This is a genomic window from Hyphomicrobium sp. (assembly GCF_051860585.1).
Classification (GTDB): Bacteria; Pseudomonadota; Alphaproteobacteria; order Rhizobiales; family Hyphomicrobiaceae; genus Hyphomicrobium_C.
This window is the reverse complement of sequence record NZ_JBHYDS010000003.1, coordinates 338,774-449,242: the sequence shown is the minus strand read 5'-3', so window position 1 is coordinate 449,242 and position 110,469 is coordinate 338,774. Positions and strand designations below refer to the sequence as shown.

At 64.4% G+C, this 110,469-nt stretch carries 108 protein-coding genes, 1 tRNA gene and 3 pseudogenes (2 of these 112 only partly in view); 70 read left to right on the top strand and 42 right to left on the bottom strand.

Going from position 1 to position 110,469, the window contains the following annotated elements; all coding sequences use genetic code 11:
• The 6 genes and pseudogenes from hemW to rph form a co-directional block, all read right to left on the bottom strand.
• A pseudogene (hemW, locus tag ACTIFK_RS07565) lies at positions 1–866 on the bottom strand (radical SAM family heme chaperone HemW) (its annotated part extends 295 nt beyond the left edge of the window); the annotation flags it as partial.
• 255 nt (positions 867–1,121) lie between these two features.
• Positions 1,122–1,286, bottom strand: a pseudogene (locus ACTIFK_RS07560) (radical SAM family heme chaperone HemW); the annotation flags it as partial.
• A 65-nt stretch (positions 1,287–1,351) separates the two neighbouring features.
• Positions 1,352–2,230 (bottom strand): non-canonical purine NTP pyrophosphatase, encoded by an 879-nt coding sequence (locus ACTIFK_RS07555; protein WP_439542441.1) that lies wholly within the window; start codon positions 2,228–2,230, stop codon positions 1,352–1,354.
• A complete protein-coding gene (locus ACTIFK_RS07550; RefSeq protein WP_439542456.1) occupies positions 2,227–2,637 on the bottom strand; it encodes a VOC family protein in 411 nt (136 codons plus the stop codon). Before ACTIFK_RS07550 ends, ACTIFK_RS07555 begins: the two co-directional genes overlap by 4 nt.
• Before the next feature lie 67 nt (positions 2,638–2,704).
• Positions 2,705–3,133 carry a DUF1772 domain-containing protein gene (locus ACTIFK_RS07545; protein ID WP_439542440.1) on the bottom strand — a complete coding sequence of 143 codons (429 nt, stop codon included), beginning with the start codon at positions 3,131–3,133 and terminating at the stop codon, positions 2,705–2,707.
• A gap of 84 nt (positions 3,134–3,217) precedes the next feature.
• Positions 3,218–3,931, bottom strand: coding sequence for a ribonuclease PH (gene rph / locus ACTIFK_RS07540; RefSeq protein ID WP_439542439.1), 714 nt, complete (start codon positions 3,929–3,931; stop codon positions 3,218–3,220).
• 321 nt (positions 3,932–4,252) lie between these two features.
• Between rph and hrcA the strand changes: the two genes are divergently transcribed.
• The 9 genes from hrcA (at position 4,253) to ACTIFK_RS07495 (ending at position 15,098) form a co-directional block, all read left to right on the top strand.
• Entirely contained in the window at positions 4,253–5,311 is a 1,059-nt protein-coding gene (hrcA, locus tag ACTIFK_RS07535; protein WP_439542438.1) for a heat-inducible transcriptional repressor HrcA, read from the top strand.
• Positions 5,312–5,411: 100 nt separating this feature from the next.
• Positions 5,412–6,062 carry a nucleotide exchange factor GrpE gene (gene grpE, locus ACTIFK_RS07530; RefSeq protein ID WP_439542437.1) on the top strand — a complete coding sequence of 217 codons (651 nt, stop codon included), beginning with the start codon at positions 5,412–5,414 and terminating at the stop codon, positions 6,060–6,062.
• 347 nt (positions 6,063–6,409) lie between these two features.
• On the top strand, positions 6,410–8,329 hold the full coding sequence (gene dnaK / locus ACTIFK_RS07525; RefSeq protein WP_439542436.1) for a molecular chaperone DnaK: 1,920 nt from the start codon (positions 6,410–6,412) through the stop codon (positions 8,327–8,329).
• Positions 8,330–8,781: 452 nt separating this feature from the next.
• A complete protein-coding gene (gene dnaJ, locus ACTIFK_RS07520; RefSeq protein WP_439542435.1) occupies positions 8,782–9,939 on the top strand; it encodes a molecular chaperone DnaJ in 1,158 nt (385 codons plus the stop codon).
• Between the two features lie 31 nt (positions 9,940–9,970).
• A complete protein-coding gene (locus ACTIFK_RS07515; RefSeq protein WP_439542434.1) occupies positions 9,971–10,561 on the top strand; it encodes an NADPH-dependent FMN reductase in 591 nt (196 codons plus the stop codon).
• Between the two features lie 54 nt (positions 10,562–10,615).
• Entirely contained in the window at positions 10,616–11,353 is a 738-nt protein-coding gene (gene pyrF / locus ACTIFK_RS07510) for an orotidine-5'-phosphate decarboxylase (protein ID WP_439542433.1), read from the top strand.
• A 22-nt stretch (positions 11,354–11,375) separates the two neighbouring features.
• On the top strand, positions 11,376–11,663 hold the full coding sequence (locus ACTIFK_RS07505) for a DUF1330 domain-containing protein (protein WP_439542432.1): 288 nt from the start codon (positions 11,376–11,378) through the stop codon (positions 11,661–11,663).
• A gap of 553 nt (positions 11,664–12,216) precedes the next feature.
• Positions 12,217–12,942, top strand: coding sequence for a tRNA (guanosine(37)-N1)-methyltransferase TrmD (gene trmD, locus ACTIFK_RS07500; RefSeq protein ID WP_439542431.1), 726 nt, complete (start codon positions 12,217–12,219; stop codon positions 12,940–12,942).
• A gap of 284 nt (positions 12,943–13,226) precedes the next feature.
• Positions 13,227–15,098, top strand: coding sequence for a monovalent cation:proton antiporter-2 (CPA2) family protein (locus ACTIFK_RS07495; protein WP_439542430.1), 1,872 nt, complete (start codon positions 13,227–13,229; stop codon positions 15,096–15,098).
• Here the strand turns inward: ACTIFK_RS07495 and ACTIFK_RS07490 are convergent.
• A complete protein-coding gene (locus ACTIFK_RS07490) occupies positions 15,086–15,781 on the bottom strand; it encodes a TetR/AcrR family transcriptional regulator (RefSeq protein WP_439542429.1) in 696 nt (231 codons plus the stop codon). The genes ACTIFK_RS07495 and ACTIFK_RS07490 overlap by 13 nt on opposite strands.
• Positions 15,782–16,014: 233 nt before the next feature.
• On the opposite strand from ACTIFK_RS07490, the gene ACTIFK_RS07485 reads away from it, so the two are divergent.
• From ACTIFK_RS07485 to ACTIFK_RS07475, 3 genes are all read left to right on the top strand, one after another.
• Complete coding sequence (locus ACTIFK_RS07485; protein WP_439542428.1) at positions 16,015–17,184, top strand: HlyD family secretion protein; 1,170 nt, start codon at positions 16,015–16,017, stop codon at positions 17,182–17,184.
• Positions 17,185–17,216: 32 nt separating this feature from the next.
• Entirely contained in the window at positions 17,217–18,830 is a 1,614-nt protein-coding gene (locus ACTIFK_RS07480) for a DHA2 family efflux MFS transporter permease subunit (RefSeq protein WP_439542427.1), read from the top strand.
• A 112-nt stretch (positions 18,831–18,942) separates the two neighbouring features.
• Positions 18,943–20,052 (top strand): type III polyketide synthase, encoded by a 1,110-nt coding sequence (locus ACTIFK_RS07475; protein ID WP_439542426.1) that lies wholly within the window; start codon positions 18,943–18,945, stop codon positions 20,050–20,052.
• Between the two features lie 11 nt (positions 20,053–20,063).
• Here the strand turns inward: ACTIFK_RS07475 and ACTIFK_RS07470 are convergent, their stop codons facing one another.
• Complete coding sequence (locus tag ACTIFK_RS07470; protein ID WP_439542425.1) at positions 20,064–20,585, bottom strand: isoprenylcysteine carboxylmethyltransferase family protein; 522 nt, start codon at positions 20,583–20,585, stop codon at positions 20,064–20,066.
• A 184-nt stretch (positions 20,586–20,769) separates the two neighbouring features.
• Between ACTIFK_RS07470 and rplS the strand changes: the two genes are divergently transcribed.
• The 5 genes from rplS to trxB all read left to right on the top strand — a co-directional run bounded on the left by rplS (position 20,770) and on the right by trxB (position 25,334).
• On the top strand, positions 20,770–21,438 hold the full coding sequence (gene rplS, locus ACTIFK_RS07465; protein ID WP_439542424.1) for a 50S ribosomal protein L19: 669 nt from the start codon (positions 20,770–20,772) through the stop codon (positions 21,436–21,438).
• Positions 21,439–21,678: 240 nt separating this feature from the next.
• Positions 21,679–22,506 carry a type I methionyl aminopeptidase gene (gene map, locus ACTIFK_RS07460; protein ID WP_439542423.1) on the top strand — a complete coding sequence of 276 codons (828 nt, stop codon included), beginning with the start codon at positions 21,679–21,681 and terminating at the stop codon, positions 22,504–22,506.
• 11 nt (positions 22,507–22,517) lie between these two features.
• Positions 22,518–23,282, top strand: a complete 765-nt coding sequence (gene radC, locus ACTIFK_RS07455; RefSeq protein ID WP_439542422.1) for a RadC family protein — start codon at positions 22,518–22,520, stop codon at positions 23,280–23,282.
• A gap of 9 nt (positions 23,283–23,291) precedes the next feature.
• Complete coding sequence (locus ACTIFK_RS07450) at positions 23,292–24,179, top strand: alpha/beta fold hydrolase (protein WP_439542421.1); 888 nt, start codon at positions 23,292–23,294, stop codon at positions 24,177–24,179.
• A gap of 174 nt (positions 24,180–24,353) precedes the next feature.
• Positions 24,354–25,334, top strand: a complete 981-nt coding sequence (gene trxB, locus ACTIFK_RS07445; RefSeq protein WP_439542420.1) for a thioredoxin-disulfide reductase — start codon at positions 24,354–24,356, stop codon at positions 25,332–25,334.
• Between the two features lie 46 nt (positions 25,335–25,380).
• Here trxB and ACTIFK_RS07440 read toward each other — a convergent pair whose 3' ends face one another.
• A complete protein-coding gene (locus ACTIFK_RS07440) occupies positions 25,381–26,244 on the bottom strand; it encodes an SMP-30/gluconolactonase/LRE family protein (protein ID WP_439542419.1) in 864 nt (287 codons plus the stop codon).
• A gap of 268 nt (positions 26,245–26,512) precedes the next feature.
• Here ACTIFK_RS07440 and ACTIFK_RS07435 point away from each other — a divergent pair, with 268 nt between their 5' ends.
• The 8 genes from ACTIFK_RS07435 (at position 26,513) to ACTIFK_RS07400 (ending at position 33,467) form a co-directional block, all read left to right on the top strand.
• The gene (locus ACTIFK_RS07435) at positions 26,513–27,415 is read left to right on the top strand and encodes a LysR family transcriptional regulator (RefSeq protein WP_439542418.1); all 903 of its coding nucleotides are present in this window, start codon (positions 26,513–26,515) and stop codon (positions 27,413–27,415) included.
• 437 nt (positions 27,416–27,852) lie between these two features.
• Positions 27,853–29,259 carry a 3-isopropylmalate dehydratase large subunit gene (leuC, locus tag ACTIFK_RS07430; protein WP_439542417.1) on the top strand — a complete coding sequence of 469 codons (1,407 nt, stop codon included), beginning with the start codon at positions 27,853–27,855 and terminating at the stop codon, positions 29,257–29,259.
• A gap of 97 nt (positions 29,260–29,356) precedes the next feature.
• A complete protein-coding gene (locus ACTIFK_RS07425) occupies positions 29,357–29,767 on the top strand; it encodes a metallopeptidase family protein (RefSeq protein ID WP_439542416.1) in 411 nt (136 codons plus the stop codon).
• A gap of 277 nt (positions 29,768–30,044) precedes the next feature.
• A complete protein-coding gene (locus tag ACTIFK_RS07420) occupies positions 30,045–30,584 on the top strand; it encodes a hypothetical protein (RefSeq protein WP_439542415.1) in 540 nt (179 codons plus the stop codon).
• Positions 30,585–30,685: 101 nt separating this feature from the next.
• On the top strand, positions 30,686–31,108 hold the full coding sequence (locus ACTIFK_RS07415) for a hypothetical protein (protein WP_439542414.1): 423 nt from the start codon (positions 30,686–30,688) through the stop codon (positions 31,106–31,108).
• A 79-nt stretch (positions 31,109–31,187) separates the two neighbouring features.
• Positions 31,188–31,793 carry a 3-isopropylmalate dehydratase small subunit gene (gene leuD, locus ACTIFK_RS07410; RefSeq protein WP_439542413.1) on the top strand — a complete coding sequence of 202 codons (606 nt, stop codon included), beginning with the start codon at positions 31,188–31,190 and terminating at the stop codon, positions 31,791–31,793.
• Positions 31,794–31,925: 132 nt separating this feature from the next.
• Entirely contained in the window at positions 31,926–32,987 is a 1,062-nt protein-coding gene (locus ACTIFK_RS07405; protein WP_439542412.1) for a D-alanyl-D-alanine carboxypeptidase family protein, read from the top strand.
• A 252-nt stretch (positions 32,988–33,239) separates the two neighbouring features.
• Positions 33,240–33,467, top strand: a complete 228-nt coding sequence (locus tag ACTIFK_RS07400) for a hypothetical protein (protein WP_439542411.1) — start codon at positions 33,240–33,242, stop codon at positions 33,465–33,467.
• A gap of 55 nt (positions 33,468–33,522) precedes the next feature.
• Here ACTIFK_RS07400 and ACTIFK_RS07395 read toward each other — a convergent pair whose 3' ends face one another.
• The 3 genes from ACTIFK_RS07395 to ACTIFK_RS07385 are packed head-to-tail and all read right to left on the bottom strand — an operon-like array spanning position 33,523 to position 36,408.
• On the bottom strand, positions 33,523–34,197 hold the full coding sequence (locus ACTIFK_RS07395) for a LutC/YkgG family protein (protein WP_439542410.1): 675 nt from the start codon (positions 34,195–34,197) through the stop codon (positions 33,523–33,525).
• Positions 34,187–35,617: a lactate utilization protein B gene (locus ACTIFK_RS07390; protein ID WP_439542409.1), complete on the bottom strand. Its 1,431-nt coding sequence runs from the start codon at positions 35,615–35,617 to the stop codon at positions 34,187–34,189. The genes ACTIFK_RS07395 and ACTIFK_RS07390 overlap by 11 nt, the downstream gene beginning before the upstream one ends.
• Complete coding sequence (locus tag ACTIFK_RS07385) at positions 35,614–36,408, bottom strand: (Fe-S)-binding protein (protein ID WP_439542408.1); 795 nt, start codon at positions 36,406–36,408, stop codon at positions 35,614–35,616. The genes ACTIFK_RS07390 and ACTIFK_RS07385 overlap by 4 nt, the downstream gene beginning before the upstream one ends.
• Positions 36,409–36,768: 360 nt before the next feature.
• On the opposite strand from ACTIFK_RS07385, the gene ACTIFK_RS07380 reads away from it, so the two are divergent.
• Genes ACTIFK_RS07380 through ACTIFK_RS07365 form a run of 4 tightly spaced genes read left to right on the top strand, consistent with a single transcriptional unit; the run spans position 36,769 to position 41,802 of the window.
• Complete coding sequence (locus ACTIFK_RS07380; protein WP_439542407.1) at positions 36,769–38,265, top strand: FAD-linked oxidase C-terminal domain-containing protein; 1,497 nt, start codon at positions 36,769–36,771, stop codon at positions 38,263–38,265.
• Positions 38,266–38,276: 11 nt separating this feature from the next.
• Positions 38,277–39,497, top strand: a complete 1,221-nt coding sequence (locus ACTIFK_RS07375) for an FAD-binding protein (protein WP_439542406.1) — start codon at positions 38,277–38,279, stop codon at positions 39,495–39,497.
• 54 nt (positions 39,498–39,551) lie between these two features.
• A complete protein-coding gene (gene glcF / locus ACTIFK_RS07370; RefSeq protein ID WP_439542405.1) occupies positions 39,552–40,925 on the top strand; it encodes a glycolate oxidase subunit GlcF in 1,374 nt (457 codons plus the stop codon).
• A gap of 40 nt (positions 40,926–40,965) precedes the next feature.
• The gene (locus ACTIFK_RS07365) at positions 40,966–41,802 is read left to right on the top strand and encodes a metallophosphoesterase (protein ID WP_439542404.1); all 837 of its coding nucleotides are present in this window, start codon (positions 40,966–40,968) and stop codon (positions 41,800–41,802) included.
• 222 nt (positions 41,803–42,024) lie between these two features.
• Here the strand turns inward: ACTIFK_RS07365 and mepA are convergent, their stop codons facing one another.
• Positions 42,025–43,464, bottom strand: a complete 1,440-nt coding sequence (mepA, locus tag ACTIFK_RS07360; protein WP_439542403.1) for a penicillin-insensitive murein endopeptidase — start codon at positions 43,462–43,464, stop codon at positions 42,025–42,027.
• A 132-nt stretch (positions 43,465–43,596) separates the two neighbouring features.
• Between mepA and ACTIFK_RS07355 the strand changes: the two genes are divergently transcribed.
• Positions 43,597–44,256, top strand: coding sequence for an alpha/beta family hydrolase (locus ACTIFK_RS07355; protein ID WP_439542402.1), 660 nt, complete (start codon positions 43,597–43,599; stop codon positions 44,254–44,256).
• A gap of 104 nt (positions 44,257–44,360) precedes the next feature.
• On the opposite strand, the gene ACTIFK_RS07350 is transcribed toward ACTIFK_RS07355, so the two are convergent.
• Complete coding sequence (locus tag ACTIFK_RS07350) at positions 44,361–44,777, bottom strand: tellurite resistance TerB family protein (protein ID WP_439542401.1); 417 nt, start codon at positions 44,775–44,777, stop codon at positions 44,361–44,363.
• 36 nt (positions 44,778–44,813) lie between these two features.
• Entirely contained in the window at positions 44,814–45,836 is a 1,023-nt protein-coding gene (locus ACTIFK_RS07345) for an alpha/beta fold hydrolase (protein ID WP_439542400.1), read from the bottom strand.
• Between the two features lie 296 nt (positions 45,837–46,132).
• Here ACTIFK_RS07345 and folE point away from each other — a divergent pair, with 296 nt between their 5' ends.
• Entirely contained in the window at positions 46,133–46,732 is a 600-nt protein-coding gene (gene folE, locus ACTIFK_RS07340) for a GTP cyclohydrolase I FolE (protein WP_439542399.1), read from the top strand.
• Between the two features lie 71 nt (positions 46,733–46,803).
• Entirely contained in the window at positions 46,804–47,622 is an 819-nt protein-coding gene (locus tag ACTIFK_RS07335; RefSeq protein ID WP_439542398.1) for an SDR family oxidoreductase, read from the top strand.
• Here ACTIFK_RS07335 and truA read toward each other — a convergent pair.
• The 4 genes from truA to def form a co-directional block, all read right to left on the bottom strand.
• Entirely contained in the window at positions 47,609–48,409 is an 801-nt protein-coding gene (gene truA / locus ACTIFK_RS07330) for a tRNA pseudouridine(38-40) synthase TruA (RefSeq protein ID WP_439542397.1), read from the bottom strand. The genes ACTIFK_RS07335 and truA overlap by 14 nt on opposite strands.
• A gap of 109 nt (positions 48,410–48,518) precedes the next feature.
• On the bottom strand, positions 48,519–48,809 hold the full coding sequence (locus tag ACTIFK_RS07325) for a hypothetical protein (protein WP_439542396.1): 291 nt from the start codon (positions 48,807–48,809) through the stop codon (positions 48,519–48,521).
• A gap of 90 nt (positions 48,810–48,899) precedes the next feature.
• Positions 48,900–49,853 carry a methionyl-tRNA formyltransferase gene (gene fmt, locus ACTIFK_RS07320; protein ID WP_439542395.1) on the bottom strand — a complete coding sequence of 318 codons (954 nt, stop codon included), beginning with the start codon at positions 49,851–49,853 and terminating at the stop codon, positions 48,900–48,902.
• 41 nt (positions 49,854–49,894) lie between these two features.
• Complete coding sequence (gene def, locus ACTIFK_RS07315; RefSeq protein WP_439542394.1) at positions 49,895–50,407, bottom strand: peptide deformylase; 513 nt, start codon at positions 50,405–50,407, stop codon at positions 49,895–49,897.
• Between the two features lie 231 nt (positions 50,408–50,638).
• On the opposite strand from def, the gene ACTIFK_RS07310 reads away from it, so the two are divergent.
• The gene (locus ACTIFK_RS07310) at positions 50,639–51,106 is read left to right on the top strand and encodes an ATP-dependent zinc protease family protein (RefSeq protein ID WP_439542393.1); all 468 of its coding nucleotides are present in this window, start codon (positions 50,639–50,641) and stop codon (positions 51,104–51,106) included.
• A 63-nt stretch (positions 51,107–51,169) separates the two neighbouring features.
• Here the strand turns inward: ACTIFK_RS07310 and ACTIFK_RS07305 are convergent, their stop codons facing one another.
• From ACTIFK_RS07305 to ACTIFK_RS07290, 4 genes are all read right to left on the bottom strand, one after another.
• Complete coding sequence (locus ACTIFK_RS07305; protein ID WP_439542392.1) at positions 51,170–52,273, bottom strand: glycosyltransferase; 1,104 nt, start codon at positions 52,271–52,273, stop codon at positions 51,170–51,172.
• 145 nt (positions 52,274–52,418) lie between these two features.
• Positions 52,419–53,780 carry an MATE family efflux transporter gene (locus ACTIFK_RS07300; protein WP_439542391.1) on the bottom strand — a complete coding sequence of 454 codons (1,362 nt, stop codon included), beginning with the start codon at positions 53,778–53,780 and terminating at the stop codon, positions 52,419–52,421.
• Between the two features lie 87 nt (positions 53,781–53,867).
• Positions 53,868–54,473: a recombination mediator RecR gene (gene recR / locus ACTIFK_RS07295; RefSeq protein ID WP_439542390.1), complete on the bottom strand. Its 606-nt coding sequence runs from the start codon at positions 54,471–54,473 to the stop codon at positions 53,868–53,870.
• 270 nt (positions 54,474–54,743) lie between these two features.
• Positions 54,744–55,751, bottom strand: a complete 1,008-nt coding sequence (locus tag ACTIFK_RS07290) for a helix-turn-helix domain-containing protein (protein WP_439542389.1) — start codon at positions 55,749–55,751, stop codon at positions 54,744–54,746.
• Positions 55,752–56,023: 272 nt separating this feature from the next.
• On the opposite strand from ACTIFK_RS07290, the gene ACTIFK_RS07285 reads away from it, so the two are divergent.
• The 6 genes from ACTIFK_RS07285 to ACTIFK_RS07260 all read left to right on the top strand — a co-directional run bounded on the left by ACTIFK_RS07285 (position 56,024) and on the right by ACTIFK_RS07260 (position 63,000).
• Entirely contained in the window at positions 56,024–56,443 is a 420-nt protein-coding gene (locus ACTIFK_RS07285; RefSeq protein WP_439542388.1) for a MarR family winged helix-turn-helix transcriptional regulator, read from the top strand.
• A gap of 214 nt (positions 56,444–56,657) precedes the next feature.
• On the top strand, positions 56,658–58,838 hold the full coding sequence (locus ACTIFK_RS07280) for a DUF1217 domain-containing protein (protein WP_439542387.1): 2,181 nt from the start codon (positions 56,658–56,660) through the stop codon (positions 58,836–58,838).
• A 299-nt stretch (positions 58,839–59,137) separates the two neighbouring features.
• Positions 59,138–59,860, top strand: a complete 723-nt coding sequence (locus tag ACTIFK_RS07275) for a GntR family transcriptional regulator (protein WP_439542386.1) — start codon at positions 59,138–59,140, stop codon at positions 59,858–59,860.
• Positions 59,861–60,075: 215 nt separating this feature from the next.
• Positions 60,076–60,513, top strand: coding sequence for a TadE/TadG family type IV pilus assembly protein (locus ACTIFK_RS07270; protein ID WP_439542385.1), 438 nt, complete (start codon positions 60,076–60,078; stop codon positions 60,511–60,513).
• Between the two features lie 24 nt (positions 60,514–60,537).
• Positions 60,538–62,178, top strand: a complete 1,641-nt coding sequence (locus tag ACTIFK_RS07265) for a pilus assembly protein TadG-related protein (protein WP_439542384.1) — start codon at positions 60,538–60,540, stop codon at positions 62,176–62,178.
• A 117-nt stretch (positions 62,179–62,295) separates the two neighbouring features.
• Positions 62,296–63,000, top strand: a complete 705-nt coding sequence (locus ACTIFK_RS07260; RefSeq protein WP_439542383.1) for a YiiX/YebB-like N1pC/P60 family cysteine hydrolase — start codon at positions 62,296–62,298, stop codon at positions 62,998–63,000.
• 42 nt (positions 63,001–63,042) lie between these two features.
• Here the strand turns inward: ACTIFK_RS07260 and ACTIFK_RS07255 are convergent, their stop codons facing one another.
• From ACTIFK_RS07255 to ACTIFK_RS07225, 7 genes are all read right to left on the bottom strand, one after another.
• On the bottom strand, positions 63,043–63,417 hold the full coding sequence (locus ACTIFK_RS07255; RefSeq protein ID WP_439542382.1) for a response regulator: 375 nt from the start codon (positions 63,415–63,417) through the stop codon (positions 63,043–63,045).
• Positions 63,417–64,856, bottom strand: a complete 1,440-nt coding sequence (locus tag ACTIFK_RS07250; protein ID WP_439542381.1) for a sensor histidine kinase — start codon at positions 64,854–64,856, stop codon at positions 63,417–63,419. The genes ACTIFK_RS07255 and ACTIFK_RS07250 overlap by 1 nt, the downstream gene beginning before the upstream one ends.
• Before the next feature lie 11 nt (positions 64,857–64,867).
• The gene (locus ACTIFK_RS07245) at positions 64,868–71,062 is read right to left on the bottom strand and encodes a HAMP domain-containing protein (protein ID WP_439542455.1); all 6,195 of its coding nucleotides are present in this window, start codon (positions 71,060–71,062) and stop codon (positions 64,868–64,870) included.
• Between the two features lie 178 nt (positions 71,063–71,240).
• On the bottom strand, positions 71,241–71,516 hold the full coding sequence (locus tag ACTIFK_RS07240; protein ID WP_439542380.1) for a DUF5985 family protein: 276 nt from the start codon (positions 71,514–71,516) through the stop codon (positions 71,241–71,243).
• Entirely contained in the window at positions 71,513–71,773 is a 261-nt protein-coding gene (locus tag ACTIFK_RS07235) for a DUF5985 family protein (RefSeq protein ID WP_439542379.1), read from the bottom strand. The genes ACTIFK_RS07240 and ACTIFK_RS07235 overlap by 4 nt, the downstream gene beginning before the upstream one ends.
• On the bottom strand, positions 71,770–72,150 hold the full coding sequence (locus tag ACTIFK_RS07230; protein WP_439542378.1) for a hypothetical protein: 381 nt from the start codon (positions 72,148–72,150) through the stop codon (positions 71,770–71,772). The genes ACTIFK_RS07235 and ACTIFK_RS07230 overlap by 4 nt, the downstream gene beginning before the upstream one ends.
• Before the next feature lie 472 nt (positions 72,151–72,622).
• Positions 72,623–72,699 (bottom strand) — tRNA-Met (locus tag ACTIFK_RS07225).
• Between the two features lie 328 nt (positions 72,700–73,027).
• On the opposite strand from ACTIFK_RS07225, the gene pabB reads away from it, so the two are divergent.
• Positions 73,028–74,878, top strand: a complete 1,851-nt coding sequence (gene pabB / locus ACTIFK_RS07220) for an aminodeoxychorismate synthase component I (RefSeq protein WP_439542377.1) — start codon at positions 73,028–73,030, stop codon at positions 74,876–74,878.
• Positions 74,879–75,007: 129 nt separating this feature from the next.
• On the opposite strand, the gene ACTIFK_RS07215 is transcribed toward pabB, so the two are convergent.
• From ACTIFK_RS07215 to ACTIFK_RS07195, 5 genes are all read right to left on the bottom strand, one after another.
• Entirely contained in the window at positions 75,008–75,181 is a 174-nt protein-coding gene (locus tag ACTIFK_RS07215; protein WP_439542376.1) for a hypothetical protein, read from the bottom strand.
• A gap of 148 nt (positions 75,182–75,329) precedes the next feature.
• Complete coding sequence (locus ACTIFK_RS07210; RefSeq protein ID WP_291154334.1) at positions 75,330–75,506, bottom strand: hypothetical protein; 177 nt, start codon at positions 75,504–75,506, stop codon at positions 75,330–75,332.
• A 210-nt stretch (positions 75,507–75,716) separates the two neighbouring features.
• Positions 75,717–77,507 carry a DNA mismatch repair endonuclease MutL gene (gene mutL, locus ACTIFK_RS07205; RefSeq protein ID WP_439542375.1) on the bottom strand — a complete coding sequence of 597 codons (1,791 nt, stop codon included), beginning with the start codon at positions 77,505–77,507 and terminating at the stop codon, positions 75,717–75,719.
• 127 nt (positions 77,508–77,634) lie between these two features.
• Positions 77,635–78,048, bottom strand: coding sequence for a hypothetical protein (locus ACTIFK_RS07200; protein WP_439542374.1), 414 nt, complete (start codon positions 78,046–78,048; stop codon positions 77,635–77,637).
• Position 78,049: 1 nt separating this feature from the next.
• Positions 78,050–79,339, bottom strand: a complete 1,290-nt coding sequence (locus ACTIFK_RS07195) for a DUF2541 domain-containing protein (RefSeq protein WP_439542373.1) — start codon at positions 79,337–79,339, stop codon at positions 78,050–78,052.
• Positions 79,340–79,552: 213 nt separating this feature from the next.
• Here ACTIFK_RS07195 and ACTIFK_RS07190 point away from each other — a divergent pair, with 213 nt between their 5' ends.
• On the top strand, positions 79,553–80,944 hold the full coding sequence (locus ACTIFK_RS07190) for an FAD-binding oxidoreductase (RefSeq protein WP_439542372.1): 1,392 nt from the start codon (positions 79,553–79,555) through the stop codon (positions 80,942–80,944).
• 293 nt (positions 80,945–81,237) lie between these two features.
• Here ACTIFK_RS07190 and ACTIFK_RS07185 read toward each other — a convergent pair whose 3' ends face one another.
• Positions 81,238–82,623, bottom strand: a complete 1,386-nt coding sequence (locus ACTIFK_RS07185) for a thermonuclease family protein (RefSeq protein ID WP_439542371.1) — start codon at positions 82,621–82,623, stop codon at positions 81,238–81,240.
• Positions 82,624–82,820: 197 nt separating this feature from the next.
• Here ACTIFK_RS07185 and ACTIFK_RS07180 point away from each other — a divergent pair, with 197 nt between their 5' ends.
• Positions 82,821–83,360, top strand: coding sequence for a tetratricopeptide repeat protein (locus tag ACTIFK_RS07180; protein WP_439542370.1), 540 nt, complete (start codon positions 82,821–82,823; stop codon positions 83,358–83,360).
• Between the two features lie 68 nt (positions 83,361–83,428).
• Entirely contained in the window at positions 83,429–83,986 is a 558-nt protein-coding gene (locus tag ACTIFK_RS07175) for a tetratricopeptide repeat protein (protein WP_439542369.1), read from the top strand.
• Positions 83,987–84,064: 78 nt separating this feature from the next.
• On the opposite strand, the gene ACTIFK_RS07170 is transcribed toward ACTIFK_RS07175, so the two are convergent.
• Entirely contained in the window at positions 84,065–86,455 is a 2,391-nt protein-coding gene (locus ACTIFK_RS07170) for a WD40 repeat domain-containing serine/threonine protein kinase (protein ID WP_439542368.1), read from the bottom strand.
• Between the two features lie 240 nt (positions 86,456–86,695).
• On the opposite strand from ACTIFK_RS07170, the gene ACTIFK_RS07165 reads away from it, so the two are divergent.
• The 4 genes from ACTIFK_RS07165 to ACTIFK_RS07150 all read left to right on the top strand — a co-directional run bounded on the left by ACTIFK_RS07165 (position 86,696) and on the right by ACTIFK_RS07150 (position 89,963).
• Positions 86,696–87,427 carry an FHA domain-containing protein gene (locus tag ACTIFK_RS07165; RefSeq protein ID WP_439542367.1) on the top strand — a complete coding sequence of 244 codons (732 nt, stop codon included), beginning with the start codon at positions 86,696–86,698 and terminating at the stop codon, positions 87,425–87,427.
• A gap of 111 nt (positions 87,428–87,538) precedes the next feature.
• Positions 87,539–88,291, top strand: coding sequence for an FHA domain-containing protein (locus ACTIFK_RS07160; RefSeq protein WP_439542366.1), 753 nt, complete (start codon positions 87,539–87,541; stop codon positions 88,289–88,291).
• 205 nt (positions 88,292–88,496) lie between these two features.
• On the top strand, positions 88,497–89,324 hold the full coding sequence (locus ACTIFK_RS07155; protein ID WP_439542365.1) for a PP2C family protein-serine/threonine phosphatase: 828 nt from the start codon (positions 88,497–88,499) through the stop codon (positions 89,322–89,324).
• A gap of 117 nt (positions 89,325–89,441) precedes the next feature.
• A complete protein-coding gene (locus tag ACTIFK_RS07150; RefSeq protein ID WP_439542364.1) occupies positions 89,442–89,963 on the top strand; it encodes a hypothetical protein in 522 nt (173 codons plus the stop codon).
• Positions 89,964–90,064: 101 nt separating this feature from the next.
• On the opposite strand, the gene ACTIFK_RS07145 is transcribed toward ACTIFK_RS07150, so the two are convergent.
• Positions 90,065–90,517 carry a hypothetical protein gene (locus ACTIFK_RS07145; protein ID WP_439542363.1) on the bottom strand — a complete coding sequence of 151 codons (453 nt, stop codon included), beginning with the start codon at positions 90,515–90,517 and terminating at the stop codon, positions 90,065–90,067.
• A gap of 306 nt (positions 90,518–90,823) precedes the next feature.
• Between ACTIFK_RS07145 and ACTIFK_RS07140 the strand changes: the two are divergent.
• The 14 genes and pseudogenes from ACTIFK_RS07140 to ACTIFK_RS07075 form a co-directional block, all read left to right on the top strand.
• Positions 90,824–91,480, top strand: a pseudogene (locus tag ACTIFK_RS07140) (response regulator transcription factor); the annotation flags it as partial.
• Between the two features lie 119 nt (positions 91,481–91,599).
• The gene (locus ACTIFK_RS07135) at positions 91,600–92,865 is read left to right on the top strand and encodes a flagellar hook protein FlgE (RefSeq protein WP_439542362.1); all 1,266 of its coding nucleotides are present in this window, start codon (positions 91,600–91,602) and stop codon (positions 92,863–92,865) included.
• A gap of 34 nt (positions 92,866–92,899) precedes the next feature.
• Positions 92,900–94,369 carry a flagellar hook-associated protein FlgK gene (gene flgK, locus ACTIFK_RS07130; protein WP_439542361.1) on the top strand — a complete coding sequence of 490 codons (1,470 nt, stop codon included), beginning with the start codon at positions 92,900–92,902 and terminating at the stop codon, positions 94,367–94,369.
• 2 nt (positions 94,370–94,371) lie between these two features.
• A complete protein-coding gene (locus ACTIFK_RS07125) occupies positions 94,372–95,421 on the top strand; it encodes a flagellar hook-associated family protein (RefSeq protein ID WP_439542360.1) in 1,050 nt (349 codons plus the stop codon).
• Positions 95,422–95,450: 29 nt separating this feature from the next.
• Complete coding sequence (flaF, locus tag ACTIFK_RS07120) at positions 95,451–95,798, top strand: flagellar biosynthesis regulator FlaF (protein WP_439542359.1); 348 nt, start codon at positions 95,451–95,453, stop codon at positions 95,796–95,798.
• The gene (locus ACTIFK_RS07115; protein WP_439542358.1) at positions 95,795–96,223 is read left to right on the top strand and encodes a flagellar biosynthesis repressor FlbT; all 429 of its coding nucleotides are present in this window, start codon (positions 95,795–95,797) and stop codon (positions 96,221–96,223) included. The genes flaF and ACTIFK_RS07115 overlap by 4 nt, the downstream gene beginning before the upstream one ends.
• Before the next feature lies 1 nt (position 96,224).
• On the top strand, positions 96,225–96,641 hold the full coding sequence (gene flgD / locus ACTIFK_RS07110) for a flagellar hook assembly protein FlgD (protein ID WP_439542357.1): 417 nt from the start codon (positions 96,225–96,227) through the stop codon (positions 96,639–96,641).
• The gene (fliQ, locus tag ACTIFK_RS07105) at positions 96,638–96,904 is read left to right on the top strand and encodes a flagellar biosynthesis protein FliQ (protein WP_291154367.1); all 267 of its coding nucleotides are present in this window, start codon (positions 96,638–96,640) and stop codon (positions 96,902–96,904) included. Before flgD ends, fliQ begins: the two co-directional genes overlap by 4 nt.
• A gap of 114 nt (positions 96,905–97,018) precedes the next feature.
• Positions 97,019–99,109 carry a flagellar biosynthesis protein FlhA gene (flhA, locus tag ACTIFK_RS07100; protein WP_439542356.1) on the top strand — a complete coding sequence of 697 codons (2,091 nt, stop codon included), beginning with the start codon at positions 97,019–97,021 and terminating at the stop codon, positions 99,107–99,109.
• Entirely contained in the window at positions 99,106–99,861 is a 756-nt protein-coding gene (fliR, locus tag ACTIFK_RS07095; protein WP_439542355.1) for a flagellar biosynthetic protein FliR, read from the top strand. Before flhA ends, fliR begins: the two co-directional genes overlap by 4 nt.
• Before the next feature lie 6 nt (positions 99,862–99,867).
• Entirely contained in the window at positions 99,868–100,275 is a 408-nt protein-coding gene (locus tag ACTIFK_RS07090; RefSeq protein ID WP_439542354.1) for a hypothetical protein, read from the top strand.
• A gap of 49 nt (positions 100,276–100,324) precedes the next feature.
• A complete protein-coding gene (locus ACTIFK_RS07085) occupies positions 100,325–100,723 on the top strand; it encodes a rod-binding protein (protein ID WP_439542353.1) in 399 nt (132 codons plus the stop codon).
• A gap of 2 nt (positions 100,724–100,725) precedes the next feature.
• Positions 100,726–101,100 carry a flagellar protein FlgN gene (locus tag ACTIFK_RS07080; RefSeq protein ID WP_439542352.1) on the top strand — a complete coding sequence of 125 codons (375 nt, stop codon included), beginning with the start codon at positions 100,726–100,728 and terminating at the stop codon, positions 101,098–101,100.
• Entirely contained in the window at positions 101,097–101,558 is a 462-nt protein-coding gene (locus ACTIFK_RS07075) for a hypothetical protein (RefSeq protein WP_439542351.1), read from the top strand. Before ACTIFK_RS07080 ends, ACTIFK_RS07075 begins: the two co-directional genes overlap by 4 nt.
• 61 nt (positions 101,559–101,619) lie before the next feature.
• Here the strand turns inward: ACTIFK_RS07075 and fliI are convergent, their stop codons facing one another.
• The 3 genes from fliI to ACTIFK_RS07060 are packed head-to-tail and all read right to left on the bottom strand — an operon-like array spanning position 101,620 to position 104,588.
• A complete protein-coding gene (gene fliI / locus ACTIFK_RS07070; RefSeq protein WP_439542350.1) occupies positions 101,620–103,026 on the bottom strand; it encodes a flagellar protein export ATPase FliI in 1,407 nt (468 codons plus the stop codon).
• Positions 103,027–103,071: 45 nt separating this feature from the next.
• Positions 103,072–103,800 (bottom strand): flagellar basal-body rod protein FlgF, encoded by a 729-nt coding sequence (gene flgF, locus ACTIFK_RS07065; RefSeq protein WP_439542349.1) that lies wholly within the window; start codon positions 103,798–103,800, stop codon positions 103,072–103,074.
• The gene (locus ACTIFK_RS07060; RefSeq protein ID WP_439542348.1) at positions 103,800–104,588 is read right to left on the bottom strand and encodes a DUF1217 domain-containing protein; all 789 of its coding nucleotides are present in this window, start codon (positions 104,586–104,588) and stop codon (positions 103,800–103,802) included. The genes flgF and ACTIFK_RS07060 overlap by 1 nt, the downstream gene beginning before the upstream one ends.
• A 373-nt stretch (positions 104,589–104,961) precedes the next feature.
• On the opposite strand from ACTIFK_RS07060, the gene motA reads away from it, so the two are divergent.
• The 4 genes from motA (at position 104,962) to ACTIFK_RS07040 (ending at position 107,939) form a co-directional block, all read left to right on the top strand.
• Positions 104,962–105,840 (top strand): flagellar motor stator protein MotA, encoded by an 879-nt coding sequence (gene motA, locus ACTIFK_RS07055; RefSeq protein WP_439542347.1) that lies wholly within the window; start codon positions 104,962–104,964, stop codon positions 105,838–105,840.
• A 72-nt stretch (positions 105,841–105,912) separates the two neighbouring features.
• Entirely contained in the window at positions 105,913–106,293 is a 381-nt protein-coding gene (gene fliN, locus ACTIFK_RS07050) for a flagellar motor switch protein FliN (protein WP_439542346.1), read from the top strand.
• A 71-nt stretch (positions 106,294–106,364) separates the two neighbouring features.
• Positions 106,365–107,447, top strand: coding sequence for a flagellar biosynthesis protein FlhB (gene flhB / locus ACTIFK_RS07045; protein WP_439542345.1), 1,083 nt, complete (start codon positions 106,365–106,367; stop codon positions 107,445–107,447).
• A gap of 9 nt (positions 107,448–107,456) precedes the next feature.
• A complete protein-coding gene (locus ACTIFK_RS07040; RefSeq protein ID WP_439542344.1) occupies positions 107,457–107,939 on the top strand; it encodes a hypothetical protein in 483 nt (160 codons plus the stop codon).
• 29 nt (positions 107,940–107,968) lie between these two features.
• Here the strand turns inward: ACTIFK_RS07040 and ACTIFK_RS07035 are convergent, their stop codons facing one another.
• Complete coding sequence (locus ACTIFK_RS07035) at positions 107,969–108,268, bottom strand: usg protein (protein ID WP_439542343.1); 300 nt, start codon at positions 108,266–108,268, stop codon at positions 107,969–107,971.
• A 169-nt stretch (positions 108,269–108,437) separates the two neighbouring features.
• Between ACTIFK_RS07035 and ACTIFK_RS07030 the strand changes: the two genes are divergently transcribed.
• The 5 genes from ACTIFK_RS07030 to flgG all read left to right on the top strand — a co-directional run.
• Positions 108,438–109,076, top strand: coding sequence for a MarC family protein (locus ACTIFK_RS07030; protein WP_439542342.1), 639 nt, complete (start codon positions 108,438–108,440; stop codon positions 109,074–109,076).
• Between the two features lie 139 nt (positions 109,077–109,215).
• Positions 109,216–109,596 carry a flagellar basal body rod protein FlgB gene (gene flgB, locus ACTIFK_RS07025; RefSeq protein ID WP_439542341.1) on the top strand — a complete coding sequence of 127 codons (381 nt, stop codon included), beginning with the start codon at positions 109,216–109,218 and terminating at the stop codon, positions 109,594–109,596.
• A 3-nt stretch (positions 109,597–109,599) separates the two neighbouring features.
• Positions 109,600–110,019, top strand: a complete 420-nt coding sequence (flgC, locus tag ACTIFK_RS07020) for a flagellar basal body rod protein FlgC (RefSeq protein ID WP_439542340.1) — start codon at positions 109,600–109,602, stop codon at positions 110,017–110,019.
• Positions 110,019–110,351 carry a flagellar hook-basal body complex protein FliE gene (locus ACTIFK_RS07015; RefSeq protein ID WP_439542339.1) on the top strand — a complete coding sequence of 111 codons (333 nt, stop codon included), beginning with the start codon at positions 110,019–110,021 and terminating at the stop codon, positions 110,349–110,351. The genes flgC and ACTIFK_RS07015 overlap by 1 nt, the downstream gene beginning before the upstream one ends.
• 22 nt (positions 110,352–110,373) lie before the next feature.
• A protein-coding gene (gene flgG / locus ACTIFK_RS07010; protein ID WP_439542338.1) for a flagellar basal-body rod protein FlgG crosses the window boundary here: on the top strand, positions 110,374–110,469 show its start. Its footprint extends 693 nt past the window's final position; the window shows 96 of its 789 coding nt (coding positions 1–96); its start codon is at positions 110,374–110,376; its stop codon lies beyond the right edge, outside the window.

The following is a 110,469-nucleotide window of genomic DNA, read 5'->3' as shown; positions in this document are numbered from 1 at the left end:
GCGCTGGGCGTCAAGCCGCCGACGGCCGCGAGGCGATCGAGATTGACGCCTTCGTCGAGGCGAAGGCCCATCAGCAGCATCTCGTCGGCGCGTGCAGGCGGGGTCAGTTCCTCGGTGTCGGAGATGCCGTGGCCGTGCTGCTCGACGTTCGCGAGCCAGCGTTCGGGGTTGCGCTCGGTCATCGTCGCGAGATGGGCGGCGGTGGTCACGATCCGCCCGTGCGCGCCCGGGCCGACGCCGGCGTATTCGCCGTAGCGCCAATAGAGAAGATTGTGCCGGCTCTCCTCGCCGGGTTTGGCGTGGTTCGAGATCTCGTACTGCGCGAGGCCCGCGGCGTGCGTGAGGTCCTGCGTCAGCTCGTAGAGGTCGTGGGCTGCTTCCGCGGCCGGAATGACGAGGCGGCCTTTGGCGTAAAGATCGGCGAAGCGTGTCTCGGGCTCGATGGTGAGCTGGTAGAGCGAGAGATGACCGGCGGCCAGCGCGAGGGCTTCCGTCAGTTCGTCGCGCCAGCCGTCGAGCGTTTGATCGGGGCGCGCGTAGATGAGATCGAACGAGACGCGATCGAACGTGCGCGTGGCGATGGCGATGGCGGCCTTGGCGTCTTCGACGGAGTGGATGCGGCCAAGGCGCTTGAGATCCGCGTCCCGCAGTGACTGCACGCCGATCGAGACGCGATTGACGCCGGCTGCGCGGTATCCGGCGAAGCGGGCGGCTTCGACGCTGCCGGGATTGGCTTCGAGCGTGATCTCGGCGCCGGGGTCGACGGGCCAGAGGCTGGCGATGTGGTCGAGAATTGCACCGACGGTTTCCGGTTTCATCAGCGACGGCGTGCCGCCGCCGAAGAAGATGGACGTGACGGTTCTATTGGGAAGTTGGGAGTCCCCCCCTCCCGGCCTCCCCCACGTCATGTCGGAGACATGCCTTCGGCATGATGGGGGAGGAGAAGAGGTGTCTCCCGCGAACGGAGAAGAGGTGTGCAATTCCCCTCCCCCTTGTGGGGAGGGGTTAGGGGTGGGGGGAATCCTGAACGCTGATGTTTGGGGATCCCCCCCTCCCGGCCTCCCCCACAAGGGGGGAGGAGAAGAAGAGGTGTCTCCGGCGGGGGGAGGGGAAGTGCCGATCAACGCTGCGATGTGGTCCAGCTCGCGTTTGTAGGCGGCGAGGTAGCGTGGTTCGTCCCAGCCGCCGAAGCGGACGTGGCTGTTGAAGTCGCAGTAGGGGCACTTCTGCGCGCAAAACGGCCAGTGGATGTAAACGCCGAAGCCGGGATCGTCTCGCGAGACGATGCGCGCGCCGCCAGCGGCTCCGATCGGCCCGGCGTTCGTCACTGCTGTCGCGAGACGATGACCGCTCATCGGCTGGCCGCGAGCAGCGTTCGCGCCAGAGTCCGCCAGCGCGGCTCGGCCTCGGATGTGTTCGCCGTGGCGGCCGCGCGTTCGAGCGCGACGAGGAACGTTGCGAGATCGTCGGTCTTCCAGGACGTGCGGTTGGCCGCGAAATCCTCACGCAGGCTGGTGATGAACGTCGCCAGCTCGGCCTGCGTCGAGAGGTTGCGCGCGGCGGCGTCGAGCGCCTCGAAGTCGCGTCCGGATTTTTCAGCGGGGGTCTGCGCCTTGACGTGATCGAGGCAGTCGCGCTTGAACGCCTCGAAGGCGCGGGTGCGATGGGAAATGGCGTATTTGGCTTCGGGCGGCATCTCGCCGAAGGTGCGCTTGTCGCCGTCGGGAGAGAACATCGGATCGTAGCCGAAGCCGTTGCCGCCACGCGGGGGCCAATGCAGCGTGCCGTAGACGCGGCCCTCGAAGATGCGGTGCTCGCCCGTCGGCCACGCGAGGCACAAGACGGAGATGAAATTGGCGCGCGGTGGCGTGCCGTCCCAGGCGCGTTTTTCGTCGAGCGCATCGTGGACGCGCTGCATGGCGAGGCCGAAGTCCTTGCCGGGGCCGGCCCAGCGAGCGGAATAGATGCCGGGATCGCCACCGAGCGCATCGATTTCCAGGCCGGAGTCGTCGGCGAGCGCGGGCAGGCCGGATCCGGTGGCCGCGGCCAGCGCCTTGAGGCGCGCGTTGCCGTCGAAAGTGGGCTCGGTTTCGTCCGGTTCGGGCAAGCCGAGATCGCCCGCGGAGACGGCGTCGAAGCCGTACGGCGCGATCAATTCCTTGATCTCCCAGACCTTGCCGGGATTGTGGCTCGCGACGACCAGCCGGCTGCCCGGCTCAAGCTGCTTCATGCGTGAAATCCCCAAATGCGTGGCTCGGCGAACTCGACGGAGTTGCCGGCTGGATCGCGGATATAGAGGGAACGGCCGCCGCCCGGCCATTCGAAATCCGCTTCGATGGCAATGCCGAGGCCGCTCAACCGCGCCCGCCAGGCCTCGAGGTCGCCTGCGGCGCTGGCGAAGCACACATGGCCGTCGCCCGTCGCGCCATGCGCCGGGATTGGGAGCTTGCCGGTCGAGGGCGTTCGCGTCACCTCGGGATTGAAGATCAGGAGCATCTGGCTTTCGAGCTTGTAGAAGACGTGGCGGTTGTCGGCTTTGGCGTGCAGCGTCAGGCCTAGCACACGTCCATAGAAGTCCTCGGCGGCAGCAAGGTCGCGGGCATACAGCACGGTTTCAAGGATGGCTGCCGGGGTCAATTTCGTCATGCGTGCTCCCTCCGGGCGGCAGGGCGGAACGGGAGGATGGCCGAATGCGGCGAGGGGCTTAGTTCAGGGCCCATAGGAATATCACTGTGGCCAGCGCGCCGAGCGCGGTTCGCACGGCGTGCAGCCCGCCCCATGTCTGGACGAGCACGCGCGTCTCCGGGCCGGCGGACTCGAGCGGCGTCTCGTTCAGGCGGGCGTTGGTCGGCATGATCACGAGCAGCGTGAAAGGCCAGTTGGCAAGCATGACGAGCCCGCCCAGCAGCCATGCCGCGTTGCCGGTCGACCACCACGTCGCGGCACCGAAAAGAAAACCCAGGATCGCGAGCGGCGCCTGCATGGCGAAGCCGCGCTGGTAGCTCGGCTTCCATTCCGCCAACAGCGCCCGATCGTCGAGCGCCAAGCGGGCCGGCTGCTCGGCGAAGTTGACGTAGAAGGCGGCGCCGGTGAACAGCGCGGCAGCGGTGAGCGCCAAGTGAGCGGTGAGCATGGCCGTGCTCCGTGGTTAGGCAGCAGGCAGCGGGGCAGCCGGCAGCAGGTCGTCGCGCACTGCTGCCCGTTGCCGGCTGCCTCCTTAAGCGACAGTCAGCTTCTGCAGTTCCACCAGCTCGGCGATGCCCTTGCGGGCCAGCCCCATGAGCTGATCGAAGCTCTCCTGGCTGAAGGCGGTGGTTTCCGCCGTGCCCTGGATTTCGACGATACCGCCGGCGCCGGTCATGACGAAATTGGAATCCGCGTCCGCGGCCGAATCCTCGAGATAGTCGAGGTCGAGCACGGCGTTGCCCTTGTAGAGCCCGCAGGAGACGGCGGCGACGTGGTCGCGCAGGACGCCGTCCTTCACCATGTCGCGCAGCTTCATCCACTGAATGCAGTCGTAGAGCGCAACCCAGGCGCCCGTAATGGCCGCGGTGCGCGTGCCGCCGTCCGCCTGGATGACGTCGCAGTCGATCGAGATCTGGCGCTCGCCGAGCTTCGGCAGGTCGACGACGGCGCGGAGCGCGCGGCCGATCAGACGCTGGATCTCCTGCGTACGGCCGGATTGGTTGCCGACAGCCGCCTCGCGGCGCGTGCGCTCGCTGGTGGCACGCGGCAGCATGCCGTATTCGGCCGTGACCCAGCCGCGCCCCTGGCCCTTGAGCCACGGCGGAATGCGCTCTTCGAGGCTCGCCGTGCAGAAGACGTGGGTGTTGCCGAATTTGATCAGGCAGGAGCCTTCGGCATGCATGGAAACCGCGCGCTCGAGGGAGACGCGGCGAAGCTCGCCTGGCTGGCGCTTGGAAGGACGCATGTGGCCTGATGTATCTCTTGTGAGTGACAGGGAAAAACTCAGGGGCAAAGCGCCGTGGTGGTGCCGTCGTCCCGAACTTGGCGCCCCGATTTTCGGCGACCCTACGGGAGGGGCCAATCGGGATCAACCGCAAACGACACCCCGCGGGTGGCCATGTTGGGTCGTGGCCAGCCGGTGAACACGCCAATGAACATGCCCCCGGCCTTGCCAAATCAGGGTCTTGCATTGACGAGCCTGCTCGCCATTTCCTAGGGTCTTTGCCGGCGCCTCCCTGCAAGCATTTGGCCTTCAGGCATTTGGCGCCGCAGGTCCAGAAACGCGATGTCCGAATACCACTCCGCCATCAGCAAGCTCAACGAGCGCTCGCGCACCATTCTGCGCGAGATCGTCGACAGCTATCTGGCCACGGGCGAACCCGTCGGGTCGCGCAACCTGGCGCGGGTGCTGCCCATGGCGCTGTCGCCGGCCTCGATCCGCAACGTCATGAGCGACCTCGAGCACGCCGGCCTGATCTACGCGCCGCATACCTCGGCGGGACGGCTGCCGACGCAGTCCGGGCTCAGGATGTTCGTCGACGGACTTCTCGAAGTCGGCAATCTCAGCGCTGAGGAGCGCGACAAGCTCGAAGCCCAAATTGTGGTGCGGCGCTCGAAATCGCTCGACCAGGTTCTGACCGAAGCCGGCGAGATGATCTCGGGGCTCTCGCACTGTGCCGGCGTGGTGCTGACGGAAAAGCAGGTGGCGCGGCTGAAGCACGTCGAGTTCGTGATGATCGAACCGACGCGCGCGCTCGTGGTGCTGGTGGACGAGGACCGGAATGTCGAGAACAGGCTGATCGACATCCCGGCCGGGCTGCCGCCCTCGGCGCTGGTCGAAGCCGCCAATTATCTCAATGCCCACATCCGTGGGCTCACGATTGCGGAGGCGCGCTCGGCGATCGACGCAGACCTCGCCAAATCGCGCGCGGAGCTCGACCAGCTCACGCAGAAGGTGATCAAGGCCGGGCTCGCCGAGTGGTCCGGCGTGCACGACGACCGCAAGAGCCTGATCGTGCGCGGACAGGCCAATCTGCTCAAGGATCTCACGGCGATCGAAGATCTCGAACGGATCCGCCAGCTGTTCGACGATTTGGAGACGAAGCGCGACCTGTCGCAAATACTGGGGCTCGCGGATCATGCGGACGGGGTGCGCATTTTCATCGGTTCGGAGAACAAGCTGTTTTCGCTTTCCGGATCGTCGCTGATCGTCGCGCCGTTCCGCGATGGCGAGCGCAAAGTGGTCGGCGTGCTCGGCGTGATCGGCCCCACGCGCCTCAACTATGCGCGAATCATTCCGATGGTGGACTACACGGCGCGGCTGGTCAGTCGCGTGTTGACTTGATTTTTCCCGGCTGGCGGCTGATATCGGGCGCAGCACGCACGGCGCATGGCCGCTGGCCTGCCCCCGCATATCTTTGACGACAGCCCGATCCGGAGACGTTATGGCCGACGAGACACCGAAACCCGATGCGCCCCGCGGAATGCCGGGAACGGACGTCCCGCCCGACGCGGCGGCACGGCCGGACGCCGCGGACGAGGCCGCACGCCTCGCGGCCGAGGTCGATACTCTGCAAGGCCAGATTGCCGATCTGACCGATCGCCTGCTGCGGGCGCATGCCGAGATGGACAATATTCGCAAACGCGCCGACCGCGACCGCGAGGACACGGCGAAGTACGCGATCAGCAAGTTTGCGCGCGACGTCGTTGCCGTTGCCGATAATTTCGAGCGCGCCGTCCAGGCCGTGCCGGCGGGTGCGGCCGAACAGGATACCGCGCTCAAGGCTCTCGTCGAGGGCGTGAGCATGACTGAACGCGAGCTTTTGAATGTGTTCGAGCGGCATGGAGTCCGCCGCATCAATCCGCGCGGCGAGGCGTTCAACCCGCACCAGCATCAGGCGATGATGGAAATGGAGAATGCCGAAGTCGCGCCGGGTACCGTGCTCGAAGTCTATCAGTCCGGCTATGTCCTCGAGGATCGCGTGCTGAGACCCGCCATGGTGGTGGTGTCGAAGGGTGGACCGAAGCCGCAACGCCCTGCTGCCGACGAGGCGGAGCCCCCTGCAACCGAGGCTCCCGCGGGGTCAGGAAAGTAACCCTTAATCAACTGCTCGCGGAGTTTATCGACCGCGCGCAGAGTGAGCCCGGACATCCTTAAACGCGCCGGGGCTGGATCGATTGACTTCCGAGGCGGGTGCGGCGCTCAAATGTCTTGCCCCGGGCGGCGTTCGAAGTGTTAAAGCAACGGTTCCAAAATTGATGCTGCGGCCGCGCGGCGCGCCCGTTGCGCCCCGAAAAGCACACACTATATACATCGCGCAACACCAACTGTTCTCCAGGAGACCGTCTCCATGCCTCCCGTCCGGAGGCGTAAAGGACATTACCGGACGCCGGCCTTACAGGGTCCGGACGGTCTGCCGAAACGAAGAGGAAATTCGGACACATGTCAAAAGTGATCGGTATCGACCTCGGCACAACCAACTCTTGTGTCAGCGTCATGGAAGGGGGCAAGCCCCGCGTTCTGGAAAATGCCGAGGGCGCCAACACGACGCCGTCGATCGTGGCGTTCGCCGATGACGGCGAGCGGCTGATCGGCCTGCCGGCCAAGCGCCAGGCCGTGACCAACCCGACCAACACGTTCTTCGCCATCAAGCGCCTCATCGGACGGCGCTACGAGGATCCGCTGGTCGAGAAGGACAAGAAGCTCGTTCCCTACAAGATCGTCAAAGGTCCCACGGGCGACGCCTGGGTCGAGGCCAACGGCAAGGCGTATTCGCCGCAGGAAGTGTCCGCTTTCATTCTGCAGAAAATGAAAGAGACGGCCGAGGCGAAGCTCGGCGAGCCCGTCACGCAGGCGGTCATCACTGTTCCCGCGTACTTCAACGACGCCCAGCGTCAGGCCACCAAGGATGCCGGCAAGATCGCCGGGCTCGAGGTGCTGCGCATCATCAACGAGCCGACGGCGGCTGCGCTTGCCTACGGTCTCGACAAGAAAAAGGAAGCCAAGACGATCGCGGTCTATGACCTCGGCGGCGGCACCTTCGATATTTCCGTGCTCGAAATCGGCGACGGCGTGTTCGAGGTCAAGAGCACGAACGGCGATACGTTCCTCGGCGGTGAAGACTTCGACATGAAGCTCGTCGGCTATCTCGCCGATGAGTTCAAGAAGGAGCAGGGCATCGATCTCCGGAACGACAAGCTCGCCCTGCAGCGCCTCAAGGAAGCTGCCGAAAAGGCCAAGATCGAGCTGTCGTCGGCGTCTCAGACCGAGATCAACCTGCCGTTCATCACGGCCGACCAGTCGGGTCCGAAGCATCTCACGATGAAGCTCACGCGCGCCAAGCTCGAGAGCCTCGTGGACGATCTGATCCTGCGGACGCGTGGTCCGTGCGAGCAGGCCATCAAGGATGCCGGCCTCAAGGCGGCCGACATCGACGAAGTGGTGCTGGTCGGCGGCATGACGCGCATGCCCAAGGTGCAGCAGGTCGTGAAGGAACTGTTCGGCAAGGAGCCCCACAAGGGCGTCAACCCGGACGAAGTCGTGGCTGTCGGTGCGGCGATCCAGGGCGGCGTCCTCAAGGGCGAAGTCAAGGACGTGCTGCTGCTCGACGTGACCCCGCTGTCGCTCGGCATTGAAACGCTGGGCGGCGTGTTCACGCGCCTGATCGATCGCAACACGACCATCCCGACCAAGAAGAGCCAGGTGTTCTCGACGGCGGAAGACGGCCAGAGCGCGGTAACCATCCGCGTCAGCCAGGGCGAGCGCGAGATGGCGGCCGACAACAAGCTGCTCGGCCAGTTCGATCTCGTCGGGCTGCCGCCGGCGCCGCGTGGCGTGCCGCAGGTCGAGGTCACGTTCGACATCGACGCGAACGGCATCGTGCACGTTTCGGCGAAGGACAAGGCGACGTCCAAGGAGCAGTCTGTCCGGATCCAGGCGTCGGGCGGTTTGTCCGACGCCGAGATCGAGCGGATGGTCAAGGAAGCCGAGGCGCATGCGGGCGAAGACAAGCAGAAGCGCGAGCTGGTCGAAGCCAAGAACCAGGCGGAAGCCCTGGTGCATTCGACCCAGAAGGAGCTTTCCGAGAACGGTTCGAACGCGGCCGTCGCCGCCGTGAAGGACGATGTCGAGAAGGCTATCGAAGCCACCAAGGAAGCGATCGCCTCGGAAGATGCCGAGAAGATCAAGTCCGCGACGATGGCGCTCGCACAGGTCGCCATGAAGATCGGCGAGGCCGTTTACGGCGCCAAGGGTGCTGAGGGCGGCTCGGACGGTCACTCAGGCGAGGCGGACACCGGCGACGACACGATCGTCGACGCGGACTTCGAAGAGGTCAAGGACGACAAGAAGAAGGCCGGCTAATCGAGATGTTGCTGCGGCGCCCGAGGTGCCGCAGCACTGTTGAGTTCGAGGGATGTGTCGGCCCGCTAGCGTCATCAAGCGCTTCGGGCCGACGTCACATCCGAGGCTAGATGCCGGCATGGGTCCGTATCGTTCGCCAATCCTTTATTTCCCAAGCCTGTTTGCGGGTTCCACGTCGTGGTTGCTCTGCGGAGCCGACAGGCAAGGGCTTGCCGATAAAGCGCGGGTGCGGTGATGCGAGGCTTGTCCAATGCGCCAAAGATTGCCACTTTGCGCACGGTGCCGCCCTTCTGGGTACGGCACATCGGCCGGCTGGCTTCAAAGTCCGGCCTGATCGACGGGGCGTGGGGCGTCTACTTTCCCGGCCGGAACAGTGACCGCGTGCCCGGCCACGAGGATATGGTCGCCAATGACCGCGGAATCGGGCCCCGATGAGTGAAACGAGAGCTTCTATGGCCAAGCGCGACTACTACGACATTCTGGGTGTGCCGCGCACAGCGACTGAGCAGGATCTCAAGTCGGCGTTCCGCACGATGGCGAAGGAATGCCATCCCGATCGCAATCCCGGCGACAAGGCCGCGGAGCAGAATTTCAAGGATCTCAACGAGGCCTACGAGGCATTGAAGGATCCGCAGAAGCGGGCAGCCTACGATAAGTTCGGCCATGCCGCCTTCGATCAGAGCATGGGACGCCATCCCGGAGGCGGTTTCGGGCCCGATTTCGCGTCGTCGATGTCCGACATTTTCGAGGATCTGTTCGGCGAGTTCATGGGCGGGCGGCGCGGCGGCGGCGCTGCCGGGCCGCGCAATCGCAGCTCGCGAGAGCGCGGGGCGGATCTGCGCTACAACATGGAGATCACGCTCGAGGAGGCCTACGCCGGCAAGGCCGCCGAGGTGCGCGTGCCGACGAGTGTCGCATGTGAAACATGCACCGGCACCGGCGCCAAGCCCGGCACGAAGCCGACGCAATGCCCGACCTGCGGCGGCCATGGCAAGGTGCGCGCGAGCCAGGGCTTTTTCACCATCGAACGGACCTGTCCGACGTGCGCCGGTCGCGGCGAGGTGATCGACGATCCTTGCTCGGCGTGCTCGGGCGCGGGCCGCCAGATGCGCGAGCGGACGCTGCAGATCAACATCCCGGCGGGCGTCGAGGACGGCACGAAGGTGCGGCTCGTCGGCGACGGCGAGGCCGGGTTGCGCGGTGGACCGCCAGGCGACCTCTACATCTTCCTGTCGCTCAAGCCGCATTCGTTCTTCCAGCGGGACGGCGCGGACATCTTCTGCAAGGTGCCGATTGCGATGACGACGGCCGCGCTCGGCGGGCAGATCGAAGTTCCGACGCTCGACGGCACCGCGAGCCGGGTCAAAATTCCGGAAGGAACGGCCAGCGGAAAGCAATTCCGTCTCAAGAACAAAGGCATGCCGGTGCTGCGCTCCAAGGTGGTGGGCGATCTCTTTATCCAGGTCGATGTGGAGACACCGAAAAACCTCACGCGGCGCCAGCGCGAGCTGCTCGAGGAATTCGAAGGCGAAAGCCACAAGGGAACAAGTCCCGAAAGCACCGGGTTTTTCGCGCGCGTGAAGGATTTCTTCGAGGGGAAGGGGGGCTGAGGCTCTCCCTGCGTCATCAACCGGAGCAAGCATGAGCCTGTCGTCGACCAAGCTGCTTTTCTTTGCCGGGAGTGCGAGGGAGGCGTCGTTCAACAAGCGGATCGCGCGCCTCGGCGCGCAAATCGCTGAGGCCAACGGGCTCGCCGCAACCTTCGCGGACCTCGGCGACTATCCGATGCCGCTCTACGATGCAGACCTGCAGGCGCTGCAGGGCATCCCCGAAAACGCGCTCAAGTTCGAAGCCTTGATGAAAGTGCACACGGGCATCTTCATTGCTTCGCCCGAGTACAATGCCTCCATCACGCCGCTGCTCAAGAACGCACTCGACTGGGTGAGCCGGGTGCGCATCGACGGCGAGGAGCCGCTGGCGGTGTTCAAATCCCGCGTGTTCGCGCTGGGCTCTGCTTCGCCCGGCGGCATGGGCGGCTTGCGCGGCGTGAACACGACGCGGACGGTGCTCGAGCTCGGCCTCGGCGCGCTTGTGCTGCCGGACCAGTTCGCAGTCCCCAAGGCCGCGGAAGCTTTCGAGCAGAACGGGCACCTCAAGAACCGCGAGCAGCAGGAAAAATTCAAGGCGCTGATCGTCAAGCTCGCTCGCGCCGCCCACGTTCTTCACGGATAATGGCCGGTACTGCCGTCACTCAATCTGGCCATCACTAAATCGGGACACGACCTCATGAGCAGCACCGCAGCCCGTGATCATTTGATTGTTGCGCTCGATATGCCGACCGTGGAAGAGGCGCGCCGGCTGGTCGTCGAACTCGGCGACACGGTTTCGTTCTACAAGGTCGGGCTCGAGCTGCTGTTTGCAGGCGGTCTCGATCTCGCGCGCGACCTCAAGCGCCAGAACAAGAACGTGTTTCTCGACATGAAGCTGCTGGACATCGGCAACACCGTGGAACGCGCGGTCGCCAATGCGACGGAGCTCGGAATCAACTTCCTCACCGTCCACGGGCACGATCTCAAGACGATGCGGGCCGCCGTCTCGGGGCGGACGGGCAGCAGCGTGAAGCTGCTCGCCGTGACGGTTATGACCAACCTCACCGCCGACGACATCCGCCAGCAGGGATCGACGCTGGCGCCCGCCGACCTCGCGCTGCGCCGCGCCGAGCTCGCATATGCGGCCGGGTTCGACGGCGTGATTGCGTCCGGCCAGGAGGCCGCGCGCATTCGCGAGGCGACAAGTCCGAAGTTCCTCATCGTCACGCCCGGCATCCGGCTGCAGGGCAGCACGACGGACGACCAGGAGCGCGTCATGACACCCGAGAATGCCATTGCGGCGGGCGCCAATCACATCGTCATCGGCCGGCCGATTACGCAAGCCGACGCGCCGAAAGCGGCCGCGGAAAAATTCATCCAATGCATCGAGGACGCGCTGGCGAAAACGGGCAGCGGTTCGGCGACGTCGCACTGACAATCAGAAAAGGGGAACGCTCATGCCTAAGGGTTACGTGATTGCGCACGCCGTGGTGACGGACGCGGAGAAGTGGGGCCAGTACGTGGTGAAGTCCAAGGTGGCTCTCGACAAGTTCGAGGGCAAGCCGGTGGTGCGCGGCGGCAAATGCCAGATCATCGAAGGCAATGGAACGCAGCGCAATGTCGTGCTGGAATTTCCGAGCTACGAGCACGCGCTCGGCTATGCGACGAGCCCCGAATATGCCGAGGCCAAAGCCTTGCGGGCCGGCGCGGGCACGCTCGACATTACTGTTGTCGAAGGCGTCTGACGCGACCGGAGGTGGAGACGGTTCGGCTCGGGAAAAATTGGGACGGGATATTTTCCTATCCGACTTGTCAGTGGGCGAGTCGGTGGTCAAGCTTTGTTAACCCCACGCCAATTACGGTGGTGATGGAGCTGATCGATGACGAAGATTTTCTATCGACTCGAGGACTATTTCGATGCGCTGGCCCAGCATCCACGGGGCGCATTGGCGTGGTCGAGCCGATCCCTTTGCACCGTGTTCGGGTTCGCCGGCGACCTTTTCCGGAGCCGAATCAGTCCGGCGAGATACTCGCCTTTCGATGTGGACACCGCGCGCTAAGTCCGAATTTAGGGGTCCCTGAGCCTCCTCTCGGGCCGCGTCGTCCCGGGCACTCAATCGACCGCGGTGGTCGAGAAGCGGTTTTCAATTTCCCTTCCGTGCCGTAAATCTGCCCAACGCTCGCTGGTGCGTTTGATCCGGTAGCTCTCGGATCGACGCGCTTAGTTTCGTTTTTATCGCATTTTCTCATGGCGAATCGTCTCCACCTCGTCGGAAAATGCTCAAGCCGGATGACGTGATGCCTCATAGTCCGACCGGCACTGGCCGTGCGCCGTGGCGTGCGTCGGTGCTTACTCTTTTTCCGGACATGTTTCCTGGGCCGCTGGGCTTCTCGCTCGTTGGGCAGGCGCTTGCGGCGGACCTGTGGTCGCTCGACCTGCATCAGATCCGCGACTTCGGGATCGGGCGGCACCGGGCCGTTGACGACACGCCCGCCGGTGGCGGGGCCGGCATGGTGATGCGCGTCGATGTGCTGGCCGCGGCAATCGACGCTGCCCGCGAGACGAGCGGCGACCTGCCGCTGTTCTACCTTTCGCCGCGCGGGGCGCAGCTCACGCAGGCGCACGCCCGCGCGTTATCCGAGGGGCCGGGCGTGATGCTGCTGGCCGGCCGCTTCGAGGGCATCGACGAGCGGATCATCGCAGGCCGCGGGATCACCGAGATCTCCATCGGCGACTATGTGCTGTCCGGCGGCGAACTGGCGGCGATGGTGATGATCGACGCCTGCGTGCGGCTGATCCCCGGTGTGCTCGGCGCCGAGGACAGTCTGACGCACGAGAGCTTCGAGGACGGACTGCTCGAGTATCCCCACTACACGAAGCCGCGCGATTGGGAAGGCCGCTCGACGCCTGATGTGCTTCTCTCCGGCGACCACAAGAAGATCGCCGACTGGCGGCGCGAGGAGGCAGAGCGCATCACGCGCGAGCGGCGTCCGGATCTTCCTGGGCCGCGACCTAAACGATAGTCGTTCCACCTCGAAAACCTTGCCCATCACAGGCTGTCCGTATTCTCTGCGTGCGCCTCTTGTGGGGAATTCGCGTGTGAGGGATTTGCGCAGCGCTCCAGGTTCACACTCTGGCGGCGGGCTTAAGCCTAAACGGTGGCGTACGCGGGTCACATCGTCGACCCGAAACTCCGTCTACGGCATGCGCGACAGCGCGTTGACTTGCGCGTTCCGGCTGCGGCGCTTAATCGAGGAACACCCCTAGGGACTGGGGATGGCTCTTTCGATCCGGAGACGACGCTGCCATGGATGCTCACGCGACGCTTGTCGGTCTCGATTCTGCTGTGGCCCTCCTCACCGCGAGCGTGGTGGCGGTGCCGCTGTTCCGGAAGCTCGGGCTTGGCTCCGTCCTCGGCTACCTGACGGCGGGGCTTGCCGTCGGGCCGTTCGGCATCGGCCTAATTTCAGATCCCGTGTCCGTTCTCCATGTGGCCGAACTCGGCGTCGTGATGTTCCTCTTCATCATCGGCCTTGAAATGAAGCCCGCGAAGCTGTGGGCGCTGCGGCGCGACATCTTCGGGCTTGGCCTGGTGCAAGTGCTGACCTGCGGCGCGTTGCTGAGCGCGGTCGGGGTCTACCTCGGCGGGCTCTCGATACCGGTAGCGGTCATCGGCGCGATGGGCTTCGTCCTGTCGTCAACCGCGGTCATCATGACGATGCTCGACGAGCGCGGAGAGACCGCACTGCCCGCGGGCCAGCGCGCCGTCTCCATCCTGCTGCTCGAAGACCTGTCGATCGTGCCGCTGCTGGCCCTGGTGGCGGTGTTCGCCGCACTCGACGGCTCGGGGCCGAATTCGGAGCAGGCGGTTTGGCTCAGCGCGGCGATGGGCCTTGCGGCGCTGGTCGCGGTGGTCTTCGCGGGGCGCTGGCTGCTCAACCCGTTGTTCGCGCTGGTGGCGAAGCTCGGCGGCCGCGAGATCATGTTGGCGGCGTCGCTGATGGTGGTGCTCGGCGCGGCGCTCGTGATGCAGTGGGGCGGCCTGTCGATGGCGATGGGCGCCTTCCTGGCAGGCGTGCTGCTCTCTGAATCCGCGTTCCGTCATCAGCTCGAAGCCGACATCGACCCGTTCAAGGGCCTGCTGCTCGGCCTCTTCTTCATCAGCGTCGGCATGTCGCTCGATCTCGCACTGGTGGCGCGCGAGTGGGCGGTGATCCTCGCTGGCGTGCTGCTGTTCATGGCGACGAAGGCCGCCGGCATCTACGTCATCGCGCTGCTGTTCGGGGCGAAATGGCGGGAAGCGTTGCAGCGCGCGGCCCTGTTCGCGCAAGGCGGCGAGTTCGCGTTCGTACTTTATTCGGCGGCGCTTTCGGCGGGCGTGTTCGATCAGCGGGTGGCGGCGGTCATGAGCGCGATCGTCATCCTTTCGATGGCGCTGACGCCGCTGATCCTGATCGGCGTCGACCGCTTCATGCCCAAAGACAAGGTGTCGCTCGAGGGCGTCGAGGTCGCCGAAGATCTTACGAACCGCGTGCTCATCATCGGCTTCGGGCGGTTCGGCCAGCTCGTCAGCCAGCCGCTGCTGGCGCGAGGCGTGGATGTCTCGCTGATCGAGATCGACGTCGACATGATCCGCGCCGCCGGAAACTTCGGGTTCAAGGTCTACTACGGAGACGGCACGCGCCTCGATGTGCTGCGGGCGTCGGGCGCGGAAACCGCCGAAGCCATTCTGGTCTGCATCAACAATCCGGAGGCCGCGGATAAGATCGTCGAGCTCGTGAAAAGCGAGTTCCCGGTCGCGAAGCTGTTCGTGCGATCGTTCGACCGGGGCCATACGCTGCGTCTGATCGAGGCGCGGGTGGACTACCAGATGCGCGAAACGTTCGAGTCGGCGCTCGTCTTCGGCAAGGCCGTTCTCGTGGGGCTGGGGTTCGATCCGGTCGTGGCCGAGGACACGGCCCGCGACGTGCGCAAGCGCGACGAGGACCGGCTGGCCTTGCAGCTCGTAGGCGGTTTCACCGCCGGGCGCCAACTTCTACGCGGCAACATGACGACGCCGGAGCCCGAGCCCTTTACTCCGCCCAAGACCAAGGCGAAGCCGCTGAGCCCGGACACCGCCGACGTGATGGAGGAGAAGAAGGCCGAGGCCGGCGGAGTGAAGGTCGATCAGGCGCGGTAAGCGGCCAGGAAGACGCGCACCGCGGATCCGACCACCTTCTGAACCTCGTCCTCGGTGGCGGGCTCCTTGGTCACGGCGTAGAGCCGCGGACGAAAGACCATCGCCTGGGCCAGCTCCAGGAACTGCACGGCAGCGAGGAAGCTGTCCTCGACCCTGAGATTGCCGCGGGCGTTGTGCTTCTCGATGAACGCAGCAAAGGCGTTCGCAAGGCGTAGGGGGCCTGCCTCGAAGAACTCGTTGCCGATCTCGGGCATGCGCTCGGCGACGCCGATGACGATGCGGTGCGCTGCCACGACGAAGGGCTGAGAAATTTTGCGCAGGATCTCGGATCCAAACGCGAGCAGCATCTCCTCAAGCGGCTTATCGGCATCGAGCATTGCGATCATCTCGGAGATGTTGCGGTCGCGGCGCTCGCCACACACTGCGGTGAACAGGTGCTCCTTGTCCTCGAAGTAGACGTACAGGGTTGCCTTCGAGACGCCGGCTTCGCGGGCGACGTCGCTCATGCTCGCGGCATCGAAGCCGAGGTTTGAGAACACGCGGCCGCCGCCATCCAGGATTTGCTGGCGCTTTTGCGGGTCGGTTCCGGCCGGCGGACGCCCGCCGCGACGCTGCTCGACGGCGTCAACCTCCGCGTGCGCGCTGTCATCGTTCTGATGTTTCACGGGATTTTCGCTAGCCATGGCAATCTCTCTAAATGGAACCAAACGGTTCAGTTTGGTATTGATATCGGCGCGGTTTCGCCCTATGTCAACTCTCGAACTGAACTGTACGGTTTATTTTGCATTCTGTCAGGACGATCACAATGTCCACCCAAGACGCTCGCCGGAAGGATATTTCGCAACTGAGGGCCGTGCGCCCGGACGAGGACGCCCGTCCATCGGCCCCAGGGAGTAAGACGGCCCCAGAAGCTCGTGTGACCGAAACGCCCACGGGCGAGGAGCCCGCCGCACGTGTCGCGGAGACGGCGGCGCCCGTACAAGAATCCACGACAGCTCATGCGCCGCGATCGCGCAAAAAGCTGTTGCTTGGCGCAGCCGGCGCCCTGGCCATCGCGGGGGCGGCGTGGTTCGCCTACGACTACGTCACCGTCGGCCGTTTTATCGTTTCGACCGACGATGCGTATGTCGGCGCTGACATGGCGATCATCGCTCCCAAGATCGCAGCCAATGTCGCGGACGTGCCCATCGTCGAGAACCAGGCGGTCAAGAAGGGCGACGTGCTCGTGCGTCTTGATGACGGCGACTTCCAGCTCGCGGTCTCGCAGGCCGATGCCAAGCTCGCGACGCAGCGGGCGGCAATCGCGACGTTCGACGCGCAGGTCCGCGCCGCGGAGGCAACCGAAGACCAGATGCGCGCTCAGCTCGATGCGGCCAAGGCGACGGTGGCCAAGTCGCAGGCGGATTACGAGCGCACCAAGCCGCTTGCGGATCGCGACTACACGTCGAAAGCCACGCTCGATGCCGCCATCGCGGCGCGCGACACGGCTGTCGCGCAGCAGAAGGCCGGCGCGGCAGCCATCCTCTCCGCCGAGGCCAACATTGCGCTTCTTAAAGCGCAGAAGGTGCAAGCGGAGCACATCGCGAAGGAGATCGAGGTGTCGCTGGCGCAGGCCAAGCGCGATCTGTCGTTCACGCTCATCCGCGCGCCCTTCGACGGCATCGTCGGCAACCGGAGCGTTCAGGTCGGTGATTACGTGACGGCGGGCAAGCGGCTCGCGGCCATCGTGCCGCTCGATAAGGTCTACATCGATGCCAACGTCAAGGAGACGCAGCTCGCGGGCATCAAGCCGGGAGAGACCGTCGAAGTGAGAGTCGATGCACTCGACGGCCCGCCGTTGAAAGGCGTCGTCGACAGCATCGCGCCGGCGTCCGGCTCGCAGTTCTCGTTGCTGCCGCCCGAAAATGCCACGGGCAATTTCACCAAAATCGTGCAGCGCGTACCGGTTCGGGTCGTCGTGCCGGCGTCGGAAGCTCAGGGTCGTCTGCGGCCGGGTCTGTCGGTGGTCGTGGGGATCGACACGCGGACGGCTCCAAAGGCTGATGCCGGGGCAAACGCGCAAGATCACGGCGTTCGCGTCCAGTAGACCGCCAAGCCGCCAGAGCGCGGGAGTTAGCCATGGCCCAGTCCACACCGTTTGACCCTACGACGTTCGACGGACCCCCGACAGCGGGACGCGAGGCCAAGAAGCTCGCCTGGATCGGCGTGACGCCGCGCGAGCTGGCGGGCTTCCTCGCCATGGTGTTCGGCATGTTCATGGCGATCCTCGACATTCAGATCGTCTCGGCCTCGCTCTCGGAGATCCAGGCCGGACTGTCGGCCAGCGGCGACGAAATTCCGTGGGTGCAGACGTCCTACCTGATCGCGGAAGTGGTGATGATCCCGCTTTCGGGTTTCCTCGCCCGTGCGCTTTCGACGCGCGTGCTGTTCACCGCTTCGGCGATCGGCTTCACGCTCGCGAGCCTGCTCTGCGCCACGGCGACGACGATCGACCAGATGATCGTCTACCGCGCCATCCAGGGCTTCATCGGCGGCGGCATGATCCCGAGCGTGTTCGCGGTCGCGTTTTCGCTCTTTCCCGCATCCAAGCGCAATATCGTCTCACCGATGATCGGCCTCGTGGCGACGCTCGCGCCGACGATCGGGCCGACGGTCGGCGGCTATCTCAGCAACGCCTTTTCATGGCACTGGCTGTTCCTCGTCAATGTCGGGCCGGGCATCATCGTCGCGATCGCGGTGTTCACCCTCGTCGATTTCGACAAGCCCGATCATTCGCTGTTCCGCCGCTTCGACTACATCGGGCTTTGCGCCATGGCGCTGTTCCTCGGCTCGATGGAGTACGTGCTCGAGGAAGGCCCGCGCTACGATTGGTTCGACGATACGACCATCGCGGTGCTCGGCGTTCTTTGCGTGCTCGGCGGCGTGTTGTTCTTCTGGCGCGCCTTTACGGCGGTGCAACCGGTTGTCGAGTTCCGCGCCTTTCGAGACCGCAACTTCGCATTCGGCTGCGCTTTCAGCTTCATCATGGGCATCGGCCTCTATGGCCTGACCTACCTCTATCCCGTCTATCTCTCGCAGGTGCGCGGCTACGACGCGCTCATGATCGGCGAGACCATGTTCGTCACGGGCGTGGCCATGTTTTTGGCCGCGCCGCTCGCGGGCCGCCTGTCGCAGGCGATGGATCCGCGGGCCATGATGCTCGCCGGCTTCATGGGCTTCGCGCTCGGCACCTATATCGCCTCCGGCATAACCACCGACTGGGATTTCTACGAGCTGCTTGTGCCGCAAATCCTGCGCGGCGTCTCGCTGATGATCTGCATGGTGCCGATCAACAACCTGGCGCTCGGCACGCTGCCGCCGGATCAGCTCAAGAACGCGTCCGGCCTCTACAACCTGACGCGTAATCTCGGCGGCGCGGTGGGGCTTGCCTTGATCAACACCGTGCTCAACCAGCGGATGGACCTGCACCTCCAGCGGCTGCACGAAAGCGTCGCCTGGGGCCGCGCCGTCGCGGAGGATACGCTGGCTGGGCTCGCGCAGCGGCTGTCGGCTCAGATCCCGGATGGCGATCTCGCGGCGGTGAAGCAGCTTTCGCGCCTGGTGCGGCAACAGGCCGAGGTGCTGGCGTTCGCCGACGTGTTCCTTGTGCTGACGGCGATGTTTGCCGGGATGGCACTGTTGGCTCTGTTCATGAACAAGCCGGCAGATGGTGTGCCGGCGTCCGGGCACTGAACATCCCTACTCACCAGGCGAGGCGCTGTCTCAAGCGAGAATTGGGCGCTGTTCCCCCGGGAACAGCGAGACGACGAAATTTGCAGTTGTCTCGCATCCTGGAGACCCATACATGCCGAAGCTCGCACCGCAGGACGCCCCAAGCGTCCGCGACAGCGCTGTCCACAGGCGGGGGCGCGCCGTCGATGTTTTGTCGATCGCGACCGCGAACCCGCCGATCAAGCTGCGCCAGGAGGATGCGCTCCAGGTGGCGAGGTCCGTGTTCCCGCAGTTTGCGCGGCTCGAAACGCTATTTGCCAACACCGGCATCGACTTCCGCTACAATTGTCAGCCGCTCGAATGGTACCAGGTCCGGCACAGCTGGGAGGAGCGGACCCAGGTCTTCCAGCAGCACGCGGTGGATCTGATCGCGAAAATTGCCGTCGAGGCGACGGAGCGCGCCGGCCTCGAGCTGCGTGACATCGATGCTCTTGTCACCAACACAATCACCGGCCTCGCCATCCCGAGCCTCGATGCGCTGGTGATGAACAGGCTCGATTTTGCGCCGACCGTCGAGCGGACGCCGATCTTCGGGCTCGGCTGCGGCGGTGGAGTGGCGGGGCTCGCGCGGGCGGCGCGTCTGGCGCAGGGCCGGCCCGGTACGAACGTGCTGTTCATCACTGTCGATCTCTGCAGCTTGTGCGCGCGGCCCAATGATCCGAGCATCGCCATGTTCGTCTCCGCAGCGCTGTTCGGCGATGGTGCGGCGGGTGTGGTGCTCAGGAGCTCCGAACGGGGCGAGGAGCAGGCTAAGGCGCGCATCCTCACTTTCGGCGAACACCTTTGGCCCGAGACGCGCCACATCATGGGCTGGGACATCAAAGACGACGGCTTCGGCGTGGTGCTGAGCCCGGAGCTGCCCGCGCTCATGCGCGACCAATTAGGTCCGGCGGTGCATGAGTTTCTAGACCGCAACGAGATGGAGCTTCCGGATTTCAAAGGATTTCTCGTTCATCCCGGTGGGCGCAAGGTGTTGGAGACCGCCGAGGAGGTGCTGGGTATCGAGCGGGAAAAGATCGTCTATTCGTGGGACGTGCTGCGAGACTACGGCAACATGTCGTCGGCGACGGCGCTGTTTGTACTCGAGCGAGCCATCAAGGCCGGCGCCGTGGGGCTGCATCTCCTGGCCGCGTTCGGGCCTGGCTTCTCTGCCTATTTCGCGGCGCTCGACCTCCTGGCCTAGGGCGGATGGGCCTATACGCCGGATCGGCGACGCGCCGCCAGCGCCTCGTCCTCGAGGGCGATTTTGTAGGCGAGCACGGCCGTCCAGACAGCACCCATGATGATGCCGAGCGCGTACGCGCCGAACACGGCCGGCAGCAGAAACGTTTCGGCGATGGTCACGGCGTAGTTGGGATGGCGTAGGAACTTGTAGGGTCCGCGCCGGATGATGGGCGCGTCCGCGAGCGTGAAGATGCGGTGGGTCCAGAAGCGACCGAGCGTTGCGATGACCCAGTACCGCACGCCCTGAAGCGCAAGATAAGTCAGTGCCAGCAGGGTGGACACCTCCGCCGCAGGCGGGATGAGAAAGACGAGGCTCGCGATCCATGCGAGGTGGGTCGTCGCGACAACCGGGTAGTAGCTGCGTCCGGCTTCCGTAGCGCCGGCCGCCAGCAGGGCGCGGGTGTTGCGGGCCGAGTAAATCTCCTCCGCTGCCCGTTGCAGGAGTACGAGCAACGCGGCTATCTGAGGGGCCCCAATGGCGTCGGGCAGCATGGGTGGTCCTCGTTCAGGGGCCGGCCGGCTACCCCTCGACAGGGGCTTGTATTTCGGCTATAGGCCGGGCCAACTATTTCCCATCAAGGGTCTGCTCCACAAGGGGCCGCACGAGCCGTGCACGCGGACGACTGTCCCGGCGCTGCTCCTCTGCATTGAAAAATATAATGAAAAAGGAAGAACCATGAACATTATTCAGCAGATTGAGCGCGAGCAGATGGATGCCGTGCTCAAGACCCGCACCGTGCCGGAATTCTCTCCCGGCGATACCGTCAAGGTCATGGTGAAGGTGATCGAAGGCGAAGGCGCGAAGCAGACGATCCGCCTCCAGGCCTACGAAGGCGTCGTGATTGCCCGCTCCGGCGGCGGCATCAACGAAAGCTTCACGGTCCGCAAGATTTCCTACGGTGAGGGCGTGGAGCGCGTGTTCCCGATCTACTCGCCGTACATCGCCGAAATCGAAGTTCTCCGCCGCGGCAAGGTTCGCCGCGCGAAGCTTTACTATCTCCGTGGCCGCCGTGGCCGCGCCGCGCGCATCTTCGAGCGTACGGACGTTCGCGCCCGCCGCCTCAACGCGGCCTGGAAGGGCTTCAAGAAGCCGAAGGGCGAGGCCGACGACCTGACCAAGATCAAGGGCATCGACGCGGATCTTGCCGCGCGCCTCAAGACGCTCAACTGCTACAAGCTCGAGCAGGTCGCGAATTTCTCGGACGAGGATATCGCGAACGTCGACGAGGCCCTGAAGCTCAAGGGCCAGATCGAGCGCGACAACTGGGTCGGCGAGGCTCAGAGGCTGATCGCGGAAGCCACGGCGGGCGAAGTGCCGGCTGAAGAGGGCGAAGCGAACGCTTAAGGCCTCTCCGGTGCCTGTTTGGCTCCGGTTTTGAAATACGCAAGCGGCGGCGCCTCACGGTGCCGCCGTTTCGCTTTCCAGGTGCGGCGTTTAACGGCCCGTTGCGGGCGTTGCACGGCAAGCGAATTGGATTACATTCATAGTCTGATCACGACACTCATGGTGTGATCAGGCTGGCCCGCTACGATTGCGATGCGCGGGCGGCCGCTTCCCCGAATGGTACAGACACCGGCATAATTGATGTCCAACGTCGAACTCTCCCGGACTGAACTTCGCGAAACCAGCGCCATCAAGAAGCATGGCCCGGAAGCCTTTGCGGCGATGCGCAGGGCCGGCCAGCTGGCTGCGTCGGCGCTCGACATGATCGCGCCCTACGTGCAGCCGGGAGTCGCGACCGAGGTTCTCGACGCGAAGGTGCTCGAATTCGCGCTCGATCACGGCGCGATCCCGGCGCCGCTCAACTACCGCGGTTTTCCGAAATCGATCTGCACTTCGATCAATCATGTCGTGTGCCACGGCATCCCCGGGCCGAAGCCGCTGCGTGAAGGCGATATCGTCAACATCGACGTGACGCTGATCGTCGACGGCTGGCACGGCGACACCAGCCGGATGTACGCCGTCGGCGCCATCAGCCGGCGCGCCGAGCGGCTGATCGAGGTCACGTACGAGGCGCTGAGACTCGGCGTCGAGCAAGTGAAGCCCGGCAATACCATCGGCCACATCGGTGCGGCGATCCAGGCGTACGCCGAGGGCGAGCGGTGCGGCGTGGTGCGCGATTTCTGTGGTCATGGGCTCGGGCGCGTGTTTCACGACCGTCCGAACATTCTGCATTATGGCACGGCGGGCGAAGGCGCCGTGCTCGAACCCGGCATGCTGTTCACGATCGAGCCGATGATCAATCTCGGCAAACCGCACGTGAAAGTGCTTGCGGACGGGTGGACGGCCGTTACGCGCGACCGCGAGCTGTCGGCGCAGTTCGAGCATACTGTCGGCGTGACCGAAACTGGGGTGGAAGTGTTCACGCACTCGCCGGCCGGGCTCGAATGGCCGTCGGTCGTGAAAGGATAGCGGACGTTTCGATGCAGGATCCCGGTGCGCGCGACGCGAAGGTGAATGCCGACGACAAGCCGCCGGATGAGACTCCGGATCAAGCATCGTTTCTGGAAGCGCCGCAGCCGCTCTATTCCGGTCATCGCGAGCGATTGCGCGACCGGTTCCGCAAGGCGGGCGGAGAGGCGCTGCCCGATTACGAATTGCTCGAAATGGTTCTGTTCCGCGCCATCGCGCGGCGCGACACGAAGGACCTCTCCAAACGCCTGCTGGCGCGCTTCGGGTCGTTCGCGGGCGTCGTCAATGCGCCCGACGCGCGCCTCAAGGAAGTCTCGGGCGTCGGCGATGCCGTGGTGACGGAAATCCGTCTGATCCGGTCGGCCGCGCTGCGACTGATGCGGAGCGAGATCTCGTCGTCGCCCGTGCTTTCCTCCTGGACCCAGGTGCTCGACTATCTGATGGCCGCACAGGGCTACGAGCAGCGTGAGATCTTCCGCATTCTCTTTCTCGACAAGAAGAACCGGCTGATCGCCGACGAGGTGCAGGGCTTGGGCACGGTCGACCATACGCCCGTCTACGTGCGCGAGGTCGTCAAACGAGCGCTGGAGCTGTCGTCGACCGCGATCATCCTGGTGCACAACCATCCATCGGGTGACCCCACGCCGTCGCGTGCGGACATCGACATGACACGCCTGATCGCGGACGCGGGACGACCGCTCGGCGTGCTCGTGCACGATCACGTCATCGTCGGACGCTCGGGCTGCGCCAGTCTCAAGGCGATGCGGCTGGTGTAGGGGGCGGCGGTGACGGCATTCTACGATCGAAGCCAGCGATGCCGGCCCGTCTCCTACGAAAACCTTCCGCCGGGGCGCGCGGGAGATCTCGCCTACACGCGCTTTTGCAGCCCCAAGTGGTCGTCGCGGCGGAGCCACGATCATGCGGTGCTGACGGAGCGGGCCCGGTTTCACCTCCGGCACGCGCACTGGATCGAGGTTCCGACCACCGAAGGGCTGGTGCAAGCTTATGTGTTCGAGCCGGACGGGGGACGCGACCGCGGCAGCGTACTGATCGCGCACGGCTGGACGAGCGAAGCGTCGTTCATGGCCGTGTTCGCCGAGCAGCTGCGCCGGGCCGGATTTCGGGTTGTCGCCTTCGACCAGCCGGCGCATGGGCGCAGCGCCCAGGAGCGCGCCAGCCTGATCGATTGTTCACGTGCTCTGCTGCAGGTGGCGGAAACTTTGGGGCCGATCCGCTTTGCGGTCGCGCACTCGATGGGCGGGCTCGCCCTGCTGCTGGCGGGCGAGGGCGGTCCTCCGATGGCGCGAGCGTATCCCTTCGAGCGCTATGTGCTCGTGTCCGTGCCGAATGCATTCGGCGTCGTCACGCAGGAGTTCGCGGAGGAGCTTTCGCTGCGGCCGGCGGCGGCTCGCGCCTACGAGCGGCGGCTGGAACGGATCGCGCACCGGCCGATCGCCGAGTTCACGGCGGCGCGCCTGCTCGCCGCGACGGGGCGCCCCGCGCTGGTGATACATGCCCGCGACGACACGGAGGTCAGCTTCTCCCATGCCGAGGAAATCGTGGCGCAGTGCCCGGCGGCCCGTCTCAAGGCGTTCGACGGTTTGGGGCACAGGAATATTTTGTTCGCGCCGCCGGTGATTCGCGCGGCGCTGTCCTATCTCAGCGCGGTTTGACGCCACGTGCATTGCGTTTGGCAGGGCTCGCGCCGCCCGCCATCCTTGCTTATATGAGAGCAGCCTCGCAGGGGGATTCGCACGCCCGAGCGCCGCTGGACGACCGCCCTTTTACTGGGTGGCTTCGTTCACAGGGTGGCTTGGCAGCGCGGTCCGGCGAACAGAAGGGTCGTCATGAGCAACGCCAAACACGCACGCGTCATTATTCTCGGGTCCGGCCCGGCCGGCTATACGGCTGCGATCTATGCCGCCCGCGCCATGCTGTCCCCCGTCATGATCCAGGGCAACCAGCCCGGCGGTCAGCTGACGATCACCACAGATGTCGAGAACTATCCCGGTTTCGCCGACGTGATCCAGGGGCCGTGGCTCATGGAGCAGATGCGCGAACAGGCCGAGCATGTCGGCACCGAGATCGTGATGGACTACATCGTGAAGGTCGATCTTTCGCAGCGGCCATTCCGGCTCGAGGGCGATTCCGGCGATCACTACACATGCGACGCGCTGATCATCGCGACCGGCGCGCAAGCTCGCTGGCTCGGCATCGAGAGCGAGCAGACGTTCAAGGGCTACGGCGTTTCGGCGTGCGCGACGTGCGACGGCTTCTTCTACAAGGGCAAGGAAGTCGTGGTCGTTGGCGGCGGCAATACGGCCGTCGAAGAGGCGATCTTCCTCACCAACTTCGCCAGCAAGGTCGTCGTCGTGCATCGGCGCGATCACTTCCGCGCGGAGAGGATCTTGCAGGACCGGCTGTTCAAGAACCCCAAGGTCGAGGTGGTGTGGGACAGCGCGATCGAGGAGATCGTGGGAACGCAGGAGCCGCGCTCGGTTTCGGCCGTGCGGATCAAAAACGTCAAGACGGGCAAGATCACCGAGCGCAAGGTGGACGGCGTGTTCGTCGCCATCGGGCATGCGCCGGCGACGGAGCTGTTCAAGGGACAGCTCGAGACCAAGCCGTCGGGCTATCTGATCACGGCCCCGGATTCGACGGCGACGTCCATTCCGGGCGTATTCGCGGCCGGCGACGTGAAGGACGATATCTACCGGCAGGCGGTGACTGCGGCCGGCATGGGCTGCATGGCTGCGCTCGAAGCCGAGAAGTTCCTGCATGTCGGCGTGGCCACAACGGCTGCGACCACGCACGCCGCCGCGGAATAGCGGGAAATGCCCTCTCCCCCGTTCGCAACAGGGGAGAGGGTTCGCCTCAGAACTTGTAGGCGACGACCTTGCCCGCGACCATCAGCGGGATGATCGCCGTGCGCGTGGCGGGGATGTAGCCGAGATCCGCCGAGCCCTGGCCGAGCGAAAGCAGTTCCTTGGCGTCGCCCGCGCGCGTGATCTGGAAAACCTTGCCGGCGACCCAGTCAGTCACGAGGTAGCTGTCGGCATCGAACGGCTCGAGGCCGTCGAGGTTGCCGATCGGCTTGCCGTTGCCGAGGTCGGCAATGGTTTTGTCGGCGAGGCTCACGGTCAGGAGGTGGCCGGGCGTCTTGGTCGAGAAGTCTGCTTCCATCGCGCCCCAGGCGGCCACGATCAGCTTGTCGCCCTCGACGAGGAGCCCGTTCGGGTTGGCCAGCTTGTCGGATTCGAGCCACTTTTCGAACGTGCCGCCTTCGAGCCGCCAAATGGCGTTGCCCGGCCAGTCGGACGTGTAGACACGGCCTTCGCCGTCCACCGCGACGTCGTTCAGGATCTTCGCGCCGGCCGCTTCGTGCTTGGTGACGATCGCGCCCGAGCCGACGTCGATCTCGACGAGTTTATCCAGGTCGGCGACGTAGAGCTTGCCGCCGGTGAGGGCGAGGCCCTTGGGGGAATCGAGGCCCGTCACCCATTTCTCGGCCGTCACCTTGCCGTCCAGCGACAGCTTGGAGATGTAGCCGTTGCCGTCCCGGTCGGCCGGGCCGCCCGCGACGTTGCTGACGTAGATGGTGCCGGACGCCGTGTCGGCGAGGGCGGACTCGGGGTTCTGGAAACCCGTGGCCTCCCACAACTTGGTTGGCGTGTGACTGTCGCCGCAGGCGGCGAGGGCCGCGGTGAGTGCAAGAGCGGCTGCTGTCTTCAATCTCATCTCGATTTTGACCTATGCTGGCGGCGCGGAAGGGTAATTTCCAGGCTCATTGGTTTGGAAGTGTCTCAGATATAGGCATCGGGCAGGGCCCTTGCCAACGGGCGGTTACACCTGCGGTACAACCGCGCCGGTATGCATTTTCTGATGGCAAACGATCCGTGTTATCTAATAATTGCATTGCTCTGAGGACGGTGCGTATACGTCCCGCTTTGATTTGCGCACTCATTGCTCCAATCGCCGTTTCATTCGCCTCACCGAGGATTGCCTCATGGACTGGGACAAACTCAGGATTTTCCACGCGGCCGCAGCCGCGGGCAGCTTCACCCACGCCGGTGATGCCCTCAACATGAGCCAGTCGGCGGTGAGCCGGCAGGTTTCGGCCCTCGAACGCGACCTCAAAGTTTCGCTGTTCCACCGCCATGCGCGCGGTCTCGTGCTGACGGAGCAGGGAGAACTGCTGTACGGTACGGTCGCCGAGGTGATGACCAAGCTCCAGACCGCCGAGACGCTGCTGGCGGACACGACCACGAAACCCTCGGGACTGCTCAGCATCGCGGCGCCTGTCGGCCTCGGGACGGTGTGGGTGTCGCAGCGCCTGCGCGAGTTCATGGACCTCTATCCCGAGATCCGCATCGAGCTGCTGCTCGACGACGACCAGATCGACATCGCCATGCGGGCGGCGGATGTCGCGATCTGGACCCGCGAGCCGGATCAGCCGGATCTCATCCGGCGGCCCTTGTTTTCGGCGCAGGTGCGGCCGATGGCGTCGGCCAAGTACACGCGCCGCTTCGGCGTGCCGGAAACGTTCGCGGAGCTCGACAATGGCGTGCATCGCATCCTGACCTACAGCGGTATGCCGCCTCAGCTGCTGCCGGCCATCAGCTGGCTCGAGACGGCGGGGCGTCCCGCAGGGGAGCCGCGCGAGGCCGTGCTCAAGACGAACAGCGTCGTGGCGATCAAGCAAGGCGTGCTGGCCGGCATCGGGATCGGGATGATCCCGGACTACATGACGGAGCAGGACACCGATCTCGTACCCGTGCTGACGAAGTGCGAGGTACAGCCGCCGAGCCTGCCGGTGCTTTTCGTCTACCCGGAAGAACTCAAGGGTTCGAAAAAGGTGCAGGTGCTGCGCGACTTCCTGGTCGCCAAGGCGCGGCACTGGCGCGAATAGCGGCCAACGTCGCCTGCTGGTGCGTTGTGGGGGTGACGACGATCCCCGACGCGCGATGATCCATCGTCATATGATCCAAACACTGGGAAGTCCGTATCAGGCATATCCGGAGCGGCGTCCCGTGGGTCAACGCCACCACCCCAGGTGTGCCGTGCCGGTCAGACTTGGCCGGGCCGTTTCTGGCCCGGCCATTTTCAGTCGGCGCCGCCCGCCTCATGGCGGGCCTGGGGAGGGCCTTGGGCCGCGCAAAACGTCGCGATCCGGGACTTCGCCGCCTGCTGATGGGCTTTTTTTGGCTTGCCGATTTGCAACTCGGCGGGCGAAACGCTATCTCATGCGTCTCATTGGATTGTCGTGCTTCCCTTGGAGCGCCGGTCCGCGCCCGGCCCGTGCCGGGTCCGGCTCTCCGTCAGCACTTTTGCCTCCGGACACCGATCATGGCCAAAACGCTCTACGACAAGATCTTCGACGACCACGTGGTCGACCGGCAAGCCGACGGCACCTGCCTGCTCTACATCGACCGCCATCTCGTGCACGAGGTGACGAGCCCGCAGGCGTTCGAAGGGCTGCGGATGTCGGGCCGTAAAGTGCGTGCGCCGGAGAAGACGCTGGCGGTGGTGGACCACAACGTGCCGACGACCGACCGCACCAAGGGCATCGCCGACGAGGACAGCCGCATCCAGGTGGAAACGCTGGCGATGAACGCGCGCGACTTCGGCGTCGAATACTTCCATGAGCGCGACAAGCGCCAGGGCATCGTGCACGTGGTCGGCCCCGAGCAGGGCTTCACCTTGCCGGGCACGACGATCGTGTGCGGCGACAGCCATACCTCCACGCACGGCGCGTTCGGCGCGCTGGCGCACGGCATCGGCACGAGCGAGGTCGAGCATGTGCTCGCGACGCAGACGCTGGTGCAGCAGAAGGCCAAGAACATGCGCGTGACCGTCGACGGCAAGCTGCCGCCGCACGTGACCGCGAAGGACATCATCCTCGCCATCATCGGCGAGATCGGCACCGCAGGCGGCACCGGCTCGGTGATCGAGTATGCGGGCGAGGCAATCCGCGACCTGTCGATGGAAGGCCGCATGACGGTCTGCAACATGTCGATCGAAGGCGGCGCCCGGGCCGGCATGATCGCGCCCGACGAGAAGACCTATGCCTTCATCAAGGGCCGTCCGAAGGCGCCCAAGGGGCAGGCCTGGGATATGGCGCTCAAGTACTGGGAGACGCTCAGCACGGACGAGGGCGCGCACTTCGATCGCGAAGTGCGTCTCGATGCGACCAAGCTGCCGCCGATCGTGAGCTGGGGGACGAGCCCCGAGGACGTCGTGTCGATCGCCGGCGTCGTGCCGAACCCGGCCGAGGTGGCCGACGAGAACAAGCGCGCCTCAATGGTGCGGGCACTCGATTACATGGGCCTCATGCCCGGCACCAAGATCACCGACATCCCGCTCGACGTGGTGTGGATCGGCTCGTGCACGAACGGCCGCATGGAGGACCTGCGCGAGGTCGCCCGCATCGTCGAGGGCAAGTCGATCTCCGACCGTCTCGCGTATGCGATGATCGTGCCGGGGTCCGGTCTCGTGAAGGAGCAGGCCGAGGCGGAAGGTCTCGACAAGATCTTCACGGCGGCGGGCTTCGAATGGCGCGAGCCGGGCTGCTCGATGTGCCTCGGCATGAACCCGGACCAGTTGAAGCCGGGCCAGCGCTGCGCCTCGACCTCGAACCGCAATTTCGAAGGGCGTCAAGGCTACAAGGGGCGGACCCATCTCGTCTCGCCCGCGATGGCGGCTGTTGCCGCGATCACCGGCCACTTCGTGGACATCCGCAGCTGGCAGGCCTAAGGCGCTCGCGAGGTCGCCAGCGCGCTTGCTCTCGGGCGGCGTAACGGCCTATCTCTCGCGTTCGCACGTTTCATGGTGCGGATGCGGGGAGAGCGGGATGGCGGCGGATCTGAAAGCGGCGACGGCGCCCAGCCTTGCGGAATTCGAAGTGATTGCGGCTGCCGCCTGGGAGCGGATCGAGCCCGAGTTCCGTGAGGTCTGTCGCGACCTCGTGATCCGGGTCGAGGATTTTGCGCTCGACGAGGTCCTGGACGAGCTCGACATCGAAGATCCGTTCGACCTGATGGGCCTCTACCAAGGCCTGAGCCTCGACAAGAAAAGCTCGCTCGATGTGCCGCGCGAGCCCGACATGGTGTTTCTCTACCGGCGCGCGATCCTGGATTACTGGGTGGAGAGCGGGGAAACGCTCGGCGAGATCATCACGCACGTGCTGGTGCACGAAATTGGCCATCATTTCGGCTTTTCCGACGACGATATGGAAGAGATCGAAGAGGATGCCGGACCCTGAACAGGCCGTCCCCTCGGTGGCGGCGCGCGGCAATTCAGCCGCAGTCCGCAGGCCGATTGGGGCACAGGTATTCCGGACGAATGTTAACTTTTGCAGTTGATGGTTGTCCTGCTAGGGTGGACCAACATTCTCGACGTGATGCGCACTTCCGGTGATCTCGCTTGATCTCATTAGGATTATCGTGCCCGAAGCCGTATTCGGCCGTGGCACGGGGCGAGCAGCATCCGGCGTGCGTTCGACACCACGAGGGGTGTTCGACAGTAGGGTGGGGTGCGATTTGACGACGGCTCATCGTCCCGTGTTGCGAGTGTTCGGATGGGTCGCCGCGGGTCTTTTTCTCGCCGTGACGGTGCTTGGTCCGCAGCCTGCTCGCGCAGAGGATGTCCCTTCTCCCGATGAGTATGCCGAGCATGTGGGCGGCGACGCCCACGTCCTCCAGCCCGGAGAGCTGAAGCTCGACGGGCGCCAGCAGGTGTGCGGCCAGCGCCCGACCGTGATCGACAGCCAGCTCGACGACTACGGCGCGGCCTATCCGGGCTTTCTGATCCTCAATCCGAAGCTGCTCGCCAAGGTCTCGACGCCCGTCAAGCTTTGGATCTATGCGCATGAATGCGGGCATCAATTCCGGGGACCGGACGAAGAGACGGCGGACTGCTTCGCCGTGCAGCGCGGGCGGCGGCAGGGATGGCTGGACGAGACCGGGCTCGAGGAAATCTGTCAGTTCATTTCGCCGTCCAAGGGCGACAGCATGCATTTCGCCGGGTCGCACCGCTGTTCCTATATGCGCCAGTGCTTCGCCGATCCTTCGATCCGCTGACCCGGGGCCGTCCCGGGGGCCGCCCGGTGACGTTCAGTTGTCCCCGGCAACCGGCCGCGGCCTAAAATCGGGCGTCCCAGTTCCGTCGGGCCGGCCGATCCATGCAACTCATCGACTATCCGAAGCGGTGCCTCGCCATCGCCGAGACGCTCAGCCGGTGGGCCGGTGCGATTTCGGCGCTCGACGACGGGCGGCGGGCCAAGGTGGCGCGGTATGCGGACGCCATCGCCGATACGCTCGACCGGGCGCAAACGTGCGCGGCGCGCCTGGCGCACGTTCCCCACGACAAAGCCGCGCGACGGGGGCTGGTGCGGGAATTGGGCCGCATCACGGGGTATCTCGAAACCTTAGTTGGCGTGCTGCAACACCATCTTGACGGACGAAAGCTGGCTGGCGTTAAAAGGCGGCTCGAACAGCTCGGTCCCGGCCGGGGTGGCCTTCGGGCGGCGCATGGGCTGCGGATCGACCGCTTGCTCGCCGCGGAGGGCTATTTCCGGGCGCTGGCCGACAGTCTCAGGGCTTGAGCGTCTCGCTTGTATTTGACGCCGAGGTATCCCACACCACGCTATTCTCGATCACGAAGTCAGGACGCGGGACATTTTCATGCAGAATTTCACCAAGCTCACCGGCGTCGCAGCCCCGTTCCCCCTGCGGAACGTGGACACCGACATGATCATCCCGAAGCAGTTCCTGAAGACGATCAAGCGGACGGGCCTCGGCAAGGCGCTGTTCTACGAGCTGCGTTACGACCAGGCGGGCAATGAACAAGCCGATTTCGTGCTCAACAAGCCGGCTTACCGCAATGCCGAGATCCTGATCGCGGGCGAGAATTTCGGCTGCGGGTCGTCGCGCGAGCATGCGCCGTGGGCGTTGCTGGACTTCGGTTTCCGGTGCGTCATCGCTCCGGATTTCGCCGACATTTTCTTCAACAACTGCTTCCAGAACGGCATTCTGGCGATCAAGCTGCCGCAGGAGCAGGTGGACAAACTGATGGACGATGCGGGCCGGGGCGCAAACGCAACGGTGACTGTGGATCTGGAAACGCAAGAGATCCGTGGCCCCGATGGCGGCGTCATCCGCTTCGACGTCGATCCATTCCGCAAGCACTGTCTGCTGAATGGCTTGGACAATATCGGACTGACTCTGGAAAAAGAAAAAGCGATCAAGGACTTCGAAGCGCGGGATGCGTCTGCGCGGCCATGGGCGTAAACTCACGCTCCGGAGCCTTCGTTCAGGTGGCACCGCTTTGACACCGGCCCGGGGAATCGCACCCGGGCACATTGCAGCTGCACGAACGAATGTGTTACGTGCGCGGAAGCGTTTCGCTGTTCAAGGAAGGCCATGCGAGCCAGTAGGATCCCGGCAGCCGCGCTCGCGGCATTGACCTTCATTTTCGGCGCGCAGGCCCGCGCCGGAGGCCCCGCGCTCGTGTTCGATCCCACGGACGGACAAGTGCTCTACGCCGAGGACGCCGACGATCAGTGGCATCCGGCGTCGCTCACCAAGATCATGACGGCCTATCTCACGTTCGAGGCGATCAAAGCCGGCAAGCTCACGCTTGAGCAGCGCATTCCCTACAGCGCGCAGGCGCAGATCCAGCCGCCGATGAAGCTCGGGCTTCATGTCGGCGCGACGCTTACGGTCGATCAGGCGCTGAAGTCGGTGATCATCAAATCGGCCAACGATGTGGCCGTGGTGCTGGCCGAGGCGATCAGCGGCTCGCAGGTCGAATTTTCCGCGCTCATGAACCGGACGGCGCAGCGCCTCGGCATGACGCGCACGCAGTTCGTCAACGCCAGTGGCTTGCCCGCGCCGATGCAGGTGACGACGGCGCGCGATCTCGCCAAGCTGGCGCGCGCGGTCGTTACCGAATACCCCGAGCACGCGCCCTATTGGTCGATGTTCAATGCCAAGGTCGGCAAGATCCTGATCGGCACGCATAACGGTCTGCTGCGATCGTTCGAAGGTGCGGACGGATTGAAGACCGGGTTCACCTGCGATTCCGGATACAACGTCGTGGCGAGCGCGACGCGGGACGGGCATCGGCTCATGGCCGTCGTGCTGGGCGAGTCGTCGGGCGCGAAGCGGACGCTGAGGGCGGCGACCCTGCTCGAGCATGGTTTCCACAGCTACGGGTGGAAGCGGCTCTTCAACCATGCCCAAAGCCTGGACGCGATGGAGATCGCGAGCACCGCGAAGCCGGTGACGAGCGTGCGCAAAACCGTGATGTCGTACGATTGCGGCAATGCCCCGGTGCGCAAGAAAATCCGCAAGAAGGACGGCATCGTCAAAAAGAAGAAGGATCGTGCGGTCGACGCTTTTGATGTCCAGAAGGCCGCGCCGCCGCCGGCAGGCGATCAGGATGAGGTCGCCGCAGGCGCACCGGCCGCGAAGCCCCAGTGAGCTTGGCTCAGACTTCCCCGCGTTAACGAAGCCCGTCTGGCATTCCGCCCTTGAGGACCATCATCTCAACCTGGGACAGGTCGAGGGGGCGGTGTCCCGGCGCACTTTTCAATATTGGGACGGATCGCGGCCCGGCCGGCCACATCAGGGACGGGTTCCTGGAAAATTCCGCATTTTCAAGCCCCGCGGGCCGCGCGCGGGCTTGGCGCTGATCTTGCGTTTTGGGGCGGACGTCCCGTCACGAGGTCAATCATGCGCAGCTCTCCCGCCCAGAAGAAAAATGAAGCATCCGTCATTCACGATGCCGAACTCATGGCCGTCGTGCTCGAAGGGCGGCACGGGGCGTTCGCGGCCGAGGTTGCCGACTTTTTTTCCCTCCTGCACCGCCAGCTCGGCGATGCGAGCCGCTCCCACGCCTGGGGCGGCGTGGCGCGCATGGTGCGGCGGCGCGAGAACGATCGCGTGTTCTCGATCCAGTGATGGACTAACCAACTGACAGACGGCCATCCAGCAGCGGACGATCCGTTCCATCGCGTCACTCTCCGTAGATGAACACCGCAAGGCGCCGTGGGCCGTGAGCCCCTTTGACGATGCGTCCGCCGATGTCGCCGGTGCGGGACGCTCCCGAGACGAGGTTGACGGCGCGCGGCCAGCGCTGCGGACTCAAATCCGACCCCAGACGCGCGAAGGCTTCCTCAAAAGACGGTGCGATGGTGTTCCGCGCGACGGCCACGATGTGCACTTCGGGCAGGAACGCGAGTGAGGCGGGGTTTGCCGCGCCCGATGCCAGAAGAAGCGTACCGGTTTCCGCCACCGCGCCCCAAGCATGCGAAACGGCGGCCGTGCCGTCGCCGAGGGATTGATCGCGCGTCCAGCGCTTCGGCCTGAGATCACCCGGCCAGTCGAGCGCGGCCAGCCGTTCATCGTCTCCGATCACGAGCGACGGGACCGATCCGAGTGACGCGGCGACTGCGGCTATCGCGTCCGGCAGACCGGCGAGGCCGTGTCCCGTCAAGACATCCGCACCACCCTGGGTTTGGAGGCATCGTACGAAGCGTTCGACGCGCTCCGCTCCCTCTTCCTGCGCGAAGGCGGGCAAGGGATGGTGAGGCGGTTGCGCGCGCCGGGCGGCGACGGCGCGCGCGCGATCCTGCGCGCCGGTTTCGCCGAGGGCGGATCTGATGTTGGCGAAGACGGCGTTACGCGTCATCGGGCACTCCCCGCTGGCGTTCGGCCCAGAGCTGTTGAAAGGTTCGGCCCTGCGGCGTGGGCAGATCGCGGCGCGCGGTCCAGCCGCGCGCGAAGGGCAGCCAGCGGAAGGGGTTGCGCGCGGGCTTCAGTGCGCCGAGGGCGGCAATCGCGAGACGTGCGGCCGGATGGTAGAGGCGCGGGCGCTTGGCGAAGAACGCCCATAGCCTAAGAACGGCTTGTTCGCGTTTGCGGGGTGCGGACTTGAACGCTCGTTCGCGCCACGTCCGATGCAGGCGCGTGAGCGGAACCTTGACGGGGCAGACCTCGTCGCACTTTCCACACGACGTGGTGGCGTGCGGGAGATCCCGCGCCGGGCCGATGCCGAGGAAGGCGGGCGTGAGGACGGCGCCGATCGGACCCGCGTAGACCCAGCCGTACGCGTGCCCGCCGATGGCATTGTAGATCGGGCAGTGGTTGAGGCAGGCGCCGCAGCGGATGCACCGCAGCGCCTCGCCCATGCCGTTTTTCAGCATGTCGGTCCGGCCATTGTCGACGATGACAATGTGGCATTCCTCGGGGCCGTCCGGATCTCCGGCGGCTTTCGGGCCGGTCAGCAAACTTGTGTAGGCGGTCATGTCCTGGCCGGTGGCGGACCGTGCCAGCAGGCGAAGCAAGGTCGCCAGATCGTCGAGCGTCGGCACGACCTTGTCGATCGAGGCGAGCACGATGTGCGTCTTGGGCAATTGGGCCGAGAGGTCGCCGTTGCCCTCGTTGGTGACGATGACGGCCGAGCCTGTCTCTGCAACCAGGAAGTTGGCGCCCGTGATGCCGATGTCGGCCGCCAGGAAGCGGCGGCGCAGGACGGCGCGCGCTTCCGCGACCAGGCTTTCGGGCGTCGAGAGATCGCGGCCGGCGGCGAGGTCCGCGTGGTGACGGCGGAAGTCCGCCTCGACCTGGTGCTGGCTCAGGTGGATCGCCGGGGCGATGATGTGGCTCGGGGTTTCGCCGCGGATCTGGAGCAGGTATTCGCCGAGATCGCTTTCGAAAACTTCGATCCCTAGGTCCTCGAGGTGGCGGTTGAGGCCGATTTCCTCGGAGATCATCGATTTGCCCTTGGCGATCAGGCGTGCGCCGCGCTCGCGGCAGAGGCCGGCGATGATCGTGCGGGCTTCATCGCCGTCGGCCGCCCAGTGCACACGGCTGCCGGCGGCTTCGGCCTTCGCGGCGAAGGCTTCGAGATAGATGTCGAGGTGCGCGATGGTGTGGTCGCGGATGTCGCGTCCCTCGTTGCGCAGCGCCTCGAACTCCGGCATGCGCGCCATGGCGGCGGCGCGCTGGGCGACGAGCCCGCCGGGCAGTCCGGCGAGGGCGCGCGCCAGATCCCGATCCGCGACGGCGGCGGTGGCGTTCTGCTTGAAGCTCGCGGTCGTGGGCGTCATGCGGGTTGGCCGGCGGCTATGACGGGTCCGGCGATGGGCGGGTCGTGCAGGTCTCCGCTCAGCACCTCGGCGATGTGCCGGCAGGGCAGCGCACGGCCGGTTCGATGAAGGCGGCCCGCGAGGTTCATCAGGCAGCCGAGATCGCCGCTGGTGACGAGATCGGGCTCGTTGACGCGCAGGTCGTCGATCTTCCGGTCCGCGATCGCGGTCGAGATGGTGGGGTACTTGACGGAGAACAAGCCGCCAAAACCGCAGCAGGCCGTGATCTCGGCGGCTTCGACGAGCTGCAACCCGTCGACGGCGGCGAGGAGCGTGCGGGGTTCGCTGCGGATGCCCAGTTCGCGCAGGCCCGAACAGGCATCGTGATGGACGACGCGGCCGGCAAAGCGCGCGTCCGTATCGGTCGCGCCGCGGACGTTGACGAGGAACGACGTCAGCTCGTGGACCCGGGCGGCGAAGTCCGCAACCTCGCGCTCTTCGTCGCGGCCTTTGAAGAGGGCCGGGTAGTGGAGGCGCAGCATGGCAGCGCAGGAGCCCGAGGGGGCGACGACGAAATCGAGCCCGGCGAAGGCGCGTACGGTCTGCAAGGCGAGGTCGCGGGCGGTGTCCGGATCACCGGAATTGTAGGCGGGCTGACCGCAGCAGGTCTGCCCGGCAGGCACCACGACGGCGCAGCCTGCAGCTTCGATCAGATGTGCGGAGGCGAAGCCAACCGACGGGCGGAACAGGTCTACGAGGCAGGTGACGAAGAGACCGACGCGCGGCTTTTCGGGGGACGTCTCAGCTTCCACAGACTGGTTTGTTTCCACAGATGGGCGCTGCTCGGTGGTGGTTCGTCGTGGGAAAATTGTAACGCGCCCGGCCCGCGGACGCCACAGCGTTCAACCGGCGAGGCCCGCCGCAGGATTGGGGTTTGCGGCGCCGACGCACGCGTGCGAGACTCGTTTTTGACCCGGCAATCGGGTCCGCTGGCCTGCGCCGCGATTGCGATGAGCACGGCGGCGCGTGCGGCGATCCTCGTCGCTCTTCCGGGTCGCGCAACGGCCGTGGTTCGGATATGTAGTCGGCAACCGAATGGCCTCTCCGTTGCGTGCTGCGGTTGTTGCGTGCAGTCGTTCGGCGGCCCGTCAAATCCGCGAGGAATGAAAAAGATGGCGTCCATTGCGCTTCCGCTTCCCGATCCGGAGATCGTCGGACGACGGGATGCGATCGTGCGCGATCTCGTGGCGCTGTGCGGGGCCGACGCCGTGATCTCGGATGAAGACGGGCGGCGCGCGTTCGAGACCGATGCGCTGACCGCTTACCGCAGGATGCCGCTCGCGATCGTGTTGCCGAGCACCACGGAGGCCGTCGCGACGGTGCTGAAATATGCGAAGGCGAACGGCATCAAGGTGATGCCGCGCGGAGCGGGAACGTCGCTCGCGGGCGGCGCGGTGCCGCTGGAGGATTCGATCGTCGTCGGCATCTCGAAAATGAACCGGGTGCTCGAGATCGATTTCCAGAACCGCTTCGCGCGCGTCGAGGCCGGGATCACCAACCTCGCGATCTCGGCAGCGGTGGGAGCGGAAGACTTCTTCTACGCGCCCGATCCGTCGAGCCAGATCGCCTGCACGCTGGCGGGCAACATCGCCATGAATTCGGGCGGCGCTCATTGCCTCAAGTACGGGGTGACGACCAACAACATTCTCGGCGTCCGGATGGTGATGATGGACGGCGAGGTGGTCGACATCGGCGGCGCGCATCTCGATGCCGAGGGCTACGACCTGCTCGCCCTGATCGTCGGGTCCGAGGGGCAGTTCGGGATCGTCACGGAGGCGACGGTGCGCATCCTGCGCGCGGCCGAAGGGGCGCGGCCGATGATGATCGGGTTCGAATCGAGCGCCAAGGCCGGCATCTGCGTGGCGCGGATCATCGCGTCCGGCATCATTCCGGTCGCCATCGAGTTCATGGACAAACCGGCCATCGAGGTGTGCGAAGCCTTCGCCAAGGCCGGGTATCCGATGGATGTCGAGGCGCTGCTGATCATCGAGGTCGAAGGGTCCGAGCAGGAGATTGCCGACCGGCTCGCCTATATCGCGAGTATCGCGCACGAGCTCAATCCCAAGGCGCTGGTGGTCAGCGGATCGCCCGAGCAGAGCGCCAAGATCTGGAAGGGCCGCAAGTCGGCGTTCGGCGCCATCGGCAGGATCTCCGACTATTACTGCATGGACGGGACGATCCCGCTCGCGCATCTGCCGCATGTGCTGGAGCAGATCTCGGTGATCTGCGCGAAATACGGGCTCCGCGTCGCCAACATCTTTCATGCCGGCGACGGCAATCTGCATCCGCTGGTGATGTACGACGCCAATGCGCCGGGCGAGGCGGACAAGGCCGAGCAGGCCGGCGCGGAGATCCTCAAGCTGTGCGTGTCGGTCGGCGGATGCCTGACGGGCGAGCACGGGGTTGGGCTCGAAAAGCGCGATCTGATGCGGGTGCAGTTCACCGAGGACGATATCGCGGTGCAGTTGCGCATCAAGGCGGTGTTCGATCCGGACTGGCTGCTCAACTTCGGCAAGGTGTTCCCGCTCGACGACGTGCAAGCCTACATGGACAAGGCGCGGAGCGCGCGTGCGCGCGCGGATGCGCCGCCGTCGGAAGCGGCAGCGTAAGGGGGCCCAAGATGAGTGACATCATGCGGCCCGCGACCGAGTGGGAGCTCAAGAGCATGTTGACCGCCCTTTCGGAGCGGTCCATCCCGGTCGAAATTCTCGGCTCGGGCTCGAAGCGCGGCGTTGGCCGGCCGGTGGTTGCGCCCGTAGTGCTGACGACCGGCGCCATGCGCGGGATCTCGCTCTATGAGCCCGCCGAACTCGTGATGTCGGCGCGAGCTGGAACGCCGCTGTCGCAAGTCGAGGTGGAGCTGGCCTCGCGCGGGCAGATGCTACCGTTCGAGCCGATCGATCTCGGGCCGATGCTCGGCACCGGCGCGGGGCAGCAGACCATCGGCGCGGTGTTCGCCGCCAACCTCTCGGGGGCGCGGCGGATTTCGGCGGGTGCGGCGCGGGACTACCTGTTGGGCGTGCGCGGCGTCAACGGACACGCCGAGATCTTCAAGTCGGGCGGGCGGGTGATGAAGAACGTCACCGGCTACGACGTGGCGCGCGGGCTCGCGGGAAGCTGGGGCACGCTCGCCGTGCTCTCCGAAGTGACGTTCAAGGTGCTTCCGCTGCCGGACGACGTGCTGACGCTGATCTATCCCAATCTCACGGACGATCTGGCCGTCGAGCTCATGAGCCTGGCGCTGACGGAGCCGTACGAGGTTTCGGGCACCGTGCATCTCGCGCCCGCTCTCGTGTCGCGGCTTAAGCACAAGACGCTGTCGAGGGAGAAACGGTCGGTGACCGCCATCCGGCTGGAAAACTTCACGCGCTCGATCAGCTACCGCAAGCAGCGGCTGCGCAACGCGCTGCGCGCCTACGGCGAGCCGGTCGAACTCGACCTCGAAAGCTCGCTGGCGTTCTGGAGCGAAATGCGTGGGTTCTCGTTCTTCCCGCCGAACGGGACGCATATCTGGCGCATTTCAACGGCACCCAGCATGGCGGCATCGCTGGTGGCGTCCGTGCGGCGGCACATGAAGGTGGAAGCGTATTACGACTGGTCGGGCGGGCTGATCTGGCTCGAGACGCCCGCGTCGGCCGACGCCGGCAGCGCCGATATCCGCCGCGCCGTCGCCACGCACGGTGGGCATGCGACGCTGATCCGGGCGGACGAGCCGGTACGCAGGACGGTCGAGGTGTTCCAGCCGCTGGGACCGGCCGTGGACCGGATCACACGCGGCATCAAGCAGGCGTTCGATCCGATGAACATTCTCAATCCCGGGCGCATGTACGCGTCGCTATGATATGCGTCGCTGTGGCGTTCTGACTTCCGGATTTCTTTCTGCGAAAGATTGACGATGCAGACCAACTTTTCCGCCGACGATCTTGCCAATCCGCGCGTCGCGGAAGCCGACAGCATTTTGAAGCGCTGCGTGCATTGCGGGCTCTGCACGGCGGTTTGCTCGACCTACGTTGTGCTGGGCGACGAGCGGGACAGCCCGCGCGGGCGCATCTATCTCATCAAGGACATGTTCGAGCGCAGCAGCGAGCGCGCGCCGAGCGATCAGGTGCGCCATCACATCGACCGCTGCCTGACGTGTCTCTCGTGCATGACGACGTGTCCGAGCGGCGTCGACTATCATCATCTCGTCGATGCGGCGCGCGCCGAGATCGAGGAGCGCAGCCCGCGCAGCTGGAAGGACCGCACGCTGCGGCGGCTGCTCGCTTTCATCATTCCCTATCCGCGCCGCTTCCGGCTGGCGGTGAAGCTCGCGCCGCTTGGCCGTCCCTTCATCCCTATGCTCGAGCGTGTCGGGCTCAAGGAGGTGGCGGCGATGATCGCGCTTGCGCCATTGCCGACCAAGGTGCGCGAAGGGCGCTACGGCGGGCCGGGCGAGGCATTGACGCACGGCGAACGGCGCGCGCGCGTGCTGCTGTTGACGGGATGCGTGCAGCCGGTGCTGCGGCCCGACATCAACGACGCGACAATCCGGTTGCTGGCGCGGCGTGGGGTCGACGTGATCGTGGCGCACGGGGCCGGCTGCTGCGGGGCGCTGGTGAAGCACATGGGACGCGAGGAAGACGCCAACCACCAAGCCCGCCGCAACGTCGATGCGTGGTCGAAGGAGATCAACCGGGGACAGATCGACGCGATCATCATCAACGCGTCCGGCTGCGGCACGACGGTCAAGGACTATGGCCATATGCTGCGCGCCGACCCCATCTACGCTCACGATGCGGCCAAGGTCTCGAGCCTCGCCAAGGACGTGTCGGAGTTTCTCTACGAGTACCAGCTCGGCGCGCCGGAACGGTGGTCGTCGCTGCGCGTTGCCTATCATTCGGCCTGTTCGCTGCAGCATGGGCAGCGGGTGCACGATGAGCCGAAAGCCTTGCTGAAGCAGGCCGGCTTTGCGGTGGTGGATGTGCCCGAAGGTCACATTTGCTGCGGCTCGGCTGGGACTTACAACATCCTTCAACCTGAGATCGCCGGGCAGCTCAAGAAGCGGAAGCTCGACAACATTCGCTCAACGCGGGCGGATGTGGTGGCGGCGGGAAATATCGGCTGCATCACGCAGCTCGATTCCGGCCAAGACATTCCGTTCGTGCATACGGTCGAGCTTTTGGATTGGGCGTATGGAGGTCCTGTTCCTCGGGGCCTCGACCATTTGCAGGATTTCGTGACCGACGTGCCGCGTCCGCGGCGACAGGTGGAAGAATTCATCGAGACGTGATCGTCACGCACGTGTCACGCTGCTTTTTTAATGAGCCGGCATGACCGACAGCAAATTTTCAGATAGTGCCCGCGGGCCGTCGGACCGCCGCGACGATCCCGGCCCTTTCGACATCATCGGCGACGTTCACGGGTGCGCGACGGAGCTCGAGCATCTGCTTGGGCGGCTCGGCTACAGGGTGCGCTGGAGCGGAGAGCCTGGCGCTGTCCATGTGGACGTCACGGCGCCCGCCGGGCGACGCGCGATCTTCGTCGGCGATCTCGTGGACCGCGGGCCGCGCTCTCCGGACGTGCTGCGCGTCATCATGGCCATGGTTGCGCAAGGCGTGGCCTACGCGGTGCCCGGCAATCACGACGTCAAATTCGTGCGGTGGCTCGAGGGCAAGACGGTCGCGACAACGCATGGTCTCGACCGGACGGCCGCGCAATTCGAAGGCGAGCCGAAGGCCTTCCGCGCGGAGGTGCGAACCTTTTTCAACGGGCTGCCGTTCTATCTCTGGCTCGACGGCGGGCGCCTCGCGGTCGCGCACGCGGGGATCAAGAGCGAGATGCTGGGAGAGGCGACGGGGGACGTGCGCCGGTTTTGCCTCTACGGCGAAACCTCCGGCGAAACGGACAAGTTCGGCTTGCCGATCCGCTACCACTGGGCGGCCGAGTACCGGGGCAAAACCTCGATCGTGTACGGGCACACGCCGGTGCCGGATGCCGATTGGGTGAATAACACGATCTGTGTCGACACGGGATGCTGCTTCGGCGGCAAGCTCACGGCGCTGCGCTGGCCCGAGCGGGAGATCGTTTCGGTGGCGGCAGAGGGCGTCTACACGGTGCCGGTGCGGCCGTTCGGGCATCCGCCCCTGCGGCCCGGCGCGGTAGCCTAGACTTCTGTGGATTTCGTCCCGTGCCCCCTCACCCTAACCCTCTCCCCAAGGGGAGAGGGAATTGGCGTTGGCGAAACCAACTGGGATCTCCGCCAGCTTTTTCGCTCTCCCTGCAAAACACGGCCTCTCCATGACGGACGGGGCTCGGCGAAGCCATTCGCCGCATCGCTCCCTGGTGAGGGGCGCGCTGCACATGGACGGGAAACCGCGCGCGAGCGGAGTTCAGTTCGTTTTGGTCGGCGTCGCGTCGGGTGGTTTCGACGGAGGCTTGGGCGGCTCGGGCGCGGCCGTGACGGCCGTGACATCGTTTTCCGGACCCGCATTCTTGCTCAGATCCACGACCTCGGCCGGTTCGGTCGGCGGCTTGTTGCCGCCCGCCATCAGCACCGTCGTGCAATCGGCCGGCAGGTCCGCGAGCGTCATTTCCGGCTTCGGTGCGGCCGGCTTCGAGGGTTTCTCCGGTGGTTTCTGAGCGATCGGCGGCTTTTTCTTGGGTGCGACGCGCTTCAGCCAGTCCGTCAACTCGGCGCCGCAGCCGTCGCCGTCGGGCACGGGCGGCTGCGCTTGGCAATTGGTCGAGCCGCTGGGGCAACCGATGCGGACGTGGAAGTGATAGAAGTGCCCGAAGTAGGGACGCACTTTATTCAACCAGTGGCGATCCTTGCCGGCCGCTTCGCAGAGCGCTTTTTTGAGGGCGGGGTGGACCAGGATGCGCTCGACGGACGTGTACGACGCGGCGCGCTTGATCAGCTTCACCTGCCCGTCGCCCCAGACCTTGGGATCGACCGCGCCGGCATTGGCGAGCATCGACACGGCTGACATGTCCTCGCGCTCGCGGCGGGTCAGCGTGCGATCGGGCATGGGGGTCAGCCAGATGTCGGCGTCGAGGCCAACCTGATGGCTGGCATGGCCGGAGGTCATGGGTCCGCCGCGCGGCTGGGACATGTCGCCGACGAGCAATCCCGACCATTCCTTGGCCGCCGTCGATTCCTTGGCCAATCGTTCGAGCAGGGCGACGAGATCGGGGTGGCCCCAGTTGCGATTGCGTGCGAGGCGCATCACCTGCCAGCCGGGGCCGTCGACGGCGAGCGCCTTGCCGCCCGAGAGGCATCCCTTGGCGTACCAGCCGACGGCGCGGGCTTTGAGGGGAGCTGCGGTCTTGACCGTGCCGAACAGTTGCTTGGCGCTGGGGACTGGTTTTTTGGCTTCCTTCTTTGCGGCCTTGGCGTCGGTCTTGCCGGCGTCATTCTTGTCCGCGCCGGGCTGGGCCGTATCCTGCTTGGCCAACTCCTTCTTGGCTGCCGGGGCCGCGCCTGCCGGCTTGGCTGCGGGCTCGGCGGCTTTCGCGGCGGGGGCGGGATCGGCTTTCTTGGGCGTTGCCGCCTTGTCTTTCGGGGCGACCTTTGTGGCCGCCGGACGCTCGGCGGGCTTGGGCGCGGGCGGAACGACGGCGTCGTTGTCGAGCGATTTGTTGAACGCGTCGGCTGGAGTTTGATTTTGGGCTTCGGCAATCTGGGCTTCGGCGGCCTCGGCAGCAAGGCGGGCAGGACCATGCCACGAGCGCCCGCCGTCATCAGTCACGGCCGCGTCTTCGGCGCGGGCGGAGCTGGCGAGGACGAGGAGCGGCAACAGCCAGGGCGCGACGTGTCGGATCAGCGACATGCATTCTCGCATCATGATGGTTCGGGTATCCTAGCCGACGGCTGGGCCAAATTGCGACAGCGATGTCACTTCGCGGGCAAATTGCATGACGTTCATCAGCAAAGCGGCAGGCACCATGCGCGAGGGCGGGCGATGGCGGACATTCTGAGCACGGGAAATCAATCGTCTAAGACGCTGATCCTGCTCGCCGCGGGTGCGGGCGCGCCGGTGACGAGCGCGTGGATGGAACGCATGGCTGGCCTGCTCGCGGACGCTGGACTGGGCGTCGTGCGATTCGATTTTTCCTACATGATCGCGCGCGAAGATGGCGGCTCGCGACGGCCGCCACCGAAGGCTGAAAAGCTAGTGGGCGAGTACGAGGCGGCGGTTGCAACGGTGCGCGGCCGGATGGGCAAGGGACAACGGCTGTTGATCGGCGGGAAGTCCATGGGCGGGCGGGTCGCAAGCCTTGCGGCGCAATCTCTTTTCGACGCCAAGGCGATCGCGGGGCTCGTGTGCCTCGGGTACCCGTTCCATCCACCGGACAAGCCCGATGCCTTGCGGACGGCTCATCTCAAGACGCTCACCTGTCCGGCGCTGATCGTGCAGGGCGAGCGCGACCCGTTCGGCGGGCGATCCGAGGTCGACGGCTACGGTCTGGCTCCCGCCATCGAGGTGCGCTGGGCTGTCGACGGCGATCACGACTTCAGGGCGCGGCGCGGGTCCGGCTCGACGCTCGCCGCCAACATGCAGGCGGCGGCCGGATCTATCCGCGCCTTTGCCGATGGGTTGGCTCGAGCCGTTCCGCCTTAAGTGGATCCGCGGAACGACTCTGGGTCTTTGTTTGTCGTGCTTCTTATCGGACACCGTTGCTTGCATGGCTTCGCCATGACCGGTTCCCACTTTTTCGGAAGCACTCAGACGCGCTGATGACGCGCACGCGCGCCGCGCTCGAGGGCGGCACACGTTTCCCGATCAAGCCCGAGCGCGTCTGCGAGCAGGCCGAGGAAATTCAATTCGTCGCTGTGGAGCGCAAGATCGGAGGCGGCGACCTCGGCGCTCAGAACGTAGGCCGTTTCGTAGAGGCGCGGGTTGAGGCTCGATTTGATCAGGGCCAGGACTTCGGCGATGCCATTGGGCCGGCGCAGGATCTTGCCGCAGTCCTGAGCCGCATCCGCCAGCCAGTCGTCGGTGTAATCGACGAACGGCGGTAGCTCGCGCACGATCGAGCCGATGTGCGAGATCTCGTCGGTGGTGATGGCGCGATCCGCGGCCGAGACGGTGACCATCGCGTAGATGAGCGCTTCTGGGGCAGAGATGTGAGAGGTCGGCATCGGTGAGGTTCCTGTAGGTCCGTTCAGCCGACGCGATCAGCGCGCGGCGGGAAGCTGGGCGAGGGCGTTGAGAAGCGCCGCATTGAACTCATCGGGCCGTTCGATCTGCGGGGCGTGGCCGAGGTCCGGGAAAGAAATCAGCTTGGTATTGGGAATGCGTTTCGCCGCCTCGCGCGCGAGGTCGGGATAGTGGCCGAGCTTGGCGGCGATTTCGGGGGCTGCGCGATCCTTGCCGATGGCCGTCGTGTCGCGATCGCCAATGAGCAAGACGACGGGCATCTTCAGTCTCGGAAACTCATGCACGACAGGCTGGGTGAAGATCATGTCGGAGGCGCGGGCCTGAGACAAGGCCGCGAGGTCGGCACTCGCTCCTCGGTACGTGGACGCGAGCATATCCACCCAGCGGTCGAACTCGGGCCGCCAGCGGCCGTCGTAGTAGGTTTTCTGCTGATAGGCCTTGATGCGGGCGGCGTCGGCTTTGCGCTCCGTTGCCAGCAGTTCGTCCACCGTGCGGCCTGGCACGCCCTTGGCGCTCCAATCCTCCAGGCCGATCGGATTGACGAGGGCGAGCGCTGCGGTGTCCTCGGGGAAGCTCAACGCGTAGCGGGTCGCCACCATGCCGCCCATCGAGTGGCCGACGAGGATCGGGTTCACGATGCTGCGGCTCGCCAACAGGGCGTGTGTGTTGGCAGCAAGCTGGTGGAAGCTCATCTGATAGGTTTCAGGTTTGGTCGATTTGCAGAAGCCAATCTGGTCCGGGACGATGACGCGGTATCCGGCTTTCGCGAGTGGGCCGATGACACCTTCCCAGGTCGCGCCGCAGAAATTCTTGCCGTGGAAGAGGACGACGGTCTTGCCGTTCCCGGCGCCGGTTGGCGCGATGTCCATGTAGGCCATCTCGAGCGCCTGGCCTTGCGACGTGAATGCATAGCGCTCGACAGCGTGCGGATATTGGAAATCGGACAGCATCCCGTCCGCGTACGCCGCGCATCCCAGGGGCGCCGAGCAGCCGAGGAGAGCCAATGCGGCGACGACGGCGGCGGCGCTGCGTTTGAGCATTTTGGGGTCCTGACTTTTTGGGGATTACGGAGGTGGCGGGTACCTGCCTGATATGGAAACCCAAGTTTGCCGCACAAGTTGCGGCGAGGTGCCGCGCACATCGTTAATCATGGCCGTTCTTTGTGCTGCAACCTTCGGCCTCAGGCCGGTACGGGGTCACTTTTTCTTCCCCTTGTCACACACTATGTTATGGGAGGCGGGACGGGTTCACCCCTCCGTTTTCGCATCCTTCACCGCGCGGACACAGGCCCCGCGCCGGGTGTAATGTTCTTCGCCTGATGAGGCAGCCTCCGCTCATGAAAAACAAGTCTGCAGAAACTCCCGCGAGCGCGGCCGCGCCGACGCGCGCCGATGCCGAAGCCGCCGTTCGCACCCTGCTACGCTGGGCGGGCGATGATCCCACGCGTGACGGTCTGATCGAAACGCCCGGCCGCGTCGTGCGCGCCTATGAAGAATATTTCCGCGGCTATCACGACGATCCCGAGGCCATTCTGCAGAAAACCTTCGAGGAAATCGAAGGCTACGACGAGATGATCGTGCTGCGCGGGATCCGGTTCGAGAGCCACTGCGAGCATCACATGGCACCCATCATCGGGCATGCCTGGGTCGGCTACATTCCGAACGGCCGCGTCGTCGGTATTTCGAAGCTCGCGCGTGTGGTCGAGACCTACGCGAAGCGGCTTCAGATCCAGGAGAAGATGACGTCGCAGATCGCCAACACCATCGAGAAGGTGTTGAGCCCGCAGGGTGTCGCGGTCGTGATCAAGGCCGAGCATCACTGCATGACGGCGCGTGGCGTGCACAAACCCGGCACCGATCTCGTGACGAGCCGCATGCTCGGCGTGTTCCGCGACAATGCGATCACGCGGCAGGAATTCCTGTCGATGATCGACTAAGCCATTCGACTTACCTGCTTTGCATCATGCGTCCCGGCGATTGCCGGGACGCGCGTTTTTGGAGTTTGCGCGTGACCTCCGGCAAGACCGTTCTCATCACAGGAGCCTCGAGCGGAATCGGGCGCGCGACGGCCGAGCTGTTCGCCGAGCGCGGCTGGACGGTCGCGGCGACGATGCGCCGTCCCGAGGAGAGCAATCTCGCTCAAAAATCCGATCGCATTCGGCTGTTTCGCCTCGACGTGACGGATCAGGCGTCCGTCGATCGCGCGGTCGCCGATGTGATCGCGCAATGCGGCGGGATCGATGTGGTCGTGAACAACGCTGGGTACGGCCTGATGGGGCCGTTCGAGGCGCAAACGGACGCGCAGATCCGCCGCCAGTTCGAGACCAACCTGTTCGGCGTGCTCAACGTCACGCGGGCGGTGCTGCCGCATATGCGCGAACGCCGCGCGGGCCGGATCGTCAACGTCGGTTCGGCGGCGGGGCGCATGGCGCTGCCGCTCTACTCGATGTATGCCGCCACGAAATGGGCGCTCGAAGGTTTCTCCGAAGGGCTTTGGCTCGAACTCCGCCAGTTCAACATCAAGGTCAAGATCATCGAGCCGGGGATGATCAAGACGGACTTTTTCGAACGCTCACGTGAGGTCGCGTCGAAGCCGGGACTGACGGCCTACGATGAGTTCGTCGCGAACGTGGCGCCGAACTTGACGGCCTGGGAAGAAGCGGGCGCGGAGCCGGTGGTTGTGGCGCGCAGCATCTGGCGCGCGGCAACCGGCCGCTGGTGGCGGCTGCGGTACCAGCCAAACGGGATATTGGCGGTATGGCCGCGCGGCTGGGTGCCGGGTCAACTCTACGTGCGGATCGTGCGGCGGCTGTTCAACGCCTGGTAAGGCCGCCTTCGCTGTTGTCGGCTTCGCTGTTGTCGCCGTCGCCGGCTGGTCCGTAATCGACGGACATCAGATAGAGCCCTGACGGGGGCGCGACCGTGCCGCAAGCGGTTCGGTCCTTGGCGGCCAGCGCGCGCGCGAGATCGTCACGGGTCCATTTGCCTTCGCCGACGTGCTTCAGGCTGCCGACCATCGAGCGCACCTGATTGTGCAGGAACGAGCGCGCCGACGCGCGAATCTCGATGATCTCTCCGTTCAGCGTAACGTCAAACCGGTCCAGCGTGCGCATTGGAGAGTTCGCCTGGCACTGGGCGGCGCGAAACGTCGTGAAGTCGTGGTGGCCGACGAGGGCCGGCGCCGCCTCGCGCATGGCCTCGGCATCGAGGGGGCGCGTCACCCACCAGACGCGGTTGCGTTCGAGCGCGGGCGGGGCGCGGCGGGCGAGGATGCGATACAGGTAATGGCGCGCGGTGGCGCTGAAGCGGGCGTCGAACGATGCGTCCACCTCGGCGCAGTCGCGGATGACGATCGGCAGCGGCTTCAGGTAGTAATTGATGCCGTCGCAAAGGCGCGCGGCGTGCCACGGTTTTTCGATGTCGACGTGCGCGACTTGACCGGTGGCGTGGACGCCCGAGTCGGTCCGGCCGGCGCCGCGTATGCTCGCGGGCGCGCGCGTGAGTTTCTGAATTGCGGTTTGCAGCGCGCCCTGCACGGAGACGCCCACCGCCTGGCACTGCCAGCCGACAAAGGGCGTACCATCGTATTCGATCAGCAGACGATAGCGGGGCATCGGCTCATATGCGTGCGCAAGGGGTGGCTGGTGCGAAGGGAAGGGCACTGCCTACCCTGCCCGCGCCATCACCTCAAGGCGCAATCGAACCTTGATCGGCGGCGTGGGGTCAGCGGCGGGATTGGCCGCGCACCGGAACGCCGGTGACAGGATCGTAGTAGTTGAGGCTCAGCGGCGTGCGCCCTTCGGGATTGATGATGACGTGGCGCTCGGAGGGAAACGGGCGAAAAACGCGCACGCCTTCTTCCATGGTGACGGTGGCGCCATAGGTTTCCGAGGGCACGATGCGGGTCGTGTGCGCGGCGTCCTGAGCGAAGGCGGAGCCTGTGAGGAACGCGGCGGCGGCGCAAGCGGTGGCCGGAGCGAGGATGCTGGTGCGGGTCATTCTGGCGCGGAACATGGGCGGAAACTCCGAACTTGGTTTCCATCAACTTAAGAGACTCCCGGTGCCGTCTCAGCGCCGTTCGCGCGGCATGATTAATGCGCGAGATTAATCGGCGAGAGCGGGGCCTAGGATCGCGCCCTTTGCGACGGCGAAGCCACGCAGGAACTCTTCGGCGGTCATGGCGCGTTTGCCGGCTCGCTGTACCTCGAGGAGCCGGATGGCGCCTTCGCCGCAGGCAATGGCGAGCGCGTCGTCGAGAACCTGGCCCGGCGTGCCCGATCCTGCCGCGAGTTCCGTGCGGAGGATCTTGAGGCGCTCCGGTTTGCCGCCCGGCGGGGTCACGTCGAGCCATGCGCCCGGAAACGGCGACAGGCCGCGGATGTGATTGTGGACCTCGTGTGCGGGCTTCGAAAGATCGATGCGGGCTTCGGCCTTATCGATCTTGGCCGCGTAGGTGACGCCCTCCGGCGGCTGCGGGACGGTGGCCAGGGAGCCCTTGGTCTCGAGCGCCGAAAGCGCTTCGACGATCAGCTCCGCGCCGGCGCGCGCGAGGGTGTCATGCAACTCTCCGGTGGTGACGTTACGTCCGATCGGGATCAACTGCGTCGCGGCGACGGGCCCCGTGTCGAGCCCTTCTTCCATCTGCATGACCATGACGGCGGTCTCGGCATCGCCCGCCATGATGGCGCGATGGATGGGCGCGGCACCGCGCCAGCGGGGCAGCTTCGAAGCGTGGATATTGAAGCAGCCGTAGCGCGGCGCCTCGAGGACAGCGCGAGGAAGGATGAGCCCGTAGGCGATAACCACCGCCGCGTCGGCCCCGAGGGCCGCGAATGCAGCTTGCTCCTCCGCGGACTTGAGAGAGAGCGGTGTGCGCACCGGAATGCCGAGGGCGTTCGCGCGGGCGTGGACGGGGGACGGCCGTTCGTTCATGCCGCGGCCTGCCGGGCGGGGCGGCTGGGAATAGACGCACAGCACGCGGTGGCCGGCGGCGACAATGGCCTCCAGCGCCGGCACGGAAAAGTCCGGCGTTCCCATGAAAACGAGATTGAGCGGCATTCTTGGGATTCCCACGCGGCCCGGAGCGGGCCAGGCACGCCTCACGCGGAGGGTTCGCGCGCCATTTTCTTGAACTTGCGGACGACGATATCGCGCTTCAGGCGCGAGAGGAAATCGATGATCAGCTTGCCGTTCAGATGGTCGATCTCGTGCTGGATGGCGGTGGCCAGCAGCCCTTCGGCGGCCAGCTCGCGCGGTTTGCCGTCGCGGTCGATGTAGCCGACGACGAGGCTCGCCGGGCGTTCGATCTCGATGTGGTAGTCCGGGATCGACAGGCAACCTTCCTCGTGGATGCGGGTCTCGGCGCCCAGGCTTTTGATCTCCGGGTTGAACAGGACCAGCGGGTCGGGCTCGTCGGTTTCGGAAACGTCGAGCACGATCAGGCGTTTCGGGACTCCCACCTGGACCGCGGCCAGGCCGATGCCGGGCGCGTCGTACATGGTGTCGAGCATGTCGTCGGCCAGCTTCAATACCTCGCCGTCCACACGCTCAACCGGGGTCGAGGTCTGGCGCAGGATGGGGTCGGGAAGCTTGACGATGGGCAACGTGGACATGGCTTTGAAATAGGCAAGTCCTGGGCGGCGGTCAATGTGGTCCGGGAGGGTCCGATTTGACCGGATCGCCCTTTGGAACGTTAACGACTACGTACTATTGCGGGTTTGCGTATTCGGCCTGCAAGAGCGCGTGCAACTGCGGTAGTATGGCGCGTTCGAGCTTGGTTTCGTCGTGCTTCTTATCGGAAAACCGGTTCCCACTTTTCCGGAAGCACTCTAGAGACGCATGACATGCCGCACGATTTATCAACCTTGATCCTGGGACGCCGCGAGTGGGTGGCGCTGCCCTCGCTCGGCCTTTTGGCGATCAAGGCGAAGGTCGATACGGGCGCGCGCACGTCGGCGTTGCATGCGGACGGTATCGAGACGTTCGGGCCGATCACGGCCCGCAAAGTCCGATTCATCGTGCATCCGCTGCTCGAGGAGCCCAATCTGGCGGTCGCGTGCGAGGCGGCCCTGATCGGCGAGCGCGACGTGACGAGTTCGAGCGGAGAGCGCGAGTGCCGCCGCATCATTTCCACGACGCTACGCGTCGGCCGGCGCGAGTGGCCAATCGAGCTGGGTCTCACGAACCGCGAAGGTCTCGTGCACCGTATGCTGCTGGGGCGGCAGGCGATCCTGCCGGGCATGCTGGTCGATCCGGCACGCTCGTTCCTGCTGCCGAAGTTGAGCACGCGGCTCTACCGCACTCCGGCCTGATTCCGCCAGCCTGACCTGCTGGCCCGATCCCGTCCGATCGATCTGATTTGCTGGCGCGTGGGCTCAGTCCACGCCGAGCGCGCGCGCGAGCGCGGCGTTCACATCCCGAACGTCGAACCGGCGCTCGGCCTTGAGACGCGCCGCGCGCATGCCGGTGGCGAGTGAGCCGGGGTTCTTGAGGTAGCTTTCGATCGCGGCCACGAGGGCGTCGACGTCGGCCGGAGGGACGAGGCAGCCGCTCACCTTCTCGTCCACGGTGTCGGCGCAGCCCGGCGTGCGTGTGGTGATGACGGGCCGTCCGGTCGCCAGCGCCTCGAGGACCGCGCGCGGCATGCCTTCCACGTAGGATGGATAAACGAAGACGTGGCAGGCGCCGAGGTCGGCGCGGACGTCCTCCAGAGGGCCGAGGTAGGCGACGGAGCCGCTTGCCGTCACCCTTTCGGGTGCGACTGCGTCGGGTTCGGTGCTGACAGGTCCCGCGATGCGAAACGAGGCGCTGGGCCACTTCTGTTTGATGCGATCCGCTGCCGCGATGAATTCCAGCACGCCGCGGCGGCGCTCGAGGCGCGACAGCATCAGGAACTCCAGTCCGTCTCCGGTCGGCGGCATCGGGACGGCGGGGAAGCGCTTGAGGTCGACGCCGCTGCCGGGCACGACCATCGTCATGAGGTTGGCCGGCAGGAGGCCGAGCTGCTTCAAGGTGCGTTCGTTTTCGCGGTTGTGAAAGACGATCGCATCGCTGGCGCGGATGGCTTGCGCGAACCGGCTGCGGTTGACGCTTTCGACGCCGTCGCTCGGCAGAGCATTGACGAGGCTGACGACGCGGCGGACGTCGGCGCGGCGGGCGGCCAGCGCGGCGAGCATCAAGGTGTGCAGGCCGAAGCCGAGCACGATGTCGGGCTGCCAATCCTTGAACTGGGCGACGAGCGCGGACATCGCCTGCCAATCGGCCAGCAGCCGGATCGACGGCTGCGGCGGCTCCAGGGCGCGGTGCTGGGCCCCGTTGGCCCGCAACACGCGAAGGTAGCGGGCCGGGCCGGGGGGCGAGATGCACAGCACGCGATGGCCGCGGGCGGAGAGCGACGCGATCAGGTCGCCGCGCAGATTGGCGACCGCTTCCACAGAGGGCGCGACGATGGCAATCCGTTCGGAGACCGAGGTTGTCACGATGGCAGGCCGATCACTTGTCGATTCGCGCACCGGGCGAGGCTAGAGCGTTTTCCGGTCCGATGGTATCGGATCGGAAAATGCTCCCAACTTCTGTTGTCGCATTTCATACAGATCCGGCCGCACTGCTCAGACAAACCCCACGTCAGGCAAGCACGGGCTTCGGCGCCAGAAGACGGTCGAACAGGCGCAGGCAGAGCCACACGGCCAGGCACCCAAAGAGGATCCCTCCGGCCATGTGGGCTGCAAGAACGCCTTCCGCACCCGCGAGCGCGCTGCCGACGTAGACGAAGGGAATGGTGCCGATGGTCGCGCGCGCCCAGTTCAGCATGGTCGCGTAGTGGGGAAAGTCGAGGGTGTTGAATACGGCATTGGCGACGAACAGCGCCCCCATGAAGGCAAACAGCGGCGCGAGCCAGACGTTGAACAGAGCGATGAGTGCCGCCGCGTCCGCGGTCGCATTGAAGACGCGGAGCAGCTCCGGAGTGAGGAGCGCCAGGATGATCCAGGCGGCGGCCGTGAAACCGAGGTTGACGACGAGCGCGAGCTTGAAAGCTTCGCGCATGCGTTCGCCCTGCCGCGCGCCGAAGTTCTGGCCGATGATCGGTCCGATGGACGAGGACAGCGCGTAAATGGCGCCGAACGCCACCGGCATGATGCGTCCGATGATCGCCCAGCCCGCGACGGCGCCGTCACCATGCAGGGCGATCGCGGCGGTGATGTAGGCGTTCGAAATCGGCGTCGCGATGTTGGTCAGGATGGCAGGGACGGCGATGGCCGCGAACGCTTTCAGGTCGGCGAGGAAGGCGGGGAGACGGGGCTTGGCGATCAGCCCATGCACGCGCACGACGCCGTAGAGGCCGACGGCGAGGAAGGCGAAGCGTGCAATCACCGTCGCCCATGCGGCGCCGGCGATGCCGAGGCCGAGCACGAAGATGAAGATCGGATCGAGGACCGTGTTCACGACGGCGCCGTAGAGCGTGATGTTCATCGCACGGCGGGCGTCGCCGGCCGAGCGCAGCACGGCAGCCGATGTCATCGCAACCGTGAGCGCTGGGATCGAGGGCACGAGAATGAGGAGATACTGCTCGGCCAAGTCGTGCGTTCGCCCGGTTGCGCCGAGAACGGTCAGCATCCACGGAATGGTGAGATAGACGAGCAGAGCGGAGGCCGTGCCAGCAATGAAATTGGCGAGATGCGCGTTGATCGAATACCGCATCGCGCGGCCGCGCCGCCCGGCTCCGAGGGCGCGGGAGACCAGCGTGGTCGAAGCGATGCCGAGTCCGATGCCGACCGACGTCGTCAGGAACTGGATCGAACTCGCATAGCCCACGGCGGCGATGATGGCCTGGTCGTGAAGCCAGGACAGGAAGACGATGTTGGCGAGGTCGCTCAGGAAGATGGCGCCAAGGCCGATGCCGCCGGCGCCGCTCATGATCAGGATATGACGCAGAAGCGATCCGGACACGAAGACGGGCGGTGCTCGGGGGGCTGGCTCCGCGGCCATTCCGGGGTCCATCGTACTCCTTGCGTGTGGGTCGTGCGGCGGCACAACCGGGACTGCGGTGCGTGACGACGTTGCGCCGGGGGCACCTTAGACGCGCTTGCGGGCTTTGATGGCTGCGGCCAAAGTCCCTTCGTCGAGGTAGTCGAGCTCTCCGCCGACGGGGACGCCTTGCGCGAGGCGCGACACGGCGACGCCGCTCGGGACCAGGGCCTCCATCAGATAGTGCGCCGTGGATTGGCCTTCAACCGTGGCATTGAGGGCGAGAATGACCTCGGTGGTGGTGCCGTTCGCTGTGCGCTCGATCAGGGAGGCGATGTTCAACTGCTCGGGGCCGATGCCGTCGAGCGGTGAAAGGTGGCCGCCCAGAACGTGGTAATTGGCATTGATGACGCTCGCGCGCTCGAGGGCCCAGAGGTCGCCCATCTCCTCCACGACGACGATCACGGACCGGTCGCGGCGCTCGTCGCGGCAGATGGTGCACGGTGAAACGGTGTCGAGGCTGCCGCAGACGGGGCAATCGACGATGGTGCGGACGGCGGTGGACATGGCCTCCGACAGCGGCAGGAGCAGGTCTTCGCGCCGCTTGAGCAGGGCCAGGGCCGCTTTGCGCGCCGAACGGGGCCCAAGGCCGGGGAGCCGCGACAAAAGCTGAACGAGCCGCTCGATTTCAGGGCCGGCAATTTTCTTCGACATTCTTCTGGTCTTCGTGCCCCAAAGGTTCTGCGGCAATCCGGGTCGAGCCTGCGTGGCGAGCGCCAACGCGCGGGCCCCGGTCTGCTGCTTCTTAACGGAAAATCGGCTCCGCGAGCACCCCCTTATCATGCGGGGCGCTTGCTATCATGCGCGGCCTTGCCGCTCGGGCCGCATGCGCGGCCTTGCCGCTCACGCCGCGTGCGCGGCCTTGGCGCGCCAAGACGGGGGATGCGTCGCGTCTGTCAGGATGGCGCTGCGGACACCGGGGTCTCAGACAACCTCGTGGAAGCCGAGAATGACCGGTCGCTGCGTCTGAGCCTGACGTTCCGCGGCCACCAGCTCGGCTTGGCGGCGATACTCGGTCGGAGTCAGGCCGAACTTCCCTTTGAAGCGCCGCCCGAAATGCGAAAGGTCGGAAAAACCCCATTTGAAGGCGATTTCACCGATGCTCCGGTGCGACTGAGCGGCGTCTTCGAGCGCCGCGCGGCATCGTTCAAGCCGGCGCGTGTTGACATAGCGCTCGATCGACGAATGCTCCTCGGCGAGCAAGTCGTTGGCGTAGCGAATGGAAATGCCGGTTTCCGCGGCGACGCGCTCCGGTTTGAGCCCCGGCTCGATCAACAGGCGTTCGATGGTGGCCTTGAGACGCAGCGAGGCCGTCGCCCGGGACGACGACAGAGCCGTAATCTTGCTGTGTTCCGATGTCAGCGCCAGCGCGGCGAGATCGAGCAGCTGTTCTGCGACCTTCAGCCCTGCGATGTCGTCCAGGGACTCGGCGAGATCGGGCAGCATGTCCAGGAGGCCCATGGTCAAGGCCGCCACGCCGTTCGAGTGATCGATCGCGCGCGCGGTCAAACTGCCGGTGTTTCCGACCCTTGCTTCCAGGACGGCGCGGGGGACTTTGACCACGACGTTCGACGAATGGCTCTTCAGCTGGATGTCGAAGGGACGCAGGGGATCGAGCAGGAATAATGCCCGGTCCGCCACAACCGTGTCCCGGCCATCCTGGGAAATCGCCAACTCGCCGCGACGATGCATGCAGAGGAGCATGTCGCCCGCGTCCGCACGGGCGGCGCTGCGTTCGGACCGGCTGACCCGCGCAATGTCCGCCTCAAACCGCGTGAGGGCGAGACCCGGAAGCGTTGCGATTTTTACTGTGCCGTTGAAAGCCTGCCCTTGGCCGGGCTCGAAATCGTGCTCGACATAGCCGCGCGTGGCGACTTCGCGCCAATAGCTCAATCGCTCTCTGGGGTGAACATCCTGGGTCGAGTAGATCATCCGATCAACAATCTCTTCTGAATAGCCCTGGGAGTCGATACGTGGTGCCGCCTCATGCGAGCGGTCCACGTACATTTGCACTTCAATACAATTTCTCCACTGGGAAGTCGACTGACGACATTCCGGGACCCATCACGATCCAACGAAGGTGCGTCTGGATCTCCACCCACTTCTGCGAGCAATGGACGGTATAACCAGTCATGACGCGAATTAATTCCGACAGTGACCTTGAGAATTCGCCCCTACATCTCTTCCATCGGGCCGTTCAGGTCGTGACTGAAATCTATCAGTCTGAGATGTCGGACTACGATTTGACTGCCCGGCAGTACGCTGTGCTCGTCGCTTTGGCCCAATCGGATGGTTTGAGCCAGAGCAAGCTTGTCGACGCGACGGGAATTGACCGTTCTACTATGGCCGACATCGTCCGCCGTATGCTCAAAAAGGGCATCATTCAGCGTAAGCGTGATAAAGATGACGCCCGTGCGTACGAAGTTACGATCACGGATGAAGGCACGCGCCTGTACAACGATGTTCAGCCGATCGTTCGCCGAATCGAAGAGAAGCTGCTTTCGGCACTCAACGGAAAGCGGGTCGACGAATTCCTGACGCATCTTGGGCTGATCGTTTCGAGTGCGCGCCCGAGCGCGCAGGCGAGCAACGGCCATTTTTCGTTGGCTGAAGCCGGCAACTGATACGTCGCCGCACCGGATTGCAGAACCGGCCCCTCGCGGGGCCGGTTCTCGTTTGTACGGATTTTTTACGAAACGGCAGGCCCACATAAGCTCCTGCCGATAAAGCGAGATCACGCTATCCGGCGTGATTCGCGGCTCAGAGCGGGTCTCCCGCGTTCCCTGTGCTCCGCTGCCTGCGCCGGCCGGCATCCAAATCGGCGACCGGGACACGGCGATGGTTTCGACCTTTCTCTCTTACAAACTCTACACCGCAGACGTCGCCAAGAGCACGGCGCGGACGCTTGCCAATGCGCAAGTGTCGCGCGAGCAGGCTTACTATCGCGAGACGATCGGCAAGATCACGTCGGTGGATGAATTTCTCGGCGATCAGCGCGTCTACGCCTACGCCATGAAGGCCTACGGCCTCGAAGACATGACCTACGCCAAAGCGTTCATGCGCAAGGTGCTGGAGAGCGACCTCACGGATCCCGCCAGCTTCGTGGGCAAGCTGGTGGATCAGCGCTACCAGGCCTTTGCCAAGGCTTTCAACTTTACAACCACCGGTGACGTGGAACTCGGGGCGATCACCGCGCAGGATGCCGCCGATGAAGCCGAAACGGTCGGTCTATACACGCAGCAGCGCGTTCTCAAAGGCGCGGCGGCCGCAACAGACGTCGATTATTACAAGTCCAAGCTGGCGACGCTGACGTCGGTGGACGACCTTGTCGGCGATGCGAAACTGTTCTCGCTGGCGCTCAAGGCTTACGGGCTCGATCCTGACATCGCATCGGAATCCGCAATCCGCTCGGTGCTGACGAGCGATCTCTCCGATCCGGCAAGTCCGGCAAACGCGTTCAACGACCCGCGCTACGTCAAACTCAGATCCGCTTTCTCGTTTGCGGCCGATGGCAGCGCGCCCGCGGGCGGCGCGCAAACCTCGGCGCAACTGACGTCGACGATCGACCTCTATTACGACATGACGGGCAACGGCAGCTCGCCGGCGGCGGCGGCGTTTCGCACCGATACGTTCAAGTCGCTGATGGCAAGCGTGACCACGGCCGACGAGTTCGTGAACAACGAGCTCTTGCGCTCGTATGCGCTGACGGCCGTCGGGCTCGATCCCATTCTCGTCGGGCCGACGACATTACGCGACGCATTGACGAGCGATCTGACAGACCCGGCCAGCCCGGCCAATACGCTCGGCGACGCCTATCGCACGCTTGCGGCCGCCTTCAACTTCAAGCCGGACGGGTCGCTCGAGCCCGGGGAGACGGCGCAGACGGCGGCGCAGGAAGCGACGCTGACCGATTTCTACATGATGAATTACGGCACCAAGGCGCTGACCGCGGATGAAACCCAGACGAACTATTACAAGCTGAAGATCGCGACGACGTTGTCTGTCGACGACATCTTGAACGACAGCCGGCTTTTCAACTACGTCGTCAAGGCGTACGGGCTCGACCCCAGTGAAGAGTCCAAGTCCAAAATCCGCCAGGTGATCCTGAGCGACGCCAACGATCCGACAAGCTTCGCGCGCCAGCTGCGCGACGACCGCTACACGGCCTTGGCCAACGCCTTCAATTTCGGCGCCGACGGGGAGGCGCTCGGCCCGGTGCGGGCTCAGATCGATGCCGCGAGGTCGGCGACGATCACGCGCTACACGATCACGCTCGGCACGCTCGATACGGACCAGGCGCGGGGCAAGACCGAAAGCGAATATTTCGCCTCCACGATGGAGAACATCGGTTCCGTGGATGCATTGCTGAAGGACAAACGGCTCGTCACGTACATCACGCGCGCCTTCGGATTTGCGGGAGAGACGATCTCGAATGACGTGCTGAAGCAGGTGCTCACGAGCGACCTCTACGATCCCAAGAGCTTCGTGAACAAGCCGGAGAATTACCGCTTCCGCGAGCTTGCCGCGGCCTTCAACTTCGGATCGGATGGCGTGGCGCGCCGCGTGTCGGCGGGAACGGCCCAAGACGACAGCGATGTTTTGAAGACGCAGGATCTCTTCATCCGCCAGACCATGGAGCAGGAGGCCGGCAATCAGAACCAAGGCGTGCGATTGGCCCTCTATTTCCAGCGCAAGGCCGCGTCGATCACGAGCGCCTATTCCATTCTGGCCGACAAGGCGCTGCTTGAGGTCGTGATGACGGGGCTCGGACTGCCAGATTCCGTCGCTCAGAGCGATGTCGACAAGCTTGCCCAGTTGCTCGAGAAGCGCATCAACGTCGCCGATTTCAAGGATCCAGCGAAGGTCGAGAAATTCCTGGCCCGATTCTCGGCGCTGTACGACATCGCGAACCCGCAGACCGTGCAATCGGTCCCGTCGATGCTGCTCAGCGGGGACACCGGCTCGGTGTTCGGCCAGGATCTGCTTACGAGCATTCAGTCCATCAAGCGCAACGGCTAGCTCGCGTTGGTTCGCGAGTGCGATGCTGGTACGTCGTGCCGGCCGCCGCGGACGTGCGCGCTCGATATAGTGGTTAGCTTGCAGATGACTATCCTTCGGATGTTGTTGTTTATTTCGCCAGGCCGATGACATCGAACTATTTACAGCTCGATGCACCGCAGATGCAATTTACGGTTGCATAAATGTCCGTTCACACCTAATAGTAGTCTCGCTCCGGGGGCCTTGGCGTCTGGAGCGATTGCAGGCGGGTTCGAGCGTGGATGGGGCCGCGCCCTGCCAGCGTTTGGGGGGATTTTCAAATGCCTGATTTGGAAACGCGTCTCGCCGCGCGACCGCTTTACTTGCAGGTTCGCGATGTGCTCGTGCAGCGGATTGTCGTGGGACATTGGAAGCCTGGCGCGACGCTGCCGAACGAAACGCAGCTTGCCCAGCAACTCGGGATCAGCATCGGTACGGTTCGCAAGGCCCTCGACCTGATGGAGGTCGAGCGGATCGTGACGCGCCGGCAGGGTCGCGGCACCTTCGTCAACGATTATGCATCCGCGGAGACGACGTTTCCGTTCTCGATGTTCCACAACTTCGAGGGGCAGCGGATCTCGGGAACGAAGATCGGGCGCTCGATAACGCGCGTCGCCGCAAGCGCCGAGGAGGCCGCGCGGCTGGGGCAGCGGCGCGGCGACGAGTTGATTCGAGTGGAGCGCGTCCGCGCGCACCATGGGCAAAACTTCATGTCAGAGGTCTGCCTGCTGCCGGCGAAGTACTTCACGCGGTTTCCGGAAGATCTCGGCAGCTACCGGCTTTCGGCGCTGGCGCAGCACAATTCCATCCTGGTCGGCCGCGCCGACGAACGGGTCGATATCGTGCCAGCGAACGGCTGCGATGCGACGGAACTCGGCGTTGCCGAGGGAACGCCTTTGCTGCGTCTGGATCGCGTGATCTTTTCGGACCATGAGGATGCATTGGAGTGGCGCGTGGCGCATTGCTTCGCGCGCAACGAACGCTATCTCGTTCGATTCAACTGAACGGGCCGTCCTTCGAATTCTTCCGGATGCCGCAGTCCTGCAGAGTTTGATCGGTGTTCTTCGAATGATGTCGTGGGGCGGTTAACAAGCATTCTATTTCTTTTTAGCGGCGCAATAAGGAGTTTCGTGAAAGCATTTTCAATTCTGCCGCTCCGTTATCTCGCGTTTATCAACGCTGCCCTAGGCTCGGGTCTTCGATTTGGAGGATCCGGGCCATGTCATTTCTCAAAACGCACTTCAGGCGCGCCTTGCGCGACCGCGGCGCGTCGGCGGCTGTCGAGTTTGCCCTGGTCTTTCCCGTTGGTCTCATATTTTTCTGCGGGCTCATAGCCTACGGGCTCTACTTCTCGGCGGCGAATTCAGTCCAGCAGCTCGCGGCAGATGCCGCGCGGGCTTCGGTCGGGGGGCTCAACGATGCGGAGCGGGTCACCATCGCCCGCGCCCACGTTGCATCGAGTGGCGGCAGCTATCCGCTTCTCAATCTCAACCGGATTACGGTTTCGGCGCAGCCATTGGCTGCGGACCCGGCGCAATTCCAGGTTCGAATCGCGTTCGATTCCGGCGATCTCCCGATCTGGGTTTTTTCCGGCCTGATTCCGTTGCCCAATAAGACCATCGAGAGAACGGCCATTATCTCGCGCGGTGGATTTTAGGAGATGAAGCTCGTGAAGATCTCAATGAAATTGCGCGCGTTTCAGCGCGATCGAAGCGCGTCCATCGGTGTCCTGTTTGCCATGTTTCTCGTGGTTGCCGTGGGGCTCAGCGCCTTGGCCATCGACGTCGGGTCGCTTTATCTCGAGCGGCGGACGGCGCAAGGCGCGGCGGATCTCGCGGCGATGGCGGCGGCTGCAAATATAGACCGCGCCGAGGATGCGGCGCGCGCCACGCTGCGCGCGAACGGTTTTGGGGGTGTCAGTGCGCTTGCGGTGGTGAAAGGACGCTACGTTGTCGATCCGGCCGTTGAGCATGGACGGCGGTTCCAGGCCGGAGCACAGCCGCACAATGCCGTTCGGCTGGATGTGGCGTTCCCGGGGCAGCTCTATTTCGCGAAATCGTTCGTTGCGGCGCCGGAGATTGCGGTGTCGGCGATGGGGGCGGCCGATGCGCAGGCGATGTTTTCCATCGGCAGCCGTCTCGCGGCCGTGCGTGGCGGGCTCGCGAATGCGCTGCTCGGGGCCTTTCTAGGCGGCAATATCAATCTTTCGGTGATGGACTATAACGCGCTGGTCAGTGCGAACGTGTCGCTGCTGGATTTCCTATCCGGCTTGTCGACGGAAGTTGGCCTCACGGCGGGCACGTACGATCAGCTTCTCAACGCCAATGCGACAGTCGGGCAGGTGGTGCGCGCGGCAGCCAGGGCGGCGCAACGGAGCGGAAATACGCAAGCTGTCCAGGCGTTGACGACCCTCGCGGCGCAGACGCCGGCCTCCGCTTCTGTGCCGCTGAGGAGCATTCTCGACCTGGGGTCGCTGTCGAATGCCGCGATCGGACAGCCGAATGCCGGCCTCGCGGCGGATGTGAATGTCATGTCGCTTGTCACTGCGGCCGCGACGGCAGCGAATGGCCAACGGCAGGTTTCGGTCAACCTCGGTGCGGCGGTGCCGGGGCTGCTTAGCCTCACGCTGGATCTTGCCATCGGAGAGCGGGCGCAGAAGTCTGGTTGGGTGGCGGTGGGACAAGTGGGCGCGACGTTGCGAACCGCGCAGATGCGGCTGAGGTTGGTGGCGGAGGTCGGTGGCAGTGGGCTTCTCGCCGGCATCCGCGTTCGGCTGCCCGTCTACATTGAACTTGCGAGTGCCGAAGCGCGTCTCGACACGCTGACGTGCGGTGCAGGGCAGCAAGGCAACGCTGTCGTTGCGGCGCGTCCGTCTGCGGTGAAAGCCTGGATCGGCGAAATCAATCCGGCGGGGATGTCGTCGTTCTCAACCAGTCCGCCGGTGTCATTCGCTACGCTGGCGCATGCGATTCTCCTGAACATTTCGGCGAAGGCGTATGTCGAAATGGGCAACGTGCAGTCCACACCGCTTTCCTTCAGCAGCAGCGATGTAGCCGGACACGTCGTGAAGACCGCCGAGGTCAGGGACTACCTCACGTCGATCACGTCGCACCTGCTGCAGTCGGCGGATATTCAGGTGAGCCTGATCGGGCTTGGCTCGATTGCGGCGCTCAAGGGTGCGCTGCTGAGCTTGCTCACGCCGGTGACCTCGTTGCTCGATCCCGTGCTCGGGTCGATCCTCGATCTCGTTGGCGTGCACCTTGGCGAGGTGGATGTGCAGGTTCACGGCATTCGCTGCGGAAATGCCGTTCTCGCGGGGTGACCGGACGGGCGGATGTCGGCGGCCGGCCTCCCACGGTTGCCGAATCATGCTCAAGTGGCGGGCGTGGCTGGTCCACCCCGCCACGATCCCGCCGCTTTCCAAAACGACATCTCCGTCATGACAACACACATCCTGTCTCGGACCTTCGGGCTGCCTCGGACCCTCGGGCTCCTGCTGCTCGCACTTTCCCTGTCTCAGCCGGCCCGCGCCGCGGATCTTCCGCCGCTGAAGCCGGGCGATATCGTTTTCCAGAACACATCGGGTAGTGCGCGCGAGGCGATCATGCTCGCGTCCGGCACTCAATATACGCACGTCGGTCTGGTCGATATCGACGCGTCGGGACGCGCCGTCGTCATCGAGGCCGCAGGCCCGGTGCGGACGGTGCCGCTGGATCGCTGGATCAAGAACGGCAGCGGCAAGAAAGTCACCGTGAAGCGGCTCAAGAATTTGTCGGAGGAGCATGCGAAGGAGGCTGTGGCGCAGGCGCGGTCCTACCTTGGTCGTCCCTACGATCATTTCTATTACGAGACGCGCGACCAGATTTACTGCAGCGAGCTGATCTATGCGGCCTTCAAGGACGGCGCCAACATTTCGGTCGGCGTCGAGGAGAAGGTGCGCGACCTCAACATCGGGACGGCGGCGGCGCGCAAGCTGATCCAGGATCGCTGGCGGCAACATCCGCTTTGCAAGAAGCAGCGGGTCGAGAATTTCCAGGCCTGTTACGATCTCATCCTGGAGCAGACGCTCGTCACGCCGGCCAGCATCGCGCGCGACAAGCAGGTCGAGACGATCTATACGAATTTCGGTAAAGACGCCGAATAGCGGCAGCCACGGTCAGGCAGCGGCCACAGGCAGAAGACCCATTCAGGCCGACTGGCGTTCCAGGCACTTCCTCAGCGTGTCGCAAATCTGGAAGTCGTCATAGGGTTTGTCGACGCGATATTTCGTGCGGTCCTTCGAGCGCAACGCGCCTTCTCCATAGCCGGTGGCGAACATGAAGGGGATGGCGCGTTCTTCGAGCGCATCGGCAACCGGAGCGGACGTCTGGCCGGATCCGAGATTCACATCGAGCACGGCGCAATCGACTTCGTCGGTCGTCAGCAGGTTGAGAGCCTGGGGCACGTCGTAGGCCGGGCCGAGCACGACGCAGCCGGCATTTTCGAGGATGTCTGCAAGAACGATCCCGATCAGGGGTTCGTCTTCCAGCACGAGGACGCGTTTTCCAATGAGCGGTCGCATCAGGTTTGTCCCTCGATCGGTAGCGTAAATTGGCACAGCACGCCGCTTTCGCGATAGTGGCAGGCGTATTCTCCGCTCGGCTGCGCGGCCAATGATTTGAGGAGGCGCGTGCCGAAGCCTGTCGTCTCCGGCTCAACGGCCGGTGGACCTCCTCGCTCATCCCATTTGAATTGCAGACGCTTGCTCGGCGGAGTCTTGGAAATCGTCCAGGCGACATCGATTTTACCGGATGGCACCGTGTAGGCCCCGTATTTGACGGCGTTCGTGAGCAGCTCATGGATGGCGAGCGTGACGGAGATCGCGTCGCGCGAGGAGAGCACCACGTCGTCGCCGCTGAGGGTCAGGCGCGCATCCGTTTCGGCGCGATAGGGCGCGAACAGCGCTTCGAGAATATCGTTCAGACGCGCGCCTTTCCAGCGGCTCTGGGTCAGAAGATTGTGGCCGGTGGCGAGTGCCTGGATGCGCGACAGAAAGCGCTGCTTCTGTTCGCTCTGGGCGCCGGACAAACTCTGGTGCGCGATCGACTGCACCGTCGCCAACATGTTCTTGACGCGATGGTTGAGCTCTTCGATCAGCAGGGAGCGCGCTTCCTCGGCCTGCTTTCTCTCCGTGATGTCGACCGTCAGCCCGGTCAGAGAGCCGGGCAGACCGTTCGGATCGGGCACGTAGTGGCCCTGCTCTCGCAGCCACCGCACGGTGCCATCGTTGTGATGGATGCGCATTTCCGCTTCATACGCGCCGCGGTCGCCAATCGCCCTCTGCCAGGCCTCCGTCACGAGGTTAAGATCGTCCTCGTGGATGCGGTCGAGCCACGCGCGCGTCGGCCCGATGCTTTCGAGCGGCTCGAGGCCGAGGATCGCATTCAGGTTTTCATCGCGCTGGCTCACCTGGGCCGTGAGGTCGTGGCGCCATGTGCCCATCTTGGCGGCCGAGAGCGCCTGGCGCAGCTGCTCCTCGCTCTTGCGCAAGCGCGAGGTCGAGGCTTCGAGTTCGGCTGTCCGGTCGGCGACGCGCTGTTCGAGGGTGGCCGCGATGCTTTCGAGTTCCCGCGCCTTGCGGTACAGCTCGACGAAAATCTTCACTTTCGCGCGCAGGATCTGCGGCACGACCGGGACAGGCACGTAGTCGACCGCGCCAAACTCGTAGCCCTTGATGCGATCGAGGTCTGTGAGCAGGACGGCCGAGATGAAAATCACGGCGATGTCCTGGAAGCGGGGATGCTCGCGGATCATCTGCACCAGTTCGAAGCCGTCGAGATCGGGCATGCAGACGTCCACAAGAACGACGGCGATGTCGGTCTTGAGGAGGACTGCAAGGGCCTCGCTGGCGGAGCTTGCGGTGATGAGGTTTTCCTGCAGATCGCTCAGGATCACCTCATAGCTCAGCAGTTTTGCCGGCTGGTCATCGACGAGCAGAATGTTGACGGGCTTGGCGCGCACGTGTGGCTCTCCTACCGATGCAGCCACATGCGCAAGGCGGCCAGCAGCTGCTCGGTGTTGACCGGTTTGGCGAGGTAGTCTGACGCTCCGGCTTCGAGACATTTTTCGCGGTCCCCCTTCATGGCCTTGGCGGTGAGTGCGATGATCGGCAGGCGCCGCCATTGGGCCTCGGCACGGATGGCCTGCATGGTTTCATAGCCGTCCATCTCGGGCATCATGATGTCCATGAGGACAATGGACGCGTTCGGCGTTTCCTCGAGGCTGGCGATGGCTTCGCGGCCGGTGGTTGCGGTCAACACATTCATGCCACGACGTTCGAGAACGCTTGATAGTGCAAAGATATTCCGGGCGTCGTCGTCGACCAGAAGCACGGTTTTGCCGACGAGCGCGTCATCCGACACGTGCAAGCGCTCGAGCATACGTTGCTTTTCGAGCGGAAGATCACCGACGACGCGATGCAGGAAGAGCGCCGTTTCGTCCAGCAGGCGTTCGGGCGATTCCACGCCCTTGACGACAACGCTGCGGGCCATCGTGTGCAGCTTCGCATCCTCCTCCGCGGACAGCTCGCGACCTGTAAATACGACCACCGGAACGTCACTTAACGCGGGATCGGCACCCAGGGTTTCCAAGACCTCGAAACCGGACATGTCCGGCAGCTTCAAATCGAGCACAACGCAATCGACGGGATGGGCACGCATGTAGGCGATCGCTTCCGCGCCGCCTGATGCGGTTTGGATTTCGATGTCGGAATGGCCCAAGAGCGCGTTGATCCCCATCCGCTCGGCCGGATTGTCTTCCACCACGAGCAAGCGCTTGCGGGTGGCGGTCGAGAACTGCTTGATGCGGATCAGGGCTTCGCGAATGCCTTCCGTGCTCGTCGGCTTCGTGACGAAGGCGAACGCGCCTTGCGCGAGCCCGTGCTGGCGATCCTCGTCCAGGGTGACCAATTGCACGGGAATGTGGCGCGTTGCGGGGTTCTGCTTGAGCTGGCTCAGAACGCTCCAGCCGAGCATGTCCGGCAGGAACACATCGAGAGAGATGGCGTTCGGGTTGTGCTCGTTGGCGAGCGCCAGGGCCTCGGAGCCGCGCTGCGCGACGACAACCTTGAAGCCCGAGTCGCGGGCGAGATCGAGCATGATGCGTGCGTATTGCGGATCGTCCTCGACGATGAGCAGGAGGAAATCTCCGGGGCGAAGGTCCTCGCGGTCGTCCGAGATCGGCTCGACGGCGCGCTCCTGTCGGGCGGCGGGGCCGGGATCGTAACGCAGGCGCAAGCGGCGGGGGTCCAACTCCGTGACCACATTCGGCGCGGCGTAGCGCTGCGGCAGGAATAGCGTGAAGGTACTGCCCATGCCGGGCGTGCTCTTAAGCTGGATCTCGCCGCCGAGCAGCGTGGCCAGCTCGCGGCTGATGGCAAGGCCGAGGCCCGTGCCGCCGTATTTGCGGCTGGTGCCGGCATCGGCCTGCTGGAAGGCCTCGAAGATGATCTTCTGTTTCTCGGGCAGAATGCCGATGCCGGTGTCGGAGACTTCGAACGCGATGACGGACGGCGCGGTGTTGAGAGCCTGGTTCTCGTGGCTCCAGCCATTCGTGGCGGGGGCGACCGTGAGGCGGATGCCGCCCTGCTCCGTGAATTTGAAGGCGTTCGACAGCAAATTTTTCAGCACTTGCTGAACGCGCTTGGCGTCCGTGTAAATGCTGCGACCAAGGTTCGAATTCAATTCCAGCTCGAACGACAGGCGGCGGTTGTCGGCTTCGTGACGGAAGGGCCGGGCGATCGCTTCGAGCAGGTTCGGCAGGAAGAGTTCCTCGGCATCGACCGAGACGGTGCCGGATTCGATCTTCGACAGATCGAGGATGTCGCTGATGAGGTTCAGAAGGTCGGTGCCGGCGGCGTGGATGGTGCGGGCGAATTCGACCTGCTTGTCGGTGAGGTTGCGGTCGACGTTGTCGCTCAGCTGCTGGCCGAGGATGAGGATGCTGTTGAGCGGCGTGCGCAGCTCGTGGGACATGTTGGCCAGGAATTCGGATTTGTACTTCGACGTCAGGGCCAGCTCCGTCGCCTTTTCTTCGAGGGCGCGGCGGGCGTGCTCGATTTCCTGGTTCTTGGCTTCCACTTCGACGTTGCGCTCGGCGAGCTGCTGGGCCTTCTGGCCGAGCTGTTCGTTGGTCGTCTGCAGCTCCTTCTGCTGCAGCTGAAGCTCCTGGGCGAGTTCCTGGCTCTGCTTCAGCAATGACTCGGTCTGCATCGTCGCTTCGATGCTGTTGAGCACGATGCCGATGCTGGCGGTCAGCTGCTCCAGGAAGGAGAGATGCGCGTTGTCGAATTCGTAAAGCGACGCGATGGCGAGCACCGCTTTCAGCTGCTCTTCGAAAATGATCGGCAGAACGACGATGCTGCGCGGTGGGGCTTCCAGCATCACCGACCCGACAGGCGCGGTGTCTTCAGGGATGTCGGTGACGAGGATGCGGCGCTTCTCGACGGCGCATTGGCCGATGAAGCCCTTGCCGACCTCGATCGTCTGCGGGTAGCTGCGGTCCGGATGATCGGCGTATTTTCCGAGCAGGCGGAGCCTGGGATCGTCCTCGGAGCCCATCTGGTAGATGACGCCCTGGTGGCCGCGCACGAGCGGAACGAGCTCCGACAGCAGGCGGCTGCCGACGGTGGCGAGATCGCGCTGGCCCTGGAGCATGCCAGTGAAGCGCGCGAGGTTGGTCTTGAGCCAGTCCTGATCGGTGTTGCGATCGGTCGTGAGGCGGAGATTGCCGATCATCGTGTTGATGTAGTCTTTGAGTTCGGCCACCTCGCCGCGCGCATCGACCTGGATGGACCGCGTCAGGTCGCCCTTGGTTACGGCCGTCGCGACTTCGGCGATGGCGCGCACCTGGTTGGTCAGGTTGTCGGCGAGCAGGTTCACGTTGCCCGTCAGATCCTTCCACGTGCCGGCGGCGCCCGGCACGTTGGCCTGTCCGCCGAGGCGGCCTTCGACGCCCACTTCGCGGGCCACGGTCGTCACCTGATCCGCAAACAGTGCCAGGGTGTCGGTCATGTCGTTGATGGTCTCGGCGAGGGCGGCCACCTCACCCTTTGAGTTCACGGTCAGCCGCTGCTTGAGATCGCCGCCGGCGACGGCGTTCACCACTTTGACGATGCCGCGCACCTGTTCGGTCAGGTTGGCGGCCATGACGTTCACCGTGTCGGTGAGATCCTTCCACGTGCCGGCGACGCCGGGGACCTGCGCCTGTCCGCCGAGCTTGCCTTCGGTGCCGACCTCGCGCGCCACGCGCGTCACTTCGGAGGCGAAGGCGTTGAGCTGGTCCACCATCGTGTTGATGGTGTTCTTGAGCTCGAGAATTTCGCCCTTCACGTCGACGGTGATCTTGCGTGAGAGGTCGCCGCGGGCCACGGCGGTCGTCACTTCGGCGATGTTGCGCACTTGCGCGGTCAAGTTGCCGGCCATCGAGTTCACGCTGTCGGTCAAATCCTTCCAGGTGCCGGCGACGACGCCCGGAACGACGGCCTGTCCGCCGAGCCGCCCTTCGGTGCCGACCTCGCGCGCGACGCGCGTCACTTCGGCGGCGAACGAGCGGAGCTGCTCGACCATCGTGTTCAGCGTTTCCTTGAGCGAGAGGATCTCGCCGCGGACGTCGACGGAGATCTTCTTCGACAAGTCGCCCTGGGCGATGGCGGTGGCGACCTCGGCGATGTTGCGGACCTGGGCGGTGAGGTTCGAGGCCATGAAGTTGACGTTGTCGGTGAGGTCCTTCCAGGTGCCGGCAACGCCGGGGACCTGCGCCTGTCCGCCGAGCTTGCCTTCCGTGCCGACTTCGCGCGCGACGCGCGTCACCTCGCCGGCGAAGGCGTTGAGCTGATCGACCATCGTGTTGATGGTGGCCTTGAGTTCCAAAATTTCGCCGCGCACGTCGACCGTGATCTTGCGCGAGAGGTCGCCTCTGGCGACGGCGGTCGTCACGTCGGCGATGTTGCGGACCTGTGTCGTGAGGTTGGCGGCGAGCAGGTTGACGTTGTCGGTCAAGTCTTTCCAGGTTCCGGCCACACCCGGCACGTTGGCCTGTCCACCGAGGCGGCCTTCGGTGCCGACCTCGCGCGCGACGCGCGTCACCTCGCCCGCAAAGCGATTGAGCTGATCGACCATCGTGTTGAGCGTTTCCTTGAGCTGCAGGATTTCGCCGCGTACGTCGACCGTGATCTTGCGGGACAGGTCGCCGTTGGCGATGGCGGTCGCCACGTCGGCGATGTTGCGAACCTGGTTGGTGAGGTTGCTCGCCATCGAGTTGACGCTGTCGGTGAGGTCCTTCCACGTGCCCGCGACGCCGGGCACCTGCGCCTGTCCGCCGAGCTTGCCTTCGGTGCCGACCTCGCGCGCCACGCGCGTCACTTCGGCGGCGAAGGCGTTGAGCTGGTCCACCATCGTGTTGATGGTCTCTGCGAGTTGCAGGATTTCGCCGCTGACGTTGACGGTGATCTTCTTCGACAAGTCGCCGAGGGCCACGGCGGTCGCTACTTCGGCGATGTTGCGGACCTGGCCCGTGAGGTTGCTGGCCATCGAGTTGACGCTGTCGGTGAGGTCCTTCCAGGTGCCGGCGACGCCGCGCACGACGGCCTGTCCGCCGAGCTTGCCTTCGGTGCCGACCTCGCGCGCGACGCGCGTCACCTCGCCGGCGAAGGCGTTGAGCTGATCGACCATCGTATTGATGGTCTCTTTCAGCTCGAGCACCTCGCCGCGAACGTCGACGGCGATTTTTTTCGACAAGTCGCCGTTGGCGATGGCGGTCGACACTTCGGCGATGTTACGAACCTGTGTTGTCAGGTTGCTGGCCATGGAGTTGACGCTGTCGGTCAAGTCCTTCCAGGTGCCGGCAACGCCGCGCACGTCGGCCTGTCCGCCGAGGCGGCCTTCGGTGCCGACCTCGCGGGCGACGCGGGTGACCTCGAAGGCGAACGCGTTGAGCTGATCGACCATCGTGTTGATGGTTTCCTTCAGCTGCAGGATTTCGCCGCTGACGTTGACGGTGATCTTCTTCGATAAGTCGCCGCCGGCGATGGCGGTGGCGACCTCGGCGATATTGCGAACCTGGTTGGTCAGGTTGCCGGCCATCGAGTTGACGTTGTCGGTCAAGTCCTTCCAGGTGCCGGCGACGCCGGGGACCTGTGCCTGGCCGCCCAAACGGCCTTCGGTTCCGACCTCGCGGGCGACGCGCGTCACTTCAGACGCGAAGGCGTTGAGCTGATCCACCATCGTGTTGATGGTGTTCTTGAGTTCGAGAATTTCGCCCTTCACGTCGACGGTGATCTTGCGCGAGAGGTCGCCGCGGGCCACGGCGGTCGTCACCTCGGCGATGTTGCGGACCTGCGTCGTGAGATTTGCCGCAAGCAGGTTGACGTTGTCGGTCAGGTCTTTCCAGGTGCCGGCTACACCGGGCACGACGGCCTGTCCGCCGAGGCGGCCTTCGGTGCCGACTTCGCGGGCAACGCGTGTCACTTCGGCCGCGAACGACCGTAGCTGGTCCACCATCGTGTTGATGGCTTCCTTGAGCTGCAGGATCTCGCCGCGCACGTCGACAGTGATCTTCTTGGACAGGTCGCCGTTGGCCACGGCGATAGTGACGTCGGCGATGTTGCGCACCTGGGCGGTCAGGTTGCTGGCCATCGAGTTGACGCTTTCGGTCAGGTCTTTCCAGACGCCCGTGACCTCGCTCACCTGGGCCTGGCCGCCGAGCTTGCCGTCGGTGCCGACTTCGCGGGCAACGCGCGTCACCTCGGAGGTGAACACGGAGAGCTGTTTGATCATCGTGTTGACGATGGTGGCGGAGCGCAGGAACTCGCCGGCCAGCGGGCGGCCGTCGACATCGAGACGCATGGTTTGCAGAAGGTCGCCCTGGGCGACGGCGCGGATGGTGCGCGTGACTTCGGTGGTGGGCCAGAGCAGATCGTCGATGAGCGAGTTGATGGAGGTCTCCATCTCGCCCCAGGATCCTGCGGCCGAGCCGATGCGAACGCGCTGCTTGGTCATGCCTTCGCGGCCGACGACCTGGCCGACTTGATCGAATTGCTGCGCCATGCGCTGATTGGTGGCGACGATGTCGTTGAAGGTGTCGGCGACGCGGCCCCAGAGTTCGGGCCAGTCGCCTGGCAAGCGAACCGAGAAATCGCCTTCGCGCATCGCCCTCAGGGCAAACAGCATTTCAGCGACGTGGTTGTCGCCGCCCTTGCCGTTGGGGAGCGGTCCTTCGGGCTGCTCATCCGGCAACTCTGGGGTGCCCATCACGAGATCATTCATGTGCTGCTCCGGACGACATACAGATCGGTTCGTTCAGTTTCGAGTTTTTGCGCGCTGGGCCGATTGGCCCGGTCGCCCTGCGTCATTTCCGCTGATCCGGCCTGTTTTTGAGAATGATTGCGCAAATGATGAGGCAGAACGTGAGCAGTCGCATCAGGTAGTAGAACGGCTCTTGTTCCTTCCAGGCCTGCGTCAATCCGAGCGCAAAGCGGCCGATGGAATCGACGCCGAAGGCGATGGCGAAGAAGAGGAAAAACACGTCGCGTGTTTGCCGCCAAAACCGCAGAAAAAAGAGCGCGGCCAGGAAAGAGGCCATCGCGACTGCGCCGAGCAGGACTGAATCGACCGGATCGCTCATTCCGTGTCCCATACCAAGCCGTAGAGCAGGATCATCATCGCGACGAGAGCGGTGCCCGTGCGCCAATAGGAAAAGTCGACGTCGGGAAATACGACCTTATCGAGCACAAGAAGCGCGTTGTTCAGCGTCAGTCCGGCGAAGCAAAGTCCGCTCCAAAGCAGCAGCCTGTAGCCGCCGGTGCGATAGGCCTGGAGCAGCAGGACCGTACACAGAAGGGCCGTCAAGGCGCACAGGGTGTAAATCGTGGCAACGATCATCCCCGGTCCTTTCTCAATTTGAATGCGTTGGCGAACTCGCGAATTCTGCGCGGTTTGCCATGGATAATGTTCGTAACTGCGACCAAGTTTTCTGCGTAAGCCTCAGCGAGGCGACCCACCAAGCGCTCGACCTCGGGTGTGCGGCAGGCAAAATGATAGACGCCTGCTCCGCATTGTAGAAGTCCGTCCTCGCACAAGTTTTCGAGGATCTCGCTTGTTTCCTGCTCGGAAATGTAGAGGCGCCGCGCAGTGGACGTTACGTCCCAATCTTCGGGCGCGTGACGGCGCAAGAGAAGCAAAGCCTCAATTTGTGCGATCGAGTCGATGTGCCGGACAACGAAGTTCTGCAGATCGAGTGGTATCGGACTATCCGGCATTGCAGTGGATCGCTTCCGCCGGAACAATTGCGTCGCGTGCGCGTAGACTTGAGCAGGGGTGAACGGCGTACGGGGCAGCGCTCTGCAAACAGAGTGAGGCAGACCCGGCGATTGGCATGAGCGTCCCCCTCACTTCAGAAGCGGTCGCTCAACTCGCAGACCGTTCGAATGAGCAATCGCCCGCTGCCGGGCAATCACGCTTGGCTAACTTCGGTCAACACCGAAGCGCGAGCTGGGTTCCATGATTTTTTGAAAAAATGAGGGTGGATGCTGAGAAACGCGCCGGCTCCCAGGGATACTGATCATCGCTACGCAACAACGGCGCCGGAGCGTCGCAACGCTCTAGCCGCGTGATCAACGGCCGCGCGCGATCGACCGATAGCAGCCCGGGGGGCGAATTTGCGGTACGAGGGTAAAACCGAGGGGCCGATCAGGCGGCCAATGCATCGCCAGCGAAATGCGATGAAAGTGTTGGTTGCGGGGATAGGATTTGAACCTATGACCTTCAGGTTATGAGCCTGACGAGCTACCGGGCTGCTCCACCCCGCGATACCGACACATACTGGCGCGACATGTCCTTCCCAGGGGAAGTCCTTGTCACGTCTCGAACGATCCGCCAGCGGCTTGATCTTGAGGGCCGCATGTCCTCCATCGAGGATCAGGCCCGTTCGATGCCGCCCTCGGCGGGCGGCTTGGCGAGGTCTATAGCATGATTTTCAGGTTTGTGAAGTCCTAAGCCCGCGCTAGTTCATCCTCTTCTTTGGCGGCCATTCAAGCCGGGACGCGCCACCGGCTCTTTACTTTGGTGTAAGCTCGGGTTTGGAGCCTTATATGGGGCTCCTGGCCCATGTGGATTCGAAACGAGACTTCGCACGCAATGGTACCTGCCGATCGCCAACGGGCCGACAGCACCGGTGAAAAGACAGCCGGTGCGACACTCGAAGAGACCTTCGTCCTCCTGGACAACAGCTCCGGTCGAGGGGCGCCCTCCCTCCTATTCACGCATCCGACCGAAATCGTTTCGGCCTGGACGCCCGACGAAGTGCCGCAGGCCTTGGCGCGGCTCGAGGCTGCCGCGGACGCTGGGCTGCATGCGGCGGGCTTCTTTGCCTACGAACTCGGTTATGTGCTCGAACCCAAGCTCATGGAGCTGATGCCCGAAGGGCGGAACGTTCCGCTGTTGTGGTTCGGGCTCTACAAGAGCCCCCGCGAAATGCGGGAAGCCGAAGTCGATCACTGGCTGGCCACGCATACGCGCAGCGGATCGTATCAATTCACGTCCGTGACGCGGGCCTGGGACCAGGCCGATTACGAGCAACGGTTCTCGGCCGTGCAGGACAAGATCCGCGCCGGCGACATCTATCAGCTGAACCTGACGTTCAAGGCGCGCTTCCGCCTCGAAGGGTCGCCGCTGACGTTCTATCGCGACTTGCGCCAGCGCCAGCGCGTCGCCTACGCAGGGATCGTCGATACGGGTGAGGTGACGGTGCTGTCGGCCAGCCCGGAGCTGTTCATCGAAAAGCACGGGTCCGTCGTCTCGACGCGGCCCATGAAGGGCACTGCGCCGCGTGCAGGCACGCCGGAGGCGGACGCCGACCAGCGCCGGGTTCTTTCGAGCGACATCAAGCAGCGCGCCGAGAACCTCATGATCGTGGATCTGATGCGCAACGATCTCGGACGCATCGCGGAAGTCGGCAGTGTCACCGTCACGGACTTGTTTACCGTGGAGACGTTCCGGACGCTGCATCAGCTCACGTCCGGCGTGACCGCCACCCTGAAGGACGGGGTAGGGCTCGCCGCGCTGATCCGCGCCATTTTCCCGCCCGGGTCCATCATCGGCGCGCCGAAGATCCGGGCGATGGAGCTGATCCGCCAATACGAAACGGAGCCGCGCGGGGTCTACTGCGGGGCCATCGGGCACATCACGCCCAAGGGCGAGGCTCTCTTCAATGTGGCGATCCGCACGCCGGTGGTCTTTCGCGACGGACGGGGCGAGATCGGGATCGGCTCGGGCGTGGTGTACGACTCGGTCGGGGCCAAGGAGTACGCCGAGTGCCTGCTCAAGATGAAGTTCCTGACCGATCCGCCGAAGAGCTTCGAGCTGATCGAAACACTCCTGCATGAGGCAGGCGCCGGCTACTGGCTGCTCGAAGGGCATCTCAAGCGGCTCGGCGCATCCGCGGCCTACTTCGGCTATGCGTTCGATGACGGTGCGGTGCGGGCGGCGCTCGCCAACGCGGTGGCTGGCCGGCAGGGCGAGCGCCTGCGGGTGCGTTTGCTCCTGGCCGAGGACGGCAAGATCAGCATCACCGTTTCCGAGCAGGCGCCGCAAAGTCCGGCCGCCATTATGCGCTATGCCATCTCGGACACGCGCCTCGACAGCACGAACGCGTTTCTTTTCCACAAGACGACCCGGCGAGAGCTGTACGACCGCGAGTGGCAGCACTATGCCGACACGCGGGGCGCTGACGAGGTTCTCTATCTCAACGAGCGGGGAGAGGTCGCGGAAGGCAGCCGTACGAATGTGTTCATCGAAAAGGGCGGACGGCTTTTGACGCCGCCGCTGTCGTCCGGATTGCTACCGGGCGTGTTCCGGGCTGAGCTTATCGCCCAGGGCAAGGCGCACGAGGCCGTGCTGACGCTTGCCGATTTGGCGGACGCCGACGCGGTGTTCGTCGGAAATTCGGTACGTGGATTGGTGAAGGCCGAAGCGCTTGGCTCGCGTTGAGCTCGTCTGCTCGGCGTGACGCGCTTCCGGCCTACCGGCGGCGCCGATCTCTCAGGTCCTGCGATGGTCCCGGGCTTACGCCACCCGTCCAGGGCTTGCGCCCATGCGGCCGGGTCAGCGCGTCAGCGCTCAGTTGGCTTGGTTTTGGATGCCGGCCTGGGGCGCCGGGATTGACGCAGTCTCCGAGCTGCTGCGATGGATCGCAGCGACTAGAAACGTCACGCCCGCCAGCGTCAGGGCGACGGCAAGTCCGATCTCGCGGGCAGACCTGCGGGCGCGTTCGGCGAATTGGGCATGCTGCATTTTGCGTATCGTCATGACGGTAAACTTGCGCATATCAGGTCATCTAATCCAGCGCACCGAACGCCGCGCGTCAGAAGCGCACAGAGGACGGGATATCTGCACAAAAGCGACGCAATCCCGCCACCTTAGGCCTGCGTTCGGGACTTCGTTAAAGGCCCCGCATGACGCATCCGAAGATCAGCACGAGCTGCGCGACAAGGATAACCCAAAATTCTTGACCTGAAATGTACGGAATTGACGCACTGAACATGACGCTGACCAGCGCCAGCACGGTGAGGATGACCGAAAGCATATAGGTCAGAATGCCCGGAGACTTGAGGACCATCGAGTTATTCTCCTAAATCCAAAGCGTAAATTTTATTGCCGACGCCCGACGGACTCGCGCCTTCGGGCGAGTCGCGCGATGTGCGCTTATAGCAGCCAAGCCCTTGGTCAGCAGGGGCTTGGCTGCAACACACAGGAATGAGATGTGGGCCGTCCACGCATCCTCATCGAACCTGTGTATCGGACGTAATCGGGACTTGATTTTTGCCGGCTACTTGCGGCCGAACAGGCGCTCGATGTCGCCCAGCTTGAGCTCGACGTAGGTCGGCCGGCCGTGATTGCATTGGCCGGAAAAGGGCGTCGCTTCCATTTCCCGCAGCAGCGCGTTCATCTCCGCTGCCGTCAGGCGCCGCCCGGCGCGAACGCTACCGTGGCAGGCCATGCGCGAGGCAACCGCCTCCAGGCGGTCACGCAAGGGCGCGGCCGTGCCGTCCGCGATCAGGTCGGCGGCCAGGTCCTTAACGAGGCCATCGATGTCGGTGGTGCCGAGCAACGCCGGGACCTCACGCACGACCACGGCGCCCGGACCGAAACGATCCACTACAACTCCAAGCTCGGCCAGTTCGCCGGCCCGTTCCTCAAGCGCCAGCGCTTCGTCCTCGCCGACCTCGATCACGGCCGGGATCAGCAAGCCCTGGCGCGCGATGCCGCCATTCGCCAGCATGCGCTTCAGGCGTTCGTAGACGAGCCGCTCGTGGGCGGCATGCTGGTCGACGATCACGACGGACGTCTCGGTCTGCGCCACGATGTAGGTTTCGTGGAGCTGCGCGCGGGCTGCGCCGAGGGGGTGATGTGGTGACGGCTCCGGCGGGACGGCCTCGTCGTGGGCGCCGGTGTTGGCGGTCGGCGTGTCCAGGCCTTCGAACGGAGCTTGGCGCTGCTCCGCGAAACCGGCCGGCGCCGACGGCCCTGAGCGGGACGGCTGATGGAAAGCCGGCGGCTCAAAATTAGCGGTGCGGGCCAACGTTTCCAGCGTGCGGGCGCCGCCCTGCGCGCTGGCGCGGAAACCGGCGGCTTCGATGGCCTGCCGGAGTGCGCCGATGAGCAGGCTGCGCACGGTGGCGCTGTTCTGGAAGCGGACTTCGACCTTTGCCGGGTGGACATTGACGTCCACTTCGGATGGATCGACCTCGACGAACAGCGCGAGCAGGGGATGGCGTCCCCGTGGCACCAGATCGCCGTAAGCGGCGCGAACGGCGCCGATCACGAGCTTGTCGCGGATGGGCCTGCCGTTGACGAACAGGAACTGCTGGGCGGCGTCGGGGCGATGCAATGTGGGCAGGCCCGCGAACCCGCGCACGGCGATTCCGTCGCGCTCGCCCGAGACCGGTACGGCGTCGCGTAGGAACTCGGCGCCCATGATGCGGCCGAGCCGCTGCAGCATGCCGTCCGCCGTGTCGGCCGTTTGCGGCAGGCGCAGGCCGACCCGTTCTCCCATCGTGAGCGAGAAGCCGACGCCGGGATGCGCCATCGCGAGCCGCTTGACGGTTTCGGAGACGGCGAGGTTTTCCGAACGCTCGGACTTCAGGAACTTGAGCCGGGCCGGGGTTGCCGAAAACAGTTCGCGGACTTCGATGCGCGTTCCGGGATTAAGGGCGGCCGGTTTGATCGGGTTCTTTGTGCCGCGATCGACGATGATCTCCAGGGCGTCGCGCGCGCCGCGCGGACGGGAGGCGATCGAAAGATGCGCGATGGCGCCGATGGACGGCAAGGCCTCGCCGCGAAAACCCAGGGTGCGGATGGCCAGCAGGTCGTCGCCTTCGAGCTTCGACGTGGCGTGGCGATCGACGCACAGCGCGAGGTCGCCGGCGTGCATGCCCATGCCGTCGTCGGTGACGCGGATGAGAGAGAGGCCGCCGGCCGCAGTCACGATCTCGATCTCGCGTGCGCCGGCATCGAGCGCGTTCTCGATCAGTTCCTTGACGACGCTCGCGGGCCGTTCGACCACCTCGCCGGCGGCGATGCGGTTGATCGTTTCGGCGCTGAGCTGGCGAATGGCCATCGCGGAGGAGAACCTGAGGGTTGAGGGGAGCCGTCGCGCAGTTTCGCGACTCGCTTGCTGTTTGCCACAGTATCCGCCCGACGCCGCCATCGGAAGGGGAGCGGGGCGGCGGGCCCTGGAGCGGGCTTTAGCGAGCGCTGGGTTTTTCCACAGTCCCTAGGAGCTGGAGCATCGTTTCGCCGTCTCGCAGTCCGGGTTTTTTGCTCACTAGGACGCGGGCCATGGCGCGGCCGGGGCGAAACGCGATGGCCGCGCTCTGGTGCCCCGGCGGCAGTGTCTCCTGCGTCATGAGACGGTGGTGCGTGCCGTCCGTGAATTCGATTTCAACAGCGGCGAGCGTGACGGCCAAGCTTCCCGAACGGATGCGAAGGGCGGAGGCATGCGCCTGCGACGGCGCGATCTTGAAGGTCACGAGGTCGGTGCGATTGTTGACGCGGGCCTGTCCCAGGATTTCGAGCACGGACGAGCCGGCGGTGCCGGGCCCAACGAGCACAAGGGCCGCTGCGAGGACTACTCCGCAAGAGAAGACGGTTGCGCGCACGTCAGTGTTGTCCCCAGATCTGGACCACGGCGGGGCGGCCGTCGAGCGCGTTTTTCAGGCCTTTGCCGAGATCGAATCGCGAGCGATAGAGCGCCTCGATGGATTTGATCGGCAGGCTTCCGGCCTTGAATTCGATCGGACCATAGGCTTTGCCGGGGTCGACGCGCTCGCGCATCGTGAACACCTCGTCAGGGCCGCTTGCGTATTTGACGCGGATCTCCTTCAGCGTGATGGCGCGGTCGAGCGCTTCGATGCGCAGTCGCGCGAAGCCGCCCTCGTTTTCGCCAACCGTGATGACGTCGCGATCGAAGCCCGTGAAGCCTGCCGTTTGTGCGCCGAGCAGCACCCAGCCCTGATGATACGTGCGGCCTTCGCCATGGAGGCCGAGCCAGTCCTTGGCGTATTCGCCGGTCACCTCGACGCGCGCCTTCGTGTGCATGCCGGGATGCGCGCGATAGGTCAGCTCGATCTCGCGGATGAAGCGGCTGCCGTCGATCGGCAGCCAATGCGAATGCGTGTTTTCCTTGATGTCCGTGTCGATGGTGAAGTGCTGCTCGCTTCCATCCTCGAATGACACCTTCAAATCGTTGATGTGAACCTCGCTGCCGAGAACCCTGAGGCGGATGCGATTGAACTTCCCGACATCCCGGCCAATTTTGATGACGTCGCGATCGATGCCGAAGCCGACGCTCTGGTAGCCGAACATGATGTCGTTGGGATCGCGCGCGCGGGTGTTTACGTCGGCAGATTTTGCGTCGTCAGATTTTTGCGGCTGCGGACTGACCGTCTCGACTGCCGGAGACGGGGCGGGTTCCGCGGCGCTAGGACCCGCCGTGCTCTCATCGCGGGCAGTCGAAATGGGCGCGCCGCGTTTGCGCTGGGCGCCGTCCTCCGTTTGGATGCCGAGGACGTCTACCGCCACGCGGCCGCGCCCCGGCTTCGCTATGATGGCGATGCTGTCGATGAAGCTGTCTGCCGGCGTCTCGTTGACGGGGGCCGTCTGCTCGCCCGTCTTGAGCGTGATGGGCGTGCGCTCCTTGTGGATTGCCCCGCTGGCGTAGACGACCTGCACGCGTTCGATGGCGATGGGGCCGGACCTCGCGCGCAGGCGGATGCCGCGAAACGCGCCTTTCGCCTGGCTGACGTCGATCGAATGGCCGCTGCCTGCGAGATCGATATCGCCCTTGCCGATGACGACCAGCTTACCTTCCGCGCTCGCAACCGATATCGCGCCCACCATGAGACTGGCCACCATGAGAGCGACACCCGCCAGCCCGAACCTGCGCAACATCCGATGCTCCCGCGTGTGAAACCAAGTTTTCCGACCCGAAATCATATCTCAGGTGCGGTTCAAACTGAAACGGGCAGCAAACTGAAACGGCCTGCGCCTGAACCGGTTGCGAACCGAAACGGCTTGCGCGGCGCCTGCGGCCCGCCACATTGTCCGCTGGACCCGTCGTCTTTTAAACCCGTCGTCCTCCGAACCCGTCGCCACGAGACGCCAATGCCCGCATCCCGATCCCTATCGGACGCCATTCTGGATTTGAGCGCTCTTTTGGGGGATCGCGTTGCGACCGGCGAGGCCGTGCGGGCGCAGCATGCGAATACGGTGAGCTGGCGCGCGGCCGAGGTGCCGGATGCGGTGGTGTGGCCACTCACGACCGAGGATGTCGTGGGGATCGTCGGGGTGGCGCGGCAACATCGCGTGCCGCTCATTCCGTTCGGAGCGGGCACGTCGCTCGAGGGGCAGGTGAACGCGCCGCTCGGCGGCATCTCGGTCGATTTTTCGCGCATGACCCGCATCCTGGCCGTCGAGCCGCGCGATCTCGACTGCACGGTCGAGCCCGGCGTGACGCGGCCGATGCTGAATGCGCATATCCGCGATCTCGGCCTGTTCTTCTCGGTCGATCCCGGCGCGGCCGGCGCCACGCTCGGCGGCATGGCGGCGACGCGGGCCTCCGGCACGAACGCCATGCGGTATGGCACGATGCGCGACAACGTCGTGTCGCTGAAGGCTGTCATGGCCAACGGAGACATCGTGTCGACGGGCGGCCGGGCGCGGAAGTCAGCGGCTGGGCTCGACCTGACGCGACTGTTGGTCGGCTCGGAAGGGACGCTGGGGCTGATCACGGAACTGACGCTGAAACTGCATCCCATCCCGGCGCGCATCATCGCAGCGGCCTGCCCGTTCGCGTCGCTGGCGGGGGCGTGCGAAGCCGTCATCGAAGCCAACGAATGCGGACTGGCGCTGGCGCGCGTGGAGCTTCTGGATGCGCTTCAGATGCGCGCGATCAACGCCTATTCGAAGCTCGCGATGGACGAGGCGCCGCATCTTTTCGTCGAAATTTCCGGTGGTGAGGCCGCCGCTGACGAGCAGCTCGCGATGTTTCGCGAGATCGCGCATCGACATGGCGCGTTGCGGTTCGATTGGGCGAAGGACGAGACGGATCGGGCGAGGCTCTGGCGTGCGCGGCATGATGCCTATTGGGCCGTGCAAGCGATGTGGCCGGGCAAGACGCTGAGCGCGAGCGATGTGTGCGTGCCGATTTCGCGACTCGCCGAGTGCGTGACCGAAACGGTGGCGGATTTCGACGCGTCGGGGCTGATCGCGCCGGTGGTCGGGCATGCGGGGGACGGGAATTTCCATGTCATCCCGGTGATGGACGCTTCCGATCCCGCGGCGATGGCGCGGGCGCGGGCGGCGTTCGACCGTCTTGTCGACCGCGCGCTCGCCATGGGCGGCACGTCGACAGGGGAGCATGGGGTCGGGCAGGGCAAGATGATCTACCTGGAGCGGGAATTCGGTGCGGGCGCCGTGGCGGTGATGGCCGCGATCAAGAAGGCCTTGGATCCGTTAGGCATTTTCAACCCGGGCAAGATGATCAAAGCATCCTGAGGTTGTGGGCTTCGACTAAAGTCGCGACATTATTGAACGACTTCTTATGGTTCGATCCTACAGTTCTTCATATTTGTTAGCATAAATCTTAAGCACATCTCGTAAAGCGCCAATGCACCGCTTGCAAATGCCCGTCCGTTGGAGTGAAATGAAAACTGCGAACGTGACGCCGTCCCACCTATCCCCCCTAGGGGCGTCACAGTTCTTCAGCCCGCGACCTCCCCCCGGTCGCGGGCTTCTCATTTTCAGGCTCCTTCGATGCCGGTTTCAGAGAGCCGTTGAGGCCCGTGGTCTCAAGATGCGGAATCGCGGCTCCAGCCGGCGGTCTCGGCCTCGCTTTCGCTGCAGAACCACCGTTCGCCGCGCGACGTCCGGAGTTTGATGCCGTCGTAGCCCGATGCCCAAGGCAAGACGTAAGTCCGTGAGCCGGAGCGAATGCGGCCCTTGATGGGGCAGCCGTCGGGCGCGGATTTCTTGGCTTCTTCCCATCGCTTGTCGCGGTAGTCCTGGGGCCGGTCCGCTTCACCCGACCAGAGGCCGACCTTCTGATCTTGTGCTTCGCCTTCCAGGCCCGAATAGCGACTCAGAAATCCGCCGTTCGAAAAGACGCTGCCTTTCTTGATGAGATCTTCCGCCACGTCGTTGCCGCCGACGAAGCAGCGCGCGCGCTTGCCAATCGCGGAGTCGTCCAGCACGTCGCACGAGACACGGCGGTTGCGAACCAATGCGGCGAGAGCATCCTTGGCGGCGGCGCCGCAGCGCCATGTCCCGTTTTTGCGCGTGCATGGCTGGCTGGGTTCGGGCGCTTCGATGCCGTCCAGGGCGAGGAGATTGCCTGCGATGCGCAACTTGTCGCCGGTGACGGCAACGGCCCGGCCTTCGAGTTTCGAGGGATCGGCTTCAGGCAGAGCGCCGGTGGTGTCCGGTGGGGTGGTCCGAGGGGACGCGGACTCAGGGAGTACGTACCAGAGCCCCGCGACGGCGCACACGGCCGCTAAAGAAACGGCTGCAACGCGGGCCTTCGGGCTCGAAAACGGCTGCCGGCTCGCGATGACGTTGCGGCCCTTCGCGCCGAGGCGCGTCAGCAGGCTGTCGCGGTCGCGCATCATGGGCGCGCGGCGTGGATCCGTGAAGAACGCGAGCGCGAGTAGCGAGGCAGATACGACCGCGACGAACGCTGCGAGGCGCGCGTCCGTGTCGAAGCCGAAGCCCCAGGTGCGATAGGCCGCGCCGAGGCCGGTGAGGATGGTGACGGCGGCGAGCGCCAGTCTGGCGCCGGGCTGGCGGAGGAAAGACAGAAGCGGATCGAGGACGGGAGCGAGCGGCTTTCCGACGCGTTCGCCCAAGCTTCCCACTCGCTGGCCGAGGGCGCCCGCCGACGCCGACATCCAACGTGCGGCGCTCGCCGTTCCGGAGGCGGCGCGACGGCCGGCCTGGCCGCCCCAGGCCGCCAGCGTTCCGGCAGCCGCACGGGTACGATCCCAAACGGCGCTCCCGGCGTTGCGCGCACCGGACACACCGGCCTCGACGCTGCGTTTGCCGGCTTTCTTGACGTTGGCGGCGGCTGCGTGCTGGACGTCTTTCAGGCGCTGGCGGCGATGCTCGCGGCGAACGAGGATCGTCGTGCGCACATAATCGCGCCATTCGAAGCCTTCGTTCTTCTTTCGCCACCAGACCACGTGTTCTGCTCCGCGCGTGTTGCTGTCATAGCCCCTTGCAGGCCCTACCCTGCGCGAGCCTTGGCGTCCAATGATGGCGGGCCTTTGGCGATATGGACAAAATGCGCATTCTCCTCGGGCAGCGCCGCCCGTGGACTTGGGGCGCCCCCAGGATTAGATTGTCCACAGGTGTTCCACACTGCCTTAGGAGTCCTGACATGGCACCCGTCGATTCAGTTTTCGCTCGTCCTTTCACCGCAATTTTTGCGGCCGCTTTTCTGTTCGGCGCAGCGCCTGTGCTTGCCGATGATTTGCCGGCTTCTCCCAAGATCGACTGCTCGAAGCCGGGCAACAAGAAGAAGCCCGCCTGCAAGCCGCACAGGTCGTCCGACGACGCTGTTATCAATGGTGCCTACTGGCTGTCCCATACCGGCAAGCACGCCGAGGCGCTGGCCTTGCTGGGTACGGTCGTAGATCAGGAAAATCCCCGTTTCCTCAATGCTATGGGCTATACGACGCGCAAGCTCGGCAACGTGGATGGGGCGCTACCCTACTACGCACGTGCACTCCAGATCGAACCTGACTATGTTCAGGTTCGCGAGTACATGGGCGAGGCGTTTCTTGCCAAGGGCGACCTGGCCCATGCAAACGAGCAACTGGGGGAGATTGCACGGCGCTGCGGCACGGGCTGCGTGTCGTTCTCCAATCTCAAGACGGAAATATCCGCCTTCAAGGCAGCTCACCCGGAAAACGGCTGAGTCGTCCAAGCCGAACTATGAACGATCGACGGGAACGTTGAACTGGCGTTTCCAAAGGGGGACTTTTGATGACGACACTTGCGTCTAGGACTGCACCGTTTCTGGCGGTTCTCATCGGCACCGTAATGGCGTCGGCGCCGCTGCGCGCGGACGGCGTGGCCTTCTCCAAGGATGTCGGGCCGAACAGCGCTGCTTGCGACGGCTTGGCGAAGGGGACGTCCGCTTGGACCGCGTGCGTCGGCCGGGCCAATACGGCGATGAGCGACGACGAACTCTTTTATGCCGGATACTGGCTCGCGAAGAGCGGCCAGTACGCGCAGGCCATCAGCTATTTGAAGCTGGCGCAGAAGAAAGACGAGCGGGTGCTGACCTACATCGGCTACGCGACGCGCAAGATGGGCGATGTCCAGCACGCGCTGCCGATCTACCGGCAAGCGCTCGACCTCAATCCGAACTACGTGGTGGCGCGCGCCTATCTCGGTGAAGCGTTCCTGAGCCTCGGCGAGCCGGCCAAGGCCCACGACGAGCTTGCGGAGATCGAACGCCGGTGCGGTGCGACCTGCGCGGCCTATGCCGACCTCAAGGGGCATATCGCCGACTTTGAGGCGGCCTCCAAGAAGGGCTGAGGGACTCCAAGACGCGTTGACGAAATCAAAAGGCTGACGGTTTCCGTCAGCCTTTTTTGCGGCCGGTTGTTTGCAATTTCAGTTGATCGCCGGCGGAAGCACAGGGTTCGCCCAGACGCGCACGACGCCGTCGTCTCCGGCTGAGGCGATGCGCGTCCCGTCCGGCGAATAGCTCACGGCATTCACAGCGCCCGCGTGGCCCGTGATCGTCCGCAGCGTGCGGCCGCGGGCGACATCCCAGATGCGCAACTGGCCGTCGGCGGCGATGGAGGCGAGGTTCTTGCCGTCCGGCGAGAACGACAGCCCGCCGACGCGCCCGCGATGGCCGTAGAGCCGGCGCTGCGAGCGGGTGGAACGCGTCGACCACAAGCGGATCGTGCCGTCGAGGCTCGCGGATGCGAGCGTCTTGCCATCGGGCGCGAACGTCAGGGCGGTCACGAAGTCCTTATGCCCGGTGTAGGTGCGGATGCGATCGAGCGTATCGAGATTCCAGAGCTTGATCGTTTTGTCGGCACCGCCCGAGGCCAAGCGCGGACCGTCTTCCGAGGTGCTGTAGGCGACGGCCTGCGCGGCGTTCGTATGGGCATCGAGCACCTGAACCGGGCCGGACGGCGTGGCGGTGTCCCATAGGGTCACTTTCCAGTCGTGGCTCGAGGCGGCGAAGCGGTCGGCGCGGCCGGTAAAGGTGACAGACCAGATCTCGGCATCGTTGCGCTTGAAGGTGGCGATCTTCTCGGCGCGCTGCCAGTCCCAGAGGACGATCTCGCCGCCGGCATGACCGGTGAGCGCGTGCGTGCCGAACAGCGCGAGCGCGGTGGCAGCGCCGTTGTCGAGTTCGATGGTGCGCGTCAGCGAGCCCGTGGCGGCGTTCCAGATCTTGAGGCGTGCGTCCGCGCCGGTGGTCGCGATGGAGGCGCCGTCGCTCGAATAGCCGAGCGCCTTCACGGGGCCGACGTGGCCGGTCAATTCCGTGACAGGGCGGATGACGGGAGCTTCCTGCAGGGACGCGGTGCGAATGCCGGCCGACGTCTCGCCGCTGCCGCGGCTTTCGAACTGCGGCAGGCGTTCCTGCATGGCCACGGCGCCGCTGGCGACGCCGACGCCGACCAGAAGCTTGAACAGGATCGGCCGCCAGCCAATGGCGCGACGCGGCATGGGACGCGGCTTGCTCGCGGCCTTGCGCTTGTCCTTGCTGTCGGCCTTTTTCGGCTCTTTGACGACGATCAGATCCGTGCCCGCCGGCGCGGCCGGCGGCGGCGGCTTGCGCAGAAGACGGGGCAGCTTGATCGGCTCGGGGGCCTTGGTGAGCTTTTTCGTTTCGGCGGGAAGCGCAGGCGCGGCGGCGGCGGCCTTGGCGGCGCCTGCCACGGCGGCTGCACCGGCTGCTGCTGCGGCCGGGGGCGCGGACGGCTTCTTTTTCAGGCCGTCGAGAAAATCGAGCATGCCGCCTTTGGGGCCTGGCGCGTCGGGCGGTGGCGGCGTGACGGCGGCAGGTGCAGCCTTCGCCGCTGCTTTCTTCGCGGGCTTTGCTTCCGGGGCCGCTACGGGGTCGTTCGCGGCGGCTTTGTTCGCGAACCAGCTCGGCTTGGCCGGGTCCGGCGCCAGCAACTCGCCACGCCACTGAGCGATGGACTGCGGACGCTGCTCCACCTTGAGCGAGAGCGCGTGATCGATGGCCTTGAGGAAGCCTTGGCGGTAAGCCGATAGCGCGGTTTCGCGCGCGGCCACCAGTTCGTCCTTCACCATGCGCGAGGGGCTGTCGGAGGGGCGCTTGCCGGTGATGGCATGATAGAGCGTGGCGCCAAGGGCGTAGATGTCGGTCCAAGCGCCCTGCTGGCGGCTCGTTTCCGCATACTGCTCGTAGGGCGAATAGCCGGGCTTGACGAGCGCCGAGACGGTTTTCGAATGGGCGGCGATCTCGCCGCGCGCGGAGCCGAAGTCGATGAGGACCGGCGTGCCGTCCTTACGGATGATGATGTTGTCCGGGGCGATGTCGCGATGCAGGAAGTCCTGCTTGTGGATCAGCTCGAGCGCGTCGAGCAGCGGCGCGACGATGGCGTCGAGCTCTTTCTGGCGCGGTGCGCGGCCCAGGCCCTTCAGCCACGACTTGAGGCTCTGGCCCTCCTCGAAATGGAGCACCATGTAAGCCGTATTGTTGGCGCGGAAGTAGCGGTAGACGCGCACGATGTTCGGGTGGGAAAACTTGGCGAGCGTCTGGGCTTCCTCGATGAAGCGGTCCAGGCCCCAGCGATAGTCACCGTCGCAATCCTGCGAGCGCGGCGCGGCGTCGGATGTCGAGGTGCGCGCGGCGAAGTCGGACGGAAAGTATTCCTTGATCGTGACGTTGCGATCGAGGGCAAGTTCGTCCGCCAGGTACGTAATGCCGAAGCCGCCCGCGCCAAGCACCTTCTCGATGCGGTAATCACCGACGAGTTCCGTGCCGTTTTTTAACGCGATCAAATTCGTCATAAGCTCTCGGGCTCAGGGGTTGGCTCGCAGACCTCGGACCATCACGTGCCGTCGTGTTACGTGCCGCCGTTTTTCAGGGTGCAAATCACCTCCGGCGCTTCTTGTGAAGCAGGAATGTGGCGGAGGCGTGCGCTTTCAGTTCAAAGATGTCTCAAAAAGCCGGCTGCGCGCCGCGGGCGGCCATGTTGCTGCCGCAGAGCGCAACGAAAACTATGGCCGATTCGAGCCTGAGCATATCCCATGCAACGCGCCTCTTTTTCTTCTGCCCTCCCCCTTCCGGTCTGGAAACGCTTCGCGCTGACAGCCGCGGGCGGACTCATTGCGTGCGGGCTTGCCGCCGCCGCGGGCGCGAGCCCCGATGGCGTGGCCGGCGACGGGGCCGCGTCGGCCGAGTCGCTCGGGACGTCATGGACCGCTTTCACGGACTGGATTTCGTCGAGCTACAATCGCGCGCCGGCGCTGGTGCTGGGGCTTGTCGCCTTGGTGGCCGTGCCGCCGCTGGCGTTCGCGGGGTTGCTTGCGCGGCGTCGCGAAGCGCAGTCGGTGACGATTGCGGAAGCGCGCACGGAAGTGCGGCGGATCTCACGCGAAACCGAGATCCTCCCGCGCGAAGGCGTCAGGACCGGACATATTCCCCTGCGGCCGCAAGAAGCCTGGATCCAACTCGAGAACGCGCACGAGGTGGCCCCTTCCGCGACGGCCAGCCGCTATAGTCTGGCGCGCACGTTGCTGCGGATCGGACGTGAAACCGACAACGACATCTGCCTCGAGGACGTGACCGTGCACCGCTATCACGCGGCCGTTCACCGGACAGAGGATGCGGAATTCGTCATCACAGACTTGTCGAGCGCGGGTGGCAACGGCGTCGTCGTCAATGGGCGGGCCGTTTCGGAAGCGCGGCTTTCGAACGGCGATACGATCCAGCTCGGCAACGCACGGCTCAAATTCAACACCGGGTCCGCGAAGGGCTGAACTTGACCACGAGCCGGAGCGGGTCTCCGGCAGGACGACATGGGTTGCCGTGCGGGTCATGCGCCCGCAAGCCGGCCAGTGACAACAGTTTGAGGTAAGGAGAGCAGGTCGATGTCAGGCAGCGCTGGGCCCCAGGGCCAACGGTCGGGACGGTTTCTTGGATCGCTGAAGGACGCGTTGGTTGCAGCCAGCCGCGAGGATACGGGCCGGCAGGACGCACAACGCGCGCAGGCCCCGGCCGCGCCGGGCGACGTGATCGCGGTGGCCGGACCTGAGGCGGCGGCCCAGCTTCCGGCGCCATCGCCGGGTGACGGCGGTTCGCTCAGCGCCGCGGACGCCGCGCGCGAGGCGCGTACGCCCCGGGTGACGGCCGAGAACCGGCATGTCGAGGCCGATTCACCTCCAACCACGCGTGTGGTGCGGGCGGCCAAGCAGCCCGAGCCCACGTCGCGGACGACGCTGGTGCGCGGAAAGATGCAGGTGACGCGCGGGGCTTTCGACCAGGATCCGGTCGTCGGCTGGCTGGTGGTTGTCGGCGGCGCGGGCATCGGCCAGTTCCGGCCGATCTTCGAAGGCAATAACTCGATGGGCCGGTCGGCCAATAACCGCATCGCCATCGATTTCGGCGACGACGCCATCTCCTCCGACGAGCAGGCCTACATCCGCTACGACTCGGCGGATCGGTCGTTCCTGTTCGTGCCGAACCTTGCTAAGACGAACGTCGTTTCCGTCAACGACAAGCGGCCGACGGGAGCCGTCGAGCTGTCGCAGATGGACGTGATCACGATGGGCCGTACGCAGCTCGTGTTCGTGCCGTTCTGCGGGCAGGAATTCGACTGGTCGGCGTTGCAGGAACAGGCCTGACGCGCCGCCGCTTTCGATCGTATGACGACGCAAGCTTGAAATATTTCGCCAGAGCGTTTCCGATCCGATGAAATCGGATCGAACGCTCTAGAATTTCTGATTTGTCGCATTTTCTTACGACGAACCGGTATCCACTTCGTCGGAAAATGCTCCGGTTGCTCACGCCCGGGTGACTGTCTCCCGGGCGATCATGGTTCAAGGACGAATGTTGGCAATTGAGCACGCGAGTCGCGCCACCAGGGGAGCACGAAGCTACCAGGAGGATACGGCGCTGGTCTGGACGGGGCGGGACATCGGTTCGGCCGGTCCGCAGGAGTTGGTTGTCAACGGCGCGCCCGCGGTGGCGGTGCTGGCCGACGGGATGGGCGGACATGCGGGCGGCGCGCTTGCGAGCCGCATGGCGTGCGAGAGCTTCCTCAAGGCCTATGCCGGGAAGGATGGCCCGAACCGGGACCGTTTGTTCGATGCGCTGACGGCCGCGAACCATGCGATCGCAGAGACTGTCGTCGCCAATCCGATGCTCGCGGGCATGGGGTCCACCCTGGTCGGCGTGACGTTCGGCGCCGAAGGCATCGAATGGGTGAGCGTGGGCGACAGTCCCCTGCTGCTCTACCGGCGCGGCGAAATCGCGCTTCTCAACGAAGATCATTCGCTCGCGCCCGAACTCGACCGGCTGGCGGCATCCGGCGCCATGACCGAGGAAGACGCGCGGCGCGATCCGCGGCGTCATATGCTGCGCTCGGCGGTGACCGGCGAAGACATCGATCTCATCGACCTGTCGCGCCGGCCGCTCAAGGTCGAGCTCGGGGATTACATTATTCTTGCGAGCGATGGCCTGCAGACACTGGAGCCGGCCGAGATCGAGCGCATCATCGCCGCCTATGCGGACGACGGCGCCGGGGCGGTGGCCAATGCGCTGATCCGGGCCGTCGAAGCGCTCAAGGATCCGCATCAGGACAACGCCACCGTGGTCGCGGTGCGCCTGCTCGCGCAGGATGACGAGCGGCCCGCAGGGGTTACGACCTCTTCCTGACTCCGCTGCTGCCCTGCAGCTTGTCGTGCCTGCAACATGGGCGCAAGGCCCGAACAAGGCGTGGCATCGATACTCCCTGCTTCTCCGGCCATTGCGCCGTGACGAGGAGGACGATCGTTGGTTTGGCCGTCGAAGGTCCGGCGCGGCAGATACAAGCACGCGTTCGAGGATGCGCTCGACGAGGCGTCGCTCGATGCCGACGGCAATCCGATCCTGTCCGATGACGACGAGAAGCGCGTGTCAGGTCCCATGGTGGGCAGCCTCGGGGACATATCCATCGCGTCCGGGTATGTGGCGCAGGCTTCACTCGCGCGCGCCTACGAAGCCGAAGGCGAGGATGAGGCGGATGCCGAGCTGCCGGGTGAGCCTGTCGTGGCTCCCGGCGAGGCGGCCCGCACCATGAAGCTGGCTCTCGAGGCCAAGGAGCACACATCCGCCGAGCTCAGGAAGATGCGCCGCCGTTTTGCGGCGGCCAACCATCCCGATCGCGTGGAGGCACCGCTGCGCGATGAAGCCGTCGCGGCGATGGCAGACATCAATGCCGCCATCGACAGGGCGCTGCTCAAGCAGGCGAGAACCGTGCATGAGACGGAGGGGCCGGCGAAAGACCGCAAGCCGGCGCGTGATAGATCGCGCTAGAGCGTTTTTCGATCTGATGAAATCGGATCGAACGCTCTCTTCTGTTTTGCCGCATTTTCTGACGACGAACCGGTATCCGCTTCGTCGGTCTAGGGCTTGCTCTATTTAATGCGGCGGCCGCCTTCGAACTCGACCAGCCCGCCGCCGATGTCGTCCTCCCAGCGGAACGCCGCCAGGAAGTCCTCGCACTCGCCCATCCTCTCACCGGGATAGGCTCGCATGTGCACGACGCGGCCGTTGTCAAACCAGACGGTGACGAACAGAGGGGCCTTTTCGCGTACAACGTCGCGGACGTACGGGTCGAGGAAACGAATGAAGAAGCGGCGCGGGCAATATTGCCAGGCCGTGCGCAAGCCCTTCACCTGGATGTAGCTCGGCGGCCCGAGGACCGACTGCAGCTCGGTCTGGTTCATGCCGGGCGCGACGAGCGCGATGGCGAACTCTTCGCTTGTCGCCGGGCGGGGCGCAAAGATCACCGCGCTCGCGAGCGTCATCGCGATGGCAAGCCGCCTCAATCTGGCGATGGACGACACGCTGCCGAATGCCTTTTGCATCGCCCTTCCGAGTTTGAAATCGACAAGCCTATGCATCGCTCGCGCAAGGGCGCGTCCGAACGCACTTCGCATTAGAAGCTCCGCCCCTTGCGTGAGGCTGAAGCGCGCCGATTGTCGTCCGCATGCGAATCGTTAGGTGCTCTTGGGACTCACCTCGGTGATTTTTTTGCGCAACACTACAAGAGCGATTTAGAATCGAATCAGAGAAATCCTCAACAAATCGTTGATCGCAAAGCCGGTTCACTGCATCCCCAGGGATGTGGGGTGGCGTTAGTGATTCGGGGGTGCCGATGGGGGGAACGTCACATGATCGTGGTCGTGGACGAGCGGGCTACTGTGACCGAGGGTTACGCCTCTTGGTTCACGCGCGAGGGAATTTCTGCCTGCGGGCTCGCGCCCGCGGAATTTGAAGGCTGGGTCAGCTCGGTCTCCGAGTCGGACATGAAGTCCGTCGAGGCCTTTCTGCTGGGCGATTGCGAAAATCGCTGCGCATTGGCCCGGATCATCCGGCGCAGGTCGTCGACCACCGCTGTCATCGTCATGAACGAGAACCGGTCGCTCGAGGAGACCCTCGATCTCTTCGCGGTCGGCGTCGACGATGTGGTCAGGAAGCCAATTCACGTCCGCGAGATCATCGCGCGCGTCAAGGCGATCCGCCGCCGGGCGGTGGGAGCGCCGGACTGCACCGATGTCGGCGAAATGCGCGTTTTCTTCGACGGACGCGATCCCGAAGTGGCCGGAGAGGTGCTGCAACTTCCGCGGCGTGAGCGTCGCATTCTCGAATATCTGGTCGCGAACCGCGGTTGCCGGATCAACAAGACGCAGATTTTCAATTCGGTCTATGGCCTCTTCAGCGAGGACATCGACGAGAACGTCGTCGAGAGCCACATCAGCAAGCTGCGCAAGCGCCTGCGTCACCGGCTCGGTTACGACCCAATCGATTCAAAGCGCTACCTCGGATACCGGCTCGTGACCGAGGCAGGGGGCGAAAGACGTGGGGAAGCTGGTGTTTCATCCAGCCTCGCACAAGATGCGAATGCTCTATTTGACAAGGTGGAGCTATTCGCAAAGGACCCTGTGATATGAGCATTTCCGGCATGATGCGGACGAGTGCGTCCGGTATGGCTGCTCAGTCGAGCCGCCTCGGCACAGTGTCCGACAACATCGCCAACGCGAGCACTCACGGGTACAAGCGCGCATTCACGGAATTTTCGACGGTCGTGCTCGAGTCGGGCAGCGGCACATATGTGCCCGGCAGCGTCGACACGCAGATCCGCTATGGCATCACCCAGCAGGGCGGTTTCGACTACACGACATCGGCAACCGATCTCGCTGTCAGTGGCGACGGGTTCTTTCTGGTCGGCGATCCGAGCGGAACGACGTACCTGACGCGCGCCGGTTCGTTCGTGAAGATTGCGAACGGCGATCTCGTCAACGCGGCCGGCTACACTCTGCAGGGCTACCCGCTGAACGGCGGAACCGCTGCCGTTTCTGCCAACGGCACCACCGGTTTGCAGAACGTGAATATCGGTGCGATGGCGCTTGAAGCAACGCCTTCCACGACCGGCAAATTCTTCGTCAACCTGCAGGAAGACGCGGCTATCCAGACCGACACGCCGTCCGGCAACGCCGCAACGGCCGTCTATACGTCAAAAACCTCGATGACGGTGGTGGACAACGTCGGCCGCGAAAAGACGCTCGACATCTATTATACCAAGACTGCGGCCAACGAGTGGGAGATCGCGGTCTACGACGCGGCGGACGCGGCCTCTGCGGGTGCTCCGTTCCCCTACGCAAACGGCCCCATCAACGCCAACAACGAAGTGCTGATATTCGATCCGCTGACGGGCCAGCTCGATCCGTCGAGCCCGCAGACTCTCGAAATCACCGTTCCGAACGGCGCCAGTCCGTTGGTCCTGGACGTTTCGCAGTCGAGCGAATTGGCGGACGAATTCCAGATTCTCTCGTCCGACGTCAACGGCAACAAGCCGAGTTCGGTCGAGAACGTCGAGTTTGCGAGCGACGGTACGCTGTACGCCGTGTACGGCAACGGCGCGCGCGTCGGCATTTATCGAATACCGCTTGCGACCGTCGCCAGCCCCGACAATTTGAAGCCAGAAGCCGGCAATGCCTATTCGATCAGCGCCACATCGGGCGCGTTGCAGCTGGGCTTCCCGGGGACGTCCCTGTTCGGCTCGATCCGCTCTTCGGCGCTCGAGAAATCGACGGTCGATACCGCGACGGAGCTGACCACCATGATCGAATCTCAGTTTGCCTTCACGGCGAACTCCAAGGTCTTTCAGACCGGTGGTGAGCTGATGGAGGTCCTCGTCAATCTCAAGCGGTAATCCGCGTGAGGTGAAGTAGGGGAGTGGATGCGCGATGACCCTTTCCGCAAGTTTGTCCAGCGCAAACTCGTCCCTCAACGTGGCTGGCGAACGGACATCCGTGGTTTCGCGCAACATCGCGAACGCGGACCGCGCTTTCTATACGCGCAAGTCGGTGGAAGTGGTGACGACGCCGGGCTCCGGCGTCAGAACGTCCGGCGTGACGCGGGCCGAAGATCTCGTGCTCTTCCGGAAAGTGCTGGCGTCCGGATCGTCGTCGGCCATGAATTCGGCTTTGCTCGATTCCCTCGATCTCCTCAACGCGACGATCAACGACGTCGAGCTCGACTCGTCACCGGCGGCCCTTGTCAATTCGCTTGCGAACGCGCTGCAGAGCTATGCCGCACAGCCTCACAGCCAACTTGCGGCCGAAGCCGCCGTGCGATCGGCGCGCGATCTCGCAAGCAGCCTCAATAACGCTGCCGCAACCGTCCAGCAGGTTCGCAACGACGCCGATCTCGGCGTCCAGTCGTCGGTGGACCGGATCAATTCGCTGGTCCAGCAATTCCAGGGCGTCAACTCCCAGATCGTCAAGGGGACGGTCACGGGTGCCGACGTCACGGACTACATGGACCAGCGCGACGAGCTGCTGGCGAAACTCTCGAACGAGATTGGCATTCGCACCCTGTCCCGGGCCGACAACGACATGGCGATCTACACCGATAGCGGTGTGACGCTGTTCGACCGGTCGCCGCGAACCGTGACTTTCCAGCGGACCCCGAATCTGACGCCCGGTACGCCAGGCAACTCCGTGTTCATCGACGGCGTGCCGGTGACCGGCGCCAACGCCACCATGCCGCTGCAGTCCGGGCGGATCGTTGGCCTCGTGCAAGCGCGCGACGACATTTCGCTGTCGTACGAAGCGCAGCTCGACGAGATGGCCCGCGTGCTGGTGACGGCGTTCGCGGAGTCGGATCAGGTCGGCGGCGGCCCGGATGTGCCCGGCCTGTTTACCTATTCAGGCGCGACGGACGTTCCGCCCGACGGCGTGTTGATCAGCGGTTTGGCGAGCAGACTGCGCGTGAACGCCAATGTCGATCCGGATGCCGGCGGCCTCGCGACCCGGCTGAGAGACGGTGCGATCTCGGATCCGCTGAATACCGACTACCTCTACAACACCACAGGTGCGGCCAGCTACTCCGACCGTATCGACGAACTGCTGACGAAGATGAACACCGCCTACGCGTACGATCCGGCCGCGAAGCTGTCGGCGAGCGGTACGCTTTCCAATTTCGCATCGATTTCGGTCGGCTGGCTGCAGGAAGGGCGCAAGGTCGCCGACGACAGCTATCAGTACCAGTCGACGCTCTACAACCGCTCATTCGAGGCCTTCTCCCGCACGACGGGCGTCAATCTCGATGAGGAACTTTCGCTCATGCTGGAGATCGAGCGTTCCTTCCAGACATCGTCCAAGCTGATCAGCGTCATCGATAGCATGTACAGCGCCCTGCTCGGAGCTATCTGATCATGAAGACAAGCAACATCTCGACGCTGGCCCTGGTGAACGCAACGCGCGAAACGCGCGTCAACCTGCAGATCAAGCTGGCTGCAGCGCAGAAGGAATCGGCGACTGGCCGGCACGCGGACGTGGGCCTCAGCCTGGGCTACCTCACGCAGCGCACCGTTTCGCTGCGCCAGGACCTGGATCGGCTGAACACGTTCAAGGACACCAATACGGTTTCTTCGTCGCGCCTCGAGCTGACGCAGACGACGCTCGAAGGCCTCGGAGAGGCGGCGCAGGGGTTCTTGCAGACGCTGATGGCGGCGCGCGCGGCGCGAACGAGCGATGGCGTGGCCGTCGCCGACGCCAAGGCCAAGATCACGTCGTTCACCGCGGCCATGAACACGGCCGTCAACGGCGCGCATATTTTTTCAGGCGTCAACACGGACGTAAAGCCGGTCGCGGATTATTTCGAGCAGCCGACATCGGCGGCGCGTACGGCGATGGGCGATGCATTTCTGACGGAATTCGGCGTTGCGCAGTCGCAAGCCGGCGTCGAGACGATCACCGGCGCGGACATGTCGTCGTTCCTGGACAACGCCTTCGCCGATCTGTTCAACGATGCAAACTGGACGACGACGTGGTCGTCGGCCTCGGACCAGAACATCTCCAACCGAATCTCGAACAACGAACGCATCGAGACCTCGACCAACGCCAACGCGGATCCGTTCCGGCGGATCGCGTCCGTCTACACGATGATCGGCGACATCGGGCTCGAGGAGCTTTCCGACGAAGCCTACTATGCGGTCGTGGACAAGGCGATCGGCGAGCTCGGGCAGGCCATCGGAGATCTGACGCAGCTGCGGGCGGGCCTCGGCACCTCCCAAGAGCGCATCAAAGCCGCGAATGACCGCACCGATATTCAGGTCACGCTCATGACACAGCACATCACGGCGCTGGAAGGGGTCGATCCCTACGAGGCCACCGCGAACGTCAATGCGCTGCTGACGCAGATCGAAACCGCTTATGCGTTGACTGCCCGCCTGCAGAACCTGAGCCTGGTCAACTTCATCTAGGGCACTTACGCCGGGATTTGGAAACTTGAATGTATAAGTTCTACTATGACGAGGTCCTGGACGAGTCTCCCAAGGTGGCTCGGGAGCACGAACGGACCGCGCTCGAAAAGTCGATCGAACTTCTGCAAGCGGCCGAGCAGCGCGGCGCGCAATCGCGCGAGGCTGTCGATGCGATCTATTTCGTGCGCAAGCTTTGGGGAATTTTTATCGAAGATCTTGCGAAGCCGGAGAACGGCCTGCCGGACAAGTTGCGGGCCGATCTGGTTTCGGTTGGATTGTGGATGATGCGTGAAACAGAGGAAATCCGGCACGGGCGGTCTTCCAACTTCGCCGCGCTGATCGACGTTTCCAGGACGATATCGGAGGGACTGAGATGACCACGCCGACACGTGTCACGCTGCGGGCGGGAGAGCGCATTTTCATCAACGGGGCCGTGCTGCGCTCCGAGGGTCGCGCGACGTTCGAAATTCTCAACGACGTGCCGTTCCTGGCCGAGAGCGAGATCATGCATGCGCAGCAGACGGTGACTCCGCTGCGGCAGCTTTATTATGTCCTGCAGACCATGGTGATGGAGCCAGGGGGGATCGAGGCCGCGCGCGGCGTCTACGATGACACCATGTACTGGCTCAAGCAGGCGTTTTCCAATCCGATCGTCGCAGCCGGGCTGGAGACGATCTCTCAGAAAGTGGCGGCCGGGGCACCCTTCGAGGCGCTCAAGACGCTGCGGACACTTATCCCAATCGAGGACGCTATTCTGGGCGGAAACCGGATGGCCGAACTCCGTGTCGTAAAGGCAGGCTGACATGACCGTACCCGCAACAACCTCGTCCACCACGACGCAGCAACAGCAACAGCAAACCAGCACAACGGGAACGGCTGCGGGGAACCTCAACTACGACTCGTTCCTGAAACTGCTGACCGCGCAGATGAAGTTCCAGGATCCAACGAAGCCGATGGATTCGACGCAGTTCGTCGCTCAGCTCGCCTCGTTTTCGAACGTCGAGCAGGGCATCAAGATGAACTCGAAGCTCGACGCCCTGATCACATCGATGGCGCTGAACCAGGCCGATGGCTTGATCGGCAAGACCGTGACGTCCGCGGATGGAAAGGTGACGGGCAAGGTGGCCGCCATCCAGGTCTTCTCCGACGGCGCCGTGGCCGTTCTGGAAGACGGCAAAAAGATGCTGATGGAAGCCGGCGTGAAGGTGTCCAACTCATGAACCCAGCTGACGCGCTCGATCTCGGCCAGGCCGCGATCTGGACGGTGGTGATCGCCTCGTCGCCTGCGGTGGTCGCGGCCATGTTCGTGGGTATCGTGATCGCGCTTCTGCAGGCCCTGACGCAGGTGCAGGAAATCACCCTGACCTTCGTGCCGAAGATCATTGCCATTCTGCTTGTCACGTCGTTCACCGCGCCTTTTGTCGGTGCCGTGATCTTTTCGTTCGCCGAGCAGACGTATGCCCGCATTCCGAGCGGGTTCTAGCCGGATTTTCCAAGCTGGCGCCAGCGGTTGCGGTGACCGCGGCGGCGCCCGGGAGACCTTCGCACAAGGTTGCTAAGTCAAACTCGCGCCTCACGTAGCAGGCTCGAGGGTAGCATGGCCACGACTGTCGCTGTTCCTGGTACGACAAAGGGGATCGGCAACTCGCGCGATATCGGTTTTGCGGTTGGCATCGTCACAATTCTGACGGTGCTGTTCCTGCCGCTGCCGGCGATCATGATCGACATCGGCCTGGCGTTTTCCATCGCCTTCGCCGTGCTGATCCTCATGGTCTCGCTGTGGATCCACCGTCCACTCGAGTTCTCCGCCTTTCCCACGGTGCTGCTGATCGCCACCATGCTGCGGCTGTCGCTCAACGTGGCGACGACGCGCCTCATCCTGTCCGAGGGCAACGAAGGTCATACGGCGGCCGGTCACGTGATCGCGGGCTTTGCCAACTTCGTCATGGGTGGCGACTTCGTCATCGGCGTCGTGGTGTTCGTCATCCTCATCACCGTCAACTTCCTCGTCATCACGAAGGGCGCGACGCGTATCGCTGAAGTCGGCGCCCGCTTCACCCTCGATGCGATCCCCGGCAAGCAGATGGCGATCGATGCCGACCTGTCGGCGGGCAACATCAACGAAAACGAGGCGATGACGCGCCGGCGGGAACTGGAAGAGGAAAGCGCCTTCTTCGGCTCGATGGACGGTGCCTCGAAGTTCGTGCGCGGCGATGCGATCGCCGGCCTCATCATCACCGCCGTCAACATCTTCGGTGGCATCATCATCGGCGTGACCCGCCACGAGATGGATCTTTCGCACGCGGCGGACGTGTTTGTGCGGCTGTCCGTCGGCGACGGTCTCGTCACTCAGATCCCTGCGCTCATCATTTCGCTCGCCGCGGGCCTGCTCGTGTCGAAGGGCGGCACGCGGGGATCGGCCGAAATGGCCGTGTTCTCGCAGCTCGGTCATTATCCGCGCGCGCTCGGCGTGGCCGGTGTCGTGATGCTCGCGCTTGCGCTGGCGCCGGGTCTGCCGTTTCTACCGTTCGCCGTCCTGTCCGCTGGGTTGCTGTTCATCGCAACCTCCATCCCGAAGAAGCTGGCCGCTGCGAAAGCCGCCGAGGATGCGGTCAAGCATGAGGCGGACCGGCTCAGCAAGGAAGAAGCCCGCCAGTCCGTCAAAGAGCAGCTCAAGACGGCCGAAGTCGAAATCGCGCTCGGCAAGCAGCTCTCCAGTTCGCTTTTGTCGGCGCAGGGAGAGCTTGCGCATCGGGTCGGCCGCATGCGGCGCGCGTTCGCGAAGCAGTACGGCTTCGTCGTGCCGGACATTCGCATCACCGACGATCTCGCGATCCCGAGCAAGTGCTACCAGATCAAGATCCACGGCACGGTGGTGGCTCAGGAAGAGCTCAGGATCGGCGATCTCCTTGTCATCACCGGCGACGGCCCGATGCCGGATGTGCCCGGCGACGAGGCGCGGGAACCCGCGTTCGGCATGAAGGCGATCTGGGTCTCCGAGACGTTCGCCAGCACGGTCAAGCGGGAAGGCTTCAATCCCGTCGATCCGATGTCGGTGATGCTCACCCATCTGCGCGAAGTCATTCGTGGAAACCTGTCGCAGCTTCTCTCGTACAAGGACATGCGCGCGCTCATCGAGCGGATGGAACCCGAATACCGGCGTCTGGTCGACGAGATCATCCCGTCGCAGCTTTCCTTCTCCGGGCTGCAGGCCGTGCTCAAGCTGCTCCTCGCCGAGCGCATTTCGATCCGCAACCTGCATCTCGTGCTGGAGGCCATCGCGGAAATCGCGCCGCACGTCCGGCGTGCAGAGCAACTGGCCGAGCATGTGCGCATGCGCATGGCGCAGCAGATCTGCGGCGACCTGTCGGATGCGGGACAGCTCAAGGTTCTGCGGCTCGGCAATCGCTGGGATCTTGCCTTCCACCAGAGCCTCAAGCGCGACAACAAGGGCGAGGTGGTCGAGTTCGATATCGATCCGCGTCTGATCGAACAGTTCGGCGCGGAAGCGACCAAGGTGATCCGCGGGCTTCTCGACCAGGGCCATCAATTCGTTCTCGTCTCGGCGCCCGATGCGCGGCCCTACGTGCGCATGGTCACGGAGCGGCTGTTCCCGACGCTGCCGGTGCTGTCGCATCTCGAGATCGCGCGAGGCATCCAGGTCAAGACACTGGGCTCGATCTCGTGATCCCAATCACGGCAGGCATGGTGCTGCTGACATTCCTGGTGTTCTGCCGGGTCGGCGGGTGTCTGATGATGATGCCGGGGTTTGGCAGTTCCCGCGTCCCGATGCAGGTTCGCGTTTTCCTCGCCGTTTCGATCACGCTGGTGCTCGCGCCGCTGCTCATCCCGGTCGTCGAGGGCGACCTCGCGAAGGCAACCCCGCCGACGGTCGCCCAGCTGATCATTTCGGAAAGCCTGATCGGGATCATGATCGGCGTGATGGCGCGCATTTTCTTCCTCGCCCTTCAATTCATGGGCACGGCCGCGTCGATGCTGATGGGGTTCAGTGGCACGCCCGACACGGCCGTTGACGAAGCCGAGCCGGCACCCGCCATGGCCACGCTGTTCACGCTCACTGCCACCGTCATGCTGTTCGTCACGGGGCTACACTTCGAGGTGCTGCGGGCGCTGGTGGCCTCGTATTCGGTGCTGACGGTGACGGACATGTTCAATCCGCAATTCGCGCTGGCGAAGATTACGGATGCGGCGTCGGATTCGTTCATCCTGATTGCGCAGCTCACGAGCCCGTTTCTGGTCTATGCCCTGATTTTCAACTTCCTGGTGGGCATCATGAACAAGATGACGCCGCTCATTCCGGTCTACTTCATCTCGACGCCGTTCGTGCTCGCCGGCGGCCTGCTGCTGCTCTATTTCACCTTCAGCGAGGCGATGACGCTGTTTTTTGTCGGCTTTCAGCAGTTCCTCAGCAAGGGGTGAGCGCGGATGCGGGATCGGGTCCGAAGCCTCAAGCGCATCGCGGACGTGCAGAAGCAGCTGCACAACCTCGAAGAGGTCAAGTATGCGCGATTGCAGCAGCGCCTGGCCGAGTGCCGGTCCGCACAGGATGCGCTCTCCAACGTGCTTTCGAACGACGACGCGCTGCACGGGCTGTTCGTCGACGTGACGGTGCGGCGGTTGAAATCGCTGCGCCAGGAGGAGGCCAAGCTTGCGCCCGAAATCGAGGCGCAAGCCCGCGTCGTGCTCGAGCACGGAGGGAGGCTGCGCAACTCGGAACGGCTCAAGGACGAAGTGACGGTCGAGCTCAGGCGCATCGAGGAACGAGAGGAATTGGAGCGTCTTTTGGAGGCCGGGTTCGCGCAGGCCCTCGCAAGCTCCAAGCAAGACCGGTGAGTCATGGTGGCGGGGTGGAGTTCCGCCTGCCTGAAAGGGCCCCGTGTCTATGGCCGAAATGACCGTCCGTCCGCTTTCAGACGTCAAGGCCGTGAGCGAGCATCCGCTGGCCGCGCGGGCGCCGCATGTGCGCAAGACGGCGGACGCTGCCGAGAAGTTCGAATCTTTCGTTTTGCAGAGTTTCATCCAGGAGATGATGCCCCAGCAGGCCGAGGGCGTGTTCGGGGCCGGCATTTCGGGCGACTTCTGGAAATCGATGATGTCGGAGAAAATTGCCGAGCAGGTCGCCGCGCGCGGCGGGCTCGGAATTGCGGACACGGTGCGGGCCGGCCATCAGGCGCCGATGCGGCCCTCGGGCGGGCTCTCCCTCGGTGTCATGAGCCACCTTTCCACTCTCAATAGTTTGAGCGCGCCGCTGCCCGGCGCCGAGCCGGATACCGGAGCGTAAGCATGTCGCAGATCCCGTCTCTCGTGACCTCAACCGTCGAGCTTTCGATCCAGCGGCTCGAGGACATCGTCGAGCAGGAGACGGCCGCGCTGCGCGAGCGCAAGGTGGTCAATCTCAAGGACTTCAACGATCGCAAGAGCCAGGCGCTGCTCGAGCTGATGCGATTGATGCGCACGCTGCAGGGCGGACCGCCGAGCCCATCGCTTGCGGCGCGCGTCGCGGTGTTGAAGTCCAAACTTGCCGTCAACCAGGCCGTGCTCCAGCTTCATCTCGAGGCCGTGCGCGAGGTGTCGAATTCGCTTGCGGACGCGATCCGCAATTCGGACTCGGACGGGACCTACACGCCGGCCATTTCCGCTAGCGCCAGGCGCGCATGATCAAGGTCGTCCTCACCGGCATCTGGGCGTCGCTCATTGCGGTGGGCGCGGTATTCGGCGTGTTGGAATGGCAGAAGCATTCGGCGGCGGGCGCGGCGCTCTCCGCCGGCGTGAAGCTCGAGGAATTCCGCACCAAGGCCATCAACGTTCCGATCATCGGCGGCGGCACGATCCAGGGCTACATGGTGGCGCAGTTCGTGTTCACTGTGGACGCGATCGCGCTCACGAAAATTCCGTTTAACCCGGAAGTCTATGTGCTGGATGAAGCCTTCAAGACCATCTATGCCGGCGAGCAGGTCAACTTCCAGAACATGAAGAAGCAGGATCTGCCGGAGCTGGCCAAGAAGCTCGGCGAAAACGTCAACAAGCGCCTCGGCATGGCGATCGTGCAGGACGTGCTGATCGACCAGTTGTCGTACATCCCGAAGAAGGACGTTCGCGGCCCGCCGAAGCTCTAAGCTACGGCCGGGACGTGTGCGGCGACGCGGTGTGCGGATTCGGGCGGGCCGTATCGGCCGCCTATTTCTTTGCAGGATCTTCCTTCGGCGCGAGCGCGCGGGCGATTTCCTGGAATGGATCGATGCTCGACGGATCCGTGAGCGACTGCTTCATCGCCTCGTAGAGCTTCGGGACGACATCGATGGCCTTGTCGAGCTCGGCATCGGCGCCGCGCTGGTAGCCACCCATCAGGCGAAGATCGCGCGTGTCCTCGAAATGAGCGATCATGGCGCGCAGCATCATGACCAGTTTGCGCTCTTCGACGGACCAGACGGAATTGGCGAGGCGCGAAACGGAGGTCAGCACGTTGACGGCCGGGTAGCGGCCTTGGTCCGCAATCTTGCGTTCGAGCACGATGTGGCCGTCGAGGGTGCCGCGAATACTGTCGGCGATCGGGTCGTTGTGGTCGTCGCCGTCGACGAGCACGGAAAAGACTCCCGTGATCGAGCCGGTGCCTTCTTCTCCGGGGCCCGCGCGTTCAAGGAGCTTCGGCAATTCGCTGAAGACGGACGGCGTATACCCTCGCGCGACGGGCGCCTCGCCGGCGGCGAGCGCCACTTCGCGGGTGGCGTGTGCGAAGCGCGTCACCGAGTCGACGATGAGGAGCACGCTGTCGCCGGCATCGCGGTAGAATTCGGCGATTGCGAGCGCCGTCTTTGGGGCGAGACGGCGCATCATCGGGCTTTCGTCGCCGGTCGAAACGACCGTGACGGCGCGGCTGCGGTTCTGCGCTAGCGCATCTTCGAGGAACTCGCGCACTTCGCGGCCGCGCTCGCCCACAAGCGCGAGCACAACGGTGTCGAAGCCTTGCGAACGGGCGAGCATAGACAGCAGGGTCGATTTGCCGACGCCGGAGCCCGCGAAGATGCCGATGCGCTGTCCGGCGCAAAGCGGCGTGAAGAGATCCATGACGCGGACGCCCGACTTGAGCGGTTTGCGAACGCGCTGGCGGCTCATGGCGGACGGTGGTTCGGCATCGAACGCGTAGGCCTTGTCGCCCTCCTGCAGGGGCCCGAGGCCGTCGATCGGCGCGCCGAGCGCGTTGAGCACGCGGCCCTTCCAGGAGGCGTGAGGGCGCAGGCTCTGGTTGCCGTGCAGCCAGCCGATCTCGCCGGGGCCGATCTTGAGGTTTGCGTCGAACGGTTTGATGGTCGCTTCGCCCTTGTCGATGCGGACCACTTCGCCGAGCTGAGGGACGGTGCCGGACGCGAAGCTGATGCAATCGCCGAGCTTCAAGTGGCGCGAGAGACCGGAAACCTGGACATAGGCCGGCGTGACGTGGGTGACGACGCCGCCGATGCGGGTTAGCGGCAGGGCGGCGGCGGCGTGGACGACGCGCTGCTCCAGCAGATCGAGCGCGGTCGGGCGCGGCTCCTTTGCGCGGCGACTTGGCGTCTGGCGATCCGGGCGTGCGGCGGCTTCAGTCATGCGGTCTCGTGTGCCCGTTCGTCGATGCGTCTAGGTGGATATCCGTCAGCCGGTCTCGCCGAGGGTCTTGATCGCGGAGCTCAGTGTCTTCTCGGCCTCGGAGATGGAATTGCTGATCGAGTCGAAGGAGCGCTGGATCTGGATCAGGCGGGAGATTTCCGCGACGGGATTGACGTTCGCCTGTTCGATGAAGCCCTGCTGGACGCCGACGACGCTGAAATCGAGCGCGGGTTGGGCGGCCATGTCCGGGATCACGCCGGAATTCTCGAAGCGGGCGAGGTGGGCCTCCTGGGGAATGGTGAAGAGGCCCAGGGCGCCGAGCTGCTGGCCGCCTTGCGTCAGGGTGCCGTCGCGCGCGATGTTGGGCGTGCCGCCGTTCGGATTGAGCTGAATCGGTGCGCCGCCGACGTCGAGCACGGGAAAGCCGTTGAGGGTGCGAAGCTCGCCTTCCGGCGTCATCGTCATGCGGCCATCGCGCGTGTAGGCCGTTCGCCCGCCCGGAGCGCTGATGGCGAGCCAGGCGTCGCCCGTGACAGCCACGTCAAACTTGTTGTCGGTTTGCACGAGCTCGCCTTGCTCGCGCGAGATGTAGGTCTTGGCGGCGGAGACGAAGGCCGTCGGCTGATCCGTTTTCTGCGAGAGCAACTGGTCGAACTTGATCTCCTCGGCGCGAAAGCCAGCCGTCGTGACGTTGGCGACGTTGTGAGCCAATGTCTCGAGACGGCGCATGGTGGCCATCTGACCGGACAGCGAGACATATAGGCTGGGCTGCATCAGCGGCCTCCGAGCTTGAGAAGTTGCAGGCTGGCGAGAACGTCGGTCGAGATGCCGACGGGAAGCGTCGCGGACATGAGGGGTACGGTCTGGGAGGTGGCCTGCGATGCGGCGCCGTTGTTGAGTTCCCAGAGCGACGTGAAGCGGGTGATGAAGGACTCGAGCTTCTTCGGGTCCTTGAAGTCGGCGACGTTGACGCGTTTCGAATACATCTCGATCTGCTTGTCGAGAGACATCAGGGCGGTCTCGGCCGGCATGTTCAGCGCCGTCTGCATGACCTTCAAGAGCGCCTTATCGGCCATGATGCCGAGTGTCGAGGAGACAGTCGGGGCCTTGCGCGCGAAGTAGAGCGCGAGGCGGACACCCTCGTTCTGCTCGCCGGAGCGCTGTTCCAGCGCTAAGCGGAGGTAGCGGTCGACGGTGCCCTGCCGGGCGTCCGTGCTTTCGGTCGCCGTCTCACCCTTCGCCTTGAAATCGAATGTGGCGGCCAGCTCTTTGAAGCGCGGATCGGTGAGGGAGTTGGCGAAAGACTTCGGGTCGGAGAGGCCCTCGGTGAGCACCTTTTTGACGAAGGCCTTGGCGTAGGCCATGTCATCGAGCCCGAACGCCTTCATGGCGAAGCGGTAGACGCGGTCGTTCTTCATGAAGTCATCGACAGATTTAATCTTGCCGATGTTGTCCATGTAGAACTGAGCTTCGCGCGCGATTTGCGGATCCTTCGAGATCGTGGTGAGCGATTTCGTCAGATCTTTCGCGATTAGCCGGTAGTTGTCCGATGTTGTGAGCACGGTCTTCGGGCCTCGTGTCGGGTTGCCAGTTTGGTCAAAGCGGCTTGTCTCAGGCTGACGTCACTTCGTGCTGCAACCGGATCCGCAAGACTTGCGGACAGCGGACGTGCCGGCGGCAGTGGACGCAGGCGGCTTGAGGCGGCGCTGATCAGGCTCGCGCAAGGAGGTGCCAGCTAGTGTGATGATCGAGAAATTCGCCGCACTAGGCGGCAAGCTCTGAGCGGATTTCTCGATCTGAATCACACTAGCAAGTCAATGCTTCTAGTGTCCCTTGTGATTCCGAAGTTCGCTCCGGGCCTTGCCGCGAACTCTGGCGAACTTCGGAATCGGGACACTAGTAATGCGTTAACAACGCTTAATGCGAGGTTAGCTCGTGACGATCATCCTCGGCCTTGTCGTAATACTCGTCTGCATGCTCGGCGGCTTCATGGCCATGGGCGGGCATGTCGACGTGCTATGGCAACCGTGGGAATTCGTCATCATCCTCGGCACGTCGCTCGGCACGTTCATTGTCGCCAATCCCATGAAGGTCATAAAAGATTCCGCAAAGGCCATGGGCGAGGCGTTCGGCAACGTCGCACCTACGTCGCGGCACTATCTCGACGTGATGGGTTTGCTCTATTCGCTGATGCGAGAGCTGCGCAGCAAGCCGCGCAACGAGGTCGAAAAGCACATCGATGCCCCCGACGAATCACCCCTTTTCCAGAAGTTCACCACGGTCCTGAAGAACAAGGATCTGACGGTGTTCATCTGCGACTATTGCCGCCTCATCATCATCGGCAACGCGCGCACCCACGAGGTCGAGGCGCTGATGGACGAAGAGATTCAAACGCTTCGCTATGACAAGCTCAAAGCCTATCAGGCGATTAGCAACGTGGCAGACGGGCTTCCCGCCATCGGCATCATCGCGGCGGTTCTGGGTGTCATCAAAGCCATGGGCGCGATCTCGGAGCCGCCGGAGGTGCTCGGGCATCTGATCGGCGCGGCGCTGGTTGGCACGTTTGCGGGCATTTTCTTCTCCTACGGCGTGTTCGCTCCGATGGCCACGAAAATCAAGGGCGGGCGTGAGAAGCAGATCCGCCTCTATATCGTCGCCAAGCAGACCCTGCTCGCGTTCATGAACGGGGCCATGCCGCAGGTGGCTGTCGAGTACGGCCGCAAGACGATTTCCGCCTACGAGCGCCCGACGATCGACGAAGTCGAAGCGGAAACTGTGGGCGGCGGTGGTGGCGAATCGAAGAAAGCTGCTTAGACTTTCTGACGGTGCCGCGGGCGGCACCGCTTTTATCTTCGATGTTAGACACGCTGAATTCAGGAAGATCCGATGGCCCAAGAAGATATGCGTCCTGCCGGTGCGGAACTCCAGTCGATCGGGGAACCCTCGCAAGCCGAATCGTTCGCGGATATCGCCGCAGCGGCGGCAGGCGCTGCCGGTCAGCGCCCGCGCCATCTCGATACCGTGCTGCAAATCCCGGTATCGGTGAAAATCGTGCTCGGTTCCGCCACCATGCCGGTTGCGAACGTTTTGAAGCTGGGCCGCGGCGCCGTCGTGCCGCTCGACCGTAAGGTCGGTGAGCCGGTCGACGTGGTCGTGAACGGGCGCATCATCGCGCGCGGCGAAGTCGTGGTGCTCGACGAGGACAATTCCCGCTTCGGAGTCTCGCTGACCGAAGTGATCGGCGCCGCCGGCCCTCGCACCTCGTGATCCGGGCGTCTATTCAGAACGCCCGCGCTTAGCCCTTCTGTTCCCGTCTTTTCTGAGCAGGTCTCGCCGCGATGTCAGACGCGCCGGATAAAGAGAGTAAAACAGAAGAGGCAACAGAGAAGAAGATCCGCGATTCGCTCGACAAGGGTCGCATCCCTTATTCGAGAGAAGCGGCCACTCTCTCGACGATGCTCGCGATTCTGATCGCCACCGTCTTCCTACTCGCCGACAATGCGATCAAGCTCAGGTTCTCGCTCGAGAACTTTATCGACCAGCCCGGCTCCTTCCTCATTTCCAACGGCGCGGACGCATCTGCGATCCTGATGGTCGTGTCGATGGAAGCGGCGAAATTCGTGCTTCCGATCGTTCTCGTGCTTGCGATCGCCGGCGTGTTGGCCTCACTGCTTCAGAACCAGCCGAGTTTCGTCGGCGACCGGATACAGCCGAAGCTCGAACGCATCTCGATTTTCAAAGGCTGGACGCGCATCTTCGGCGTGCAGGGCCAGGTTGAATTTCTCAAGAGCTTGTTCAAGCTCTCGATCGTGGCTTTCAGCGGGTATATCGCGCTTGGCGCGTCCTACCGGGATTTCTTCAATGTGATGTTCATGGAGCCGACGGCGGTTCCGAGCCTCATGCAGGATCTTAGCGTGCGTTTCCTGTCGGCGATCGTGACGGCCACGGTTGTGCTCGTCGCGGCCGACCTCGCCTGGTCGCGCTTCTCCTGGCACAAAGAGCTTCGGATGACGAAGCAGGAAGTCAAGGACGAGCATAAGCAGGTCGAAGGCGATCCGATGATCCGGATGCGCTTGAGGTCGCTGCAGCGCGACCGGTCGCGGCGCCGGATGATGCAGGCTGTGCCGAAGGCGACGCTAATCGTCGCCAACCCGACGCATTATTCGGTGGCGCTGCGCTACGTCCGCGAAGAAGGCGGCGCGCCGGTCGTGGTTGCAAAGGGCAAGGACCTTATCGCGCTCAAGATCCGCTTCATTGCAGAACAGAATGGAATACCGATTTACGAGGATCGTTCTCTAGCACGCTCGCTCTACGCAAGCGTCGAGGTGGATAAGATGATTCCACCGGAGTTCTACAAGGCTGTCGCCGGCATCATCCTGTTCCTTGCACAAAAGGGACAGCAGGCGCGGCGGCCGGTGTGAGGATTTGATATGCTGAAGCAAGGCAAAGATTATTCGCGGGAACGGGAAAAGGCGCTTGCCGACGGCCTGCGCGATGTGGCTTCCGAACTCCGGCTGGTCGATCCGGCGGATTTCATCGCCTATCTTCGCACCGAGCAATTCGGCAACATCCGCAATCTCGTCAATTCCTCGACGGAAATGTTTTTCAAGCCGGGCACGATCTGCTTCGGCCTTTCCGGCGAGGTCGAGCTGCCGTGGGGCTGTGCCCCGTGCATTTCGCTCGACATGGAATTCCACCACTTGAACGTATCGGCGTACTTCCGGCTGGTGCTGCAATCGCTGCAGGCGGGAATCGAGATCAGCTATGTCTCGTTCGAAGGCGGGGCGGACGATCCCGATGAGAATACGCATCGCCTGATCGAGGCGATCGAAGATGCGCGCATCGCGCCTCCCAGCCGCAGACGCAAGCGGCCGGGTGCCGTGGCGCAGGACGGCCCGTCTCTCTCCGCCTAGTCTGCGAAGAGTGCCGAACGCCGGTTTGCTCAGTTGAGCCGGATTTCGGCTCCGACGAGCCGCAACTCGCAGGGCTTGATCAACCCGGAATGGGCAACGAGGACCTGGTGGAGTCTGCCCTCCAGGTTGCGCGTCCAGAAGTCGAGAAAGCTTTTGAGCTTCGGGTATCGCGGATGGAGATCGTAGTCCTGCCAGATGTAGCTCTGCATGAGAGCCGGGTGATCGGGTAGGCGGTAGATGATCTCGGCGGTTGTCAGGCTATAGCCCGCAAGCATGCGGACAAAATCGTTGTCGGCGGTGCTCAATGTCGGCCCCCAAAATAGACCCATGTGCACCGCCAAGCTTACGCCGATTTGTTATAATCTCAATATTCATGTTTTAATTCAGCGTGTTAGCAGCAGGCGTCGTTCGGTGCTAACAGGCTGCCTCGCGATTCCGCACGGCGTGGATAGACTGCCTGTTCGTTGATCGAACTCTTCGCTGACCGGACGGGACGCCATGCTGGCCGCCGCGCTGACGAGCTTCACGACTTTCTTCGCGACCGTCGGTCCCATCGAGGCGGCGGTGCTGTTCGCGACGTTGACGCCAGCGATGCCGGTCGTCGAGCGGCGCAGGATCGCCGTGCGAGCTGTCGCGATCGCGAGCCTGATCCTCGCCGCCGCGACGTTGGCGGGCGGACCGATGCTCCGGCAACTCGGCGTCACGATCTCCGCGTTGCAGACGGCGGGTGGAATCATTCTGCTCGTGATCGCGCTCGACATGGTGTTCGCGCGGCCGTCGAGCGCGTTCAAGCTGACGCCTTCGGAAGGGGCGGAAGCGCAGCGCAAGGAGGACCTCGCCGTCTTTCCGCTCGCGACCCCGCTGCTGGCCGGGCCGGGGGCAATGAGCGCGGGCATCCTGCTGGCGGCGGCCACGGGCGGGAACGCGCTATCGCTCGGCATCACGATGGGGGCTCTCGCGGCCGTTATGGCACTTTCGCTCGTGCTTCTGCTGACGGCGCACGAGCTGGCGCGCTTTCTCGGCATCACGGCGCAGCGCGTGCTGATGCGCGTGTTCGGCATCCTGCTGGCGGCGATCGCGGTGCAAGCCCTCTTCAACGGCATTGCCGGAAGCGGACTGGTGCGGGCCGCGATCTAGCGCCTATGCATCCGCGTTAACACTTTCAGTATGCGAGGGTTTTCGCATCTGGCGCGACGTGTTGCAGGCCGTAATCACAAGCTTCGGACAAGATTGAAGACCTACAACTGAGGCAGGCTCAGGTGAGGCGCGCGCTTCCATGGACGCAATCAATTTCTTTTCGATCGCCTCGCAGCAGAACCGCTGGCTTTCCGTTCGGCAGTCGGTGCTCGCCCAGAACATCGCCAACGTCAATACGCCCGGCTTCAAAGCGCTCGATGTGCAGCCCTTCGAAGCGGTGCTGAATTCGACCGGCATCGAAATGCGCAAGACGCAGGAAACGCACCTCTCGCCGACGAGCGGGACGGGCAGCGACGCGGAGACGGAAGAAGCCGCCAAGTGGCAGGTCGTGCACTCCGGCAACAGCGTCAGCCTGGAAGAGCAGATGCTGAAGGCCGGCGAAGTGGCCGGAAACTATGCGCGCAACACCAGCGTGATGAAGACCTTCCATCGTATGTTGCTTGCAGCGTCGCGGGGGTAAGACATGTCCGATCCCATGCAAGTCGCGCTCAAGGTTGCCGCCTCCGGTCTCGAGGCGCAATCGCGGCGCATGCTCATCGTTTCGGAAAACCTCGCCAACGCGTCCTCGACGGGCCAGACGCCGGGATCGTCTCCCTATACGCGCAAGACCGTCAGCTTCGAATCCGCGCTCGATGACGCGACCGGCGCCAAGCTCGTCAAAGTGGACAGCGTCGATCTCGACAAGAAGCCTTACCGCATCGAATACGACCCCGGCCATCCGGCCGCAGACGCGAACGGCAACGTCAAACTGCCCAACGTTGACATGCTCGTCGAGCTCGCGGACATGCGCGAAACGAACCGCTCGTACGAAGCAAATCTGCAGGTCGTCAAACAGGCCCGGTCGCTCATCTCGATGACGATCGATCTTCTCAGGAGCTCATGATGCTGGACGGCGTCGGCAAGGTATCTCCCTTCGGCGGCGTCGGCGGCGCGGGTGCAATCGCGCAGCCGACCCCCGTCACCGGGGCCGTCAATCCGGTCAAGACCGAAGCGCTGCCGACCGACTTCGGCGTCGTGCTCGGGCAAATGACACTCGATGCGATCAGCACGCTCAAGGCGGGCGAGCAGACGGCGGTCGCAGGTGTACGCGGCCAAGCCACGACACAGCAGGTTGTCGAGGCGGTGATGGCCTCGGAGCAGACGTTGCAAGCCAGTATTGCGATCCGCGACAAGGTGGTCGCCTCGTATCTCGAAATCAGCCGCATGACCATCTAGCGGAACAAGCCAGGGCCCGTGCATGAGAGCGCTATCCATTGCTGCGACCGGTATGAACGCGCAGCAGACCAACCTCGAGGTGATCGCGAACAACATCGCGAACATCAACACGACCGGC

What these genes read in the sequence shown, in the direction of transcription:
- ACTIFK_RS07255 (WP_439542382.1), bottom strand. Translation starts at nt 63,417, where the DNA reads ATGCGACCGCTCATTGGAAAACGCGTCCTCGTGCTGGAAGACGAACCC.
- ACTIFK_RS07400 (WP_439542411.1), top strand. Translation starts at nt 33,240, where the DNA reads ATGCGCAGCTCTCCCGCCCAGAAGAAAAATGAAGCATCCGTCATTCAC.
- ACTIFK_RS07515 (WP_439542434.1), top strand. Translation starts at nt 9,971, where the DNA reads ATGAGCCTGTCGTCGACCAAGCTGCTTTTCTTTGCCGGGAGTGCGAGG.
- ACTIFK_RS07300 (WP_439542391.1), bottom strand. Translation starts at nt 53,780, where the DNA reads ATGGCCGCGGAGCCAGCCCCCCGAGCACCGCCCGTCTTCGTGTCCGGA.
- fliI (WP_439542350.1), bottom strand. Translation starts at nt 103,026, where the DNA reads ATGACTGAAGCCGCCGCACGCCCGGATCGCCAGACGCCAAGTCGCCGC.
- fmt (WP_439542395.1), bottom strand. Translation starts at nt 49,853, where the DNA reads ATGCCGCTCAATCTCGTTTTCATGGGAACGCCGGACTTTTCCGTGCCG.
- ACTIFK_RS07375 (WP_439542406.1), top strand. Translation starts at nt 38,277, where the DNA reads ATGAGTGACATCATGCGGCCCGCGACCGAGTGGGAGCTCAAGAGCATG.
- ACTIFK_RS07190 (WP_439542372.1), top strand. Translation starts at nt 79,553, where the DNA reads ATGCCCGCATCCCGATCCCTATCGGACGCCATTCTGGATTTGAGCGCT.
- radC (WP_439542422.1), top strand. Translation starts at nt 22,518, where the DNA reads ATGCAGGATCCCGGTGCGCGCGACGCGAAGGTGAATGCCGACGACAAG.
- leuD (WP_439542413.1), top strand. Translation starts at nt 31,188, where the DNA reads ATGCAGAATTTCACCAAGCTCACCGGCGTCGCAGCCCCGTTCCCCCTG.
- ACTIFK_RS07490 (WP_439542429.1), bottom strand. Translation starts at nt 15,781, where the DNA reads ATGGCTAGCGAAAATCCCGTGAAACATCAGAACGATGACAGCGCGCAC.
- ACTIFK_RS07125 (WP_439542360.1), top strand. Translation starts at nt 94,372, where the DNA reads ATGAAGACAAGCAACATCTCGACGCTGGCCCTGGTGAACGCAACGCGC.
- ACTIFK_RS07350 (WP_439542401.1), bottom strand. Translation starts at nt 44,777, where the DNA reads ATGCCGACCTCTCACATCTCTGCCCCAGAAGCGCTCATCTACGCGATG.
- ACTIFK_RS07280 (WP_439542387.1), top strand. Translation starts at nt 56,658, where the DNA reads ATGGTTTCGACCTTTCTCTCTTACAAACTCTACACCGCAGACGTCGCC.
- fliN (WP_439542346.1), top strand. Translation starts at nt 105,913, where the DNA reads ATGGCCCAAGAAGATATGCGTCCTGCCGGTGCGGAACTCCAGTCGATC.
- ACTIFK_RS07160 (WP_439542366.1), top strand. Translation starts at nt 87,539, where the DNA reads ATGTCAGGCAGCGCTGGGCCCCAGGGCCAACGGTCGGGACGGTTTCTT.
- ACTIFK_RS07240 (WP_439542380.1), bottom strand. Translation starts at nt 71,516, where the DNA reads ATGAGCGATCCGGTCGATTCAGTCCTGCTCGGCGCAGTCGCGATGGCC.
- ACTIFK_RS07380 (WP_439542407.1), top strand. Translation starts at nt 36,769, where the DNA reads ATGGCGTCCATTGCGCTTCCGCTTCCCGATCCGGAGATCGTCGGACGA.
- ACTIFK_RS07245 (WP_439542455.1), bottom strand. Translation starts at nt 71,062, where the DNA reads ATGCTGTTTGCCCTGAGGGCGATGCGCGAAGGCGATTTCTCGGTTCGC.
- ACTIFK_RS07170 (WP_439542368.1), bottom strand. Translation starts at nt 86,455, where the DNA reads ATGACGAATTTGATCGCGTTAAAAAACGGCACGGAACTCGTCGGTGAT.
- flgB (WP_439542341.1), top strand. Translation starts at nt 109,216, where the DNA reads ATGGACGCAATCAATTTCTTTTCGATCGCCTCGCAGCAGAACCGCTGG.
- ACTIFK_RS07265 (WP_439542384.1), top strand. Translation starts at nt 60,538, where the DNA reads ATGAAATTGCGCGCGTTTCAGCGCGATCGAAGCGCGTCCATCGGTGTC.
- ACTIFK_RS07395 (WP_439542410.1), bottom strand. Translation starts at nt 34,197, where the DNA reads ATGACGCGTAACGCCGTCTTCGCCAACATCAGATCCGCCCTCGGCGAA.
- ACTIFK_RS07425 (WP_439542416.1), top strand. Translation starts at nt 29,357, where the DNA reads ATGGCGGCGGATCTGAAAGCGGCGACGGCGCCCAGCCTTGCGGAATTC.
- mutL (WP_439542375.1), bottom strand. Translation starts at nt 77,507, where the DNA reads ATGGCCATTCGCCAGCTCAGCGCCGAAACGATCAACCGCATCGCCGCC.
- ACTIFK_RS07180 (WP_439542370.1), top strand. Translation starts at nt 82,821, where the DNA reads ATGGCACCCGTCGATTCAGTTTTCGCTCGTCCTTTCACCGCAATTTTT.
- ACTIFK_RS07270 (WP_439542385.1), top strand. Translation starts at nt 60,076, where the DNA reads ATGTCATTTCTCAAAACGCACTTCAGGCGCGCCTTGCGCGACCGCGGC.
- flgF (WP_439542349.1), bottom strand. Translation starts at nt 103,800, where the DNA reads ATGCAGCCCAGCCTATATGTCTCGCTGTCCGGTCAGATGGCCACCATG.
- ACTIFK_RS07290 (WP_439542389.1), bottom strand. Translation starts at nt 55,751, where the DNA reads ATGATCTACTCGACCCAGGATGTTCACCCCAGAGAGCGATTGAGCTAT.
- ACTIFK_RS07405 (WP_439542412.1), top strand. Translation starts at nt 31,926, where the DNA reads ATGCGAGCCAGTAGGATCCCGGCAGCCGCGCTCGCGGCATTGACCTTC.
- flhA (WP_439542356.1), top strand. Translation starts at nt 97,019, where the DNA reads ATGGCCACGACTGTCGCTGTTCCTGGTACGACAAAGGGGATCGGCAAC.
- ACTIFK_RS07085 (WP_439542353.1), top strand. Translation starts at nt 100,325, where the DNA reads ATGGCCGAAATGACCGTCCGTCCGCTTTCAGACGTCAAGGCCGTGAGC.
- ACTIFK_RS07145 (WP_439542363.1), bottom strand. Translation starts at nt 90,517, where the DNA reads ATGCAAAAGGCATTCGGCAGCGTGTCGTCCATCGCCAGATTGAGGCGG.
- ACTIFK_RS07475 (WP_439542426.1), top strand. Translation starts at nt 18,943, where the DNA reads ATGCCGAAGCTCGCACCGCAGGACGCCCCAAGCGTCCGCGACAGCGCT.
- ACTIFK_RS07470 (WP_439542425.1), bottom strand. Translation starts at nt 20,585, where the DNA reads ATGCTGCCCGACGCCATTGGGGCCCCTCAGATAGCCGCGTTGCTCGTA.
- ACTIFK_RS07275 (WP_439542386.1), top strand. Translation starts at nt 59,138, where the DNA reads ATGCCTGATTTGGAAACGCGTCTCGCCGCGCGACCGCTTTACTTGCAG.
- flgC (WP_439542340.1), top strand. Translation starts at nt 109,600, where the DNA reads ATGTCCGATCCCATGCAAGTCGCGCTCAAGGTTGCCGCCTCCGGTCTC.
- dnaJ (WP_439542435.1), top strand. Translation starts at nt 8,782, where the DNA reads ATGGCCAAGCGCGACTACTACGACATTCTGGGTGTGCCGCGCACAGCG.
- flgK (WP_439542361.1), top strand. Translation starts at nt 92,900, where the DNA reads ATGACCCTTTCCGCAAGTTTGTCCAGCGCAAACTCGTCCCTCAACGTG.
- hrcA (WP_439542438.1), top strand. Translation starts at nt 4,253, where the DNA reads ATGTCCGAATACCACTCCGCCATCAGCAAGCTCAACGAGCGCTCGCGC.
- ACTIFK_RS07075 (WP_439542351.1), top strand. Translation starts at nt 101,097, where the DNA reads ATGATCAAGGTCGTCCTCACCGGCATCTGGGCGTCGCTCATTGCGGTG.
- ACTIFK_RS07310 (WP_439542393.1), top strand. Translation starts at nt 50,639, where the DNA reads ATGCCGCACGATTTATCAACCTTGATCCTGGGACGCCGCGAGTGGGTG.
- ACTIFK_RS07210 (WP_291154334.1), bottom strand. Translation starts at nt 75,506, where the DNA reads ATGGTCCTCAAGTCTCCGGGCATTCTGACCTATATGCTTTCGGTCATC.
- ACTIFK_RS07030 (WP_439542342.1), top strand. Translation starts at nt 108,438, where the DNA reads ATGCTGGCCGCCGCGCTGACGAGCTTCACGACTTTCTTCGCGACCGTC.
- ACTIFK_RS07390 (WP_439542409.1), bottom strand. Translation starts at nt 35,617, where the DNA reads ATGACGCCCACGACCGCGAGCTTCAAGCAGAACGCCACCGCCGCCGTC.
- ACTIFK_RS07325 (WP_439542396.1), bottom strand. Translation starts at nt 48,809, where the DNA reads ATGTTCCGCGCCAGAATGACCCGCACCAGCATCCTCGCTCCGGCCACC.
- fliQ (WP_291154367.1), top strand. Translation starts at nt 96,638, where the DNA reads ATGAACCCAGCTGACGCGCTCGATCTCGGCCAGGCCGCGATCTGGACG.
- leuC (WP_439542417.1), top strand. Translation starts at nt 27,853, where the DNA reads ATGGCCAAAACGCTCTACGACAAGATCTTCGACGACCACGTGGTCGAC.
- ACTIFK_RS07155 (WP_439542365.1), top strand. Translation starts at nt 88,497, where the DNA reads ATGTTGGCAATTGAGCACGCGAGTCGCGCCACCAGGGGAGCACGAAGC.
- flaF (WP_439542359.1), top strand. Translation starts at nt 95,451, where the DNA reads ATGTATAAGTTCTACTATGACGAGGTCCTGGACGAGTCTCCCAAGGTG.
- ACTIFK_RS07165 (WP_439542367.1), top strand. Translation starts at nt 86,696, where the DNA reads ATGCAACGCGCCTCTTTTTCTTCTGCCCTCCCCCTTCCGGTCTGGAAA.
- trxB (WP_439542420.1), top strand. Translation starts at nt 24,354, where the DNA reads ATGAGCAACGCCAAACACGCACGCGTCATTATTCTCGGGTCCGGCCCG.
- ACTIFK_RS07040 (WP_439542344.1), top strand. Translation starts at nt 107,457, where the DNA reads ATGCTGAAGCAAGGCAAAGATTATTCGCGGGAACGGGAAAAGGCGCTT.
- rph (WP_439542439.1), bottom strand. Translation starts at nt 3,931, where the DNA reads ATGCGTCCTTCCAAGCGCCAGCCAGGCGAGCTTCGCCGCGTCTCCCTC.
- ACTIFK_RS07545 (WP_439542440.1), bottom strand. Translation starts at nt 3,133, where the DNA reads ATGCTCACCGCTCACTTGGCGCTCACCGCTGCCGCGCTGTTCACCGGC.
- pyrF (WP_439542433.1), top strand. Translation starts at nt 10,616, where the DNA reads ATGAGCAGCACCGCAGCCCGTGATCATTTGATTGTTGCGCTCGATATG.
- def (WP_439542394.1), bottom strand. Translation starts at nt 50,407, where the DNA reads ATGTCCACGTTGCCCATCGTCAAGCTTCCCGACCCCATCCTGCGCCAG.
- ACTIFK_RS07440 (WP_439542419.1), bottom strand. Translation starts at nt 26,244, where the DNA reads ATGAGATTGAAGACAGCAGCCGCTCTTGCACTCACCGCGGCCCTCGCC.
- flgD (WP_439542357.1), top strand. Translation starts at nt 96,225, where the DNA reads ATGACCGTACCCGCAACAACCTCGTCCACCACGACGCAGCAACAGCAA.
- ACTIFK_RS07495 (WP_439542430.1), top strand. Translation starts at nt 13,227, where the DNA reads ATGGATGCTCACGCGACGCTTGTCGGTCTCGATTCTGCTGTGGCCCTC.
- ACTIFK_RS07415 (WP_439542414.1), top strand. Translation starts at nt 30,686, where the DNA reads ATGCAACTCATCGACTATCCGAAGCGGTGCCTCGCCATCGCCGAGACG.
- ACTIFK_RS07135 (WP_439542362.1), top strand. Translation starts at nt 91,600, where the DNA reads ATGAGCATTTCCGGCATGATGCGGACGAGTGCGTCCGGTATGGCTGCT.
- rplS (WP_439542424.1), top strand. Translation starts at nt 20,770, where the DNA reads ATGAACATTATTCAGCAGATTGAGCGCGAGCAGATGGATGCCGTGCTC.
- ACTIFK_RS07365 (WP_439542404.1), top strand. Translation starts at nt 40,966, where the DNA reads ATGACCGACAGCAAATTTTCAGATAGTGCCCGCGGGCCGTCGGACCGC.
- ACTIFK_RS07435 (WP_439542418.1), top strand. Translation starts at nt 26,513, where the DNA reads ATGGACTGGGACAAACTCAGGATTTTCCACGCGGCCGCAGCCGCGGGC.
- ACTIFK_RS07115 (WP_439542358.1), top strand. Translation starts at nt 95,795, where the DNA reads ATGACCACGCCGACACGTGTCACGCTGCGGGCGGGAGAGCGCATTTTC.
- ACTIFK_RS07175 (WP_439542369.1), top strand. Translation starts at nt 83,429, where the DNA reads ATGACGACACTTGCGTCTAGGACTGCACCGTTTCTGGCGGTTCTCATC.
- ACTIFK_RS07230 (WP_439542378.1), bottom strand. Translation starts at nt 72,150, where the DNA reads ATGCCGGATAGTCCGATACCACTCGATCTGCAGAACTTCGTTGTCCGG.
- grpE (WP_439542437.1), top strand. Translation starts at nt 5,412, where the DNA reads ATGGCCGACGAGACACCGAAACCCGATGCGCCCCGCGGAATGCCGGGA.
- dnaK (WP_439542436.1), top strand. Translation starts at nt 6,410, where the DNA reads ATGTCAAAAGTGATCGGTATCGACCTCGGCACAACCAACTCTTGTGTC.
- truA (WP_439542397.1), bottom strand. Translation starts at nt 48,409, where the DNA reads ATGCCCCGCTATCGTCTGCTGATCGAATACGATGGTACGCCCTTTGTC.
- ACTIFK_RS07235 (WP_439542379.1), bottom strand. Translation starts at nt 71,773, where the DNA reads ATGATCGTTGCCACGATTTACACCCTGTGCGCCTTGACGGCCCTTCTG.
- ACTIFK_RS07345 (WP_439542400.1), bottom strand. Translation starts at nt 45,836, where the DNA reads ATGCTCAAACGCAGCGCCGCCGCCGTCGTCGCCGCATTGGCTCTCCTC.
- ACTIFK_RS07355 (WP_439542402.1), top strand. Translation starts at nt 43,597, where the DNA reads ATGGCGGACATTCTGAGCACGGGAAATCAATCGTCTAAGACGCTGATC.
- ACTIFK_RS07505 (WP_439542432.1), top strand. Translation starts at nt 11,376, where the DNA reads ATGCCTAAGGGTTACGTGATTGCGCACGCCGTGGTGACGGACGCGGAG.
- ACTIFK_RS07195 (WP_439542373.1), bottom strand. Translation starts at nt 79,339, where the DNA reads ATGTTGCGCAGGTTCGGGCTGGCGGGTGTCGCTCTCATGGTGGCCAGT.
- ACTIFK_RS07215 (WP_439542376.1), bottom strand. Translation starts at nt 75,181, where the DNA reads ATGCAGCATGCCCAATTCGCCGAACGCGCCCGCAGGTCTGCCCGCGAG.
- mepA (WP_439542403.1), bottom strand. Translation starts at nt 43,464, where the DNA reads ATGTCGCTGATCCGACACGTCGCGCCCTGGCTGTTGCCGCTCCTCGTC.
- folE (WP_439542399.1), top strand. Translation starts at nt 46,133, where the DNA reads ATGAAAAACAAGTCTGCAGAAACTCCCGCGAGCGCGGCCGCGCCGACG.
- flhB (WP_439542345.1), top strand. Translation starts at nt 106,365, where the DNA reads ATGTCAGACGCGCCGGATAAAGAGAGTAAAACAGAAGAGGCAACAGAG.
- recR (WP_439542390.1), bottom strand. Translation starts at nt 54,473, where the DNA reads ATGTCGAAGAAAATTGCCGGCCCTGAAATCGAGCGGCTCGTTCAGCTT.
- ACTIFK_RS07480 (WP_439542427.1), top strand. Translation starts at nt 17,217, where the DNA reads ATGGCCCAGTCCACACCGTTTGACCCTACGACGTTCGACGGACCCCCG.
- ACTIFK_RS07035 (WP_439542343.1), bottom strand. Translation starts at nt 108,268, where the DNA reads ATGGGTCTATTTTGGGGGCCGACATTGAGCACCGCCGACAACGATTTT.
- trmD (WP_439542431.1), top strand. Translation starts at nt 12,217, where the DNA reads ATGCCTCATAGTCCGACCGGCACTGGCCGTGCGCCGTGGCGTGCGTCG.
- pabB (WP_439542377.1), top strand. Translation starts at nt 73,028, where the DNA reads ATGGTACCTGCCGATCGCCAACGGGCCGACAGCACCGGTGAAAAGACA.
- map (WP_439542423.1), top strand. Translation starts at nt 21,679, where the DNA reads ATGTCCAACGTCGAACTCTCCCGGACTGAACTTCGCGAAACCAGCGCC.
- ACTIFK_RS07260 (WP_439542383.1), top strand. Translation starts at nt 62,296, where the DNA reads ATGACAACACACATCCTGTCTCGGACCTTCGGGCTGCCTCGGACCCTC.
- glcF (WP_439542405.1), top strand. Translation starts at nt 39,552, where the DNA reads ATGCAGACCAACTTTTCCGCCGACGATCTTGCCAATCCGCGCGTCGCG.
- ACTIFK_RS07080 (WP_439542352.1), top strand. Translation starts at nt 100,726, where the DNA reads ATGTCGCAGATCCCGTCTCTCGTGACCTCAACCGTCGAGCTTTCGATC.
- ACTIFK_RS07555 (WP_439542441.1), bottom strand. Translation starts at nt 2,230, where the DNA reads ATGAAGCAGCTTGAGCCGGGCAGCCGGCTGGTCGTCGCGAGCCACAAT.
- ACTIFK_RS07015 (WP_439542339.1), top strand. Translation starts at nt 110,019, where the DNA reads ATGCTGGACGGCGTCGGCAAGGTATCTCCCTTCGGCGGCGTCGGCGGC.
- ACTIFK_RS07090 (WP_439542354.1), top strand. Translation starts at nt 99,868, where the DNA reads ATGCGGGATCGGGTCCGAAGCCTCAAGCGCATCGCGGACGTGCAGAAG.